Origin of the sequence: Chitinophaga sp. 22308 (assembly GCF_052045305.1) — a bacterium.
Classification (GTDB): Bacteria; Bacteroidota; Bacteroidia; order Chitinophagales; family Chitinophagaceae; genus Chitinophaga; species Chitinophaga varians_A.
This window is the reverse complement of record NZ_JBQEOP010000001.1, coordinates 1282192-1397534: the sequence shown is the minus strand read 5'-3', so window position 1 is coordinate 1397534 and position 115343 is coordinate 1282192. Positions and strand designations below refer to the sequence as shown.

The following is a 115343-nucleotide window of genomic DNA, read 5'->3' as shown; positions in this document are numbered from 1 at the left end:
GGTTTCAGCCAGCCTTTATCGATCGCTTTTAATACATCATCCTGTAAAATATTTGCGCAATCCAGGTTAACGCCCGCTTTGATAGCGGCAGCAGCCACTTCCTCGCGGGTAGGAATAGCTTTATGGCGCAACCAGATATCGTCCAGCGCCCAGCAGTCGGTCACCACCTGTCCGCCGAATTTCCACTCCTTCCGCAGAATATCCTGCAGCAAGGTGTTACCGGTGCAACATGGCTGGCTGTTTACCCGGTTATAGGCGCACATGATAGATTCCACATGGCCGTCCACCATCTTTTTGAAGGCATAGAGATAAGTCTCGCGCAGGTCTTTTTCATCTACCACCGCATTGAAACTGTGGCGGTCCGCTTCCGGTCCGCTATGTACGGCAAAATGTTTAGCGCAGGCAGCTGTTTTCAGTACTCCCGGCTCATCGCCCTGCAGGCCATGTACAAACGCGCCGGCCATGGTGCCTGTCAGATAAGGGTCTTCCCCATAGGTCTCCTGTCCCCGGCCCCACCGCGGGTCGCGGAAAATATTGACATTCGGCGTCCAGAAATTAAGCCCCATATACTGCACGTGGCGACCAGCGGCAACGGCCAGGTTATACTTCGCGCGTGCTTCTGTGGAAATAGCAGCGGCCACAGACTGCGCCAGCGGCGCGTTAAAAGAAGCCGACAGGCCGATGGCCTGCGGATACACAGTGGCTTCACCGCCTCGGGCTATGCCATGCAACGCTTCGTTCCACCAGTTGTAGGCAGGAATATGCAACCGCTCAATAGCGGGACTGTTATATCCCAGCAGGGAGATTTTCTCCTGTAACGTTAATGTATGCAGCAGGTCATTGACGCGCTGATCAACCGGCGCACCCGCCTTGCGGAACAGCGGCTGCTCCTGTGCAAACAATGTTCCCACCTGTAGCAGCGCCATCGCATATGCCAGCAGTTTTCTTTTTTTCAACATGCTAAAAGCCTTAAATTGTATATGAATTAATTCCCGTCGTACATCGCAAGTTATCGTGTTTATTTTGTAATCAGAACGGGCGCCGGCGGATTGCTTATTAAGAATCAACAATTAATAAAATAGTATAAAAAGATGATCGCCAACAGCACTAAATGGGAGAAAATAAGGGCCGATTACCCGGTCTTCAATACATATACTTACCTCTTTACCAATGGCGGTGCGCCTGTCAGCAAACCGCTGGTGGACAAGGCCACCGCGCTGCTGACCGATCTGAGTGAACAGGGCCGGGGCGTAATGCCCGCCTGGAACCCCGAAGTAGAGGAAATACGGGCCACCATGGCAAGTATGATCAACGCGAACACTGCTGAAGTGGCCTTTATCACCAACACTGCACAAGCCATGGGATTGCTTGTGGGCATGTTTCCCGCGACGTTTGAAATACTTACCATGAAGGATGATTTCCCCACCAGCTTCGTTCCCTGGATACATCACGGCCATCCGGTACGCCTCGTGCAGCCGGAAGCCAACGGCGCAATACCGCTCAGTACTATCGAACAACAAATTACACCGGACACACGTATACTTATCCTCAGCCATGTGATGTTCCGCTCGGGCTACCGTCACGATCTGCAGGCTATAGGGGAGTTATGTAAAAAAAGAGGTATCATACTGATCGTGGACGCCACACAGTCTTTTGGCGTCAATGAAATAGATGTGGCAGCCTGCAACATCGACATTCTGATTTTCCATACCTACAAATGGGCGGCGGCAGGATACGGCTCCGGTGGCATGTACGTGTCCCGCCAACTACAGGAAAAATATCCGCCTAAAACCATGGGATGGTACAACGTGACCTATCCCAATCCGGATTTTGATACCACGCAGGATTATACGCAGTTTAAGCCCAAACAGGATGCCACCGTATTTGAACAGGGCACCCCTCCCTTTCTTAATATTCTGTTGCTCGGTGAAGCGCTGCGTTACATCAATGCCATCGGCATCGCAGACATTCACGCATATATCCAGGCGCTGGTCACTTACCTGCATGAAGAGGCACGGAAACATAAAGTGGAAGTCCTTTCCAACTTCGGGCCGCAGCACCTTTCGGCGATACAGCGCTTAAAAATCACGCCCGGCCAGTTCCGGCAACTCGAAGAAAACGGCATCATGGCGCGCTATAAAAATAACATGCTCACGATCGGCATTAATTTCTATAACAACAAAGCCGATATAGACACGCTTTTTGCGGCCCTGCAATAACTTATACTTTCAGGCCACCGAACATACTGAACAGGATGATGCCCAGCACCAGCAGGGTAATCACCACGTACATACGGTCTTTCTCTACGGCAAAACCGATCAGGGAAAAGAACACGCGAAGGATGGGTGTTGCCAGCAGTATCAGGGCGCCGAACTGGATAACGGCCGACGGCTTAAAAGTGGCCAGCCCACGGAAAATACCGCCGAAAGTGGTGTATTCTTTGCCTTCCCCGGTAAAAGTGCTGTAGTCGGGGAGACTGTCAGCACCGTGTTTGGCAAGGTATAATATGCCGCCCACAAAAGCGATGGCGCTGGCGGTGATCACACCAGTACGCAACACCTGTCCTACCAGTAAAGCTATGTCCCGGTCGCCTGTTAATGTTTTGATGAGTTTCATGGCTTGTGTTTAAAACTGGTGATGTAATCCGTTGTAGATCATTTCCAGTGCCACAAAAGAAATGGCCACACAGAAAATGTAACGCAACGTTTTCGGGTTCATGATCGTCAGCAAGCGTGCGCCGGTGAAGGCACCGCCCAGTACGCCCAATACTACCGGAAAGGCAATCCCCGGATCTATATAGCCACGCTGGAGATACACCACCGCACTGGCCGCGGCGGTAACGCCGATCATAAAATTGCTGGTGGTGGTGCTTACCTTAAAAGGAATTTTCATGGCGCCGTCCATGGCCAGCACTTTCAACGCACCGGAACCAATGCCCAGCAGCCCGGATAAAACGCCGGCCAGCAGCATAATAGAGAACCCGCCGCCGATGTTCTGCAACTTGTAGGGCACCTCTCCCTGTGGCGTAGGGTAACTGCCATTCAGTTTTAATACATAGGATAAACGGCTGCCTTCCTGTAAGGCATGCTCATGTTTTTTGCGAACGGTCATCAAGGCGGAAAAAATCAGCACTACGCCAAAGAGTACCGCAATAGTATTGGTCGGCGTAAAAACGGCTATCAGCGCCCCTCCTACCGCCCCCAGCGTAGTGGCGATCTCCAGGAACATGCCCAGCCGCACGTTGGTGATGCCTTCTTTGATATAAGCCGACGCCGCCCCTGATGAATTGGCGATAGACGCCAGCAAGGCCGCACCAATAGCGTAACGGATATCCACATGAAAGACCAGCGTCAGCAGCGGGATCACGACCACGCCACCGCCCAGTCCTGTCAATGAACCTAAGAGGCCCGCCACATATGCTCCGGCAAGCAGTATCAGGCTGAAAATAAGTATGTTCATCTTTCGGAAAGTTTAGTAGTTGTTGTCCAGTATATCTTCCATGGCTTGCCGCGATAACTTGACGTTACCGCTCCTGATGGCTTCATACAGCTGTTCATGCAAATGGTGGCTGATCGCAAAGTGACTGATGCTCTCCGTGTCCCGTTTGGCAAAGAAGTCCCGTATCACCGCAGTAAAACTGCGATAAAGGTCGGCCAGCACATGATTGCCGCTGGCTTTGGCAATGGCGGTGTGAAAAGCAATGTCCGCTTCCATACAGTCGTGGTACTGCTGTCCAAGGATCGCTTTTTTACGCAGGTCAAGATATTTCTTCATCTCCGTCAGCGACGCTTTGGTATGATGCTGCGCCGCCAGCTTCACTATTTCATAGTCCAGCATGCGCCGCACCTGGTTGATCTCTTCAAAGTCCGCCCGCCGCAGCCGCTGGTCCAGTGATTCTGTCTGTACCGATTCACTGACATAGGTGCCGGAGCCTTGTTGCACTCGCAATACCCCCGACATGGCCAGTGTTTTTACCGCCTCGCGGATAGTAGAGCGCCCCACCGCATATTGCACCATCAGTTCAGGTTCTGTCGGTATCTTCTGCCCCGGCTTATAAATACCCTGGGAGATGTCTTTCTGGATAGCGTTGATAACGCGGTTGGAAAGTTTCGATGTCTGGTCCATATAAAACTTATTACTCTACAAAGGTATGATGTTTATTTAAAACATCAGATGATTTAACAGAAAAAAATAAAAAGCCGCCTCTGCTGTGAAGAGACGGCCAAATAACAAGCATGATCCGAATGCTTTTATCCTAGAAATTAAAATTGTCCGGGTCAGGGCCCACTCTCTCCCCACGGTCCAGCGCATCGATGGCTGCCACATCTTCTGCGGCGATCTCAAAATTGAAGATCTCTGCATTGGAGATGATACGTTGCTGCTGTACGCTCTTGGGGATGGTCACCACGCCTTTCTGCAAATCCCAGCGTAGCACCAGTTGCGCTACAGACACGCCGTATTTCTCTGCGAGCTGCTGCAACTCAGGCACTTTAAACACTTTTCCCTGCATCAGCGGGCTCCAGGCCTGGTATTGAATATGATGCTGACGACAGAAATCGAGCAACGCGGGCTGCACCAGGAACGGGTGAAACTCCAGCTGGTCAACCATAGGCAGCACATTGGCGCCCTGGAACAGGTCTTCCAGGTGATGTTGCAGGAAATTGCTGACACCAATGGCTTTCACGCGGCCGTCCGCATACAGCTTTTCCAGTGCCCGCCATGTTTCTTTGTACTGTCCTTTGACCGGCCAGTGTATCAGGTAGAGGTCAAGGTAATCGGTTTTCAGTTTCTCCAGTGATTCATCAAAAGCTCTCAGGGTTTTATCATATCCCTGGTCGGCATTCCATACTTTACTGGTAATAAAAATATCTTTTCTGTCTGCTTTATTGTTGGCCACCGCAGTGCCTACACCCTCTTCGTTCTCGTAAATCGCTGCGGTGTCAATATGCCGGTAACCTGCATCCAGTGCATACGTTACGGCGTCTATCACTTCCTGTCCGTCATTGGTCTGCCACACGCCCAATCCAAAATAAGGCATCTTTACGCCATTGGCCAGCTGCACAGTGCCTGTAAGATCTGTAATGTTCATCGTTTATATTTTATCTTGAAATGATTACGCAAAAGTACATCCTCTCTGTCAGATGCTATCGGTATAATCCTGTGAATTTTCTGTAAAAATAGAAGACAACTGAAAGGGCTTTTTTGTTGGCATAAATAAAATCACTATATTTGCATCGCAAAAATTTACTTGCGTAACAAAGATGAAACACACCTTCACATATCAGACAAACAGGAAAAACGATTCCGTTATCAGAGCGGTAATTGCAAGTACCCGTATTGTCTTTATTCAAGACGGGGAGGCAGATCCAACCCGGATATAAGAGGTATCATCAAATGAAATAACTCCCATTATCATACTGGAGGCCTCTTCATCCGAAGAGGCCTTTTTATTTTGTCTCCCCCACTTTTCCAATTACGGTTTTACATGCTGTAAATGATCATTGCCTTATGAAAGTATTGATCACAACAATGACGGTATACATCCGGCCACGCCGGTAATGTCTGGCTTGCTGTTGCCTGAACGCAATGCCTCTCATTACCGCATGAGAGGCTTTTTTTATTCCATTTTTAAAGAAGATGATTTTATGAGACAACAATTGTCCCGATTCAGAAATATAGGTATCATGGCGCATATCGACGCCGGCAAAACAACACTCACGGAAAGAATGCTGTATTACACCGGCATCACACACAGAATGGGCAACGTAGATGACGGTAATACCATGATGGACACCGATCCGCAGGAAGAAAAACGCGGCATCACCATCTCCTCTGCTGCTATCACCACCTATTGGAATTATGCAGACGATAAATACCAGATCAATATTATTGACACGCCCGGCCACGTGGACTTTACAGCCGAAGTGGAACGTTCCCTGCGCGTGCTCGACGGCGCGGTGGCAGTCTTCTGTGCCCGCTCCGGCGTACAGCCGCAATCGGAAACAGTATGGCGACAGGCCGATCACTACGGCGTGCCACGCATTGTGATGATCAATAAAATGGACCGTCAGGGCGCGGACTTCCAACGGGTAGTCAATGAAATACGGGAACGCCTGCACGCAAATGTAATCCCGTTGCAACTGCCAATCGGCCAGGAAGACAGCTTCACCGGCGTGATAGACCTCGTCCGCATGAAAGCATTGCTCTGGCACGATGACGACGGTAAACTGTTTGAAGAAAAAGACATACCGGAACAACTGCTGGCATCTGCCATGCAGGCCCGTCGCAGCATGATAGAAGAACTGTCGCTCCTGTATGAACCTTTACTGGAACAATACACCAGTTCGCCAGACAACATCAGCGAAAACCTGATCGTGGAAGCCATGCGGTACGCTACGCTCCACATGCTGGCCGTGCCGGCCTTCGCGGGCGCCGCCTATAAAAACAAAGGCATACAGCCCTTGCTGAACGCCGTAGCTGCCTACCTGCCTTCCCCGGAAGATATTCCCGTGGTACATGCCGCCGATCCGGATTCCGGAGAAGCCATCGCCATACCGGCCAATACCGAAGCCCACGTGGCAGCGCTGGCCTTTAAGATCATGGTGGACGACTACGTAGGCAGGTTGACGTTAGTGCGCGTGTACGCCGGCGTATTACGCACCGGCGACATGCTCTGGAACAGCCGCACCGGTCGCACGGTACGCATCAGCCGACTGCTGCGCATCATGTCCGACAAGTTCGAGCCCGTCACAGAAATAGGCGCCGGCGACATCGGCGCGGTAGTAGGCATGAAAGACGTTAAAACCGGCGATACCCTCGCGCATCCCGACCATGCCGTATTGCTGGAACGCATCAGTTTCCCCGAACCGATGATCGGCTACGCCGTGGAAGCGAAAGCCTCCAAAGACGCTGACCGCCTCGGCGAAGCGCTGGCAGGACTGATGGACGAAGACCCCACCCTGTCTGTTGAAGTGGATAAAGCCTCCGGCCAAACCATCCTCAAAGGCATGGGCGAACTGCACCTGGAAGTGGTGCTGGAGAAACTGGCAACGGAATACCAGCTCCAGGTCAACAAAGGCGCGCCGCAAATTGCGTATAAGGAAATATTCACGCAACCGGTCACCCATCATGAAGTGTTAAAAAAACAAACCGGCGGCTCCGGCAACTTTGCAGACATCACGTTTGAACTGTCGCCGCGGGAAGACGATAAGCCGGGACTGGAATTCATCAACGATATCAAAGGCGGCGCCATACCGAAGGAATTCATTCCTTCCATCAGCAAAGGCTTCGAAGCAGCGATGAGGACCGGCCCGCTTAAAGGATACCCCGTTCACGCCATGCGCGTCCGGCTGCTCGATGGTAAAATCCACTCCAACGACTCCCATGCACAGGACTTTGAACAGGTAGCGATGATCGCTTTCCGCAATATCGCGGCACAAGCCGGTCCGCTGATGCTGGAACCGGTGATGTCGGTGGAAGTAACTACGCCAGAAGAATATACCGGCGCGCTCACCGGCGATCTCAACAGACGCCGTGGCGTGATCAGGCACATGGAAGTCAAAAACAACGTGCAGGACATCACCGCCAGTGTGCCGCTGGCCGACCTCTTCGGGTACGTGACCACGTTACGTACGCTTTCTTCAGGAAGGGCCAACGCCTCGGTTACTTTTGAAGCATATCAGCCGGTCAGCCGCTGATCCCCTAAAAACGAAAGCCCCGACGGACATTACTGTCGCCGGGGCTTTCTGTATTTAGTTTCATGCCTACAGCGGGCACTTCTGATGATAATCGATCATTTCAATAGGCGCCTTCTCAATCTCGATGCCTTTGTAGTAGGCTTCTATTTCATCCAGCACCGCTTCCACCTCTTCCACTGTCTTAAGCGTTACCAAACGGCTGCGGAATTCCTTGATATTAGGCAGTCCCTTGAGATAGTTGGCATAACAGCCGCGCATTTCATTAATGCCTACGACCGGGCCTTTCCACTCCACAGACAGGCGCAAATGTTTTTTACTCACCGCAATACGTTCTTCCAGTGTAGGGCCGGGAAGTAACGCTCCGGTCTTCACATAATGCTTGATTTCGCGGAACAGCCACGGGTAGCCGATAACGGCCCTTCCGATCATGATGCCGTCCACCCCGTAGCGGTTTTTATATTCAACTGCTTTCTGGGGTGAATTGATATCTCCATTACCGAAAATGGGAATATGGATGCGGGGATTGTTCTTCACTTTTCCAATAAGGGTCCAGTCGGCTTCTCCCTTGTACATCTGACAGCGGGTGCGGCCATGAATGGCCAATGCCTTGATGCCTACGTCCTGCAGCCTTTCCGCCACCTCTTCGATATTTTTGGTATCATCGTCCCAGCCCAGGCGTGTTTTGACCGTTACAGGCAGCTTAGTGGCCTTTACGACTGCGTCAGTGAGACGCACCATCAGGTCCAGGTCTTTTAACACCCCTGCTCCGGCGCCACGGCCAGCCACCTTTTTCACCGGGCAGCCAAAATTAATGTCCAACAGGTCAGGATTGGTGACATCCACGATTTTAGCGGCCAAAGCCAGACTGTCCTCGTCACCCCCGAAAATCTGAATGCCCACCGGCCTTTCGTATTCAAAAATATCCAGCTTACGACGGCACTGGATCGCATCACGGATCAGGCCCTCACTTGATATAAATTCAGTATACATCAGATCAGCCCCGGCATCTTTACAGACAGCACGGAAAGGTGGGTCGCTTACATCCTCCATGGGAGCGAGCAACAAGGGAAAATCGGGCAGTGTTATGTTGTCAATCTTAACCAAAATCTGTATTTTCAGGAGCGCAAAGATACAGCATTTGCACCGGGCACAGTATGCAGCGGATTCAAATGTTTGTCAAAAAACACGCCTTATCACCCCATTTGGGAACGAATATTGATCCGGTTCCCAGGGCTGAAGCCCTGGGCTACGATTTGTTATTCAGGTCCTGTAAATGAAAATAGTTTATCAGACCTCAGTACAACCAGTAGGTAGATACAGCCCTATTAAAAAGAATTAACAATTAAGAATCAGCAATCAAATTAGCATTGGTATCTAATTAGTATTGGTATCTAAATCATCTTCAAATATTATTATCCATGAAAACAGGTAAACCACACATATCACACCTTTCCACTAAATAGCCTGAAAAACAAATCGTAGCCCAGGGCTTCAGCCCTGGGACGTGAATGAAAAAATATATGTCATGCAGAAATTCGACGCAATCGTAATCGGTTCAGGACAGGGGGGCAATCCCCTGGCGAAGAAAATGGCGGAGAAAGGCTGGAAAACAGCCCTGATAGAACAACGGCAGCTCGGCGGCACCTGTATCAACGACGGCTGCACGCCCACCAAAACCATGATTGCCAGCGCACGGGTGGCCCATCTGTTGTCCCGCAGCGAGACCTGGGGGGTCAATAATATGGGCTACACAATTGACCTGCCGGCCATTGTGGCCAGGAAAAACAAAGTCGTGGAGCAGTTTCGGAATGGCACCGCCCAAAGCCTCGAAAAAGCGGGTGTTACTGTCTTTTACGGCACCGCGTCATTCACGGGAGTGAAAACCATCTCTGTGGCCATCAATGATGGCGGCAACCAGGAACTTGCAGCAGAACATATTTTCCTCAACACCGGGGCAGCGCCTCATATCCCGGAGGTCCCCGGCCTTCGCGATGTGCCTTATTTCACCTCCACTACCTTACAGGATGAGGTAGTAGTGCCACCTGAACTGATCATTCTCGGAGGCAGCTACATTGCGCTGGAAATGGGACAGTTGTACCGGCGTTTGGGCAGTGCCGTTACTATCGTGGAGAAAAGCCCGCAACTGATGTCCAAAGAAGATCCTGATGTGGCGACGGTGATGAAAAAAATCCTCGAAGCGGAAGACATACAGGTATTCACTTCCACTACTACGGAAAAAATCAGTGGCAGCCAGGGTAATATCCAGGTGGAGCTGCAGACGGGCGGTAAATCCCAAAACATCACCGGCACACACCTGCTGGTGGCCACAGGGCGCCAGCCACAAACGGCTTCATTACAGCTGAGCAAGACCAACGTCACCCTCGATGAAAAAGGGTACGTTCAGGTCAACGACCAGCTGGAAACCAGCTGCCCCGGCATCTACGCATTAGGGGACGTGAAACCCGGCCCGGCCTTTACGCATATCTCCTATAACGACCACCTCCTGCTCTATAAAAACCTGTTTGAAGAAGCAGAACTCAGCACCAAAACAAGGCAGCTGCCCTACTGTATGTTCACCGATCCGCAACTCGGACGTATCGGCCTCTCTGAAACACGCGCCCGACAGGAAGGCTATCCGATAAAAGTGGCGCACCTCAGTATGGACAAGGTGGCCAGAGCTATCGAAACCGGCGAAACAGCCGGCTTTATGAAAGCCATTGTACACGAGCATACCGGGCAACTGCTGGGCGCGGCCGTCATCGGTACGGAAGGCGGCGAAATCATGTCAGTCCTGCAAATGGCCATACTTGGCGGTATAACGGCAACGCAGCTACGGGAAATGATCTTCGCCCATCCCCTCTACGCGGAATCACTTAATAACCTGTTTATGACACTGGAAAAATAAAGGTCAATCTGAGTATTATTTTCCCCAACACCGTCTATTTATTATGATCAAAGTATCACATGTTTCAAAAAGTTTCAGTCACGGTAAAAATGCAGTGAACGATCTGTCTTTTGAAGTACAACCCGGTGAAACGCTGGTGCTGCTGGGCACCAGCGGCTGCGGCAAAACCACCACGCTTCGCATGATCAACCGGTTGCTGGTACCAGATCAGGGAGAAATTTTTATCCAGGGCAAATCTGTCAATAACGAAACACCGGAAACACTGCGCCGCAATATCGGCTATGTATTACAGAACACCGGCCTGTTTCCGCATTATACCGTTCTTGAAAATATCAGCGTGGTGCCACAGCTGCTGCAATGGGACAAAACACGTATCCGTTCGCGGGCGCTGTCGCTGATGGAAAAGCTGCGCCTGTCGCCCGTCTCCTACGCCCACGTATATCCGCAGCAACTCAGTGGCGGCCAGCAGCAACGGGTAGGACTGGCACGTGCCCTGGCCGCCGATCCGCCCATTCTGCTGATGGACGAACCATTCGGCGCACTCGATCCGCTTACCCGCATCAGCGTACGAAAAGAATTTAAACTGCTCGATGAACTGAACAGCAAGACCATTATTCTTGTTACGCATGATGTGGAAGAAGCATTTGAACTGGGCAGCCGTATCTGCATCATGAATGAAGGACGTATTCAGCAAATGGGCACCGCTGCCGAACTGCTGTTTAAACCCGCCAATGATTTCGTGCGGCATTTCCTGGACAAACAACGGCTGGAGCTGGAATTAAAATCCCTCCGGCTCCGTGACATATGGCCCTACCTCGATGGCGCCGGCAGCATGAACGGTATCCTGTTGTCTGCCGACACCAACTGCTGGGACACCCTCGAAAGCCTTACGCAGGACAAAGCCAGCAGTACTTTCAGAGGTGAAGAGAAACACCTCGACGGGAACACGCTGATGAACGCTATCACCGCTTATAAAAAAACTGTCAGTCAGCATGGACACGCCTGAAACGTTTTTTGATTTTGTCCGGCAGCAGTCCGGTAAGCTGCTGGAGCAAACACTCACCCATACCGGCCTTACGTTTATCTCTGTACTGATAGCCGTCTGCATTGGCGTGCCCACCGGCATCCTGATCTCCCGCCGTAAGAAACTGGCCGGCCCGGTGCTGGGCGTTACCGGCGTGCTGCAAACCATTCCCAGCATCGCTTTGCTGGGATTTATGATACCATTGCTGGGCATCGGTCCCAAACCAGCGATAGTAGCGCTGTTTCTGTATGCCTTGTTACCGGTGGTACGCAATACCTATACTGGCATCCTGGGCGTAGACCCCAACATTACCGAAGCAGCCACCGGCATGGGTATGAGCCCCCGGCAGCTGTTGCTCAAAGTACAACTGCCACTGGCGATGCCCGTTATCCTGGCCGGCATCCGTACCGCTACGGTCATCAATGTGGGCGTGGCCACGCTGGCGGCATATATCGCCGCGGGCGGCCTGGGTGAATTTATTTTCGGCGGTATCGCACTCAACAATACGCATATGATGCTTGCCGGCGCTATTCCCGCGGCGTTGCTGGCCATTCTGTTTGACTGGGGACTGTCACGCCTGCAGCGCCTCAATATGCGTAAGGCTCGGAAAACAGTGCTGGTACTGCCCGCGGTACTGCTCCTGCTGTCATCCTTTTACCTGTTGCCCGAAACCTACAGCACCCGCATCAAAGCAGGCTTCACGCCAGAGTTCATGGGCCGCAAAGACGGCGCCATAGGATTGGGCAACGTCTACGGCCTTCATCTGCGCACCCTGGTGATCAGTGACATGATCATGTATAAAGCAGCCTACGAGAAAAAGCTGGACGTCATCAGTGGCAGCAGTACCGATGGTCGCGTAAAAGCATTTGACCTGGTGGTTTTGAAAGATGATAAACATATTTTTCCGCCTTATTATGCCGCCCCCGTTGTTCGTCAGGCAGTGCTGGAAAAATATCCCGAACTGGTCCCGGCACTTGACCAGCTCTCTGGTACAATTAATGATAGCATCATGACGGAGCTTAACTACCGGGTGGACTATCTCAAACAGAATCCACAACAGGTGGCCAAAGATTTCCTCGTGTCGGCCCGGCTCTGGAAACCAGCCAGGAACGGCACCAAAGGCACCATCCGCATTGGCGCCAAAATTTTCGGCGACGGTTACATTCTGGCCAATATGTACAAAATGCTGATCGAAGGCTATACCGATCTGAACGCCACTACCAAAACAGGGCTCGGCGGCACAAAAATCGTCTTCGATGCATTGGTCAATGACCAGATAGACATGTACCCGGAATATACCGGCACCGGCCTGCTGGTCATCCTCCAGGCGCCGCAGCAAACAGTAGACAGTATTATCGCAGACAGCAAAAAAGTATACGACTATGTAAAGAAAGGATTTGCCGAACAATATCACGTCAGATGGCTGCAACCCATCGGCTTTAACAATACCTACGCGCTGATGATGCGCCGGGAACAGGCTTCCAGGCTGCATATCAGCAGTATATCCGACTTAGCGACATACGTGCATCATCACTAACCACCAGTAGTCATGCAATTGAAAAAAGATTATTTCACCGTACGTAACCGGACAGAAGATATTTGCGCACCGCTCAAAACAGAAGACTATGTAGTGCAACCGGTGGTGGATGTCAGTCCACCCAAATGGCACCTCGGACACACCACCTGGTTTTTTGAAACTTTTATTTTGATACCTAACGCTAAAGACTATACGGAGTTTGACCCGCAATATAACTTTGTCTTTAACAGTTATTACGAATCGGTAGGGGCCCGAGTGATCCGTACGGACCGCGGCAATCTGAGCCGGCCTGCGGTAGAGGACATCATGCGGTACCGCCGCCATGTGGACGAGGCCATGGAAGCCTTCCTGGACAAGGAACACACACCGGAGCTACAGGCACTCATTACGCTGGGGCTTAACCATGAAGAACAACATCAGGAACTGCTGTACACCGATATCAAATACATCCTTGGTCACAATCCGCTTTTCCCCGCCTATAACCCGGCTAAAACGTCTCCTGTCGCAACAAAAACAGCCGGTTCCTGGTTAGAGATGAAGGCAGGCATATATGAGATCGGATTTTCCGGTGGCGGGTTCTGCTTTGATAATGAACTGGGCCGTCATAAGGTATACCTGGGCGACTATAGCCTCAGTGAGGCGCTGGTCACCAATGCAGAGTACCTCGATTTTATACAGGCCGGCGGCTATCATGATTTCCGCTACTGGCACGCGGAAGGATGGGACTGGGTAAAGAAAAACCAGGTGGAAATGCCGATGTACTGGTACAATATCAACGGGCAATGGATGCATTACAACTGGCAGGGACTGCACCCCCTGCTGCCGGATGCTCCGCTCTGCCATATCAGCTACTACGAGGCCGCCGCCTTTGCAGCCTGGAAAGGCATGCGCCTGCCCACGGAATTTGAATGGGAAGCTGCTGCCCCCCAACTGGCGTGGGGCACGCGCTGGGAATGGACGGAAAGCGCCTATCTCCCCTATCCGGGCTTCACCAAAGCACCCGGCGCCATCGGCGAATACAACGGTAAATTCATGATAAACCAAATGGTACTCAGGGGCGCCTCAGAAGTCACGCCCCCACATCATAGCCGCATCACTTACCGCAACTTCTTCCATCCCTCGCTGCGATGGCAGTTTACCGGTATCAGGCTGGCAAAATAGGCTTTCATCTAAAAAGACTGCGTATGCAAACCACTGTAATTCCAGGCCGTACGGTCCTTTGTAAAAGAAAACCGGTGACAGGCACTTTTTATCAGGAAGTAGTTAAAGGACTCAGCGCACCGCAGAAATATCTGGACTCCAAATATTTTTATGATGCAGAAGGTGACCGGCTGTTTCAAGAAATCATGCAATGCGAAGAGTATTACCTGACCGGCTGCGAAATGGAAATCCTGGCCTCCCGCTCAGCTGAAATAGCGAGTGCCCTGGCACAACATGCCAGCACTTTCGATGTGGTGGAACTGGGCGCCGGCGACGCCACCAAGTCTATTCATCTGCTGCGGCAGCTGCTCTCCAACGGAACTGATTTCACCTATTTCCCCATCGACATTTCGACGAACGTGATCGGCCAGCTGGAACAACAGCTGCCTACCATGCTCCCCAACCTGCGGATGAAAGGACTGAACGGTGAATATTTCGATATGCTGCAACAGGCAAACACCTACAGCCATAAAAAGAAAGTAGTCCTGTTTATGGGCGGCAACATCGGTAATTTCAACAGCACTGCGGCACATGATTTCTGCATGGAGCTCAGCGATTATCTGTTGCCCGGTGACCTGTTGCTGACAGGCTTCGATCTCAAAAAAAATCCACACGTGATACTACAGGCGTACAATGATAAAGCCGGTATCACCCGGGCGTTCAACTTCAACCTGCTCACCCGTATCAATCGTGAACTGGGGGCTAATTTTGACATTACGAAGTTTGAGCACTATCCCACTTACGATCCGGGCACCGGCGCCTGCAAAAGTTATCTGATCAGCCTGGAAAAACAACAGGTACAAATAGGCCATGACGTCCGCATCGATTTTGAAGCCAACGAGCCGTTGTACATGGAGATATCACAGAAATACACGCCCGAGGAAACAGAACAGCTGGCGCTGGAAACAGGGTTCCAGCCGGTTGCCCGTTTCTTCGACAATAAAAAGTGGTTTGTGGACACTCTCTGGAAAAGAGTGTAGATAAGTTTATTTCCAGGCATTCAATAACCGGCGTATGGCTATAATTTCCCCGGTATGATAACTGGTGTGATCTGCTATCAGCACCGCTTCCCGGAACAGGTGCTGCCCGTCGCCATAAGGAAAGGGCTGGAAGAGGTCTGCCTCAGGCGCCTCCAGCAGTTCTATAAAAGCATGCGTGTCGGCCTTGATCTGGTCAAGGCTCTTCTGCCATACATGATCATTGGCCGGCACCGCCGTTTTAGGCCAGTAGCCTTCCGGCCAGCGGGGTGACTTGTAATCGGCATCGCGGCTGAATTCGAGAATATCTGCCTGTGTTATCCTGATGTGTTCCACCAGCTGCCAGATACTGTAAGGCAGCCCGTTGGGCACCACGCCCCGCAGTTCGGCCGGCAGACCTTTGACAGCTTCTGCAAAACTTACATGCGCGTGGGCTTTCAACAACAAGTCTTTCAGTGTCTTAATGATCTCCTTTTTGATGTTCATAGCAACACAGTTTAAATTAGTTTACGGATCATTCCCGGAAATATAAACCCGTGAAAGGGCAACATAGTATACCAATACAATTTTCCTGCTAAACCTTTCGCCCTGAAAGAGGCTGTCTGCACCAGATGGCCATCCGCAATCCTAAACTCCAGCCAGGCTTCACCCGGCAATTTCATTTCTGCGTATAACAACAGCCTGCCCGCTTCGCGGTCTGCTACCTGCACCCGCCACACGTCCAGGTAATCCCCCGCCTGTAAATCTGACGGATGCCTGCGGCCCCGCCTTAACCCCGGCCCTCCCGCTATCTCGTCCATATAACCGCGCAACTTCCACATCCAGTTGCCGTAATACCACCCACGTTGCCCGCCTATGGCCCATATCCGCTCCAACGTAGTCTTCCTGTCTGTTATTTTTCCAGTTCTTCTATCAAAATACTCTATCATTTTATAAAATATTTTATCACCTTTGCCAGACTTCGGCCACGCGAATGTACAGCACCAAACGACTTGTAAAACCCAAATTCCGCTTTGTTAACCGATGCTCGATAACAATCGCTTAACAATTGTTTACGAAATTGAATTTCTGCAATCCCCCCTGCAAATACGAACTTAGCCACATTGACCATTATGGAACCGCCGTCTGATGCGGTAAATAACCGAAAAAACAATTACAACCCATTAATCTATTCACCTACTCATGCACTGGAAAAACTAATGCAGGCCACTACAACCGGATTCAACCAAATTAAACGGCAACTGATGCTCCTTTTGCTGGGTTGTTGTGCGCTGTCAAAGATATATGCACAACATACCATTAAAGGGACCGTCTATCAGAAAGACACCAGAAAAACGCTTCCCGGCGCAGCAGTATTGCTCTACGATGAAAAAGCACGCATAAAAGCCCAGACACAGTCAGATGAACATGGCAACTTTACCATCGGAAACGTACAGGTAGGCTTCTACCGGCTACTGGTCAGCTTTATGGGCAACCGCACCGAAATGATCCCCGTGGAAGTCAACCCCAGGCTAAAGACCGTTACATTCAACTATATCCAGCTATCACCCTCCATCAGCCTTAGCAGAGTGGAAGTAAAAGCAGACAGGCCACTGATGTCTATCCGGAAGGACACCATCGAGTTCAACGCCGGCGAACTGCCCACCCTGCCCAATGCCAATATGCATGAACTCATTGAAAAAATACCGGGGCTCACAATGGACGATAACGGTAACCTTTATTACCTGGGCGCCCCCATCAAAGAACTGTTCATTGACGGTCGCTCGCTGTTGCAGAACATGAGCAACGTTAAAAGGGTCATGGAAATACTGAAAGCCGATCTTGCTGACAAAATTCAGATATCAGACAAAAAAAATATCTCCGGTATCACCGAGCCTGGTAAAAATGAAAAAGTACTTAACATCATCGTAAAAGATGAAATGAAAAAAGGCGTCCGTGGCACCGTCACCGGCGGATACGGCACGCATGACCGCTATAACGCCGGCACCACGCTCAATATATTCCGCAAAAAACTGACAGCGCTGGGCGATATACTCGCCAACAATAACAATACGCAAAGCGATGCCAGCACCAACTATCAGGGCAGCTTCATGGGCAACAATCCACAGGGGACCAATAAGCTATTCAATATTGGCACCTACTACACCATGGAAATCAACAAAAAGATCAAACTCAATGTAAACCTGAGGCACCAGGAGCAGGACATGACCAGCAGCGAGGCACAGGAGCGGGAAAACATCTTCGCAGACAGCAGCACCTTCTATCACAGCAATAACCAAAAACACCTGATCAGCAAAAAAAACGGGGGCATCCTCTTTATGGACATACAACCCGATATCAACAACAAAATTATTGTGGCGGCGATGATGGAAAGAGAACATAAAGAAGTACACAACAACCGCCTGTACAACACCACTGACAGCCGCATGGACACGCTCAACAACGGTATGCTCAACAACAATGACAGCGCGGTCAATAAAACACTGGACGCCACGGTCAGTTACTCCCATAAATTCGGCAAAACAGGAAGAATACTATCATTGCAAACATCCCTGAGAAAATCCTGGCAATACAGCTATCAGTTCAACATCAGCCAGAACGATGTTTTCCTCCCGTTTTACAGTGCTGATACCATCAATCAGTTCGTATCACCGAAAAATGAAGTATCCAGTACCTCCACCTCTGCAACCTATAATGAACCAATCGGAAAATACTGGTCAGTAGCGCTTTACTACTCGTTTCAGAACGCCCTCACCAAAAACCGGCAGAACACCGCCGATTTTAATATTTTCAAACACGATTATATACCGAACGACTCGCTGACATACCGGTTCGACAGTAGGATCATCAATCATACGGTGAAACCATCGCTTACCTATAACCGGGGGAAACTCATGCTCATCGGCGCTGCCGGGCTTTCACTCAGTACGCTGACCAGCAACAATTATACTACACACAATAAAGACGTGCGGCACACCACCTATGTGGACCGCGCACTCAGTGCCATCATCAAACTGGACCCGTTTAAAACCATTAATATCACGCTCAATGGCATTACCCTTCCATTAGACGCGCAGCTGTTATGGCCCGTTAACAACAACAGCAATCCGCTGTATATACAACTGGGTAACCCAGGCCTGATCAATGCCTTTGCCAATAGCCTGGCATTCAGTTATTTTTCCAACAGTATTAAAGGAGTGGCGTTTGCACATACGATGGAAGGAAGATATACGCAACACGCGTTTTCCACGGCTGTATTCACCGATACGCTTGGCAGGCAGGTGAGCATGCCGATCAACGTGTCCGGCAACTGGGGCATTACCGACAACACCATGCTGGGCTTCCGGATCAAACATCCCGGCATTACTGTCAATTACAGCAATGCATTTGAATTCAACAGGACTATTTCACAAATCAATCATCTTGACAACATTGTAAAAAGATACTCGTTTCTTCAGCTGCTGGCGGCGTCCATCAACTGGAAAAAAAGAATGGAGTTCACGGCCAAAGTGGGCGTAGATTACAGGGGCAATATGCTATCGCTGCAAGACGACCATTACACCGACTTTATCCAGTATACGCTTGCCTTCACGGCCAATGCCTGGCTACCGCTGGATTTCAATGCAGGCTCCAATGTGCAGTACACCAATAACACCGATGCCGCCACGCACTTTACACTGCTCAACGGGTGGATCGGTAAAACGTTCCTGCACAACAAATCACTGTCTGCCAAATTCTACGCTTTCGACCTGCTGCGGCAAAACAAAACTGTAGTGGCCTATTATGGCTCTACTTACCGGGAAAGGCTGGAAACCACCAACCTCTCCCAGTATTTTATGTTCAGCCTTACATATGCCTATGGCCGCAAAGGGGCAAAAGCACCGGCGTCCAAAGTACCCTGACATATCAATGCTCCCATAACGCTCCACCTCCGGCGATGGTCACCCGTAAGTGGCCTTCCCGGTGAAAAGCGTCCAGCTGGGCATAGGCTGCTTCTATCGCGAGGTCGTTCAGCACTGCATATTCTTTGGTCGTCAGCGTCGGGAAGTAGGAAAAAGTATCCAGTCCGCGGAGATAAGTACGGGCCTGTGCCTCGGGGAAAAGTTTATGCAGCGTAGTAGTAAACACTGAATAGGGTTTGGCTCCGTACACCAGCTCTTTATTTCCTGCCGCATTGATCATAAATACCGAAGGAAACCCTCGTACGCCCATTTGTGCGCGCAGTTGCAGGTCCTGCTCAAAAAGCGTCGGAGCGGTAGTGTCAAAATCACGTTGCAGCTGTGTAATGTCAAGCTGTGCGTAGGTAGCGGCAGCCAACACAGGCTCAGGGCGGCAGATATTCTTTTTTTGCAGGAAAAGCATTTCACGCAGGCGGCGCAGGAAAATCACGCTTTTATGTTCATCCTGCAGTTGCGCCGCCTTAAACCAGATGGAAGGCGGATAAGAGGATGGCAAAGGATCTTCCAGCCACACGTTGCCGTCTATCGGCATCTGGTAATGGCCGCTTACTTCTTCCCAGTGATGGGCCACGTCGGAAGGGCCGCTGATACCGCCGGAATTGTACACGTCCCAGGAAGGCAGCAGCCCTCCCATATGATAACGGATATCCAGTACATGGCCGTATTCCAGCTTTAAGCGGCGCCATTGTGGTTCAATGCCCCAACAGGTAGAGCAGATCGGATCGGTAAAATAAATGAGCTGCAGCGGCTTGTCTGTTGGCAAAGTAGTATGCGCTCCGCCGGCTGCTGCCGTGGCGCCGGGAATCTCACAAACGCCGGTCGCCGGATCACAGAATAAAGGTTCTCGCATGATATAAAACGTAAAAAGCGGAAGGTACAATAAAAAAAGAAGGCCTGCATTCGTTATATGCAGACCTTCCGGTTTTATTGTAAACGGGAAATGATTAGTTGCCAGCCGGTTTTTCCAGTAATTTGAAGAACTGGTCCAGTTGGGGCAGGATAACGATCCTTGTTCTGCGGTTAGCGCCGCGTCCTTCCGGTGTATCGTTGGAAGCTACCGGTTGGTATTCGCTGCGGCCGGCTGCTGTCATACGGGCTGCCGGTATCTGGTACTGGTTCTGCAGAATACGTACCACAGAAGTAGCTCTCTTCACGCTCAGGTCCCAGTTGTCAAGCAGTACGTTCGGACGGTAAGGCACGTTGTCAGTATGACCTTCTACCATGAACTCGATATCAGGCTGATTGATGAGCACTTTGGCCACTTTGCCCAGTACTTCCTTCGCGCGTTCAGTCACATCATAGCTACCGCTCTTAAACAGCAGTTTATCGGAAATATCGATATACACTACTCCTTTTTCTACCTTGATGTTGATGTCTTTGTCATCCATATTGCCGATCGCTCCTTTCAGGTTCATCACGAGCTGCATGTTCAGAGAGTCTTTACGCGCAATGGCAGATTGCAGGTCTTTGATGTAGGCGTCTTTCGCACCGATGTTGTCAAGTGACTTCTTAATGCTTTCCGCCTGGGAATTGGATATGACAGACAGCTCTTTCAGGTGTTCCAGCATCTGGGAGTTGTTGCTTTTCAACTGGGTCTGTTGTTCCTGCAGGTTGTCCATCTTGTCTTTGTAGGCAGCTGCTGCCCTTGCGGCGTCTTCTTCACATTTTTTCCGCTGGTTCTCGGTAGCCCTGTAGAGACTGTCCAGTCGTGCATACCTTGCTTCAGATTCTCTCAGTTTCCTGGGTGCAGAGCAGGAGGCCATAATGGTAACAAGTGCCACAGGTAAGGCTAAGTATCCTATCCTCATAAAATAGATTTTAAATAAAACTAATCTAACAAATAAAATATATAAAAAATGGCAGAGGTACAATGGAGGATGCACGAAAGTAACAAATAACAAGCCGAAGAGTAAAAACATGAAGGAATTCTAATCCATTTACATTAAACTAGTTTTTTATATCTTCAGTTAATCCCTCTAAATTCAATTCGTTAAACGAACCCATAAAAAAAAGTTAATATTATTCAATAACTAAGTAACTTGGCAACCTGGGCATATTGCTGAATCTATTTTCCATTAATTGCTGTAAAATGTATGAGAAAGGTGGTTTCTTCGGGTCAACCAACAATAAAGGAAATTGCAAAAAGGCTGAATATCTCTGTATCTACTGTATCAAGGGCATTACATGACCATCACAGTATAGGACTGAGGACCAAAGCCCGGGTAAAAGCACTGGCGGAAGAGCTCAATTACGAGCGTAACCAAACGGCAGTTTATTTTCAACAGGGTAAAACCTTTACCATCGGTATCCTGTTGCCCGAACTCTCTGAAGCTTTTTTTTCCAGTGCCATCAGCGGCATAGAAGATACCGCCTATAGTAACAATTACACCGTACTGCTGGGGCAATCACACGATGATGAGGCCCGGGAAAAACAGATCATCCAAAGCATGAAACAACACCGGGTAGATGGCTGTATTGTATCTATCGGTAAAAACACCCGTAACTACGATCACTTTGAAATGCTGCGCCAGGCACGTATTCCGGTAGTATTCTTCGACCGTGTGCCTGACCTCCATGATATACACGCCGTTTCCTGTAACCTCGAATCCGGCACCATTCAGGCGGTAGATTTCCTGCTGAAAAAAGGGCACCGCGTAATTGGCATGATCAACGGCCCGGAACAACTGGTGGCCAGCAAGGAAAGGGCCACCGGCTACATCAAGGCGCTGCGCAAACACCGTCTCAAATACGACCCGGAACTGATCGTTAACGCAGACCTTACCGCCGCCGGCACTGACGCCGCCATGGAATACCTGCTGGCACTGAAAAGAAAAGTGACCGCTGTGGTCACCTTCAACGACTATGTGGCCATGGACGCCGTGCAATATGCGCTCAAAAGAAAACTGGAAATAAACAAAGACATTACTTTTGTATCTTACGCCAACACGCCGGTCAGCGGATATACGGCCTTTCCGCCGGCTGCCTCGGTAGAACAGTTCCCCTACGAACAGGGACAGGCGGCCACCAATATGTTACTATCGCTGCTAAATGGAGAACATCCGCTCAACGACTATACCAACACCATTATGGAGTCGCGGCTGGTGATACATGACCGGTAAAATTCAGGGGGGCTGGCGATAACCTTGCCACAGTAAAATACCGTGGCACAGGCATCGACCTCATTGTTCGCTGTTCTGTAATTGCTGCTTAGAGCTGAAATCTATTTTCTGTAATTGCTCCACTATTTTAGAGAATTCTTTCGACATTCCGTGTACGCAAACGCTTGCGTTATCCGCGCAAGCGTTTGCGTAAAGCCCCTGAAACGTGCTTTTCTCTCTCTTTTCCTGTATCTTGTCCGGTGCTAACCAATAATCACGTATGGAGAACAAAACAATGCTATCCCTGATGCTACTGCTTGTCTGCTGCAGCAGCCTCTTTGCACAATCACCCGCCCTTGTTTATCAGGACGCAATGGACTTTCCCGTCATCGGTAAATACCACCAGGAACACAACTACAACCGGCTGCCGGCCAAATATGAGAAAACGGTCAGACCGGCCGTATGGTCGCTGAGCCGCAATTCCGCTGGCATCGCTGTCCGCTTCCGCACCAATGCCACTACCATCGGCGCCCGCTGGAAAGTGCTCAACAATAATTCCATGAACCATATGACCGCTACCGGTGTCAGAGGGCTCGACCTCTACGCGATGGTGAACAATAAATGGCAGTTCGTTAACAGCGCCATCCCGGAAAACGGCTTTAATTCTGAACGTACGATACTCAAAAAAGGCGACAGCACCTGGCGGGAATATGTGCTCTTCCTCCCGCTGTACGACGGCATAGATTCCCTCTCCATCGGCGTCAACGCAGGCGCGGTGCTTGAAAAACCACAGCAGTCCCTGCTGCCGGACAAAAAGCCCATCGTATACTATGGCAGCAGTATCGCACAGGGCGGATGCGCTACCAGGCCAGGCATGGCTTATACCAACATACTCGTCCGCCAGCTGCAACGCCCCATCGTCAACTTCGGCTTCAGCGGCAACGGCATGTTTGAAACAGCTGTAGGCGAAGCCATCTGTGAAACAGATCCTTCGCTTATTGTCATCGATTGTAATCCGAACACTTCCCCGGAGCTGATACATGAGCGCGCGGTGAAACTGGTACAGCAAATACGCGCCTGTAAACCGCAAACAAAGATATTGCTGGTGGAGAACTACATGTATGAACATGGTTATTTCGAAAAAGACGTGCATGACATCGTATTCCGCAAAAGAGCGGAACTGAAAAAGGCCTGTAACGACCTGCTGAAAGCCGGCGTTAAAAACCTTTATTACCTGCCCGGTGACGGCTTCCTCGGAGATGACCACGAAGGCACAGTAGATGGCGTACACCCCACCGATGTTGGCATGGAACGCTTCGCCGCACACATTCTTCCCACCCTGCGCAAACTCACGAAAGACCAATAAATACAGCCTGTGCCGGATGATAAGCCTTACATATGTTAATTTCCCTATTTAATGAATGTTAAAATTATCATCCGGCATTAGCTCTCTCTTCCTTGGTAACGCCCTCCGCCCGCCCTCCTCCACTATCAGCACCCTTTTCCGCTTCATCCCCCAACTCCCCGCCCTGAGCTGTTTTCCGGCCAAATGGCCGAACTTTGTACCGCAAAAAATCTATTCATCTGTAAATCTTAAGATTATGAAAAAGATGATGATTTATCTGTTAGCCACAGGAGTCAGCGTGTTTGCAGCGATTCCTACTCATGCCAATGAGGCAAGCCGTCACCGGCACAGGACCAAAGAAGAAAAACGGGAAGCCAGGGCCGAAAGGAAAGAAGCCAGAGCTGAAAAAAGAGAAGAAAGAAGAACAGGTATGACCATGTCTAACATGAATACCACCAGCCCCATGCCTGTCAATAGTTACAACACCATGTGGTACCCGCAGGCAGCATTGCCGGTAATGGAAGACTATATTCCTTCCGATATCCTGTCTAATCTGAAAACAACCTACGGCTCCGACCTGTATGATGTGACTTCCATGAAATGCAACAATGGTGGTGACTGTTATACTGTACGCGTGATTAAAAATGGCGCTGTACAAACGTTTGTAGTCAATTCCGATGGTAATACTGTTGTGCAATAACAGTTTGTCATCTCCTGCTTAAACGACCCGGCCATCACCGGCCAGGTCGTTGTTTTTTAACATCATGCCCCGGGGCTTTAGCTCCGGGAATTTTTTTTATATATTGGGTGCCAGTATTTATTTAAAACCACGATAGTGAAAAAGAAACTTTTTGTACTCGGTAGCCTGGTCCTGGCATTTTTCAGCGCTGTAGCCAACCCGGCAGACAGCGTCCGGATCAAAGGCATCCCCTATCCCTGTAGCTGGATCAACACACCGCAAAGCTTTAACGTGGCTGCTGACAGCCTCTCTATCACTGCCGCGCAAGGCTCTGATTTTTACAATTATCCCGGTGGCAACTACAACATCGCTACTGCCCCCATCCTGGCCTTTAAACCGGATGAAAATTTCGTGCTCACCGCTAAAATCAAAGTGGATTTCAAAAAAACGTACGACGGTGGCGCCATCTATGTAATGGTGGATTCTACCCAATACATCAAATTCCTCTTTGAAAACAGTCATTACGGTAAACTCGCAGTCTGCTCCGGCGTTACCAACACCTATACCGACGACAGCAACAACGCCGTTACCGGCAAAAACGAAGTGTATTTCCGGCTGGCCAAATCAGGTAACATGTTCGGACTCTTCTATTCTCTTGAAGGAAAAAACTGGGAAGCGGTACGACTCGTAAATTTTGTGGCCAAAGCACCGATTAAAATTGGGTTTTCGTCCCAGTCGCCTTTGGGAGACAACTGCACCAGCACGTTCTCTGAGATTGTTTATACACCGGGCGTATTTAAAGACGCCAAAACAGGAGGCATGTAAAATCAGTCATTTATCTTTATAAAAAAACAGCGAAGGAGATCTCCTTCGCTGTTTTTTTATAAAGACTGATATTGTTTTATTTCAGCTGTGCGTCGAAATAATCAGTGATTTTCTGCATTAGGTGTACTCTGTCTTTGCCCAGTACGTTATGCAGGTGACCGGGATACACAAAGTAATCTACCTGCACGCCGTTATCCACGCAGGCTCTCAGGAAATTGACGGAATGCTGCCATACCACTACGTCATCGTTGGTGCCGTGTATCAGCATCAGATGGCCTTTCAGGTTTTTGGTTTTGGTAAGCAGGTTGGAGTCGGCATAACCTTCGGGATTCTGCTGTGGCGTGTCCATATAACGTTCGGTGTACATCACTTCATACATGCTCCAGTCGATCACCGGGCCGCCGGCCACTGCAGCCTGGAACACGTCCGGATGACGCAACATCAGCGAGGTGGTCATAAAACCACCGAAGCTCCAGCCATGTACGCCCATTTTCTGCTGATTCACATAAGGCAGTGATTTCAGATAGGCTACACCCTGCAGCTGATCATTCATTTCCACAGTGCCCAGCCTGCGGAACGTGGCCTGTTCGAAAGCCATGCCCCTGTTGGCGCTGCCACGGCCATCCATCGTAAATACAATATATCCACGTTGTGCCATGTACTCGTACCAGAGGTTTCCGCTATAGGGGAAAGTATTTTTGATCAGTTGCACGTTAGGTCCGTTGTACAGGTATACGATCACCGGATATTGACGGGTACTATCGAAGTCCGCCGGCAATATGAGCTTCCCATACAGCGGGGTGCCATCGTCCGCTTTCAGCGTTACCTGCCTGATTTCCGGCCGTTTGAAATTTTTCAGGGGATCTGCGGCTTGCAGAATAGTTTCGGTGTATTTACCGTTCAGGCCCGTGATAACGGCGGAAGAAGGCACGTCTTTGGAACTGTAACTGTCCAATACATACTCGCCATTGTTGCTCACCTGGATATCATGCCAGCCGGCCGCCTGGTCAAGGCGGCGCAGGGCAGCGCTCTTCAGGTTTACGGCATAGGCATGTTTTTCCATCGGGCTTTCTTTGGCGGCTGTAATGATCACTTCATTGCCGGCGGCATGAAAACCCTGTAATTCATTTACGACCCAGTTCCCTTTGGTGAGTTGTTTTAGCAACTGCCCGTTGGTATTGTACAGGTACAAGTGCGTATAGCCGTCACGGTCACTCCACCAGATAAACTGGTCAGGTTTGCCGGGCACAAAAGTGAGCGGATGCGACGGATGCACGTATTTGGGATCTGTTTCTTCAAAAAGTGTTTTGATGAGTTCTCCGGTAGTGGCGCTGTACTGGTTGAGCCACAGGTGGTTCTGGTCCCTGTTGAGCAACGCCACGTAAACAGACTGCTGATCAGGCGCCCAGGTAACGCAGGTCAGGTAATGATCTGCTTCTCCGGTTGTTTTCAGGAAGATGGTTTTGCGGGTAGATGGCTGATAAATGCCCAGTGTTACCTCGTGTGATTTGCCACCGGCCATGGGATATTTGATGATATTGGCACGGGCAGGCACTACAGACCAGTCTACGACCGGGTAGTCGTTCACCATGCGCTGGTCCATCCGGTAGAAGGCCACCTGGTCGCCATTGGGAGAAAAGAAAATACCTCTGTCGATGCCGAACTCCTCTCTGTGAACGCTTTTGCCATTCACGATATTAATGTCAGCATCCTGTGTGATGGATTGTTCCTGGCCATCGACGGCACGCAGGAAGAGATTATTTTTCACTGTATAGGCTATGGAACGGCTTTTAGGGTTGACCGTTACATTCTCTGCGTCTGAAGGCAGGGAACACCACTTGCTGAACTGAATGGCACCGTTTTGAACAGCACCGTTATACAGGTCATTGCCGATGCTGAACCAGGCGTGGGCATTGTCTGTCCAGTGCAACGCGGGCAAACCACGTAAAGGGCTTTTGGAAGAAAGCTGCTGGCTGAGGGTGTTCAGGGTCAGCAGGGTATCTGTTTTAGGAAGGGCTTTGCCGCCCAACACGGTATATTTCACCCAAACCTGCTGTCCTCCGGCTATTACTGCTCTGGTGTAGGCGTTTTCGCCAGGTATCCATTCAAATTGTTTCAGTCTTTCAGGCGCCAGGTCCGCACGAAGTCCATTGGTGGCCTGTGCCATGGTGTACAGCTGCTGCTGGGCACGGGCGTCTTGTGCCCCGGCGGCCATGCAACCAGTCAAAAGCAATATCAGTCCTCTTTTCATCCTTACATTTTAAGGTTCCAAATGTAAAGAATTGCGAGGTATGCACCACCGTTAGGGGAGCTATGCGGATAAATATCAGGATAAAAGGAGGAAAGATGTGGGGTAGATGGGGGTATCAGCCTTTGTTCATGACAAGCTTGCGTTGCAGCCATTCGCGCTCTTCGGGCAACAGGTATTCCGCTCTTTTTTCGGTGATCCAGGAGAAAGTCTTTTTCACTTCACTTTTAGCGGTGCGGAAGCGGAAAAGGAACTCCATGCCCAGCATCAGGTCTGTGAAGCCGTTTTTGAACGTTTCCAGGGAAAGCCGGCCACTGTTGCGCCTTTTGGTGAGCATTTCTGTGATACGGGTAATGACTGCCTGTATGGCGCTTTCGTCCGCATATTTATAAACCGCCTCCATGGCTTCCGATTTCAGCTGGCCGCGGAGCAGACAGCGGGCGTAGAAAAGGGCTTCTTTCTCTTTTTCAATGTCCGCTATTGTAGCGAATGCCAGTCCTTTTACGTCCTGGCGCGGATGTTCCAGCAGGCGTTTGAGCGCCGGCAGGCTTTTTTTGGTGGCCACTTTGTTCAACAGCAGGGCTATATAATATATATCATATTCATTTACAGTCCGTTTAAGCAAGTTCAGCGCAAATTCTTCCACCTGCGGGTTGTTAGTGCAGCGGAGGGCAAACAGCGCGGAGCGGCGTACATTGTTATTAAGCGACTGGGCATTGTTCAGCAGCGGGTCCAGGTTCATATACCCGGGGATAGGCAGGCCGCGTTCCAGGTCCTGCTGGATAGCGGTAATGATATCTGGCTCCTGTTCTATCCGGAGGCGGTCCAGCATAAACCGGATCACTTCAGGGTCGTTGGTGTTCCTGGAGAGCTGAATAATAATAAAGCCGGCGGCGCGGCGTCTTTCCTTATCAGATTCGTTTGCAATGTACTGGTACAGAATCGGCACATACGCGTGGTTGGCCAGTTGTTCGGCCTCCCGGAGCGCCTGCCAGCTGATCGTTTGGGAGTTATTTAACTGTTCCGAGCGGTCGCATATACGTGTGACAAGGTTAATGAGATAATCATTCATCCTAGAGTTATTTTGATCTGCTACCCTCTATTTTCAATTATCATACCAACCTGAACAAAAGCTGGAAAAGGGCTACGGGAGGGCTTTATCAATTAACAGTTTTATGTTACATTTGCCCCTGTATTTTTTGGACAGGTTTTGATACTGAATAGAACGAAAAGCATGCACATACTACTCAAAAACGTAAAGGTAATAGCACCTTCCTCACCCTTTCACGGGCAGCAAAAAGACATTTCCATACAGAACGGTATCATCCAACAGGTGGGCGACCACCTGGAAGATGCACGGGCAACGGTCATCTCCGGAGAGAACCTGCACGTGTCTGCGGGCTGGATGGACATTTTCGCCCATTTCTGCGATCCCGGGCTGGAACACAAGGAAGATCTGTATACCGGCGTAAAAGCTGCGGCCACCGGCGGTTACACCACTGTCATGGTGGTACCCAACACCCAGCCGGCCCTGCATACCAAGCCGCAAATCGAGTATGTACTGAGCAAAACCCGCCATGCCGCCGCCACAGTGCTGCCCATTGGCGCCGTTACCAAAAACCTCGAAGGCTCCAGCCTCGCTGAAATGTATGAAATGCAGCAAACCGGCGCCGTGGCTTTCTCCGACGGCCTTAAACCAGTACAGTCGCCAGGCCTGCTGCTCAAAGCCTTACAATACATCAAGGCTTTCGACGGCACGCTGATACAGCTGCCGGACGATCAGAGCATCTCCGCTCACGGACTTATGCATGAAGGCATTTATTCCACCCAGCTGGGCATGCCCGGCAAACCGGCGCTGGCAGAGGAACTGATCATACAACGTGACCTGGAACTGGCCAAATACACGGACTCCCGCATTCATATCACGGGCGTAAGCACCCGCAAATCCATAGAACTGATAGCCGCCGCCAAAGCAGACGGCATCAAGGTGACCTGCTCGGTTACCCCTTACCACCTGTCGCTCACCGATGCGCAACTGGTCAACTATGACTCTAACCTGAAGGTAAATCCGCCGCTGCGCACCGCAGATGATGTGAAAGCTATACAGGAAGCCATTGTGCATGGCACCGTAGATTGTTTTGCCACCCACCACGTGCCACACGAGTGGGACGCCAAAACTGTCGAGTTTGAATATGCGAAAAACGGCATGATAGGCCTGGAGAGCAGCTTCGGCGTCATTCGTCAGTACCTGCCGCTACTCCCGCTGGAACAACATATTGCTATGCTGACAGAAAAACCGCGCGCCATCTTCAAACAGCCGCAACCCGTGGTACAGGAAGGCGCCGCCGCCAACCTCACCATCTTTGACCCGGCAGCTGATTGGGAATTCACCACCGCCCACATCGCCTCCAGATCAAAAAATTCGGCTTATATTGGCAGCTCACTGAAAGGCAGGGTTATTGCGACAGTGAATGGTCCTGTTTTTCACATCAACAAATAAACCTGTATGCAAGAATCTCCTAATCCCGGCGTGAAATGGGGTTTCATCGCCGGAGTTGTTCTTATTTTGTTGAATGTGGCGACCTGGAAGGCAGGTCCTCAGGTGCTGTTTTCCTTCTGGAACAGCATCAGCCAGCTGGTATTGCTCATCATTTTCGCCGTACTGGCCGGAAGAGAACGCAAAAAACAGGTGGGAAAATACATTGGATTTAAAACCGTTATCAGACCTGTATACACAACTTTTGTCCTCAGCATGTTAATGGTAACAGTGTACCAGTTTGTATTATATAAGTACATTGATCCGTCATTGTCCGCCGCACTGAAGGCCGATACGCTTGTTTCTACAGAACGTACCATGCGGTATTTAAAGGCGCCTCAGGATATCATCGACCAGCAGCTGGAAGGTATTAAAGCGGCTGATTTTTCTGTAAGCATCGCCAAATCATTTCTTGATTATTTGAAAGTGCTTATTTTCTATTTCGGCATCGCTGCCATCGTATCGCTTTTCCTGCGCAAAAAAGCGCCGGAGCAACAACACTCATAATACTATTCTATTAAGATGAACATATCCGTAATCGTTCCTTTAAAAAACGAAGAAGAATCACTTCCTGAACTGGCCGCCTGGATCGACCGGGTAATGCAGGAGCACCGTTTCACCTACGAAGTATGGATGGTGGACGATGGCAGTACTGATGGCTCCTGGGAAGTGATCCAGCAACTGGCCATGGCCAACCCCTGCATCAAAGGCATCAAGTTCCAGCGCAACTATGGTAAATCCGCCGCTCTCAACGAAGGCTTTAACGCCGCCCAGGGCGACGTGGTGATCACCATGGACGCCGATCTGCAGGACAGCCCGGATGAAATTCCGGAACTGTACCGCATGATCGTGGAAGATGGATATGATCTGGTCAGCGGCTGGAAAAAGAAACGTTACGATAATGCTTTCACGAAAAACCTGCCGTCCAAATTATACAACTACACCACTACCCGCATGAGCGGCGTCAGGTTGCATGATATGAACTGCGGGCTCAAATCCTACCGCAAAAAAGTGGTGAAATCCATCGAAGTATATGGCGAAATGCACCGGTACATCCCCGTCATAGCCAAATGGAACGGCTTCCGCAACATCGGTGAAAAAGTGGTGGAACACCGCGCCCGTAAATACGGCGTCAGCAAATTCGGACTGGAACGTTTTATCAACGGTTTCCTTGACCTGGCATCCATCATGTTCATCGGTAAGTTCGGCAAACGCCCCATGCACCTCTTCGGCGCATTGGGCACCCTGTTCTTTTTCTTCGGTTTCGTGATCGCCTTCTACCTTGCCTTCGCAAAAATTTTCTACGACCAGTATAACATGACGGACAGACCGATCTTCTTTCTGGCACTGCTCTTTATGATCATCGGTTCCCAACTGTTCCTGACCGGGTTTATCGGTGAACTGGTTACCCGTAACGCTCCCGAAAGGAATAGCTACCTCGTGGAGGCAAGAATGGACAAATCAATTAACTAATGGCCAACACCAAAAAGAAAATACTCATACTCGGTACAGCCTATCCCTTCCGGGGTGGGCTGGCTGCTTATAATGAAAGACTGGCGGAAGAGCTGCAGCTGACAGACGACGTGGAGATATTCACGTTCACCGTGCAATACCCCGGCTTTCTCTTTCCCGGTAAAAGCCAGTACTCTACCGACCCGCCGCCGCAACACCTGCGGATAAAACGGCTGATCAATTCCGTGAACCCGCTCAACTGGCTGATCGTTGGGCGCAAGATCCGGAAAATGAAACCCGATATCATCATCACCAAATACTGGTTGCCCGTGATGGGCCCGGCGCTGGGCACACTGCTCCGCCTGGGAAAACGCCGCAATACCAAAGTAATCGCGGTACTGGACAATGTGGTGCCACATGAAAAACGCCCCGGCGATGTGGCGTTCACCAAATATTTCCTGAAACCGGTAGATGCTTTTATCGCCATGAGCCAGTCGGTGCTCGATGATCTGAGAGTGTTTGAGCCCACCAAAAAGGCGTCGCTCATCCCCCACCCGATCTACGACAACTATGGCACACCCATTTCCAAAGCAGCAGCACGCCAACGGTTGCAACTGCAACCAGGCAAACGGTATATCCTGTTCTTCGGCTTTATCCGTCAGTACAAAGGCCTCGACCTGCTGCTGAAAGCGATGGCCGACGAGCGCATGAAAAAATTGGACGTTCATGCTATCGTGGCCGGCGAGTATTATGAAGATGCAGCACCCTACCTGCAACTGCTGGAGGAATTGCAACTGGGCGACCGGGTGCTTATGCACACCGATTTTATTCCCACAGAAGCCGTAAAAAACTATTTCTGTGCAGCCGACCTGGTCGTACAACCCTATAAAAGCGCCACCCAGAGCGGCATCTCCCAGATCGCCTACCATTTCGAAAAACCGATGGTGGTCACCCGCGTGGGCGGCCTCGTGGAAATGGTGCCTGACGGCGTAGTAGGCTTCCAGTGCGATCCTGAACCAGCGTCCATCGCCGCAGCCATCGAAAAATATTTCATCGACAACCGGGAAGCGGATATGACCGCTGCCCTGCAACTGGAAAAACAACAATACTCCTGGTCGCGCCTCGCCCGGGAAATTCATACATTAGCAGCATCCTGATCATCCGCTTAAAAAGTAAAAAAATTGATCTACAGAAGTAAAGCACCATTACGTATAGGCCTGGCCGGTGGAGGCACCGATGTAAGCCCGTATTCCGACCTGTATGGCGGCGCCATTCTCAACGTTACTATCTCGTTGTATGCCCGCGCTTCCATAGAACCATTGTCTGATGGAAAAATCATTTTTGAATCCGCCGACAGAAAAGAACAACTGAGTTACGACGCCGTATACCCGCTGCCGTTAGACGGCAAACTGGACATCCTCAAGGGCGTTATCAACAGAGTACAAAAAGACTATGGTGGCCTGCCCTCTTCCGGTTTCAGGCTCACTACCTACGTAGACGCTCCTCCCGGCTCCGGACTGGGCACCTCCTCCACCCTGGTAGTAGCCGTGCTCGGCGCCTTCGCCGAATGGCTCAAACTGCCATTGGGAGAATACGATATGGCACACCTCGCCTATTCCATTGAGCGGGAAGACCTGCAACAGGCCGGTGGCAAACAGGACCAATATGCGGCCACTTTCGGCGGCGTGAACTTCATGGAGTTCTATGGTGGCGATAAAGTGATCGTGAACCCGCTGCGTATCAAAGAAGTACATCTGCATGAGCTGGAAAACAATCTCGTGTTGTTTTACACCTCCACCAGCAGGTTGTCTTCCACGATCATCTCCGAACAACAGAAAAACGTGAACGACAAAAAGGACGACTCCATTGCGGCCATGCACCACCTGAAGGAACAGGCCGTGATGATGAAAGAGGCCCTTTTGCGCGGCTCCATCGATAAAATAGGAGAAATCCTCAACTACGGTTTTGAATATAAAAAACAGATGGCCAAAGGTATCACCAACCCCCAGCTCGATGAGATCTACGAAGCGGCCCGCAAGGCAGGCGCCAGCGGCGGCAAGATCTCCGGTGCCGGAGGCGGCGGTTTTATGATCTTCTACTGCCCGAAAAACACCCGTTTTAAAGTAGTAGACGCCCTCAGCAGCTTTGGCGGCGATGTAAAACGTTATACCTTCACCCATCATGGTATTCAAACCTGGAGTATCTAATTTTAAAACAATCCGACATGAAAACAAAAATCGCCCAGACCATCCGTGAGAGCATTGCCGTGAAAGAAGCTATTTGTCAGGATGAAAGGCTGTTACATACTATACAGCAGGTAGCCGAAGTGATCGGCCTCAGCCTGAAACAGGGCCACAAAGTGCTGTTCTGCGGCAACGGTGGCAGCGCTGCCGATGCACAGCACCTGGCCGCAGAATTCTCCGGCCGTTTTTATAAAGACCGTGAACCGCTTTATGCAGAAGCCCTGCATTGCAATACCTCTTATATGACCGCCGTAGGCAACGACTATGGCTATGAACATGTATATGCCCGCATGCTGCGTGGTATGGGCCAGCCCGGCGATGTGCTGGTAGGACTTTCCACCTCCGGCAACTCCGCCAATATCCTCGAAGCCATGAAAGTGGCACGGGAAAAAGGCATGACAATAGTAAGCTTCACCGGCGCCACCGGCGGCAAAATGAAAGATGGCAGCGACTACCTGATCAATATCCCTTCCACTGATACGCCCCGTATCCAGGAAGCCCACATCACGGTAGGCCACATCATCTGCGAAATAGTGGAAAATAACCTCTTTGGCGAATGAGTATGGAATGTATCGTACTGGCCGGAGGCCTGGGCACACGCCTGCGTAGCGCCGTAGCCGACAAGCCCAAATGCATGGCGCCCATCGGTGATAAACCTTTTCTGTACTTCCTGCTACAATACCTGCACCAGCAAGGCATCCGCCATGTGGTGCTGTCACTCGGCTACCTGTCTGAACAAGTGATCGCCTGGTGCCGGCAAACACCACTGCCGCTACGTGTATCCTTCAGCGTGGAACAGGAACCACTCGGCACCGGCGGCGGCATCCTGCATGCCCTGCCGCTGCTGGAAGGCGATCAGCTGTTCATCGTCAACGGTGATACCTTCTTCGACGTGGACCTGCTGGCAATGGTCCGGTTCAACCGCAACAACCCAAGCCCGCTCACGCTGGCGCTAAAGCCCATGCAGCAGTTTGACCGCTACGGCAGCATTGTGCTCAGCGCCGGCAATAAAATAGAGGCGTTCCGGGAAAAACGATACTGCGACCAGGGCCTGATCAACGGCGGCATCTACCTGACCAGCGCCGCTTTCCTTCAAAGCCTGTCCCTGCCGGTGAAATTCTCTTTCGAACAAACAGTGCTCGAACCACAGGCCGCCCAGGGTAACCTCAACGGCTATATCAGCGATACCTATTTTATCGACATCGGTATACCGGAAGACTATAACAAGGCGATCGATCATTTTTCCAAAATATAGATATGTACCTTTTTCTTGACCGGGACGGTGTTATCAATGATGAAATAAAAGACGGGTACGTGCTCAATCCCGGCATGTTCCGCTTCAGCGAAGGCGTGCTGGAAGCCATGCCCCTGCTGTCCCAACGCTTTGAACGGATTTTTGTGGTGACCAACCAGCGTTGTATCGGACGGGGACTGCTCACCATTGACGGCCTGCAGGAAATCCATGCGCAAATGCTGGCCGCCATCCAACAGGCAGGTGGCCGGATAGACCACATCTATTTCTGCCCCGACGTGGAGAGCAACAGCCCATGCCGCAAACCCAACGCCGGCATGGCCACGCAGGCGAAAAACGATTTCCCGGAAATTGATTTCACCAAAGCCGTCATGGCAGGCAATACCCTCAGCGATATGCAGTTTGGCCGTAACGCCGGTATGCAGACCGTGTTTATCGCCTCTACCCTGCCGGATACGCCTTTTCCCCATCCGCTGATCGATAAAAAATATCCCGACCTGCTGCGGTTTGCACAAGACATACAATAATTTAAAGCCAGAACCGTATTATAGATATGATAAAAAAAATAATACTGTCACTGCTATTCCTTGTACCAACCGCCGGTATATGGGCGCAAAGGCCTGATGCTGCCGGCTATGCACGCCTGCGGAAAGATCAGGACACGTTGCAGCAGCTCAGCCGGGAAATATTCGCCGGGAAAGGCGACGCCGGCAGGGAAGCCGCGACTGAACAGTTTATCCCGGCACTGGTACGTGCCCTTAAAACACCTTACTCGTTCCGGTTTCCGTTCGACTCCCTGCGTACCGTGTCTATACAATATCCGCAAGACAGCAGCTTCCGTATTTTCACCTGGGCCCTGGAAAGGGAAACAGGCTTCTACCGCCACTATGGCGCCATTCAGATGAATACGCCGGATGGCCAACTGAAGCTGTTCCCGCTGTTTGACATATCCGATTATATCACGAATACGGACACTATCGCCGGCAACAAAGCCTGGTACGGCTGCCTGTATTATAACATCGCACAACGGCACTATTTTAACCAGGAGTATTACACGCTCTTCGGCTGGGACGCCAATAATCCCCGCAGCCAGAAAAAACTGGTGGAAATGCTCACCTTTAAAAATGGCACGCCGGTTTTCGGCGGCCCCTTCTTCAGCTATGCGGAAGACTCCGTGCCCAAACCGACCCGGAACCGCTTTATCCTTGAATATAAAAAGGAAAGCACCGCCACGCTCAACTACAACAAGGAACTGGACATGATCGTATTTGATCACCTGATATCCGAAACCAATGAGCCGGCAAAAAAATACACCTACGTATCAGATATGGATTACGAAGGCTTTAAATGGAAAGGCGGGAAATGGACGCACGTCAACAAAATATTCCATGACGCTATTCCATTAGGTAAAGGTGCGCCGGTGCCACAACCGCTGGACCAGAAAAAGAAAAGCATGACCAACCCGCGTTCCGCAGAGGATTATCAAACGGAGCAAAACAACAAACAACCCGCGAAAAAGAAACAATAGCTATTTAGGGATTCTTTGATTTGCGATTTTTTGATTTCGTGGATGATAATAAAAAAGAAGACCAAAGCGATTCACTCGCTTTGGTCTTCTTTTTTTATTCGCTCTGATGATTTTCGAAATCAAAAAATCGCAAAATTTAGAACAGCTCACCTTGCACCTGTGAGTCATCATTCGGGTCGGGGTCTTCATCCTCAGACAACAACTCGGCGCTGATGAGGTCTTCTCCTGCAATACGCGTACCTACTGTTCTCCAGCCGGTCACTTCCACAAATTCGGAAAGATCGATCTCCTCTTCTTCTGGGCTGCGTTTCTTGCCGGTTTTCAGCAACACCACCGGTTGTGTGTGGGTGGTCACCATTTCCAGGTAGTTGCCGTTACCCTCCTTAATGAACAGGAATTTATTGTTTAAGGTCTGTGTTTCAATACGGAAACGTTTTACGTTGAACTGCTTTTTATCGGCGTCAAAGTAAATAGCCGTTACGATTTTTTCCGGGTTGAATTTCTCGATATACACCACATCGTTGGATTCATAACGGTTGGTGAGCTCAAAGTTTGTCAGCTCGTAAGTGCCATTTTTGAAAGCCACGAATATTTTATCGTCTCCTTCAAAGCTGCCGATGTACACGCCTCTCTCTTCTGTATTCAGGCGGCCTGTTTCTGAATCGTACCAGATTTTCTGGCCGGCCAGGGTGGACACGCCTTTCTCTTTAAATTTCACGCCACGGATCGGGTATTTGGTCACCTGGTTGCCCATAGAGCTACGGCCTTTGATAGCAATGGTTTCAAAGAACAGGTCAAATTCCTTGTTACGGGCGGAGCAATTGGGGCTCAGTTTGATAGTGACCACTTCCGCTTCCCCGTTCGGATTGGCTGAGAAATAGTGGACCTTGGAATTTTTCTCTCCTTTATGTGCCAGGTCATATTCTTTGTCACGGGTAACACCGGTAACGTTGAAGCGTTTGGCGTAGCTTACGCCTGTTTTACCTTCCACATAAATCATGTTGTAGGTCGTGCGTTCATCGTTCTTGCGGAACACGTCCACATGAATGATATCCTTGCCCACAAAGGTTTTGTCGGCCACTTTGGTGACCATCATCTTACCATCGCGGCGGAATACGATGATATTGTCGAGATCGGAGCAGTCAGCCACAAACTCGTCTTTCTTGAGGGACGTGCCGATGAAGCCGTCTGCACGGTTTACGTATATCTTGGTATTGGCGATGGCCACCTGTTGTACCTGGATGGTATCAAAGGTTTTAATTTCCGTTTTACGTTCGCGGCCTTTGCCATATTTCTTCTGCAGTCCTTCATAGTAGGACACAGCGTAGTCCACCAGGTTTTGCAGGTCGTTTTTCACCTGTTTGATGTCGGCTTCGAGGCCTTTGATCTGTTCGTTCAGTTCATTGATATCGAGGCGGTAAATACGGCGTACAGGCTTCTCCGTGAGTTTCACAATATCTTCACGGGTGATGTCGCGTTTCAGTTGTTTTTTATACGGAGCGAAACCTTTATCAATCGCATTCAGCACTGTTTCCCAGTCTTTATGCTTTTGTTCCAGTTCCTTGTAAATCCCTTTTTCAAAGAAGATTTTTTCAAGGGAGGTGTAATGCCATTTGTCCTGGAGTTCTGCCAGCCTGATTTCCAGTTCCTGTCTCAGCAGTTCTTTGGTGAAGTCGGCAGATGCTTTCAACAGTTCGGAAGCGGTCAGGAAGTGTGGTTTATCATCAACGATCACGCAGGCGTTGGGTGAAATGGATATTTCACAGTCCGTAAATGCGTAGAGCGCGTCGATGGTGATGTCCGGAGAGATGCCGGGCGCCAGCTGCACTTCAATTTCCACTTCAGCGGCGGTATTGTCCACCACTTTACGGATTTTGATTTTGCCGCTGTCGTTTGCCTTTACAATAGACTCCATCAGCTGAGTGGTAGTGATGCCATAAGGCACGTCTTTGACCAGCAGCGTCTTTTTATCTTTCTCCTCGATGTGCGCGCGCACCCTTACCTTGCCACCGCGTTTACCGTCGTTATAGGCGGCCACGTCGATCATACCGCCGGTAGCGAAGTCGGGGAACAGTTCAAATTTCTTTCCTTTAAGATATTTGATGGAAGCGTCTATCAGCTCGTTGAAGTTGTGCGGCAATATTTTGGTGGACAATCCCACCGCGATACCTTCAGCACCCTGTGCCAGCAGCAGCGGGAACTTCATCGGCAGGGCCAGCGGTTCGTTTTTACGGCCGTCATAGCTCAGCTGCCAGGTAGTCGTTTTGGGATTAAAAGCCACGTCCAGTGCGAACTTGGAGAGGCGTGCCTCGATGTATCTTGCCGCCGCCGCATCGTCGCCTGTGCGCACATCGCCCCAGTTACCCTGCGTGTCTATCATCAGGTCTTTCTGGCCGAGGTTTACGATGGCATCGCTGATGGAGGCGTCGCCATGCGGATGGTACTGCATGGTTTGCCCGATCACGTTGGCCACTTTATTAAAACGGCCATCGTCCATTTCTTTCATGGCATGGAGGATACGGCGCTGTACGGGTTTCAGTCCGTCTTCCACGCTGGGTACGGCGCGCTCCAGGATTACATAGGATGCATAGTCCAGAAACCAGCTTTCATACATGCCACCCACGTGGGTGATATTATGCAGCGATTCGTCTGATGTTGTATTTTCAATATCCATGTATAATACGCTTACTATTTTTCGATAAACATTTTTTCAAGATCTGTTCTCCAGACACGTACGCTGTCTTTCTGTACATCGGCCATGGAGTTCAGTTCTATAAAGCAGCAGTCCGTTTCGGCGATCAGCTGGTGCCATATGTTGACAGGCACTTCCACGCGGGCCGGCGCCACTACTTCGATGGTACGGATTTCATCTCCTCCTACCGGGCACCAGTGGATCAGCGCTTTACCGGTGAGCAGGAACATGATCTCCGGATTTTTGTTGTCGCTGATGCCGGTATGGTAATGCTGGCCGCTGCTACTGCCGGCATGCCGGTAACAGAGCATAAATTCCCCGGTGCGGGTACAGTCCCAGAGATAGTTGCTTCCCCGGTCGTCTTCCCCGGCGAGAGACAGGGTTGTTACTTTTATCATTCCGTTACAGGATTTGCAGTGTTATTGTCTTCTCCCGGCAGCTTCACTTCAAAGTCACGAATTGTTTTCAGGTCTCCTTTGCTTTCCACTTTACCCTCTTTCACCAGTTCTTTCAGGCGCCATCCCAGGAATTGGTCCATCACCGGATATTTCAGTTTACCGGTAACCTGTTGTACCACACGCCACGCTTTGACAAACTCTTTACCGGTTTGTGCCAGCAGCTCCTTGTCATAAAACAGCGTAGGTTCTCCCTTGATTTTTTTTCCGCCTTCCAGCATCCGGATACCGGCGTTTTCATTCATAAGGCGGTGCCACTCTTCCCCGTCCAGTTCAAACTCCGCGAGGGAGATAGCCCTGGCGAGTTTTTTTGCTTTAAGATATTCTTTAGGCAATATCTGGTGCAGATGGGTAGGATAAAAAACAGCGCCTTTTTCATTGAGGAAAGGCAGGTTGTTCAGGTAGATGATATAGATGCGGCCTGCGAAATCATACAGCTGGCTTACCAGCCAGTAATAACCGCATACATCGCGGGCATTCTGACCTGCCCATATCCATACTTCGAGGTCTTGTTCTTCTTTCAGTTGTGTTTTCAGGGCTTTCAGCCTGTCTGCGTCGCCGGGCGCTTCTTCCACGGCCGGCGCTACAGGAGCTTCCTGCCCGGTTGTTTCCGGTGTTAACTCCGGTTGCTGCACCGGCGCCTGCGGAACAGCCGCCAGCTGTTGCCACCACTGGCGACGGTTGGCTTGTCCTTCTTTGGTGTCCAGTATAAACAACGGGCCAACAGACAGGTCGTCTTCAAAGCAAAGCAGTTCGCCCTGCATTTTTTCGTCCATGTTGACGGCTTCTGTCAAAACCGGTACAGATGCCTCGCCAAACACAATGTGTAAAAGCCCCATCTTCGTTTATTTAAATTTCTTCTTCAATCAGGTCCTTTTCGTACCGCAGGTTGTTGATGATGAATTCCTGTCTGGCCTGGGTGTTTTTGCCCATGTAGTATTCCAGTAACTTCTGGATGTGAATGTCTTTAGACAGGATGATCGGCTCTATGCGGATATCGTCACCAATGAAGCGGCCAAATTCGTCCGGGGAAATTTCACCCAATCCTTTAAACCGGGTGATCTCTGGTTTGTTCCCCAGCTTTTTCACCGCTTTCTGTTTCTCCTCTTCGGAATAACAGTAAATGGTTTGCTGTTTGTTGCGTACGCGGAACAGCGGCGTTTCCAGGATATATACGTGCCCGTTTTTCACCAGGTCAGGGAAAAACTGCAGGAAGAAAGTCAGTATCAGCAGGCGGATGTGCATACCGTCCACGTCGGCATCGGTAGCTACCACGATGTTGTTGTAGCGCAGCCCTTCCAGCCCTTCTTCAATATTGAGGGCGTGCTGCAGCAGGTTAAACTCCTCGTTTTCGTATACGATCTTCTTGGTGAGGCCGAAACTGTTCAGCGGTTTACCCCGTAAGCTGAACACCGCCTGTGTTTCCACGTTGCGGGATTTGGTGATGGAACCGCTGGCGGAATCACCTTCCGTAATGAAGATGGTAGTTTCCAGTCGTTTTGTTTCCAGTTCAGCTTTCTCTTTGCCGGTGAATTCATCGTTGAGGTGAAAACGGCAGTCACGCAGTTTGCGGTTATGCAGGTTGGCTTTTTTCGCTCTTTCGTTGGCCAGTTTTTTAATGCCGGCCAGTTCTTTCCTTTCGCGTTCGCTCTGCTCGATGCGTTTCTTCATGGCATCGGCCACAGCAGGATTGCGATGCAGGAAGTCGTCCAGGTGTTTGGACAGGAAGTCCAGTATAAACGCCTTGACAGAAGGACCGCCTTCAAATACCACCTGGGAGCCCAATTTGGTTTTGGTCTGGGATTCGAACACCGGTTCCTGTACCCGAACGGAAACAGCCGCACAGATGGATGACCGGATATCGGTGGCTTCGTAATCTTTTTTGTAGAAGTCACGCACCGTTTTCACGAAAGCCTCACGGAAAGCCGCCAGGTGCGTACCGCCCTGGGTAGTATGCTGACCGTTGACGAAGGAATAGTATTCCTCACCGTATTGGTTTTCGTGGGTGATGGCCACTTCAATGTCTTCTCCTTTCAGGTGGATGATGGGATAGCGCAGGTCTTCCTCGTTGGTTTTACGCTGCAGCAGGTCCAGCAGGCCATTTTTGGAGAGGTATTTTTTCCCGTTGAAATTCACTGTCAGGCCGGCATTCAGGAAGCAGTAGTTCCAGATCTGGTTTTCCAGGAATTCGGGGATGAAACGATAGTTTTTGAAAACGGTATCGTCCGGTGTAAAGGTCACCAGTGTCCCATTAGGTTCGGAAGTGGCGGTTTCCTTGTGTTCCTTGATCAGTACGCCACGTTCAAACTCTGCCACTTTCATGCGGCCATCACGCACTGACTGCACGCGGAAATAGCTGGAGAGGGCGTTCACCGCTTTGGTACCCACCCCGTTAAGGCCTACAGATTTCTGAAAGGCTTTGCTATCGTATTTGGCGCCGGTATTAATCTTACTCACCACGTCTACCACCTTGCCCAGTGGAATGCCACGACCAAAGTCGCGCACAGTCACATTGTGCTCGGTCACTTTCAGGTCTATCTGCTTGCCAAAGCCCATGGTATGCTCATCGATACAGTTGTCGGCCACCTCCTTCAGCAGGATGTAAATACCGTCGTCCATGCTGGAACCGTCGCCCAGCTTACCGATGTACATACCTGGACGGAGCCGGATATGCTCCCGCCAGTCCAGTGACCGTATGGAGTCTTCCGTATAGGAAGCAAATAGATCTTTGTTATCCGTCTTATCCGTGTTTGCCATATTATATTAAAGTTTCCTAAATATTTATTTTCCTAGGGTTTAAAAAGCTGCTGCAAGGATACTAAATCTTTTAGCAAAATCCGATTGCTGGCAAAAATAAAGGATTCAGTGAATCATCCCAAGTATTAGTTATACAATATGTCTAGATTATTAATTATCAATGTATTGATCATGTTAAATTTTGGGGTAAGAAGGAGGACATCTATATATTATCATATTTTTCCATTGGGTTATTCAATAATTTCTATAAAAAATATTTTTTATTTAAATAATTCATTATATTTACTCAAGACACACACTTATTGAAAACATCCTAACCTATGTCCTTATGAAAACACTTTTTATCATTCTCGTTTTAATCGCCCTGGTCGCGGCAGTTATCGCAACTTACATGATTCGCCGGGAACAGGAAAACAATATCGGTAATAAATTCCTCCGCCTCATCCGGAAATTTGATTCCTGGCAAATGATGCGGTAATCTGTCACACACAGCAAGGTCTTCCTACATTACTATCAGCAAAAGAGCATCAGTCTGGCTATCGCCTTCAGAGGAGTGTCATGTTTTTGTACACAGGGAAAAATTATTTAACCATACAATCCCATCCTATGAAAACTGGTCTGTTATTCAAAACGGCATGTCTTATCATTGCCGCAGTGGTACTCTGTGCTCACTTGTTGCGCAAACACGCAACGAAGTAAAGAACTATAAAGGGCGTACGGGAAAGTCTTAAAGGGGTCTTCCCATACGCCCAATTTTATTTGACCGGTAAATCACCTTTACCTGTAACTTCTGCACCCCGTCTTCGTTTTAATATACTCACCCGATCATTGTCAAGATCGTTCCCTCACTTCTGGTATTCCACTGGAAAAGTATATTATTAAATCAATACACATATCTAACAAATTATAAAACAAACATTTAGAATATTTAACTTATTTTCTCTAGCTTTGCCGCGAATTTATCGCAAGCCTGACATGAGTAAAGTCCTTTTCACTTTTCCTTTAAATCCGATAGAAAAAACCAGCGGCGCACAAACCCGTGTAATTACGTTGCTACAGTATTTTAAGGAACGGGGCATGGAGGTTGATTTTTTTTCGCTGACCGACTATTGGGGCGTGACCTCAGCGGAAAATATCAAAGCATTCAAAGAAAGCGGACAAGTCAGGAACGCATGGTTTTATCCAAGAAAACCGGCCAAGAAAAATTTCCTTCAATACTTTTTCTCGTATAAAATACCCAAACTGCTGCACCGTGTAAAAGGCGCAATCCCTAACCACGTAAGCCCTTATCTACAGGAGAAATTCAACAACATACTGGAACAATACCAGTACGATTATATCATTGTCAGTTATGCTTACTGGGCTGACCTTATAAAAGACAACCCACGCATAGGAAATGCCGTTACCATCGCCGACACGCACGATCTGCTGGCCGCGCAACACCAACACGACAAAGGCGTGGAACGTGGCATAGCGTTGGGTGACGAATTAAAAAGATTATCGCGGTTCGACCAGGTTTGGCTATGCTCTCCGGAAGAAAACTATTTCTTCAGCCAGTTCCTGAAAAACCAGGTGAAATATATTCCGACCATGGTGGAAGAACCGGCGAATATAAAAAAGGATGTTCCCGTGAAATACGACCTGATCTATGTAGCCTCGCATAACCCGCACAATCTTGCGGCGGCTGACTGGTTCTTCAAACAGGTATTTCCCTTGATTCCTGACCACGTCACGCTTTGTGTGGTTGGATCAATCTGCCGTTTTATTCCTGGCGGCCATAAAAATATTACGCTGGTACCATTTGCAGAAGACCTCAGCGAATATTACCTGGCGTCGAAAGTAGTGATATGTCCTATGCTTTCCGGAACCGGCGTGAAAATAAAAGTGGTGGAAGCCATGTTATTCGGACTGCCTGTTGTATGTAACGAAAGAGGCATGGACGGACTGCCGGACAAAAATAATTGCGGCTGCCTCGTAACACAGGACCCGCGCGAGTTTGCCGGTTATATACTGAAATTGCTGGAAGACAAGGCCTTTCATGCAACACAAAGCGAACTGAGTGCCGCTTCCTTCAGGAATAATTTCGCAGCAGCCAACGTATACAAAAAACTGGACAAAGCACTCAACTACACCAGCGCCAACTAACACTCATCTTGTAAAATCACCATCAGCATGGCTAAACAGCAACGCGTTTTATACTTCTTCCCTTATAATCCTATCGGCAGGCAAAGTGGCGCCCAAACCCGGGCCATCACCCTTCTCCGGTATTTTAAGAGCAGGGGCATGAAAGTAGACCTGGTGTCCCGCCAGGGCGACTGGGAGAAAATTACACCTGAAGAAATGGACATGGTGAGAAACAGCGGGTTTGTAGAAAATGCCTGGTTCTGGTCCCGTAAGCCACCCAAAAAAAATCCGCTTGTTTACTTTTTCCAGTACAAGTTGCCGCACATGCTGTTCAACCGCAAGCTCAATCCCATAAAAGGTGGCCTGCCCAACCTGGTGAATCTGCACCTGCGCAGGGAATTCGACAAACTGCTTCAGCAAAATAAATATGACTATATCATTATCTCCTATGCCTATTATGCAGATCTGATCAAAGACAACCCATTTATCAACGGTGCCTGCACCATCATGGACACGCATGACCTGATGGCCTCACAACACCAGCTGGATAAAAACGTGAACGTAGGCGCCGCCCTCGGAGACGAGATCAGAAGACTTTCCCTGTACGACCAGATATGGGCCTGTTCGGGCGAGGAGAATTATTTTTTCAGCCAGTTCATTCGGAAAGAAACGCTCTACATCCCTACCATGGTAGAAGAGCCAAGGCAAGACGATGGCCGGACAGAAAAGAAATACGATATTATCTATGTGGCATCAGATAATGAAAACAATAAAAAATCAGCCGCCTGGTTTTTTGATAAGGTATACCCCTTATTGCCACAGTCGTACCGCCTCTGCATCATAGGCAAGATCAATGCACATATTCCTCAAGGCCTCAGTAATGTCACTTACCTTCCATTCGTGGAAGACCTGAGCGATTATTACCTGGCTTCGAAAGTAGTGATATGTCCTATGTTGGCCGGCACGGGCGTCAAAATAAAAGTACTGGAAGCCTTCTCTTACGGAAAGCCCGTTGTTTGCAACGAACGGGGACTGGACGGGCTGCCGGAAAAAACCGACAATGGCTGCCTCGTATCGGAAAGCCCTGCCGGGTTTGCAGATCACATCACCCGCCTGCTGACCGATCCCGCACTGTTTGCAGAACAAAGTGCATGGAGCGCCGCCTCTTTCAGGAAAACATTTGCAGCAGAAAAAGTGTACCAACGAATTGATGCCGCATTAAAGGTTAACCAGCCATAAAATATTTCAGCATGCCATCTCCGCCAGTAACAGTCATCATACCGGTCTATAACCTCGCTCCATATCTGGAAACCACCATCCAGTCGCTGGTGGGGCAAACCTATCCCAATACGGAGCTGCTCTTTGTGAATGATGGTTCAACGGACAACTCAGCGGAGATACTCAAGGCCGCAGCGGAGAAATACCCGAATATCAGGTCCCTGCACCAGGAAAACGCAGGACAGGGTGCCGCCCGGAACAACGGGCTGGATAACGCAACCGGCGAATTCGTCCTCTTCCTGGATGGCGACGACTGGCTGGACCCCGTCACCCTGGAACGGGCAGTGGAAGCGGCGTTGAAGGAAAACGCAGATATAGTTTGTTTTGGCTACAAAAGCGTAAAAAAGCAAGCCGATGGCAAGCTGGAAGAACTGTATAAATTTGAATACGACCCGGCTGTCTTCCATGAAGACCTCGTTTCCTGTTTCCTTGCGGAAAACACCGTGAGGAAAGATGCAGTGAACACCGCCACACTGGGCAAGCTGTACAAACGCTCACTGATTGAAACACATCATATCCGGTTCCGTCAACGTATTTTCGAAGACTCCCCTTTTATGCTGGAAGCGGTTTATCACGCTACCAGGCTGACCTGTATCAGCGGTTATTTCTACTACTATCTTCAAAGGGGAACAGAAGGAGAAGCGTCTACCATGAACAGCGGTTTCAGGGCAGATAAAGTTGCGCTCTTTTATCAGGCAGACCAGCAAATGAAATCATTTCTTCTTTCCAAAGGGGTATGGTCCAGGTACCGCAATGATTTCAGCCGTTACCATAATGCCCGTGTGATTATTTACGGTGGTTATTTCGAATTGTACCGGTACAGCCATGTTGCTACAAAAGAAGCATACCGCGCCTTTATAAAATTGCTGCAAAAACACAGTGCCGACCTGGGATGGGAAAGAGCCTCCCTCTTCAAGACCTACAGAAAAAGAGTCCCTGTTCTTCATATCGGCTTATTCCTGAGCAGGATCAGTCCGCGGCTGGCTGACCGCTACTTCAGGACTTACGAAAAAAAATACGCGTTCGACCGGCCCTCATCCGGTAATTGACAAGGCTGCGTCCAGGCGTTTGGAAACTTCTTCAGCGGAGAAACATTGCAGGAAAGTATTCTTCGCCATCTCACACTGTTTTTTATAGAAATCATGGTCCTGCAAAAGCTGCTCTACGAACTGTGCAAACTGGCCGGGCGTTTCAGCCACCAGGCAGCCGTTATTGCTTTTAAACGGTAAGCCGTCCGTTCCTCTTTCCGTACATACTACCGGCAGGCCGTGCGACAGCGCTTCCACCACTTTTACCTTCACGCCTGTTCCCTCCAGCATGGGTGACAAAGCCACACGGGCATTGACATACATCGTTTCCAGGTGCTGAACGTAAGGAACGAGCGTTACATTTGGCAGGTCTTTGGGCACATGGGCGGTAATGGTGCCTACCACTGCCAGCCTGATATCAGGAGACAGCAATGGATACACTTCACTGAAGAACCAGGCGGCCGACATAATATTTTTAGCGTTGTCACTGGCTACATACACAAGATCATATTCCGGCGTCGCCTTGCTGCTGACGGGTATGGGATCAGGCAGCATCATGGGAATGTATTTTACGCGGTCGCCAAGAAACTGGGAGAAGAAATAACTCTCTTCCGGCGAAATGGCCCATACCTGGTCATAAAGCTCCAGGCGCCTTAACTCATCGCCCAGCGCCACACTTACGTCAAACCCCGGCTCATGCTGGAGCAGCGAGGACTCCAGGTCATGTGTATCTATGATGGTCAGCGATTTGGCAGCAAGGGGATTTTTATAGATCAGGTCGGCCCAGAAAGCGTAGCTGATGATAATATAATCGTAATGCTTCCGGGAAAGCACTTCATTGAACTGCTGCTGCAGATGTAAAGTTACACGGTTAAGAATCCCCCCTTTCGGACTGGTCTTCCTGATTAATGATTTGTTCGGGAGTTTATATCCAAAAAAATAAGAAACGGGATTTCCTTTCTTCGGTTTTCTTTCCAACAGGTATACTTCATTTACCAGGCCTGTTGCTTTCAACCCGGCGGTCCCTTCATCAGTAAACGTACCCCAGTGTTTTTCAGATACAAAATCGACTTCCAGGTTTCTTTTTTTGAAATATTCCAGGAAACCTAAAGCCCTGGTCACATTGCCTGCATTTTTCGCCAGTGGGTTGACCGGAAAGTAGAACAATAATCGCTTCACTTATAAAAAATTAAAACGTATGGTCTTTATAACATAATGACAGAGTCGATCTTCGACACTTCCTTGTAATAGCTGATCACTTCTTCTTCGTTCTGCACCAGCAGCTTTATGGTAAATGACCTGTATTTCCCGTTAGATGAATTGATGGCAGTGATCTCCGCCGGAGTACCGGCAAATACCGATTTCAACGCAGCGATCTTTTCTTCCTCTGCCTTCACGATGAACTTAAAGGTATAGATTGTAGGAGAGACGATAGACTGTTGCAATAACGCCCGAAAATTCTCATATGGATCTCCGCTCAAGTTGGCATCCCTGTTCTCTTCAATTGCCATTTTCTGTGTTTATTAATTACCAAACCTGCAAATTAACCAATTTTAGGCGCTTACAGCCAACACATTAATAATAAAATGATATTATCATGTAAAAGTTATTTCATGAATAGTTTTCTGCAGGACAGTATATAAGAAATACGGGAGGCAGATGAAGACTGGGGCGTAATATCGTTTAAATAAAATTGGGCGGGCCTGAAAGCCTTAGTGGCTTCAGGCCCGCCCATGATATGTTTAGCGGTTGTAGTATTTATTTACCGCATCAGTCCTGCTACGGACGTGCAGTTTCTCATAAATATTATGAACGTGCCTTCTTACTGTTTCTATACTGATAAACAGATTGCTGGCAATTTCCTTATACAGGAAACCTTTGGACAACTGGTCCAGAATTTCTTTTTCACGCGTGGTCAGTGCTTCCAGAGCCGGATTAGGTTTGGCTTGTTTCTGAAAAAAGGCCACTACCCTTCTGGCAATCTGCGAGCTCATAGGCGAACCGCCTTCATGCAGGTCCCTGATGGCTTCCAAAAGCTCACCGGGAGAGGTTTTTTTGAGGATGTACCCACTTGCACCGGCTTCCAGTGCCATGAAAATTTTGTCGTCATCTTCATATACAGTGAGCATCATAAACTGCATATCCTGGTACTCTGCTTTCAACCGGGCAATACATTCAATACCATTCATCCCACCGGGAAGATTAAAATCCATCAGTACTACGTTGGGCAGCAGTTGAGGGATTTGCTCCAGTGCGGTTTCTGCATTATTGAAGGTGCCAACACAGGCATAACCGTCAGAACCATTAATCAGCAATTCCATAGCCGTGCGGATATCATGGTTATCTTCTACTATCGCAATAGAAATGATGTCCATGTTATCCTGGGACTTCTTCTTTGAGTATACCGTCATGTTTATAGGAATTATAACACTTAAATGTTACTTAAAACAAATGTATGTTAATTTAGTGGGATATCGAGAAAAACTATTGTCCCATTGTTGGAAGTGATATCTGCATTACCGCCCACTGCCATCATCCGTTTCTGAATATTTTTCAAGCCATTGCCAAACAAACGGACTTTCTCCTGGTCAAACCCTTTGCCATTGTCTTTGATCATGATCGTCATGTTTTTATGCATTTTCACTTCTATGATTACCTCACTGGCCTTCGCATGTTTCATCACATTATGCAATGATTCCTTCACGGCCAGATAAATGTTCCGCCGCGTACCGCCGCTAAGTTTGATGTCCGGGATAACTTCAGGGAAGAAAAACTGATGCGAGATGTGCGCATGCTCCAGGAAATCGGCAGCAAAACTGCGCATATACGCGATCAGATTGGCCAGGGAATCATTGGAGGAATTCATCGCCCAGATGATTTCACTCATCTTGTCGATCATCTCCCCGGCGGTTTCACTGATTCGCTCAATCTCTTTCGTTTGTGATGTATCCGGTATCTTTCTTTTGGCTATTTCGCTCAGCAGCCTGATCGTGGACAAACCAGACCCCAAATCATCGTGCATGTCACTGGAAATGCGCGCCCGCTCCTGATCTACTGCCTGCTCCTTTTCCAGTTTCAGCTTCTCATGCCTTATTTTATAATCAAGATACAACGTAGAAAAATAATATGCAATGCCTAACAGCAACAACAACAATAAAAATCTAAACCACAACGATTGCCAGAACGGTATCCTGATCTGTATCTCCAGCATAGTAGGCGTAGTATTCCAGCTGTCATCATTGTTAGAGGCCTTTACTTTAAATACATAACTGCCCGGATGAAGATTCGTATAACGCGCCATCCGGAACGCGCCGGCCTCCACCCAGTCTTCATCAGCACCCTCCAGCTTATACTGCACCTTGTTTTTCAACGGATTGGTATATTCCAGCGGCACAAACTCTATGGCGATGGTATTCTGATTGTATGGCAGCTCTACCCGCTTCAACAGTGATATCGCCGTATCTGACTCATAGGGCTTGTCCAGCACTTCCATCCTGCGGATGATCACCTTGGAATTGAACGGGTTTTTCCGGAAATCTTTCGGATAAAAACCATTCACGCCACGGGTACCGCCAAAAAACAACTCGCCGTCAATAGACTTATAGAAGGCGCCGGTATTGAACTCGTTGGACTGCAGCCCGTCTTCATGGTTAAACGTGGTGATCTCCCGGGTTACCGGATTGATCTGTGTAACACCTTTGTTGTGGCTCACCCAGATACGGTCTTTATCATCCAGTAACACGCCGTACATGTAATCATTGATCAGTTTCGGATAGTCGTAACTGTTATAATGCGTTTTTAACCGCTCTGAAGCATCGTATACAAACAGCCCCTTACTGGTGGCTATCAGCAGCTCTTTATGCGGGGTTTTGTTGATACCCTTTACCGTAGTGCCTTCCGGCAGTCTCACATACCGCCAGTGCGAATCAGCCAAATGTTTGATATACAACGCAGACTTGGTCCCCACATACTGATTGCCCATATGGTCTTCAAAGTAAGTGGTCAGCAATTCGTCCTGGAAGTCATGCACCACAGACACGGTATAATCAAACCCGCCATGTTCTTCAAAACGCAACAGGTAACGGCCATAATTAAAATACAACTCCCCGTTGGCGCGCTTGAACAGGAAGGGGAACGGATCTTTCTGCGGCGGCAGTTTTAACGCCTCCACTTTGGCGGTAAGGTCCCGGAAGCCTTTGGTCTGTACATTGAACAATCCAATATGCATCCCGGCAAAATGCAGCCACAGGTGTTCAAAATTTTCACGGCAGATAGCGCCCAGATCGTTGCCCGGGAACTTATGCGGGTACAACTCGTTGCTGATACGCTCAAGGAACTTGCCCTGGTCCCCGTAGATGTTCAGTCCGTCACGCATCAGGCCTACATACAGTTTTCCATCATCGTGCTTATATACCGCCTGCACCATGTTGTGAGAAATATAAGGAGAACGGTACAGGTTGAACACCTTTTTATGCGGGGAATATTTCTTCAGTCCGTCTCCGTCTGTACCCACCCACATATTATCAGAACCATCGCGGTAGAGATAGCTGACGAGGTTAAAGGAGCGTGTTTCAAATGTATTGAAGCTGACGATATGCCGGATAATTTCATTGCGGGCGATGCTATAGATAAGAATACCGTCCGTTCCGCCGATCCAGGCGTTACCTTCATGATCGATCTCCATCACATTGGGCGTAAATGCATCGCCCCATTCATTGCGGTAATCATAGCTGAGGTCGCTGAATTTGTTCCGGCGCTTATTAAATACGATAATGTGGCCTTCACTGACAATCAACAGGGAATCCGCGTTCAGGTTACGCATAATGGGGCTTTTGCCCACACCCGGCAGACAGTAGGTTTGCAGCCGCAATGTTTTAATGTCCAGTGCCAACAGCTCGCCTTCGTCGCCGCTCATCCAGATGGTATTACCGTCTTTCAGCAGCGCGGAGGGAATGATGCCCATACGCTGAAACTGGGACGGGTACAGAATAATACGGCGGGTCGCGTAGGTACTGTCATCCAGTACGTACAGCCCTTTCATCGGACGCCATACCCAGAGGCTCCGGGTGGCGGTGTCTTCCCCCAGTATCCTGAATTTGACATTGGCATCCCGTTCCTGTGCATTCACATTGGAGGTGTCTACCAATACGGTGCGGAAATTATTGCGGTATTTATCGTAGAGGCTGATACCATTATTATGGGCCAGCAACAGCTGATGGCGGCTGTCACGATAGAATGAGTATCCTTTGTATCCTTTCAGGTCAAACCGGTTGATCACTGCCCGGTTACCATTGCTGCCGCGTGGTACCAGTTCTCCTTTCCCCTCTCCTGCCCTTAGCTGGGAGCTGGGCTTGTAACGGTATTCGTTGAAAGTGTACCCGTCGAAACGGTTGATGCCATCGCGGGTGGCAATCCAGAGAAACCCCTGGTCATCTTGCGTGATATCAAAAACAGTGCTTTGGGAAAGCCCGTCATTTACGCTGTAGCTGTCAAAAATATACGGCTTCTCCTGCGCATATAGCATGCTGGTACCCAACAGAAGGGCGCATAGGCTCAGGTGAAAAAGTTTTTTCAAGTGGCGGGAATGAAGCACGCTGATTTAGTTATTGACAGTAAGCTGGTTTAGGCTGTTTTTGCAAATATATAATTCTGCGCCACACTTTCTAGCTATTTTGTATTTTTCTTGCGGTTTAACAGATTGGAAATAAATATTATAATTAATGCCCATACTTTCTCATTACAGGCAACTTCCGTTTTCCATTGCCTTCCGGTTGATGATTTTCGCGAAGCGAATCCTGCCCTCCAGCCTCCTATTATTGATGCTGACAATCCTATGCCTCATGGCATCGGCACAAAACGACCGGCCTTATTCAATACATGTACTGGAGGCACATCCGCCCCTGAAAAGCATACGCGGCCTTAGCGCCGTTACAGATGATGTTGTATGGGCCTCCGGCACGGGCGGCATGGTAGGACGCAGCATCAATGGAGGCGGCACCTGGGAATGGCATCAGGTAAAAGCCTGCGACAGCTGCGACTGGCGCTCCCTTTATGCCTTCAATGACCAAAAAGCGGTGGTGATCAATGCCGGAGAACCGGCGCATGTATTCCTTACCGAAGACGGCGGCCAGTCCTGGCAACAGGTGTACTTCGACGCCACGCCTGGTATCTTCTTTGATGCTGTGGCATTTTATAATGATCAGGAAGGCATCGCTATTGGCGACCCGCTGCAACAACATTTTGCCGTGCTCCGCACACACGATGGTGGCCACACCTGGCAACAGGATACACCGGCGCAATCTCCCGAAGCCGCTTCCGGCGAATCTATTTTCGCTGCCAGCGGCACCAGCCTCATTGCCCGCAATGGGCTGACCGTCTTTGTTACCGGCGGCACGGTCTCGCGCTTCCATCAGCTGTCTGGTACCCGCTGGAACAGCAGGCCGCTGCCGTTGTTGCAGGGACAAGCCAGCACGGGGGCCTTTTCTGTGGCATTCCTGAACAACTGCACCGGCATCGTGGTGGGCGGTGATTACAGGCAAGACACTATTCGTCAACAAAACTGTCTGCTTACCGGCGATGGCGGCCGTACCTGGTCCGCCCCCGTAACGGCGCCCGGCGGTTTCAAGTCCGCTGTTGCCTGGCTCACGCCGCAAATACTGGTGGCCACTGGCACCTCCGGCACGGATATTTCTACGGACGGTGGTAAAAACTGGCAGAAGATTGGAGAAGGATTTCACTGCGCCGCAAAATCGGGAAATGGAAAACGCCTATTTTTGGCGGGCAAATCCATCGCGCGTTTGGAAAGGTAGAATAAGAAACGGGGAATCCAAAACACTAAATAAAAAGGTGCTCCTGGAAAGGCGCACCGGAAAAATAGGTTAAAGCAAAAAGTACATTTACCATATGAAGTTACTAACTAATCAAGTCAATTTTCACTCTTTTTTGTCAAACGAGTGATTTAAATCGTAAACGCAGGAATTATCGCATCTAACGCGAATGTCTGTACTACTCTGATTTTTTTATGTAATTTAAGACCATGCAACAGCCGGGAAAATTAATCCGGTAATAACACAGGCTGTTGCCCGTGATTCACAAAAAGAGACTATGCAAGTTGAAACCTCGTCCAGTAAATACGGTATTAAACATTACCCTGATGCTATCCGTGAATGGAAGAAAGAAGGAAACTATTTTTGTTTTTATACCAGCGAAACCATTTTGGAAGTAAGGGTGATCGCAGACAAGATCATCCGTTTCCGTTACGCTGCTGACGGCACTTTCCAGCGTGATTTCTCCTACGCTACCAGCGATACCCTCGAAGAATCCCCCATCTCCTTTGGCATTAAAGAATGGGAAGAAACTTTTGAAATATATACCGACGTCCTGAAAGTATTCATTGCCAGGGACAATCTGCGTATCACCATCACCGATAAAGACGGGAAGGTGATCAATCAGGATGAAATGGGCTTTCACTGGCAGCACTATCTGCAAAAAGGCGGTAAAATCGTTTATTGTAGCAAGCTCGTCCAGGAAGATGAATGTTTTTACGGTCTCGGTGACAAGCCCACAGACCTGAACCTTCGCGGCAAGCGCCTCGAAAACTACGGCACCGACGCCTACGGTTACCAAAAAGACACCGACCCGCTGTACCGTAACATCCCCTTCTATTACGGGCTGCACAACGGTATCGGGTATGGTATTTTCTTCGACAATACTTTCCGCACCATCTTCGACTTCGGGAAGGAACGGGAAGACGCCTGCAGCTTCTGGGCCCGCGGCGGCGAAATGAACTACTATTTCATCTACGGTCCCGAACTGCTGGATGTTGCCGCCACTTACACCCGCATCACCGGTACGCCTGAACTGCCGCCCCTGTGGACGCTCGGCTACCACCAGTGCCGGTGGAGCTATTACCCGGATAAACGGGTGCGGGAAATTGCCGCAGAATTCAGAAACCGCCGCATTCCCTGCGATGTCATCTACCTCGACATCGATTATATGGACGGCTTCCGCTGCTTTACCTGGAACAAAGAATATTTCCCTGATCCTGCAGGACTTATCAGAGACCTGGCAGCACAAGGCTTTAAAGTAGTGGTGATCATCGATCCCGGCATCAAGGTAGACCCGGACTACAGCATCTACCAGGAAGGCGTGAAAAACAACTACTTCTGCAAGCGGGCCGATGGCGCCCTCATGGAAGGCGATGTATGGCCGGGTAAATGTGTATTCCCCGACTTTACCAATCCGGAAGTCAGGGAATGGTGGAGCAGTCTTTTTAAAGGCCTCGCCGAAACCGGCGTCCGTGGCGTCTGGAACGATATGAACGAACCCGCTGTCTTTGAAATGGGCACTTTCCCGGAAGACGTACGGCATGACTATGACGGCGAAGAAGTGAGCCACCGTAAAGCCCACAACGTGTACGGCCATCTGATGAGCAAGGCCACAGCTGCCGGCATGAAAAAATACCTGCTGCCCAACCGGCCTTTCCTGATCACCCGCTCCTGCTATGCCGGCGCACAACGCTGGTCTTCTGTGTGGACCGGCGACAATGTTTCCAGCTGGGAACATCTGTGGCTGGCCAGCATACAATGCCAACGCCTCGCCGTCTCCGGTCTCTCTTTCGCAGGCAGTGATATCGGCGGCTTTATTGGTGAACCCGACGGAGAGCTTTATACCCGCTGGATACAGCTGGGCACTTTTCATCCGCTGATGCGTACCCACTCCGCCAGCAACGAAACCGGTTTCAATCAGGAACCCTGGAGCTTTGGCCCTGACTATGAAAAAATAGTCGCCAAATTCATTTCCCTGCGTTATGAACTGCTGCCGTATCTGTACACCACTTTCTGGCAGTACGCCACATATGGCACTCCCATGCTGCGTCCGCTCGCTTTCGTGGCCCAGCATGACCCGGCCACCCACAACTGCACGCATGAATTCATGATGGGCGACGCACTGCTGATCAGCCATGTCAGTGAAGAAGGCATGAAGGAAAAAGCAGTGTACCTGCCTCAGGGAAAATGGTACTACTTCTGGAATGATACCGTATATAACGGCGGCCAACAGACCACCGTACCTACCCCCCTGGAGGAAATGCCGCTGTTTGTCAAAGCCGGCACGGTTGTTCCCCGCTACCCTGTTATGCAGCATACCTATGAATCTCCTGTGACTGAGATGCTGCTGCATGTGTATTACGGCGAAGAAATCACAAAGAGCACGCTCTATGAAGACGCCGGCGATCACTACGGCTACAAAAACGGCCAGTACAATGTGATCAACTTCAAACAGGCTTCTTCTGCGGAACAATTTACGCTGAAGAAAAAATACTATGTCAACTATGAAGTAGCGTATACCCATCACCGTATCATTCTGCACGGACTGCCTTTCAAAGCAGCCACCGTACTGATAGACGGTACAGCGCTGACACTGACGAACGATCATTATTTACCTGACGGCACTATTTCGTTTATAGTTGACCGTGGGTTTGAAAATATTACGATCCACAAAGCATAGTGCTTTTTTGTTGCAAGACCGGTCATGTGAATCCTGATGGATGCCCATGGCCGGTTTGTCTTTTTTTGGAAGATCAATATTTACCTTTATGAGAGTTGCCATTATTGGAGATTACAACCCACAGGCGGCCACCCATATCGCCACCGGCGATGCGTTACTGCATGCTGCCGGTCAACTGGGCATGTCCGTCACCTTTGATTGGGTTCCCACAGAAAACATCTTACCGCAGTTTGAAACTATTTGTAATGGTTATGACGCCTACTGGATTGCCCCGGGGAGCCCGTACAAAGATTTTGCCGGTGTGTTACAGATCATCCGGTACGCCAGAGAGCACCGTGTGCCTGCTATTGGTACCTGTGGCGGATTTCAGCATATGGTGATCGAATTTGCGCGGCATGTGCTGCAGCTGGAAGATGCGGCGCACGCAGAGTATGATCCCTATGCTTCCAGATTGGTAGTGACGCCGTTGAGCTGCTCACTGGTAGGGCAAACACTGCAAATCCACATCAGGGACCAGCATTCAAAGGCAGGCCGGTCTTTACAAACAGACCAGATAACAGAACGGTATTATTGCAACTTCGGATTAAATCCGGATTACCAAACGTTGCTGCATGAGCATGGTTTTCAGGTGGTTGGTATTGACGCTGCCGGAGAAGCCAGGATACTGGAACTCGAAGGGCATCCTTTTTATGTCGCTACGCTTTTTGTGCCGCAAACCAGTTCCACTGCTGCGCATCCGCACCCGCTCATCAGCGGCTTCCTGCAAAGTATTAAGTCACAGGCAGAATCGTAAAGGTGCGGCAGGGTCGCGCGTATGACATACAGGACATCAACAATCTCAGGGCACACATGCATCACCCTGATCTACATGGTAAAGGATGGCGTTTTGCCTGGGCTACCTAATCGGCAAACACACGGACAGCACATCGTCTGCCATGTCTACGCTGATAGCCGCAACAGCTTAACTGTCAATGATGAATGATCAAATAAAAGAAGGAAAATTATTACAACTGGCGAAAGAAGGTTTTAAAAGAAAAAGGCTCTCAGATAGAGATCTGCCGCCGGGTTCCTAACCTATGCCAACTTTAGAGACCATAAAATTAATGGCTTAAATGCTATGCACAAAATCCCGGCAGCCACGGAAGGCAGAATGAACAAAATGAACGAATCCGTTAACATTGAATTAAGAAATCGGCACTATAAGACGGTCAGGCTTCCGGCAATTTAAAATTTAAGTCTCCCAAAACGTAGGCCAACAAAGCATTTCAGCAACAAAATCCATTTAGCAACCAACACAAAAAAATCCGGATATCCTGCTATGCAAAATTTGTCGGGATAGTGACGGAACGTTACCGATCATATCTGCATATCAAAATATCCGGTATATGCTGCTCAATAAAAAATCGACAAAAAGAAAATGGAAATCAGCGCGCAAAAAACCAGCAACACAAAAATGGCGCGGAATAAAATTTCAGTTCTGTCAGGAGTGGATTCCAGGCCATTCAATTCATGAGGTCCATCTCCGTGGTTGATTATCAGGTTTTTCATACAAACAAATTAAAGGATTCACAATAAAATAGCGTAAACATTGCCACCAGAGCCTTATTCATCATTTACTCCTTGCTGAAAGTACAAAATAAAAAGCTAAAATGGACAACTTTTATCCTTCATTTTGACGCAAAAACCCGTTCATTTTGTTCAACCCTTTTAATTCCGCTTTTTCCGCTTCTCCGCTGCCTGGTGGGGCAAAGTCGCAGGAGCAGGTGCCGTAGGGGGCGTTGCGACAGTAGTGCTGTCTTCCCCCATATCCTCCGGCGTTACGAGCTCTCCCCTTTTGTAATAAGCCTTCGCCATTTTACCGGTATCTTCATCATACAGCTTCCATACGCCGTTACGCACGGAATTGCCCTGTCGTACAATCACCACCGGCGTTTCCTGCTGACTTACAGGGTCTACCACCATCACGGTGTCTTTTTGCCCCTCTATTTCTGTGGCCATATAAACACCTTCTTCGGCCCGCTTGCCGTTAGGATAAAAGTATTTGCAATAACCGTCCAGCACATTGTTCTTATAGGTTTCTTCGGCAATGATATTCCCGCCAAGGGACGTTTTCTTCCAGACGCCTTCTTTCCGGCCATTTTTATAGTTCCCCTCCCAGATATACCCCGGTTCGCCACGCAGCTCCTCCACTTGTTCTATCCAATAGCCCTGCTTGCGCTGCTGGGCATCTTTCTGGTTCCTCGCCTGCTTAGGCGGCTGTCCGGCCTGCCCCTGGGCGTACCCTGCGGCTGCCACCATTAGCCCGATGAATGTCCCCACTATTATTTTTCGCATATACTGTTATTTTATCACAAGTTAAATAATTCTGACATGCATTTCTCCGGGCAATAAAAAAGCCGGCGCACCATGAGATGTGCACCGGCTTTGCTGTTTTTTAGTTGCGTTACTATTTATGTAATGTAATATCTCCCAGCTTGGTATCCTTACCCCGCTCAATGGTCACATTGTTAATGGTAGTGTCTTTATACCCGTTGGACGTGTTCACATACACGTTCCAGGTACCGGTTTTCAAACCGCGCACTTTGAATTCACCACTTCTCCAGGGCAAAGCATACAATGTGTCTTTGTTGCTGTTGTAAACGGAGATCACAGGGTAGGCATCCCAGGGCGTAACGCGGCCGGAGAGGCTGCCCATTTTCAGGATAGTGAATACGTTGATGTACGGACGCAGGATGAATTTACCGTTCCAGGTACGGATAATGGAACGCTGTATATCGAAATCCAGCCACAGCTGCAGATTGTCGGTAGACACTTCATCCCATTCGTTATGCCTGATCCTTACAATAATTTTTGACTGGCCGGACACGGAAGTAACCGGGTAAGTCACACTGTTCTTCACAAGGGAATTGTTAGATCCAATTGTAATACGGATCTGCTTCATCACGCCTTTCTTTATCAGGCCGCCCGCCAGCAAAGTATCAGCGCCATTACGGAGCGTCAGCAGGTCATACACGCCCGGATGAATGTTCAGGGAATCCCATACCTGACAGGAATCGCGGCCCTGACGGTCGTGGTCATGGTCTTCGTCCCACCAGCAACGGTCGCTATCGTTCCAGCTATCGTCATCGGCCTTGCCGCAGGTATCTACCAATACCTCTACCTTACGGATGTCCAGCATTACTTTGTCGAACAAGCCCGGATCATCTGAAAGAAACAAACTAACCTTCTGCTGATTTTGGGGAATCGGCTCCGTGGATGAAGACTGGTCTTTTTTACAGGAGTACAACAGGATGGCGGCCAGCACTGGAATCGACAATACCAGCAAGCCCCGTTTAAGGAGAGTACTTTTCATACTTTGTAGGTTTTTATACAATAAAAAAATTATGGCTGATGCATGATAGCTATTAGCAGATAGGAGCCGGCTGTTAATACCACCGGATCGTTGGTCTTCTTGGTGTCTTCGGATTCGTTTACCAGGCGATGACTAGTTGCTATATGCTATACAAAAACGCTTGTATCTCTCCTCTTATTGCAGTCTCTCAAACGTCAAGATTATAGATAGAATAAAAAGGAAAAGGTTTAAAGACATGAAAAGAAAAATCCGGTACACGGACAGTGCCGGATACCGGATTCAAATAACATGTATGTCAAACAATTATGCAGTAACGGGTTTCAATATGGTTACGCCCAATGGCGGAACACGCAGGGACAGGGTATATTCACGGCCATTATAAAATTGTTTCGCGGCATGCAACTGACCGGTATTTATCACCCCGCTTCCATAATACCGGGGATGATCACTGTTTAATACCTCTTCCCACAAGCCTCCCAGCGGAATACCCACCGGATACTGTTCGCGGGGCACCGGCGTCATATTCAGCACGACCAGCATCACATCGCCGGCCGCTTTCCCTTTGCGCATATAAGCCAGCACACAATTGTCATAGTCGTTGACGATCATCCATTCAAAACCATCGCCTTCAAACTGCAGTTCATACAAAGCGGTGGATTCCCGGTACAACCGGTTGATGTCTTTTACAAAGTCCTGTATCCCCTTATGGGTGGCGTGTTTCAACAGGTGCCAGTCCAGTTCACGTTTGTAGTTCCACTCGGAAGTTTGTCCGAACTCCCCGCCCATAAACAATAACTTGGTGCCGGGATGCGTATACATATAACCATACAGTAAACGCAGGTTGGCGCATTTCTGCCAGTCGTCGCCCGGCATTTTATACAGCAACGGCGATTTGCCATGCACCACTTCATCATGGCTCAGCGGCAGCATATAGTTCTCGCTAAAGGCATACACCAGGCTAAATGTCAGATCGTTCTGGTACCATTTCCGGTGAATGGGGTCTTTTTTGAAATAATCCAGCGTATCATTCATCCAACCCATCATCCACTTCATGCCAAAACCCAGTCCGCCTACGAAAGTGGGCCTTGACACACCATAATGATTGGTGGAATCTTCTGCAATGGTCTGTACATCGGGAAACAGGGCATAGATGGTCTCATTCAGCTTTTTCAGAAAACTGATCGCTTCCAGGTTTTCATTGCCACCCAGTTCGTTCGGTTCCCAGCCGCCCCGTTGCCGGGAATAGTCGAGATGGATCATAGAGGCCACTGCATCTACCCGCAGGCCATCAATATGAAATTTGTCCAGCCAGTAAACAGCATTGCTGAGCAGAAATGACCGCACTTCGTTGCGGGAATAATTAAAGATATAGCTGTTCCAGTCAGGATGGTACCCTTTGCGCATATCTGCATATTCATACACATGGGAACCGTCAAACCGGTACAAACCATGCGCATCATGCGGAAAATGGGAAGGCACCCAGTCGAGGATCACCCCGATGCCTGCCTGGTGAAAAGCTTCCACCATCTCCATAAAATCCTGTGGCGTACCATAGCGGGATGTAGCGGCATAGTAACCGGTTAACTGATACCCCCATGAACCGTCAAAAGGATGTTCCATCACTGGCATCAGCTCCACATGGGTGAAGCCCATCTCCTTTACATAAGGCACCAGCATAGCGGCAATTTCGCCGTAGGAGTAAAAGCTCTCTTCGTTGTTGGGGTCGGGCTTTCGCCAGGACCCTAAATGCATTTCATATACCGCAAAAGGGCTGTTCAGATGGTTGTGTTTCTTTCTGCCCTGCATCCATTTTTTGTCATGCCAGGTATGGTCCAGCGGATGTACAACGGAAGCTGTTTTAGGCCGCACCTCCCACCGGGTGGCATAAGGATCGCCTTTAAAAAGCTCTTCACCGCTGTTGGAGCGGATAAAGTATTTGTACAGATTACCGGCTTCCACGCCGGGAATAAACCCTTCCCAGATACCGGAACTGTCCCAGCGGGGCAAAAGGGTATGACTGTAATGGTCCCAGTTGTTAAAATCACCCATGACGGCCACAAAGGCGGCGTCCGGAGCCCATACGGCAAAATAGGTGCCTGCTACGCCTTCGTACTCGAGCGTATGCGCACCGAATTTTTCGTATAGCCGGTAATGTGACCCTGCCTGAAACAGGGCAATATCTCCGGATGAAAAAAGTGAAAATGGTTCTACTGACTGCAAAGGGCGATTGATAACTCCGGTCATAGTAACGTGTAAATTGGGTGTCTGGATAAACAAGATAGTCTAAATTTGGCTATTTGTCGTTTAGATCTTTGGTTATTTGAGATGTAAGAATTTGCGAAAATAGGGTATTTGAGAGATTTTCCGGCCAGACACTGCGACACAAAAAAATTTGGGTATCTCAATATCCAGGTGCGCGAGGCAGCCTGAATATCAAAATACCCAAATATCAGAATATTAAAACGACTTAGTATTTACGTTTAAACGGAGGTTTACCGCCGCCGGAAAACTCACGTTTTTCACCGGAACGCGGACCACCGGAGGTCCATGTTTTTTTGCGCGGACCGCCTTCGCCACGGTTGTTACCGTTGAAACGGCCACCGCCGCCGCCACGTTTATCACCGTCCTGGGACATTTCAATCCGCACAGCACGACCGTTGTATTCCACTTTTTTGAAGCTCTGGGTCACTTTTTCCAGCTCATCATTTTCCACTTCAAAGAAAGAGTAAACACCTTTCAGATCAATACGGCCGATTTTGTTGCCACGAACGCCGGTGTTGTCACACAGGTAGCGGAGCATGTCGCCGCGGTTGAAATCGTCTACGGAACCGAGGTTGATGAACAAACGGGTGTATTTACCGGAACCACGGCGGTCACGGCCTTCATCACCGACGCGCCTGTCATCTTTCGTGTTCAGGTCCGGAGCATCCTGGTAGTATTCGAGGAACTGGTTGAATTCCAGGGAAGCAAAGCGTTTGATCAGCTCTTCCTTGGTCATCGCAGCAAATTCTTCGTATATACGTTCCAGGTATGGTTCGATCTGTTCTTCGTTGACAGTTACGTTGTGCACTTTATGCACAAGGCCAAACAGTTGTTTTTCGCAAACAGCAAAGCCATCGGGCACTTCAGCTTTCACAAACTTTTTGCCGATCACTCTTTCGATCTGGCGGATTTTCCCGGTATCACGGCCGCCGATAATGGCAATGGATACACCGGATTTACCGGCACGGCCGGTACGGCCGCTACGGTGCGTGTAGTTTTCCACATCATCCGGCAGATCGTAGTTGATCACGTGCGTTACGTTGTCAACGTCGATACCACGGGCAGCCACATCGGTAGCTACCAGTACCTGCAAGGCTTTTTCGCGGAAGCGTTTCATCACCTTGTCGCGCTGCTGCTGGGTCAGGTCTCCATGCAGGGCGTCGGCATTGTAACCGTCCTTGATCAGGGATTCAGCGATCTCCTGGGATTCAATTTTGGTACGGGTGAAGATGATACCGAAGATATCAGGATTATAATCCACAATACGTTTCAGGGCAGCATATTTATCACGTGGACGCACCACATAGTATTCGTGTTCGATGTTGGCGTTACCGCTGTTTTTAGTACCAACGGTCAGCTCAAACGGATCTTCCATGTACTTTTTCGCGATACGGCGCACTTCCTGTGGCATCGTAGCGGAAAACAGCCAGGTCGTTTTGGATTCCGGGGTGTTGGACAGGATGCTGTTGATGTCTTCCTGGAATCCCATGTTCAGCATTTCGTCGGCTTCGTCCAGTACGGCATAACGTACGTTGTCGAAGTTAACGGCGCCACGGTCGATGATATCGAGCAGACGGCCGGGGGTGGCTACCACAATGTGTACGCCTCTTTTCAGTTCGCGCAGCTGTTGCACGATGCTGGAACCGCCATATACCGCCACAATGTTTACTTCACCGAGATATTTGCTGAAGTTTTTGAGGTCGTTGGTGATCTGCAGGCACAGTTCGCGTGTGGGGCACAGGATCAGTCCCTGTGGTTTGTTGATTTTCAGGTCCAGTTGCTGCAACAATGGTAAGCCAAAGGCAGCGGTCTTACCGGTGCCCGTCTGGGCCAGTCCCACAAAGTCGCGGTCTCCGGTTAAAAGAACGGGAATAGCCTGTTCCTGGATCGGTGTTGGGGAAACGAAACCCAGGTCCGTAATTCCCTTCAAAATAGGCTCTTGTAAGCCCAGTGATTCAAATGTTGTCATTGATTTGCATTAATCGGGCTCCGTCGGGAGCCATGTAAGGGCCCTTCGCCTGCGGGCGGCGGGCTGTTGAAATATTTTCTATACCAGTTCACCTTCGAGGTCGTAGTCAAACGCCTTGGTGATACGTACGTTCACAAATTCGCCGTGTTTCAGGCGTTTGGTGGTACTGATGATCACCTCATTGTCTACTTCCACAGAGTCGAACTCGGTGCGGGCCAGGTATCTGCCGGCCTCTTTTTTGTCTACGATGACTTTCAGTATTTTACCTACCCTTTCCTGGTTTTTCTCCAGGGAGATTTCCTGTTGTACTTCCATGATCTCCTGCGCTCTTCTCTCTTTCTCTTCGGCCGGGATGTTGTCTTCCAGCTCATAAGCGCTGGTTCCTTCTTCATGGCTGTAGGTGAATACGCCTACTCTGTCGAAACGCATTCTTTCCAGGAAGCCTTTCAGTTCTTCCACATCGTCTTCTGTTTCACCGGGGAAACCGGCGATCAGGGTGGTACGGAGACAGATACCGGGTACTTTGGCGCGGATCTGGTGGACCAGTTCCTCGATTTCTTCGCGGGTGATCTGGCGTTTCATCGCTTTAAGCATGGCATTGGAAGCATGCTGCAGCGGCATATCGAGATAGTTGCAGATGTTAGGGAACTCGTTCATTACGTCGAGCACTTCCATCGGGAACTTTGTAGGATAAGCGTAGTGCAGGCGTATCCATTCCAGGCCTTCCACCTGCGCCAGTGCGCGCATCAGGTCGGCGAGGCGGCGCTGTTTGTACAGGTCCAGGCCATAATAGGTAAGTTCCTGCGCGATCAGCATGATTTCCTTTACACCAGAGCGGACCAGCTTTTCTGCCTCTTTCACCAGCTCCTCGATAGGGCGGGACACGTGGCCGCCGCGCATCAGGGGAATGGCGCAAAAAGAACAGGTACGGTTACAACCTTCCGCAATCTTCAGATAAGCATAGTGGGAAGGCGTACTCAGTAAACGCTCGCCGATCAGTTCGGATTTGTAGTCAGCATCAAATTTTTTCAGGAGCATGGGCAGTTCCATGGTGCCAAACCAGGCATCTACGCCGCCAATCTCTGATTCCAGGTCACCACGATAGCGCTCGCTCAGACAGCCGGTCACATATACTTTGTCCAGCTTTCCGCGTTGCTTCAGTTCTACCTGTTCCAGGATGGTATTGATGGATTCTTCTTTTGCTTTGTCGATAAACCCACAGGTGTTCACTACCACGATGTTGTGGTCCCGTTTGGTGCTTTCATGTACTACATCGATCTCATTGGCCAGCAGTTGCCCGCTCAGCACTTCTGAGTCAACCATGTTCTTCGAACAACCAAGCGTAATAATGTTAACCTTGTCTTTCTTTAAAGTTTTCGTCTTCAAGGGCGAATGTTTTAGAGCATGCGGCCGGTTTTTGCGGCCAGCTACCGCCACGAAGACACACAGACACTAATTGTATAAAACAGCAGACTTACTGTACGTGACTTTGAGCCTTAGTGGGGGTTGAGTAAGGAAGGTGCAAAGGTAGGGAAAATATTTGGTTATTTGGATATTTGGGTATCTGATTATTGGATTTGCGGATTGGGGAAGTTACGGATTTTGGAATTTAATGCCATGGCAGACCATCTTCCATTATCAATATTTAAATAGAGAAGTAGGTGTTCCTCCCCCGCCACGGCGGGATTCAGGCATCAAAAACTCCAAAATCCGTAATAAAATGGTAAAATACCTAAATATTTAAATAGCTAACTGGGCCATGGTTCTATCAGCACGCTGGCGGGCCAGTTCACGTTTCTTGTGATACCACCACTGCGGCGCCAGTTTGATCATCAGGTTATTGATGCCCCGAAGACCGACTATATGATATAGTCCGTTTAGCTTGCCGGCAAGGTCGTCCAGTGCCCGGAGGCTCATCGCAAAACCTCCATCCATGTACTCCATGTGATGCCAGTAGCCACCAGGCATAAAAAGGGTATCCCCGTGGTTAAGGATCGTTGTCAGTCCTTTGGCGTGGGCCAACGCAGGAAAATGTTCCTCGTCCAGCTTTTCGTGCCAGTTGACAAACGAAGCAGCACTTTCCACCGTAAAAGGCATGCGGTAAATGTAGGGGGACTGGTTATTTTCCAGCAGCAATACCCGCTTACGGCCAATGAACTGGGTGTGGAAGATATGCGACATATCTATATCATAGTGCATATGTGCCACTGATCCGGCACCACCGACGAACAACATCGGGTATTTTTTCAGGAAACCTTTAGCGTACTGGTCAGGCCAAACAACATCCTGTACCAGCTGAGGGGCGTGTTGGAAAATATTGAACAGGAATATCCGCAGTTGTACCGGGCCCTTTTTAACCATATCAATATATTCTCCGAAGGTAATATAGTCATCCGCTCCATTCACCAGTGTATTGGCCCCGGCACGTTCATTATTGTAAACGCCCACCTGCTTGTCCCCGACGATACTCTTAAAGTAGTCCCAGGTCCATTTGCTGTAGGCAGGCGATTGTTTACTCAGCCCTGCTGCTGAGATGACAACGGGTTTACGGGGTAAGTAATAATTTTTGCGAAACTCCTCAGGTGTAATGTCGTCAACTCGGTCTATGTTGTTTATGATCATAACTACGAATTGTTAAGTAGGATTACAAAAAAATACTATAATTCAAATGTAACAAATGCAGACTTATAAACGGACAAAATGTAAAGAGCGAAAACGTGGCCAAAAATTAAATATCCGGACTTAAATGGTAAGCCCGGATACCTTATTTACCTAAAGTAAAATCTTAAGTGGGCTTGATTCAGATTTCAAAACAGCACACACAATACTATAACAATCAATCATTTATACTAAAGAGCGTTTCTACAAACGCTTCTTTATCAAAGACTTGTAAATCTTCCATTTTTTCCCCGATACCGATATATTTTACCGGGATTTTAAACTGGTTGGCGATGGCCAGTACCACCCCGCCCTTGGCGGTGCCATCCAGTTTGGTGATTGCCAGTGCAGTCACTTCTGTAGCGGCGGTGAACTGACGGGCCTGTTCCACGGCATTTTGCCCGGTAGAACCGTCCAGCACCAGTAACACCTCATGGGGAGCGTCGGGGATGACTTTTTTCATCACCCGCTTAATCTTTCCCAGCTCTTCCATCAGGTGGGCTTTATTGTGCAAACGACCGGCGGTGTCCACGATGATCACGTCCACATCACGGGCAGCGCCGCTTTGTACCGTATCAAAAGCCACTGCTCCCGGGTCGGAGCCCATTTGTTGTTTCACGATGGGCACATCTGCGCGTTCGCTCCAGATGGTCAGCTGGTCTACCGCGGCAGCGCGGAAAGTATCGGCGGCGCCCAACAGTACAGATTTACCGGCTTTCTTGAAATTATAGGCCAGTTTACCGATGGTGGTGGTCTTCCCTACGCCGTTCACTCCTACGACCATGATGACGTAAGGCTTTTTACCGGCGGGCACATCAAACTCACGGAAGCCGCTATCGGGCGCATCCACGAGGATGGCTGCAATTTCCTCCTTCAGTAATCTGTTTAATTCACTGGTTCCCAGATATTTATCCTTAGCTACCCTTTGTTCGATCCTGTCAATGATTTTAACCGTTGTATCAACGCCCACATCGGCAGAAACCAGGGCTTCTTCCAGGTTGTCCAATACTTCGGTGTCTACGGTCGACTTACCGGCGATGGCACGTCCTATCTTACTGAGAAAGCTTTCTTTGGTTTTTTGTAACCCCTGATCAAGGCTTTCCTTCTTTTCCCTGGAAAATAGTTTGTTGAAAAAACTCATAGTTTAGTTTAATTGGGCTGGAATCTCTGATTCCTTATCTGCATTATCCGGGTGCTGGCAGGCAGCATTCGAACTGTTCCAAACAGGCTGCTAAAATACAGCTTTTGTGTTAACAATCGCACCCAAAGGGGATAAAGAGACAATCTTATGGTAAAATGAGGGATACGGCTGGTACCAACACAAAAAGCTGTCCTTTAACGGGACAGCTTTTCAGTATTATTAGTAAAGCCGAATTACTTTTGATTGATGTGCTCCTGAACTTTGTCCTTGTGCACAATTGCTTCTTTGAAAGTATATGCACCGGTTTTAGGAGAACGTACCGCTCTGATTACCTTAGTCCACACTTTAGATTCAGCTGCTGCCTTAGCATCTTTTACTTTCGAGTTCTTTGAAGCTGCTTTTGCCATTGTATTGATTGTTTTTATGGTCTAATGGCGCTATGGCTATCCAGAACAGCCATTCACCATTTAACAATTACTTATTTAATTTCTTTGTGTACAGTCACTTTCCTCAGAATAGGATTGTACTTTTTCAACTCCAGACGTTCAGGAGTGTTCTTTTTGTTCTTGTTGGAGATATAACGGGAAGTTCCGGGCTGACCAGAGTTTTTATGCTCTGTACATTCCAGAATTACCTGTACTCTGTTACCTTTTTTTGCCATTGTGTATACAAATTAAGTGAGTCCTTAGAATTAGATTTCCGTACCAGCTGCACGCAATTCTTTGACTACTGCATACAAACCTCTTTTGTTGATGGTTCTTAAACCGTCAGCAGATACCTTTAAAGATATCCATTTGTCTTCTTCCGCGAGGAAAAAGCGCTTTTTCTGCAGGTTGGGCAGAAACCTTCTCTTTGTCTTAATGTTGGAGAAGGAAACATGGTGACCTGTAATCGGCTTCTTTCCTGTCACCTGACATACTCTTGCCATGATTTAAAAAATTTAGGAATGCAAAAGTCAAACTTTTTTATCGATTTTGCAAATATTATTAGATGAATTTATTCACAACCCGTCTAAATCCGTTTAATCCCAGGTGTCCAGTTAAAAAACAAACACAGCGCAAACCATTGATAATCAATTGTTGCAGGACGAATTTACATCTGTCCGGATGAGGTCAATATTTTTTATATAAATTTTATAACAATACGACCAGACTACGCAGTACTGCGCCAAGGCGAACGGCCTCCAATACGCGGAGCTGCTCTGTACCCTGTTTCAGTACGGCTTCTTCATGCGAAGTTACACACATTTCGCATCCGTTCAAAGCAGATACCACCAAACTCAACAGTTCGAAAAATTCTTTGCCGATAACCGGGTTGGCCATAATGCTCATCCGGATACCCGCAGGCGTAGCGGTATAAAACTCTTTGTTAACGAAGTGACGGAAACGGTAAAACACGTTATTGGCGCTCATCAGGGAAGTACAGCTGATCACTTCGGCGATTTCCTTTTCGGTAGCTCCTTCAGCAGTGGCCAGTTTCTCAAAGGAAGCCTGCAACACGGGCTGTTTATCATTGACCGCCACGGCCACCCCGATCAGGTAAGCCTCTTTTTTGGTCAGTGTGCCCGCATTCAGGGCATTGGTAACGTTTATCTTTAAGTCTTTCAGGTAACGCGCATCGGCATTCACCAGCGCCTGCAGGCTTGCGGAAGGGGTTGTCCCTGCCAGGCCCACGGCCTCCAGCAGCTGTACTGCCGTATCCTGATTTGTAGTTGCAAACATAATTTGTTCTGTTTATTTAAAACAAAGCAGCAAAGGGTCCTTTGCTGCTTTGCGGATTATTATTCAGATAAAATTAAACAGCCAGGGTAGCTTCGCCTTTGTTCCAGTTGCAAGGGCACAGCTCATCTGTCTGCAATGCGTCCAGCACACGCAGTACTTCTTTTACGTTACGGCCTACAGACAGGTCGTACAGAGACACCCAACGTACAATGCCCTGAGGATCTACAATGTAAGTAGCACGGTAAGCCACTTTTTCGTTGGCTTCCAGGATGCCCAGTTCAGTAGCCAGGGATTTGGAAGTATCAGCCAGCATCGGGAATTTCAGGTCACGCAGATCTTCGTGGTCCCTTCTCCAGGCAGCGTGTACAAACTCGCTGTCGGTAGAAGCACCGATCAGTACCGCGTCACGGTCAACGAAATCCTGTGCATGTTTGTTGAATTCGGCGATTTCAGTAGGACAAACGAAAGTAAAATCCTTAGGCCACCAGAACATCACCATCCATTTACCGGAAGCTTTCAGCTCTTCGGAAGACAGATCATAAAACTCTTTACCCTTTTCGATGGAAACAACGGCCGTTTTTTTGAATTCGGGAAACTCAGACCCTACGGATAAGATAACATTTTTCATATTCTATATCGATTTTTGATTTACAAACAGGCATTTTATCAATTACCGGCGCAAAGATCACTTTACATTCATTATTAGTCAAATAGATTTTTAAAATGTGACATTGAGTTTGTCTATATATGTTCCTTTTAACAGGCACAGGAAGGATATCCGCAGCCGTTTTCCCTATAATCAAAAAAAATCTTCCTGACTTAACATTTTAATGCTATTTCTGTAACTTTTTGGCACGCTATTTAGTTATATAAGCAGAGATTTTTAAATTCAACAACAGCATGGAAATGAAAAAGAAATACGTATTACTGGTGATTATTACGATTGGACTAGCTTTGATTCCGTTTATTAAAAACAGCATCATCAAACAGGATGAATTTGACGCTACCAAAGATCTGTTCATCTAGTGTTTAGCCGGTCCCATTGTGCCGATCAAAACTGCCCCGGACCGGGGTCAGGACTCCATTTGCTGTTTGGTTCGTAATGCTGCCATATTGCACCCCCTACCTTCCTTAACAGTTCCCAGGCTTCGTTATCCCGGTCCCAACGCTGATCCGCGTTGTTTTTTGTGATGATGCAATACACATAGTCGCCGTGCGGCGCATTGACCAGGACCACCTCAGACCTGGACGCGTCTACCGCCCCGTTTTTGGAAGCGGTACGGACATTCGGCGGTACCATACGCAACCCTTCCGTATCCCAGAAATTACGGGTAAGATTACGGTACATCCGCTCACTCGCCGCATGGCTGACAACTTCCCCCTTATAGATCTGCTCCATCAGCATAGCCATCTCCCGCGGAGTGGTCTGCCCCCACCCATATATTTTCCAGTCCCCTGCCCTTCCCGGCGTCCGGGAATTGACCCGCGTATGCGCGAAACCATGGGTCTCCAACCATGCATTGATCTGCGCCCCTCCCCCGGCCAGCGCCTGCAGCCACAAACTGGCGGTATTGTCACTCATCGTCAGCATCAACATCACCACCTTGTCCAGTGTTATCTGCTGACTGTCACGGAAAGCGCCCAGGATGTCATCTCCCGGGTACAATAGTGAGTCGCGGTATGTCAGCAGCTGACGGTACTGCAACGCCCCTTCCTGCAGCTTGTTGAATATGCCCACCTGTATCGCCATCTTCACCATACTGGCCGTGGGAAATACCGTATCAGCGTTAATAGCTACCGTACTGCCGGTTTTGAGGTGATGGACGTACACACCCGCCTGGCCATGATGCGCCGCCAGCAATGGCGCCAGTTTGTCATACAGCCGCTTGTCTGTCTGCTGCGCCAGGGCAGTCTGCACTGCCACCGCGAAAAAGAGGAAAAAGAGGGTCTTTTGCATATTTTGGTTGATTTACCCCGAAGGGGATGAAACAATCAGTGTGTCCTGTCATCCAATATAATACAAAACCCCGGGCGCCACAAAGGCCCCGGGGTGATATCTTTCCGGCCTGTGCCGGTCATAATTACGTATTGGCGTGACCGTTATCAGGTCACTTCATTGATCAGGTCTGCGAAATTGCGGATGCCGATCATTTTGGCAGACGTATAGCCCTCGGCGTAGTCCACCCCCACCATTTTGCCCAGCATTTTGGCGCGGTAAACAACGCTGTCGAAGAAGCCGGAACCGGAAATGTAAGTCTGCGGTTCGTTGTCTTTCGGCGCCAGGAACTGTGAGCTGAACGCCTTGATGGCTTCCAGTTTTCTTTCCATGACCGGCGTAATATCCACCACAAAATCAGGCTCATGATAGCGGTCCTGCAGGAAATGAAACACCTGTTTAGGGCGCCATGCCTGTTGTGCCACGCCATCCACGGACGTTTCTATTTTCCGCAGGCCTGCCAGGAAGCAGCTGTCGGCAATCAGTTTGCCAGCGCGGCCGTGGTCCGGATGACGGTCATCCATCGCATTGGCCAGCACAATGTCCGGCTGGTATTTACGGATGGCGGTGATGATCGCCATTTGTTCCATGGTGTCGTTTCTGAAGAAGCCATCAGCCAGACCAAGGTTTTCCCTTACTTCCAGGCCCATGATCTTAGCAGCGTCCTGTGCTTCTTTTTCCCGTAAGGCAGGCGTGCCACGGGTACCCAGTTCTCCACGGGTAAGGTCCACAACGCCTGTTTTCATGCCTTGCTGCGCGTGTATCATCAATGTACCTGCACATCCCAGCTCCACATCGTCCGGGTGTACAGCGATTGCGAGTATATCCAGTTTCATGCTGTAAATAAATTGAGGTGCAAAGATGGGAAATAATTGCTTATGGCATCACTTTTCGGTGCTGACGATCAGTACACCGGCCTGGCGGTTTTTAAGGTGATAGCGCTCTTCCAGTACCTTTGGGGACACTATTTCCAGCGAAACAAAGGTCTTGTTGTCCACCGTCATCAGGCGGGTTTCGTCTGTGGGGGTGATGACATGGTCATTAACGATATACTGAAAGCTGCTGTCGCTGCCATAACGGCGCAACAGGCTGTCGTATGCAGGCGAAGCGGTGCTGAGCAGGCGGCGTACCCTTCTGCGTGCAAAGGGCTTGGTTTCCACATATACCACACCGTTGGCAGCCTGGCTGCCATATTTCAGAATAGCTTTTTGTCCGTGTGCAATGGTGATCAGACCAATCTGGTCAGGGGGAAGGTTTTCCATCAGGGCGGGCGTGGCCGGTACACTGTCTATTACATACACCGGCACATCATTTTCTTCATTTTGCGCCATTGCGCCGAGCGTGGTCAACAACAGGCCGCATAACAATATCCTGGCTTTCTTCATACAGCTAAGATAGCCATATTAATTATAAGCACGGTACCGCTGGTACATTTCCAGCTCCTGGACAATGACTTCAATATCCTTGTCCTCCTGCTTATCATAATCGCTTTTCAGGTTGCCGCCAAAGAAAAAAGCCACTGTTTGCCATACGCGGGCATTAAAACCGCCTTTGAGCTCTTTGATGATCTCATAGCAGTTCTGGCCGGTTTCCCGGTCAATCAGCTTCATGAGCACTTTACCCTGGTATACAGAGAGATTTTGCAGTTTGTCCCCGAACTGTTCCTTCATTTCCTTTTCCTTGGAAGCGAGGAACGCTTTTCGCTCTTTTTTGGAAGACATGGTAGCGAGGCGGCTGTTCACGTCCTTGAGAAGACGGGCGGCCGTGCGGGCATAAGGATAGGTAACATATACCGCGTTGCGCAGGCGGTTATAACGTTCCTTTTCTTTCCGCAGGGCTTTGGGCATTTTGTCCACCACATCGAAAATCGCAAGGGTGATCACCGGAATGGTGTCATGTCCTACAACGACCGCATGCAGGGCCACGGTATCCACGCCATGAGGCGCCTGCGACTGTGCGCTGGCTTCCTGGCGGCAACAAAAGCTGCCTGCGATCAGGATGGCGGAGAAAAGGATTTTACGGCGACGATGCATACTATTTTTAACGATGCTAATGGGTAAATGTTACCACAAGTTAAAAAACATTTCAGATTAAATAACAACTAAAAAGGGCTTGAAAAACCGGTCAATGCACAGGCTTCATTTTCAATACCGAATCGGCAAACTGGTTGATCGCATTGGCCACAGCAGGCAGATCATGGCCGGTCAGCCTGCTGCCCATCACATGCGCGCCTGCGCCCGGAATGGGCACTGCATCCTTCAGGCTGTCGGGCGTACCCAGCTCCTGCTCCATTTTAAGGATAGCGGATACACGAACGGTGGGGTCCTGATGCATTTCATCTTTATAATAGTACAGGTTCAATACCGGCTGATGTACCTTTTTAAAAGTAGCGGGCGTCATGGAGGTCTCCAGCAGGTTTTGCAGTTGTACCACTGCCTCCAGGCGGTATTTGTTGTTCCAGTACTGTGCCCTGAGCGCATTGGTATCGCCGGACTCCTTGTATTTGCCGCCCTTTACCAGCCGGGCCAGTTGTAACCCCCAGGGATCATTGGCCAGAAAGGCCAGGTCATCGTTGATGGCTATATTGGGTGACATATTAATAACGGCGTACACGTCCTGCGGATAGGTGGCAGCCAGTTTCAGGGCCAGGGTACCGCCGGTGGAAGTGCCCATCAGGATCACCTTACGGCCCAACGCCTTCCCTATCTGCAAGGCTTCTTTGGCATCCCGCCACAGACCGTCGGCCGTCATGGTCAGCAGCGCATCGGAGGTATCGATACCGTGGCCGTCCAGCCGGCTGAGGAACATGTTACAGCCGTAACGTCTGGCAAAATCGCGGTGGATAGGGTCCCCTTCTTCCTGACTGGCAGAAAAACCATGCAGGTACACCACCGCATAAGGCGTGGGCTGAAAAGCTGAATCTGCCCATACAATGCGGGCTTCGTTGTCCGGCTTCAGCCGGTGAGCGGCTTCCCGGTCATGGATATATTGTTCCAGCGCGTGGCCTTCCTGCGGCACCGGCGGCAGGGTGAGCGAATACACCGGAGTAGCGGGATGCGGGCCCACAAAGAACAATACGGCCAACAGGATGCCGATAAGGAGCAACGATATGCGCAGCGATCGCTTCATAGTGGGATGAATTGATTTAAATGACCAGGGGACCTGAATTACCTGAAAATCTACGTAAAATTTTCAAGCAATCCGGGCCCCCTGTATTAACTAATCAAAAAATCCTTAAATATTTACCGGTGTTTTCTTCGTTGGTGCTTTGCTGTTTCTTTCTGATTTCCTGGTACGTTGTACAATGCTCATGCCCGTACCTACGATCGTGATGATAACACCCAGCCACAACACGTTGATATAAGGGAATACCAGCGCTTTCATGACCACATAATCACTGAAACCGGCTGTCTCTTTCACTTTCAGCTCGATTTTGTTTTCAGCGGGCATGATCTTCGTAAAACGTACGCTCAGGTTCAGCGGGGCCAGTGTGTCTTCCACGCTGTACTGGTAACTGCTGTCGCGGATAAAGTAAACCGGTTGCAGGTTAAAGTGGTCATCTGTTTGTGTATGTACTTCCAGTTTAGCGCCTACTGCCAGATCATTTTTCTCGGCGACGTAGTTTTTGTTTTTAGGCGCCGGCTCCAGTGCTTTCAGCACCATGAAACCTTTAGAGAAGAAAATGGAGTCGCCTACTTTTATCTCATGTGCCACATAAGCCGTGGTGTCTGCAGCAGCAGCTTCCGCTTTGTTAGGCGCAGCTGACACATAGGTGAAGATATCCCTGGTGAGATAGTGCTTGGACGCCGGGTTGGACGACAGCGCATTTTCCTTGCGGTTGACAAATGCATCGGGATAAAGGGTAAATCTTTCCTTCACTTCGCCGGTGGTTTTGTCTTTACGCTCGTAGTGCATCACGTAGTAGGTTTTAGGATCTCCTTTTGCGATGGAGTCGCCTACATAGGTCACGTGATAATCGCCCATCTGCACCTGTACATCTTTCGGCAGCATAATATTCTCACGCGGGTTTTGCTTGCTTTCCTTACGGAAGAAGCCATCGTTGAGCATCTTCATTCTGTCGATGGAAATCACCTCCATTTTGGAAGAAGAGATCAATGCGCCCAACAGCACCATACCGAAACCGATGTGCGCTACAGAGGCGCCTGCACTTTTCAGTTTGCCTTTAAGGCCGCTGAAGATATAGGTGAAGTTAGCAGTGATGGCATAGATGCTGGCGAACAGCATGATATAAATAGCGGTGAGGAAACCTGCACCATAGTTATCGTAAGTGATGGGGCCTTTCCAGGCGATCAGGGCAGTGAACACCACCGCCAGCGCGGTAGGCACCCAGATTTTGCGGGTAAAGAACCCTTTAGGGGTGTCTTTGTATTTCAGGAACTGTACCACAGCGGTGAGCACGCCCAGTACAATGGCGATCCAGATCTGGATTTTGTTGTAGTGGAACATTACGTCTGATGGCGGCGCAATATCGTCCATTTTAAACAGTCCTTTCAGGCCGGTGAAAGACAACAGCTTGTTCCATACAGGGATAGACGTGGTGAAAGTGATCTGGATGGCCGCAATCAGCAGGATCAGGGAACCAACGAACAGCCAGAATTCACGGGAGTAGGTACTTTCCTCTTTATTGTTGCCCGGGATTTCTTTTCTGCGTGCGATCAACAGGAAGATGGAAGGTATGGTGAACACCAGCATGCTGAACAGCAGCTGTGCCGTCATGCCCATATCGGTAAAAGAGTGCACGGAAGTGTCGCCCAGTACGCCGCTCTTCGTAAGGAAAGAGGAGTACAGGATCAACACATAGGATATGAAGAAAAAGAAGACTGTCGATTTGAGCGCATGGCCGGTGTGTTTATAGGCCAGCAGCGTATGCAGACCGGCCACCATGGTCAGCCACGGAACAAGGGAAGCGTTTTCCACCGGGTCCCATGCCCAGTAGCCGCCGAAATTGAGCGACTCATACGCCCAGGCGGCGCCCATCATGATACCGGTGCCCAGCAGCGCCACAGCAAACAATGTCCATGGCAGCACCGGTTTTACCCAGCCGGTATAATCGCGGGTCCAGAGACCGGCGAAAGCGAAAGCAAACGGAATGATCATGGAAGCGAAGCCCAGGAACAGTACTGGTGGGTGGATCACCATCCAGTAATTCTGCAGGGTGACGTTAAGCCCGTTACCATCATGAATATGCTGCATGTAGTTAGCCTCCTGGAAGATAGGCGCAGCCTGGTTTTCAGGCGCCTGTCTGAGCAGCATGAACGGGTTGCTGCCCACTTTATAGCCCAGGATGAAGATACCGAGCAACATGCTCGCCATTATCAGCTGTGCGAGGGAGAAGACTGTCATCACCGGCGCTTCCAGGTTTTTGGAAGTACGGATCAGGATAATACCGAGGATGCTGTTCCAGATGCTCCAGAGCAGGAAGCTGCCTTCCTGGTCGGACCAGAGGCTGGAGAACAGGTATTGTGTCGGCAGGTCGCGGGAAGTATTGCGCCAGGCGTATTTATATTCAAAATAGTGATGGGACAGGATATAGAAAAGGCAGCTAAAGACAGCTATCACGGCGGCTGACTGTATCACAAATGCCCAGCGGGCCAGCTTTTTCCATGAATCACGTACCAGCGGCTCTTTGACTTTAACAGCGTTATAATATGAGATCGTGGCTACCAATGATGCTACAAATGCCAGAATGGCGAAGAAATGGCCCAATTGGCCCGGCAATAAGTGTTCCCCTTCAAATTTCATGAGAAATGGTATATAGATTGAAGAATTTAAATATTTTATTATTCAGCTATTTCATTATTGAAAATCAATAAATAACTAAATGACAAAATATCTAAATCCGAAATTTTTTAAAGCTGTTTGTTGCCTACGACAACCTGGTCGTCCTTATATTTAGACGGGCATTTCATGAGAATTTTACTGCAATGGAACTCATTTCCATCCATTTTTCCGGTGAGGACCACGGACTCCGCTTTTTCAAAATCGGTAGGTTTGGCGCCGTAGAAAACGACTTTGCGGGTTTCGCCTGTTTTATCGTGAACGTAGAAGCTAAACAAGTTAGCGTCCTTTATAGGATCATAATGCATCGCCTGCAGGGTGTCCAGTTTACCGATCACATGGAACTCTTTCCCCTCTTTCTCACGTGCTGTGGCAAATGTTTCATAGGTACTAAAATCGCCTACCATGGTTACAATCACACCAATTGCAACCGCAATGACCACCAGCAGAATAATATTTGTTTTTTTCATATGAAAATTATCTTCCCTATTGTTGTGACACAGGTTGTAAAATCCGCTACCAGCAACGATTCTCCAGTTATCTTACCCTACCTGCATTTATCTCTTTCCAATTCACGGGGCAAAATTAACGCAAAATGACCGTCTTCCGACAAAATTTATATAAAAGGCAATTCTTTTTATGGGAAGGAAGGCTGTAAGTAAACATAATCCTATCTTTGCGCGGAATTTTGAAAAGTAAGATTATATCATGGCTGATTTATCTCAATTTGACCCTAACTCGGTGGGGCTGTTGTCCAACAACGTTTTTGGTTTACCTTTTTCTGAAGAAGAGGCCAGGCTGGTATTGTTGCCTGTACCCTGGGAAGTGACCGTATCCTATAGTAATGGTACAGCTCGCGGCCCGGAACGTATTTTCAGGGCTTCCTTTCAGGTGGACCTGTACGATGCCGATGTAAAGGATGGCTGGAAACAGGGCTTTTTCATGCGTGAACCAGACAAACATCTGCTGCTGCGCAGCGATTACCTGCGCAAGGAAGCGGAACTGTACCTGAAATTCCTGACCGAAGGCGGAGATATCTCTGAAAATGAATTCCTGAAGAAAACGCTGGTGGACGTCAACAACGGCACCCGTGCCATGAACGAGTGGGTATACAACCAGACCAAACAGCTGCTGGGAAAAGGCAAGCTGGTAGGTTTGCTCGGCGGCGACCACAGCACCCCGCTGGGCTTCTTTAAAGCCATCGGCGAACATAAAGGCGATTTTGGCATTCTTCAGATAGATGCCCACTGCGACCTGCGTGACAGCTATGAAGGCTTCCAGTACTCCCACGCTTCCATTATGTACAACGCGCTGGCGGAAGTGCCGCAACTGACCAAACTGGTACAGGTGGGCATCCGTGACTACTGCGAAGAAGAAGTGGATTATATCAACGACAGCAACGGCCGCGTGGTGACATTCTTCGACAAACAAATCAAAGAACGCCAGTTTGAAGGTGAAACCTGGAAATCCATCTGCGACAGCATTGTGGAAACGCTGCCGCAACAGGTGTACATCAGCTTCGACATCGATGGCCTCGACCCTAAACTGTGCCCGCACACCGGTACCCCGGTAGCCGGCGGTTTTGAGGCAGAGCAGATATATTATCTTTTCAAACGCCTGCTGGCCAGCGGCCGTCAGCTGATTGGCTTTGACCTCAACGAGGTGAGTGCCTCTCATGACGACTGGGACGCCAACGTAGGTGCGCGCGTACTGTTCAAACTCTGTAACCTGCTGGTCAGCGCTAATTCATAACCATATGTATAGTTTGCGTATCATGCAGCCGGCAACAGCCAGCAGGCTCCGGCTGTTGCCGGTCATGCACGGCCTTGTAGGCATCCTGTTCCTCTTCGATGCCATAGGCAGCTACAGGGGAGCTCAGCCCAACTGGTTGCTGGTAGGCTTTTTTATGGCCGTAGGACTGCTTTCCCTCGCCTTCCCGTTTATCGTGAAGCGCACTCGGAAATTCAGTGAAACCAACAGTATCGCGAGGTTGATACAGGCATTTATCTGCGTAAGCGGCAGCCTGTATTTCCTGGGGCATCAGCAGCCCCTTACCGGCCTGCTGATGTTCGTGGTAGGCATTGGTATCGCCTACATCGGCTGGATGGAATACAAGATCTTCCAGCCGGTTTACGTGAAAATGGACAATACCGGTATTACCCTGCCCACTACGTTCTCTGAGAAACGCATTGGCTGGAACGAGCTGAATAATGTAATTTTGCGGAATGACCTGTTCACTATGGATTTCAAATCCAACAAGATCATCCAGCTGGAAATACTGGATGAGCCCGGACAGGAAGAACGTGAAAAAATGAACGGATTTTTCCGGGAAAGACTTAACTAATTTTATGCTGAAACAAACACCTTACATATTATACTCCGACGGGAAAGGAAACATCTTTGAAGACACCTCTATGGAGGTAGTGGGCCGCAGTGGCTGGGATGCTTTCCCAATTGATCCGGAAGAATGGATCGAGCTTCCTGAAGGCGGTAATCTGTATGAACTGCCCGGACGCCGTGGTATCGGAATCGACGTTGCCACCGGTGAAATGGGCCTGTGTGACAAAGGTTGGGCCGTAGCGGCGTTTATTCCGCCTGCCCATACCGGTTTTTACCTCGCAGCGTATGAAACCATGCCAGACGCTCCCACCCTGCCGCTGTTTTGTTACACCGCAGTAGGCTGGCTCGACGGCAAATTTTATGTGCCCGCTACCCGTATCGAAGCCGATATCCGCCAGGAATGTGCCGGCTTTGACGCCAAAAAAGTAAAACAAGGCGTTAACCAGCTGATAGAGGCTTACCCGCACAACAGGCTGGTAAAGCACCTGGCAGAAAACTGCGCCCTCACGTATGAATGCCCCGCCGCCCGTAACTATTTCATGGGAAGATGGGAATGCCCGATTCCTTCCTCTCCGGCCTGCAACGCCAACTGCGTAGGTTGTATCTCCTTCCAGCCGGAAGACGAGACCATCGTGTCCACGCAGGACCGCCTCCGTTTCAAGCCTACCGCGGAAGAAATCGTGGAATATACCGTACCGCACCTGGAAACAGCCCCTTTCCCGATCGTGAGCTTCGGCCAGGGTTGCGAAGGCGAACCACTGCTGATGTGGGAAACCATCCGTGAGTCTATCATTCAGATACGCAAGCATACGCCTAAAGGCAGTATCAATATCAACACCAATGGCAGCAAACCCGATGCGGTGCGCGCCCTCTGCGAAGCAGGCCTCAACAGTATCCGTGTGAGCCTTAACTCCGCCCAGGAGAAATATTACACGCCGTATTACCGTCCCAATAACTACGTGTTTGAGGATATCATCGAAAGCCTGAAAGTAGTGCGGGAATTTAACGGATGGACTTCCATCAACTATTTTGTTTTTCCGGGGATGACCGACACGGAAGACGAATATGAAGCCCTGCGTAAACTGATCCGGGAAACCGGCCTGAACATGATCCAGTGGCGCAATTTCAATATCGATCCCGACTGGTACCTGGGCAAACTGGGCATTACCGAGCCTGGCCCCTGCATGGGCATTAAGCAGTTACAGGAAATGATACATGAAGAGTTTCCGGACCTGAAGTTTGGATATTTCAACCCGCCCATGGAACGCATCAAAGGTGACTACATGGCCGATTTCGCTCACTAAAGCGCTACTTCCTCCCACTCACTGATAAAGCCGCTCCTATGCGCGTTCTCTTGCCCGAAACGGTATTGACGCGCATAGGCGGACGGTGACATGCCCGTCACTTTCCGGAATACCCGGTTGAACGTGATAGGGTTGTTATATCCCGTTGCATATGCCACAGAGGCAATACTTTCCGCATCGCCATTGATGATTTTCTTGCAGGCCGCGTTGATACGGATTTCGTTGAGGAATTCGAGGTATGTTTTACGGGTGTGCTTCTTGAAATATTTACAGAAGGCGTAAGTGGTCAGATGCGCCACCGAAGCGATTCTGGCGAGAGAAATGTTTTCCGCGTAGTGTTCCAGCGTATACTGATAAATATCGTTCATCCGCAGTCCTTCCGATTCACTGTAGGCGTGACGCAGGAAGCCGGTGGACAATGACTTCCAGTCCTTCACCTGGCGGGAGAAATAAGTCAGCAGCGACATAAAGGCAAACAGCCTTTCCGCCCCGGTGAGTTTACAGAGCCGCATAATTTCCGCCGCTGTTTTCTCCTCATATGCCGCCGGCAATTGCAGGCTGGAACGGGTCAGTTGCAGGAACTTGCGGACAGACTCCAGCTCCGGCAAAGCCAGCATGCCTTTCAGCGCATTGTCATGGTCAAAGAAAATATGGATGGCGTGGATGTTTTTCTCTTTCAGGTTTTCAAAGTAGCGGGCATCGCCCTTGAACATGTGCGGCTGGTTGGCGCCGATCACATAAATATCGCCGGCTTTGAACGGCTGGGTATAGCTGCCCGCAATCAGGGTGCCTTCCCCTTTGATAATAAGGGTCAACTGCGCCTCTTTATGACGGTGCAGGTAATTGTAGAAATAAGGAAGTATGTCCTCCTGGATGACCACAGACCCTTCCTCAGCTACCGGAACAGTAAATTGAATTACTTTCATTTACCAATTTTACTCCTTTTTAGGCAAAATTAGCTATTCCCGGACAATATTCGTTAAGTCTTGAACAATTACGCTGCTATCATTTTTTCTGCCCGCGCCCGCTTCTGTTGCAACCATCGGAAGCCTAAAGCCGACAACACACAGCCACCGGCAGTAATGGCCCACCAATAGGTAAAGCCGATATGCTCCACTACAAAAGCCCCGCTGGTAGGCGACACCACGGTTGCCAGCGAATAAGATATCGTATAGAGAGCGGCATATTGGCCACGGTTATGGTCCTGGCTACGGCTGATCCAGAAGCTGTTCATAAAAGGCAGGCAGAGCATCTCCCCAAAAGTGACCACTATCATGAACACAGCGGCGATACCCCATACCGGTGGCAATACACAGAGCAACACATACGCCAGGCACACCATCATGGCACCCCTCGAAACATATGACAGGTTAGGCAGTTTACCATCCAGGTGATGGATCATCACCATTTCCACCATCACGATCAACAGGCCGTTGATAGACATATTAAGCCCAATGGCCCATTCCTGCATATGGACCACCTCTTTGAAATACAGCGGCACCATGCTGGAAAACTGAAAGAGGCAGATAGCGTTGATCATGCCAAACAGCAGGAACCAGAGATACAGGCCGTCTCCCCATACTTTCTCCGTTTTTCCGGCAGTGGCCGCCTTTTCCGGTTTGGCAGGCGCTGGCACCGGTGGCAGGAAAATACGCATCAGCAGAGCCGCCACGATACAGGTGCCGCCATCCACCCAGAACAGCCATTGGTAGCTGATACTGGCCAATATCCCGCCCAGCGCGGGCCCTACCGACCAGCCAAGGTTGACCGCCAGGCGGTTGAGCGAATAGGAACGGGTACGGTTCTGCGGTGCGCTGTAAGCCGCAATAGCAATGCTGTTGGCCGGGCGGAAAGCATCGCCAACGGAACTCAGCACAAACACGCAACCGCATATCTGCGGAAAGGTGCGCATCTGTCCCAATAAAATGAGCAATAAACCGTTAGAGAGGAGGCTCCAGAACTGTACCTGGTAAAAGCCGATGCGATCAGACAACCAGCCGCCCAACATGGCGCCTACAATAGCGCCACTACCGAAACAGGCCATGACCAATCCGGCCTGGGCAATGGAAAAATGCAGATGAGCTGTCAGGTATACTGTCAGAAAGGGGACCACCATAGCGCCGCTGCGGTTGATCAGCAACACCAGTGACAGCCACCAGGTAGCCGGCGAAAGTCCCGTATAGGCGTTCTGGTAAAGACGGATAGTTTGTTTGAGCAAATTCATACAACGGCCGCAAAATAAAATGCAACAAATAGGATTAACAGCATAGTTTTTGCAAAGATAAAATTCAGATCGCTGTATCTATATTTTTTTTCATTCAAAAGTTTAACTTTGACGCTTACTGGCGCTTAATCAGCTATCATGGAGGAAAACAACCGTAAAAAAAATATTCAGGCATTGGGAGTAACGATCGGCGTACATGCGCTGCTGTTAGTAGCACTGGTATTTGCCGGTTTCTCGGCGCCACCGCCCCTGCCCGACCAGGACCTGGGGATGGAAGTAAACCTCGGTACCTCCGATGACGGGATGGGCGATGAACAGCCGCTCAACCCCAACCCTCCCAGCGCAGCTACCTCTACGCCTGCTCCTGCAGAAAGTGAGCAGCCCGCTGCCACGGAAAAAGATAACAGCGCCCCGCAGGAAGTGGCCACACAGGATGATGAAGAAGCCCCGGAAATAAAAAAGCCGGAGAAGCCGGTGGAAAAGCCAAAGGAGCTGCCTAAAAAGCTGGAACCCAAACCAGTGACAAAACCGGTAAAGAAACCGGCAGCAGAGCCCAAACCAACACCTCCTGCACCCAAACCGCAGCCTAAAGCGGTTTATTCCGGCGGCACCAGCACCAGTGCCAACAGCGGCAACGGCGCACAAGGCTCCAACAATTCCACAGGCGAAGGCAATACTGGTAAGCCCGGCGACAGGGGCCAGCTCAATGGCGACCCTAACGCCAAAGGCTATACGGGCGGCGGCCTCGGTGGCGGACGCTCCGATTTCCGCCTCAACGGACGTAATCTTATCAGCCGGCCAAGCGTTACCTACGACGGCACTGAGTCCGGCTATATCGCTGTCAATATCAAAGTAGACCAGCACGGAAATGTGATCGCTGCCACGTTCAGCATGAAAGGGTCTACCCTCAGCAATCCACAACTGATAGACATTGCGCGCAAAGCAGCGCTCAACGGTCAGTTAAAATACAATGCAAATCCGGACGCGCCTGAAGTGCAGTTCGGTACCATCCGCTTTTATTTTAAAGCAGAATAGCCAACATTTACGATTTTTTTGATTGATGGATTTTTTGATTTGAGCGGTAAGGAAATCAAAAAATGTCCTTTTTAATCCTATGCTATCCAAAGTGGACCATAATCTTTTTGAGAAACTGTATTTATACGCCAACGATGAGAATGCACCGAATCCTGTTCAGCACTATGCTATTTTTATGGCCGGCCTGTGCGGCCATGGCCCAATCATTTCCCGGTTACAATACCAGCAATTATGCGGGTATTTACGGTGTACTCTCCAATCCGGCCAGCGCGGCAGGGTATCGTTACAAGTGGGACGTCAATATCATCGGCGCTGACGTGAAAGGCGGCAACACTTATGTGAGAGTGCCCAAATCCGTCCTGTTAAATCCTCCTCCGAGCAACAAATGGGTGCGTAACCAGGATTATTTCCTGGACACTACCGCTAACCGCAAACAGAACGGATGGGGAATGGCCGAAATAGTAATGCCTTCTGTGTTATACGCCATCGATGAAAAACAATCCGTTTCCTTTGTGTGGCGGGTGCGTGCCAGCGCCAGCGGAGGCAACCTCCCCACGCCGCTCGCCAATTTCTTTGGCAACGACTTTCCCAACATGCAATACCGCGGCAAAAACCTGAATATTGAAAAAGTGGGCGTAGGCACACATATCTGGAATGAACTGGGCTTTAGCTACGCCCGTACCATCCATGAAGGATATACCAGCCGCTGGAAAGCCGGCGTTACAGTGAAGCTGCTGAGCGGCATCGCCGCCGGCTATGCACAGGTGGCCAACGCCAGTTTCGTGCTCAATAACAGGCGCAATGCCGACATCACCAGCGGCACTCTCCGTTATGCCTACAATGAAGAGCTGGACCACTGGCAAAAGCCCGATACCCGCAACCTGCAACTCTTTCATAACAACGGCTTGGGCTTTGACCTCGGCGTTATTTACGAATACCGCCCGGACAACGGCGGCTTCGGCAAGTTCGAAAGCTCTGATGCAGATGAATATAAACTGCGCCTTGGCCTTTCCATCAACGATATCGGCCGCATCAAATATCAAAAAGGCGCCTACAATACCGATCTCGATCTCCGGAAACAAAATATCAATCCAAACGATATTACCTACAAAGACAAAGAAAGCCTGAAACAATACTCCCGCCGGTTGAACCGCTACTTCACACCTATTCCAGGTGATGACAGCAGCTTTGTGATGGTGTTGCCAGCCTCGCTCAACCTGATGGCCGACTACAATATCGACAGCCGTTTCTTTGTCAGCGCTAATGCCGTCATTGCCCTGAACGCAGGAAAAAACGGACTGGCCAGAACATATGCCATGACCCAGTTGTTAATTACACCACGCTATGAAACAGAACTGTTTGGCGCCTATATGCCATTTGTTATTAACCACAACGGGCAGGCGGATGTAGGGGCCGGCTTCCGTATAGGGCCGTTGGTAGTGGGTTCTTACAGTCTTTTTACCACGCTTTTCCAACACCGCATCAACCATTCGGATGCTTTCGTAGCTTTGCGGCTCAATCCGGGCATGCTGGGCAAGCGCAATAAAAGCAAAGGCCAGCTGGGATGCCCGGTAAATTATTAATTTACCTTTATGAACGCATATCAGGAAGCACTGGACTATCTCTACGCACAACTGCCCATGTTTACCAAAGTAGGGGCCAGTGCTTATAAAACAGACCTGCATAATACGGTCGCTCTGTTGCAACAGCTCAACAATCCGCAGCATACCTTCAAAACCATACACGTCGCCGGCACTAACGGGAAAGGCTCTACCAGCCATATGCTGGCGGCCATCCTGCAACAGGCGGGCTACAAGACCGGCCTGTACACCTCCCCGCACCTGCTGGATTTCCGGGAGCGTATCCGTATTAACGGACAGGTAGCGCCGGAAGACTTTGTAGTGGATTTCACCAATAACATGCGGCCGTTCATTGAAACCATTGAGCCCTCCTTTTTTGAGTTGACCGTAGCGATGGCCTTTCAATATTTTTCGCAGGAAAAAGTGGACATCGCTATTATAGAAGTGGGACTGGGCGGACGGCTGGACAGCACGAACGTGATCACCCCGGAACTGTCTGTCATCACTAATATCAGCTTTGACCATAAAAATATCCTGGGAGACACGCTCCCTCTGATAGCCTCCGAAAAAGCCGGTATCATCAAGACCGGTGTGCCCGTGGTGGTCAGCGAAACGCAGGCGGAAATACAATGGGTATTCCGCGACAAAGCCGCCGAAACCGGTTCCCCTGTTCATTTTGCAGACCAGGAATGGATGGTGGACGGCAGCGATATAAAGGACAACCATCTGCACCTAACGCTACTGGATACACGACAAAACAAAATGTACCATCTCAACCTGGACCTTAGCGGTCAATACCAGGAAAAAAATGTGATGGGCGTTTTATCTGCCGTCAAAGTATTGCAGCAACAGGGCTGGCATATTACCTGGGAGCATGTATCAACAGCTTTATCGCATGTACGCAAGCTGACAGGGCTGCGGGGACGTTGGGAAGTAGTGAGCGAACATCCGCTCACGGTGATGGACGTAGGCCATAATGAAGCCGGTATCAAAGAGGTGGTGCAGCAACTGGAGCATGTCAACTACCAGCAGCTGCATATTGTGACGGGTTTTGTCAAAGACAAGGAGGTAGACAATGTGCTGCCGCTTTTCCCGTCCACGGCCACGTATTATTTCTGCAGGGCACAGATACCCCGGGCCATGGACGAAGTAGCGCTGGCGGAAATGGGCGCCCGGCACGGGTTGCAAGGCAAGGCCTACGAGTCGGTACAAGCCGCGTTGCAGGCAGCCCGCCAGCATGCCAAACCAGAAGATATGATCCTGGTATGCGGCAGCTTCTTTATTGTGGCAGAAGCGATGTAATTATTTCATTTCCATACGTCCCATGTGCATCAGTGCGTACATCAGGCCGGTCACATGCAGGCTGTGAACAATTTTATTGTCCAGTATCAGCTGTTGCACATCGGGAACAGACATCAGCACCACTTCGATTTCCTCGTTGTGGTCCAGCTGTTGTTCTTTCACTTTACGGCCGCCGGTAGCGAGGAACATATGGGTGTAGTTGTTACTGGAGGCCGTATTGGCAGCCACTTTTCCCAATAATATCAATTCCTTGAATTCATAGCCTGTTTCTTCAAGCAGTTCACGTCCCATCGCAAATTCAGGAGAAGGGTCTGTCTTGTCCATGGTGCCGCCGGGAATTTCCAGCAGTGTCTGACCGATGCCCTGACGGTATTGGCGGATCATGATCACCTGGCCGTCTTCTGTGATGGCCACGGCATTTACCCAATCGTTATATTCCAGTACATAGTAAGGTTCAACAATTGTTCCTTGCGGTGTAATGCATTTGTCTTTGCGTGCGGTTAACCAGTCGTCTTTGAAGAGATATTCAGACGACAGCAGTTTCCAATCCATATTCATAATAATACTTTACCAGTTCATGCGCTCCTTCAGTCCCTGTATATGGCCGAGGTGGTGCTTTCCGTGCCAGGCATAGTTGGCTGCCATGGTTTTCAGGTTAAAGCGCCGGCCATGTTCCGGGTGAATGAAAGAACGTTCCCATTGTTCGGGTGTCAGGCGGTCCATCAGGTTGGCCCAACGGGTGTGCAGGGCGTGCAGCAGGGTGATCGACACGTTGATGGGCGTATTTTTCACATCTTCCAGTTCAGCCCAGGCAGCTTCATCGTATGGTTTAATAATAGGTTTTTCTTCCGTCAGCGCCATTTTCATGCGGGAAATAGCGTTGATATGGCTGTCTGCCAGATGGTGCACCACCTGCTGAATGTTCCAACCGCCGGGCCGGTAGGGCTTCTGCAGCTGGAAAGCGTCCAGGTTTTGCACGGCCATTTCCACCAGGGTGGGAAGGTCACGAATGTCATTGACAGACTCCCGCAACATGGCGGGGCTATAATCCGGCAGCGGTTCAAAACGACCGATAGGATATTGTAATGCTTCCATAAGCGGGTTTATTAAGACTCGCGAAGGTCTTTTCCGGTAAGATGGATAAATACATCTTCCAGATTAGCTTTCTTCACTTCTTTACTACGCTCGAACCCTTTGGACACGAGGTTATCGATAAGGGCATCGGGCGAGTCAATAGCGATCACCTGGCCGCTGTCCACGATAGCGCAGCGGTCGCACAGGAATTCAGCTTCATCCATGTAGTGCGTGGTGATCACAACAGTTGTTCCCTGTGACCGTACCTGCAGGATGAGGTCCCACAGATTGCGTCTTGCCTGCGGATCGAGGCCGGTAGTGGGCTCGTCGAGGAAGATGATACGGGGCTTGTTGATCAGGGTGGTGGCGATAGAGAAACGTTGTTTCTGGCCACCGGAAAGTTCTTTGTATTTGGACTTAGCCTTGTCTTCCAGGTTGAAGAGGCGCAGCAGTTCCATGGGTTCCACCGGCTGGTTGTACAATCCGCCGAACATCTCGATCAGTTCCACCAGATTGAGCCCGGGGTAATAACCGGAGCTTTGCAGCTGTACACCAATGATTTTTTTAATATCGTTAGGCGCGGCGTCCAGGTCGAATCCGCCGACGGTCACCTTGCCTTCTGTTTTGTCGCGTAATGTTTCAATGATCTCCAGGGTAGTAGACTTACCAGCGCCGTTAGGGCCCAGGAGGCCAAATATCTCATGTTCGTACACGTCAAAGCTGATCCCCTTTACTGCGGTGAATTCCCCGTATTTTTTCACCAGGTTTTTCACCTCAATGATCTTGTTCTTTTCCATGCCACCAAATTATAAAAGAATTACGAATTACGGATTACGAATTACGAATGAAGGGTTGCGCAGTCGTTGCTTCTCTTAAGTATGGGCAATATTAGGATTATATATTATCTTATCAATCAATATAAAACCCTAAAATTAACGGACTCCCCATTCGTAATTCGTCATTCGTAATTCGTAATTGATTTAGTGTTTGATGAACACCTGCGTAAAGAAAGTGATCCTTCCTTTACCGGCGGTGCCTATCCCGATCAGGTTATAGTCACCCAGCATGTTACGCCGGTGGCCGGGGCTTTTGATCCAGCCATCCACTACGGCTTCGGCGTCGAGGGTGCCATAAGCCACGTTTTCGGCGGCGGCCCCTACCCTGCCCATCTTTTTGGAGACGATAGCCACGCGGTCCTCAAAACCTTCGTGCCCGAAGCCGGTGCTGCCATTAGCCATGTCGCGGCTATGGCGGCGCGCCTGCTGGCTGATGGTCTCATCCAGTTGCAGCGGTTTCAGTCCTTTGGATTGACGGAATTTGTTGGTGTAATAGAGGATCTGCTCTTCAAGGCTTCCTCCTGTTGTGGTGCTGTCTGCACGGCTGGCGGCACGTGAACACGCGCTTACCTGAAATGCGGCAAACAGTGCAAGCAGTAATACAAGGATACTGCGGCTTTTCAAAATGGACATAAAACTGATGGTTAATAATGATAATTTCCAGCATGCAAGCAAGCGCTGTACCAAATTATCCAGCGTGGATAACTTTATCGGCGCCTGTTTAAAAAACGAAGGCCCGGACGTTGCTATTGTACGCCCGGGCTTCTTTTGATATGCAATTAACAAAGCGTGTTCCGCTATTTGTTCATAATGTCTTTCCAGGTTTCCATCATATTTTTGGAACCGATGAAAATAGGCACCCGCTGATGCAGCTGTACCGGTTTCAGTTCCAGCAGGCGCTGACGGCTGTTGGCCATCGACATGCCACCCGCTTTTTCCATGATGAAAGACATGGGGTTACACTCATAACAGAGCCGCAGACGGCCTGACTTGTACTTGCCGAAAGCCGGGTACATAAAGATACCGCCCTGTATCAGCGTACGGTGTATTTCCGCTACCATACAACCCACGAAACGGTGCCGGTAGATACGGTCGTTTTCATCCCGGGCCATAAAATGGTCGATAGACTGGCGTACCTTATCGTCATACAGGTAGTAGTAACCTACGTTGACGGAGAAGATATCGCTTTCCGCGGGGCATTTCAGGTTGGGGTGCGACAGGCAGAACTCTCCTATGGAAGGATCGAGGGTAAAGCCCTGTACACTGCGGCGGGTGGCGTACACCATCATGGTGGAAGAGCCATAGATGATATAGCCGGCCGCAATCTGCTGCGTGCCCGGTTGCAGGAAGTCTTCCAGGTTACATTCCTCTCCTTCCGGCGACAGGCGGCGGTAAACGGAGAAAATAGTCCCGATGGAAACATTCACGTCGATATTGCTGGAGCCGTCCAACGGATCGAGCAATACCACATATTTGGATTTTTTTGAGTGTTCGTCGGTGAAGGCGATAAAGTGTTCTTCCTCTTCAGAGGCTACGCCGCAGCAGTAAATGCTGGTACGCAGTGAATTGATAAACTGTGCATTGGCAAATTCGTCGAGCTTCTTTACGGATTCGCCCTGGACATTGGTTTTCCCGGCTTCACCCAGTATATCGGCGATGCCCGCCTTATTTACCTCCACATTCACCCTTTTTGCCGCCAGACCAATATCACGCAGCAAACCTGACAACTGGCCGGTAGCACCGGGATAGTTCCGTAACTCCTGGATAGTGAATTCATCCAGGGTCATTACCTTTTCCTTGTGATTCATAACGTTTTTCAGTTTTCCGGAACGAAATTAACGGAATACGCGCTTATTTTAAGGGAAATGTCATTTCTCTGTAAACAGATTTTAAAACAATTCTAAACTTGCCTTACTTTGCCAAATAATTTTTCAAAAGGACAAACTATCATATGAAGGTTTTCAAGTTTGGCGGCGCAAGTTTAGAAAGTGTTGAACGCATTAAGCAAGTAGCACAGATCGTCCAGTCATTTCCGGACGATAAACTCCTGATCGTTATCTCAGCCATGGGGAAAACGACCAATGAACTGGAAAAGGTAGCGCAGAACTTTTACATGCGTAAAAGGGAGATCGCTGCGCAGTTGCTGTACAATGTGGAGCAACACCATATCCAGGTGGCCGAGTCCCTGCTGGGTACCCGTCAGCATCCGCTTTTTCAGCAGCTGCAGCAATTCTTTACCGAAGCGGAATGGACGCTCGGCGAGAAACCACTGCGGACGTATGACTACTACTACGATCAGCTGGTGGGCATGGGCGAACTGCTCAGCACCGCCATCGTCAGCGCCTTCTTTAACACCATAGGTTTATCCAATACCTGGGTAGACGTCCGGGACGTGTTCCGTACCGACGACAACTTCCGGGATGCCAATATCGACTGGGCCTTTACCCAGAAACAGGTGACCGACAAAGTGGTGCCGCTGTTCAATCAGACCAACATCGTGATTGCACAGGGCTTCATTGGCAGCACCGACCAGAACGAGAGCGTGACCCTGGGCAGGGAAGGCTCCGACTACTCCGCGGCCGTATTCGCCAACATGCTCGACGCTGAAAGCCAGACCATCTGGAAAGACGTGGAAGGCCTCAAAAATGCCGATCCCAAACTGTTCCCCAATACCGTCAATATTCCGGAGATCAGCTATGGGGAAGTGATTGAAATGGCCTATTATGGCGCCCAGGTAATCCACCCGAAAACCATTAAGCCTTTACAGAACAAACAAATACCGCTGCTGGTGAAATGTTTCCTTGACAAGAACCTGCCCGGCACGGTCATCAAGGAACAGGCAGACACCAAACAGCTGCCTCCCATTATTGTACTGAAAAGGAACCAGGTATTGCTGACCCTTACCTCCAAAGACTACGCTTTTATCACGGAAGATAAAATCAGCGATATCTACGAAACTTTCCACCGGCTGAAAGTGAAGATCAACCTGATGCAGAATGGCGCCATCACCTTCTCCTGCTGTATTGACCACAACCCGGAAAAGATCGAGCTGTTGATCAAAGCACTGCACAATGACTTTAAAATCTCATATAACGAAGCCCTCGAACTGCTGACGGTACGCTACTACCAGGACGGCCTCCTGGAAGAGCTCAGTAACCATCACACGGTACTGCTGGAACAGCGTTCCAACATCACTGTACAACGGCTCTTAAAGAAATAAAACAGACCATCGGCCATCACCCGGGAAGGGATGGTGGCCGATTTCCCCATCCCTTCCCGGCTCGATAACACCTCGCATAAATTAACCGCTTATCCCCGTATTTTAACAGCCATACCATTCCCCGTTTTAGAACAAACTCCCTGCTTAATTTTATATTGGTTTCCACTGCTTTGAGATTGGACATGTGCCCCTGCACCCCCTGGAAAAATTTTTTTTCGCCGGATGTGCAACCTTTTTTCAGACAGGTCGTCTTTAAGATGTTAAATGTGCTATGATATGAAAAAAGCCGCCCTGTTGCTGATAGTTACCTGCTGTATTGCACTGGTTGTCGCCTGCAAAGGCCTCCTGAAAGATATGGCACCGTTACAGAGCAGTCCACCAGACATACTGCCTTTATTTGTGATAACACATGCCAATTGCCCTGGTATTCCACCCGCTGCCCAGGCCAATGCCTCCGTTACCCCTGATAATGCGCAGCTGAAAACCGAACCCATTCAAGATGCTGTAAAAACTATATTCGATATATACCGTTCACAAAACCAGATCCGGCAGTAACCGACAGACTGTCTTCCTAATCACTTATTGGATCGCTTCTGAGAAAATCTAAACGATAGTATGAAAAAATTCATCGTCGTGCTGGGGATGCTTATGTCCGTTATCATGAGTTCTTTCGCACAAAAAAATACCACCGGCACCATTTCCTTTAAAATAACAGACGCCTCCGGCAAGGCACTTCCCTTTGCCAGCGTGCTTTTACGCAAAACAAAAGACTCCACGCAGGTAAAAGGGGAAATGAGCTCCGAATCCGGCGAAGGCCGTTTTGAAAAAATACCCTTTGGCCAGTATTTCCTGCAGGTATCACAGATGGGTTTTACCACCCACTATGCCGATAATTTTACGATAGACGCCTCCCATGCCACTGTCAGCCTACCGGCCATTGCCCTGCAGCCGCTCTCCAAAAGCCTGCAAACGGTGAATGTGACCGCTACCAAACCCTTCATCGAAAAAAGCGCCGGTAAGACCGTGCTCAATGTGGAAAACAGTGTTACCGCTGTAGGCAATACCGCGCTCGACATCCTTAAAAGAGCCCCCGGCGTACAGATCGACAACAATGAAAACGTGAAAATGAAAGGGCAGACAGTGACGGTGATGATTGATGGCAAACTCACCTACCTCAGCGGCGAAGACCTGACCAACCTGCTGAAAAACACGCCCGGCGAGTCTATCGCACAAATAGAAATCCTGACCAGCCCGTCTGCCAAATACGACGCTTCCGGCAATGGCGGGATCATCAACATAAAAACAAAGAAAGGCAAGCTCACTGGTATCAATGGTACCATCAATGCCACCCTGTCACAGTCCCGCTACGGCACTTACAGCGCCAATGGCACTTTCAACTGGCGCACCACCAAATTCAACCTGTTCGGAGATCTCGGCAGGACCGACCGTAATTTCCAGATCACCCGTAAATACAGCAGGGCATTCAACGACAAAGGCGTTACCACCGAACAGACGCAGGACATCTTCCAGCGGAACCGGTTCCAGCGCAATGCCGCCAAAATAGGGCTCGATTATTTCCTGAATGACAAACACACGATAGGTGTATTGGTTAACGGATTCAAGAACCGTTTCAATAACCAGATTTACAGCAATACCAATTTCATGAACACCCCGGGCGCCCCGGCCGATTCCATCGTAAACTCCTACACGACCAACAACAACCATTTCAATAATATCGCCATCAACCTGAATTACAAGGCAGTATTGGATACCGCCGGGCGCGAATACAGTGTGGACGCGGATTATGCGCGCTTCAACGCCGACCGGTCCCTCGTACTGAATGACAGTATGCTGGACGTAAAAAGCCAGCGCGTACGCAACCCGAACGGCATTCGCAACCAGGGCGGCACACAAATCACCATCAAAAGCCTGAAAGGCGATTTTGCCTGGCCGCTGGGCAAAAACGGAAAAGTGGAAGCCGGTTTAAAAGCCAGCCTGGTGACCACAACCAACAGACTGGCTTATGATTCCCTCAAAAACGGCGAATATATTTTTGCGCCCAGCCAAAGCAATGAGTTTAAATATCAGGAAGATGTATATGCTGCCTATGCCAGCTACAAAAAACAACTGACGCCTAAAACCGGTATCCAGGCCGGGTTAAGGGTGGAGAACACCAAATCCGACGGATATTCCGTTACGCTCAAAAGCCAGGTGGTGCGTAACTACACCGACTTCTTCCCCAACCTCACCATCGATCAGAAACTGAACGACAACAACAAAATCAGTCTCGCTTACTCCCGTCGCATTGAACGCCCGGAATACAGCCAGTTGAACCCGTTCATGTTCTACCTCGACAGGTATACTTTCTTCCGCGGCAACCCATACCTGCAGCCGCAATATACCAACAATGTGGAGCTGGCGTATACTTTCAAAGACAAATACATCGCCACGCTGGGATATAACCGTACCACCGATGTGATCAACGAGTTCCTGTACCAGGACGACAGCGCCAAAACATCTACCAGCACACTGATGAACTATAAGAAAAGCCATGTGTACAGCCTCGCGGTGACATTGCCTTTCCAGGTCACCAAATGGTGGATGAGCGACAACAACCTGAATGCTGCTTACAACGACTATTACTTCAACAACAACAAGAACCAGGCGGAGATGACCAGCAGCTTTACCTATAGCTTCAACAGCACCAATACCATTACGCTGCCGAAGGACTTTAAGCTGGAAGTAGCCGGTTACTATAACTCCCCTTTCGTGTATGCGATCTTCAAGGGTTATGCGGAGTACAACCTGAACCTGGGCATCCAGAAAACTTTCTGGGATAAAAAAGCTACCATCAAATTCAATTATAACAATATCCTGCGGAATGAATCCTACAGAGGTATTGCGCAATACAGTAACCTGGCGCTGCACATCTTCAACACATGGCAGTTCAGGACAGCCAGCATTTATTTCAGCTATCGCTTTGGCAACAGCAGTATCAAAGCTGCCCGCGACAGAAAAACAGGTACCAGTGATGAACAGAAAAGGGCAGGTTAAACAATCATTTTCATCATCTGCTGGATCAGTTGCATCATCGCGGTGGGATATATCCCCAGTCCTATCAATACCAGCGTCAGCAACATCAGTGTGATATTACCGGCTACAGGCAGCGAGGGCTTGATATAGGTCACCTCTTCTGTAGCCGGTGCTTTAAACATCATGGCGATAATGCGGATATAATAATACAGACCTATCACACTGTTGATGACCAGCATAAACAACAGGAACCACATGTGCCCGTTCACCCCTGCCATCACGATATAAAATTTCCCGATAAAGCCGGCCGTCAGCGGGATGCCCGCCAGCGACAGCAACATGGCGGTGAATACCGTGGCCACCCAGGGATAACGCCAGAACATACCGCGGTAATCGTCCAGTGTCTCTGCATCCTGTACACTACTGCTCATAACGATCAATACGCCGAAAGCCCCGATGCTGGTAATGAAATAAGCTACCAGGTAAAAAGAAATCGCCTCCAGCCCTGTCTGCACACCAGAAAGAAAAGCAACCAGAATGTAGCCCATATGGGCGATAGAAGAATAAGCGAGTATACGTTTGATGTTTTGTTGTGTCAACGCCAGCCAGTTGCCTACAAACATGGAAGCCACCGCCACAATGGCCAGCATCCACCATATCATCGAGTAGTCGTTGCCGTGAATGTCCACATAAAAACGGATCAGCACCACCAGCATCCCTCCTTTGGAAATAGTCGCGATAAACGCCGATACCGGCAACGGAGCGCCTTCGTAGATATCGGGCGCCCACATGTGGAATGGCACCACGCCCAGTTTGAAGCCGATGCCGATCAGCATCATACCAAAGCCGGCCAGCACGGTAACGGGTATATATCCGGCCTGCCGCAGCGCCGCGCCGATACCCGGAAAATCCATATGCCCCGTAAACGCATATACGAGCGCCATGCCAAACAGCAAAAACGCGGAAGACAAAGCCGCGAGGATAAGGTATTTGATGCCAGCCTCGTCTGAACGTTCACGCGCCCGGAGATAGGCGATCAGCCCATACAGGCTGATACTGAGTATTTCCAGGCCAAGGAACAAAGACATAAAGTGACGGCTCACCACCAGCACCAAAGCCCCGGTGGTGGCCAGCGGCAGCAACAGGTAATATTCCTCCTTCCGTTCTTCCCGCTCTTCAAAATAGTTGTAGGACAACAGTAAGATGATAAAACCCGACGTCAGTACCAGTCCGGTATTAAAGAGAGAAAACTCATCTACCACCAATAGTGGCGGCACCGTATGCGGGATATACAACATAGCCGGTATGATAGCCGTCAGCGCCATCAGGTAGGCCAATAGGGAAAAGGCGTACGTAATGCGGTGATTGCGCCGGATAGCAATCAGCAGCATGGAAATCACCACCGCGGTGAACAGGGTGATCAATGGTCCGAGGCTTATGAAATCAGCGAACGACATAATCATTTTTTTGAGAAGTATTCAAAACCGGTTGCGGATGTAACCCCAATAAAAGAATGGCCATCACCAGTGCTACAATGATCACCAGCTCCCGTTTGTTAAGGTCCGGCAAAACATATTGCCGGTTAGCCGGCCCGAAGAACACTTTTTGCATGATACGCAGTGAATAGGCCGTGGCCACCACCAGACCAATGGCCGCAAAAACAGTGATCCAGCGGTTGGCCTGCCAGCTGCCCAGCAGAATGAGGAATTCTGCTACAAAATTGCCCAGTCCAGGCAAGCCCAGCGACGCCATTACAAATATCATGGCCGCGCTGCCCATCACCGGCATCCTGGACCACAGTCCGCCCATCTCCTGTATATTACGGGTATGGATACGTTCGTACAATGCACCTGCAATGATAAACAAGGCACCGGTGCTGATACCATGCGCGATCATCTGCATCACCACCCCCTCATAAGCCAGTGCGTTGAAAGAAAAAGCACCGACCAGCACAAAACCCATGTGGCTCACGCTGGTATATGCTATCAGCCGCTTCAGGTCTGTTTGCGCATAGGCCAGCATACCGCCATAGATTATTCCCAATACCCCCAGGAACATGATCCACGGCGCAAAGTACACGGACGCTTCCGGGAACAACGGCAGCACCAGCCGCAGGATGCCATAGGCACCTGTTTTCAGCAGCAGCCCCGCCAGCACCACACTGCCGGCCGTAGGCGCTTCGGTGTGCGCATCAGGCAACCAGGTATGAAAAGGAACAGCCGGCAACTTCACCAGGAAAGCGATCAGGAAGCCCAACATCAGCCATCTGGCGGTTTCCTGCTGCATAGGGGTATGCAGCAGCGAAAAATAATCGTACGTATATACACCAGTGTTAGCGCCATGTATAAAGTACAACGCCAGAATAGCCAGTAACATCAACAGGCCGCCGGCCTGCGTGAAAAGGAAAAATTTGTTGGCCGCATATTCCCGGTTTTCATGTCCCCAGATACCAATCAGGAAATACATGGGTATCAACATCATCTCCCAGAAAAAATAAAAGAGAAAAAGGTCCATGGTCAGGAACACGCCAGTAATACCGGCCAGCACGAACAGGAGATTAAAATGAAAAAAACCTACCCGCTGATTAATTTCCTTCCATGATATCAACACCGCCAATGCTCCCAGGAAAAACGTAAGTACCAGCATCAGCAGTGACAAACCATCCATTGCGAGGTTTAGGCTGATACCAAAATGTGGCACCCAGTCCACCTTGTACCGGTATAACCACCGGCCGCCGGAAGCCTCCTGCGTAGCCCATATCTGACCAGTGACGGCCAGATCGACCAGCAGGCATGCCAGCGCTATACATCTCGACCACAGCGGATTCCGCGCGGCCGCTATCCAGGACAGCAACGCACCCGCCAGCGGAATGATGATCAGTAACAGGAGAATCATTGTTTGTTCATTTTAGCCGTTAACGTTAGGAAACCTCATGCAACCGCCATATCAATACCGACAAGATGGCCACCGCACCTAATACCACCCCCATGATGTACCATCGGAGTATGCCACTCTGCGTACGTGCCATAACGTTATGGCAGGCTTCCGTCAGCTGTGCCGCTCCGGTATATATTTTATCGATGAGATCTTTCCGGTTGATGTTGGACAGGTACACGAACGGCCTTACGATCAGCGCGTCATAGAGCGCATCGATGTCCCATCCACGCCGCCAGAAGCCCTGTAGCCATACCTGGCCGGGCATACTGAGGAAATCCACCATGCCCTGCGGCCTTTTCAAAACCCATACATAGGCGAGCCATATGCCCCCCAGCGCCAATACCGCCGATATCAGCTGGGAAGCCCATTCCAGGGCCACGCTTTCCTGTGCCATCTGCACTGCGGGCAATACCGGCGCCAGCCAGTTGCTGAACAACGTTACATGTCCCAGCGTATGGGGCAGTTCGATAAATCCGGCGATGGTAGAAAGCACCGCGAGTATGTACAACGGCACCATCATCACAGCACCGGGTATATGATGTACTTTCGTTTTGGCTTCACCGTAAAACACGAGAAAAAACATGCGGAAAGTATACATGCCTGTCAACAGCGCGCCCAGCACGCCGGCCAGCCAGTAGGCTTTATGCCCGCCAACGGCGGCCCATGAAAGCCAGATGATCTGGTCTTTGCTATAGAAACCCGCCGTTACAAATGGAATGGCGGTCAGCGAGGCGCAACCGATCAGAAATATCCAGAACACACCTGGCAGCATTTTTTTCAGTCCCCCCATTTTAAACATGTCCTGTTCGTGATGCAGTGCTACGATCACTGCACCTGCGCCCATGAACAACAATGCTTTAAAAAACGCATGTGTCACAAAGTGGAAAATGGCCGCCGACCAGGCGCCACAGCCCAGGGCGAGGAACATATACCCGATCTGGCTGATGGTAGAATACGCCAGCACCCGTTTGATGTCTGTCTGCACCAGCGCGCTGACGCCGGCCATGAGCAGCGTAACAGCACCTATAATGGCAGTAGCGGTTTGCGCGGCTGGTGATAGCCCAAATACCACATGCGTTCTCGCTATCAGGTACACACCGGCTGTCACCATCGTGGCAGCGTGGATCAATGCACTCACCGGCGTAGGGCCGGCCATGGCATCCGGCAACCATGTTTGCAGCGGCAGTTGTGCGGACTTGCCCACTGCGCCGCCCAACAACAACAGGGCTATAAGCGTCACCATCGGGTCTCCTTTATCCCACAGCAGCGGCGCCTCCCGTAACAGTTGCTGTATGTTAAGCGTGCCCATATATTCAAACAACAGAAATAAAGCGATAGCCATGGCGGTATCGCCTACCCTTGTCACCAGGAATGCCTTGCGGGCCGCGTAGTTATTGGCCGGATCTTTATACCAAAAACCGATCAGCAGATAACTGCAAAGCCCCACTCCTTCCCAGCCCAGATACAACAGCAACAGGTTATCTGCCATGACCAACACCAACATAGCCCCCACAAACAGGTTCATGCAGGCGAAAAACCGGCCATAATCTTCATCATCGTGCATATAACCGGTGGCGTATACGTGTATTAAAAATCCAACGATGGTGATCACCAGTGTAAATACCACCGACAGGGTGTCTATCCGGAAATCAATACCGGCAGCGAAGCCAGGCACCTGTATCCATTGCCATACATGCTGTACCAACGGCTCCTTCCCGGCGCCAGCCACCGTTGCAGCCGCCACCAGCGCCACTATGGCCGACAAGCCCACGCTGCCGCAACCGATAACGGTAACGGCACTACGGCTTATACGCTTCCAGCAAAGCATGAGCAGGCATGCGCCGAGAAAAGGAAAAGCAGGTATGAGTGCAGGCAACATCTGATAAAATTTTAATGGTGATAAGGATTCATTAACCATTCATCCTGCTGGCTTCATCACTGTCCAGCGTACGGAGCTGATGGTACAGCTGCAGAATCAACGCCAGCCCTACTGACACCTCCGCAGCAGCCATTGCCAGGATGAACATAAACATCACCTGCCCGTCGGCCTGTCCCCAGTGCGAGGCGGCCACCACAAAAGCAAGTCCCGCGGCATTGAGCATAATCTCTACCGACAGCAGCATAAAGATGATATTGCGCCGGATCAATACGCTGATCAGTCCGAGCACAAACAAGATACCGGCCAGTAGCAGGCCCGCCGTTGTTGGATGCAGGTTCATGTGTTCAGGTTATTTTCAAGAAATCGATGTAGTGTTTTCTTATGTTGCCGTCCCAGGTGATAAGCCCCTACAATGCCTGCCATCAGCAGGATACCGGTCAGCTCCACCGCTATCAGATAGGGACCGAACAAAGCCATGCCAACTTGTTTGGGCTGCACCACCTGAATACCGGCTGAAGGCTGCCTGTTTTGCAGGATCAGGTATAACAGTTCACCTAACAGCACTACACAAAATATCCCCGGCACTATCCATATCCGGGGCCGCAGCCAGGCCTTCTCATGCTCTGCAGTCTCCAGTCCCAGGTTGAGCATCATCACAAAAAATATAATAAGCACCATGATCGCCCCGGCATAAATGATGATCTCGAGCACCGCCATAAACGGCGCGCCATAGGTATACAATACAACTGCTACCGCCAGCAGCGATACCACGAGGTATAACAAGGCATGCATGATATTGTAACAGGTGATGACCCTTACGGTGGCCGCCACGGCTATCAGCGCAGCAACGATAAATGCGATGTCCATAACACTTCAGATTTATGGTAACAGGCTTTTGATATCTACCGGTGGTTCTTCATGCTCTGCGTCTCCTTTGTCTTTATCTTTAATAGCAAGGCCCGCCACTTTGTAATAGTTGTATCCCGGATACTTACCCTGACTGGGGATCAGCAGATCGTGCTTTTCATATACCAGGTTCTGACGGTTGTATTCAGCCATTTCAAAATCAGGCAACAGCTGGATAGCATAGGTAGGACAAGCTTCTTCACAGAATCCGCAGAAGATGCAACGGGAGAAATTAATCCGGAAAAATTCCGGGTACCGCCGTCCGTGTTCATCTTCTGTCGCCTGTAAAGAGATACAGTCTACCGGACAAGCCGCCGCACAAAGGTAACAGCCCACGCAACGTTCTTCTCCGTCAGGGTCTCGTGTAAGCGCGATACGCCCTCTCCACCGTGCCGGCAGCGGCGCCTTCTGTTCCGGATATTGATAGGTGTCCCGTTTGTGGAACATATGCAGAAACACCAGCCACATACTACGCAATAGACTAAACATACATTTGGGTATTTTGATATTCAGTTATTTGGATACTAACCAGAGCTTGATTGCCGCTGTCACCAGCAAATTCAGTAATGATAAGGGAAACAGCACTTTCCAGCCGTATTCCATCAGCTGGTCGTACCGCGGCCGTGGCATAGATGCCCGCAGCAGTATGAACAACGAAATGAAAGCAAACGTTTTAATGGCGAACCAGACGACAGGTGGCAGAAAGGATGGTCCCAGCCAGCCTCCGAAATACAGCGTCACCACCATGGCAGAGATAAGCGTTACGCCCAGGTACTCACCGATGAAAAACATACCGAACTTCATCCCGGAATACTCCGAGTGAAAACCAGCCACCAGCTCACTTTCAGCTTCAGGTATATCAAAAGGCAGCCGGTGGGTTTCCGCGATGCCCGCCACCATGAAGATGAGGAAGCCCAGCAACTGTGGGATGACAAACCACACGGTACGTTGCGATTCCACTATCTGTTGCAGGTTAAAACTGCCGCTGAGCACTACCACGCCCATGAGTGCCAGTCCCATGAACACTTCGTAGCTGATCATCTGTGAGGCGCCTCTCATGGCGCCCAGCAGGGCGTACTTGTTGTTGGAGGCCCAGCCGCCCAGCACGATGCTGTACACGCCCAACGATGACATGGCGAGAAAAAAGAGAATGCCGATATTCAGATCGGCCACCACGATGCCCGGCGCAAAAGGCACGATCACAAAGCTCATCAACACACTGGCCACTACCACAGCTGGGGCGAATACAAACACCACCTTGTCCGCAAACGGCGGAATCCAGTCTTCCTTAAAAAAGAGTTTCAGGGTATCAGCCAGCACAATGAACAGCCCGAACGGGCCTGCCCTGTTGGGACCGTAACGGTCTTGCCAGAGGGCCAGCATCCTGCGTTCCAGCCATATCAGTCCTGCGGCTGTGTTCAACAGTACAAAAAGTACTCCTCCTATAATCCACCAGGCGTTTATCATAGCTTTAAATTTTAACCAGTTGCGGCGCTTCCGCCACCTGCATATGCGGCAACCCTACCGGGATACCGGCGGCGCCTTTTTGCAGGGTGTCGTTGATGACGACCGGCAGCGCATACTGGTGCCCTTTGTCCATGAAATAAAGCAGATGTCCGGCAGCCACCTGAAAACGGCGTGCGTCTTCACTGTGCAGCATGATATATGGAGCAGGCATCCGTTGGGCAATGCCCGGCGTATGCACGCTCAGTTCTTCCGATCCGAAAATATGGTAGAGCGGCACCAGTAGCAGGTGGCCCCCCACCGGTATGAACGGGTCGGGTATATTGGTATAAAATTTCGTTTGACCGTTTACGTTAGGCTCCAGCAGGCGCTTGCCGGGGTTGCCACCGTGCAGGGGGCCGCCGGTTTCCACCTGGTATTTGTTGACCGATTGTACCGAGTTCCACCCTGGCGCCCAGAAGAAGGGAATAACGGAAGAAGGTGGTTCGCCGCGGTATCCTTCCATGGTGAAAGACAGCGCCGTGTCTGTATCTTCCGCCGGTTTGGGTTCGCTGACGTTTATATTGGCCTGCATAGCGGTACGGCCGCTGTAACGGTGTGGTTCGCGTGGTATCTTCTGCCCCGCGATCCTGAAATCAGCCGGAGGCGTGATCGTTTCAATGCCCGCAAATACCGGATAACGGGCCGCGATGGCTTTTAGCAGATCGTCGTAATGTAATATCGAGCGGAGGTGGGTATGGCCGCAGATATCGCCCAGCTGCAACAGCCAGCGCCAGCTTTCCTGTACGGCGCCCTGAGGATTCAGCACTTGCAGGAAACGTTGGGCACGGCCTTCATTATTGACCAGCGTGCCGTCTGCTTCCGCAAAAGTGCCGGCAGGCAACACGATGTTTGCCTTTTCTGTAGTGGGATTGTGCAGGTGGTCCAGTACAATTACTTCCTTACAATGTTCGAAGAACTGAATGGCCGTATGCTGGTCCAGCCGGCGGTACAAATCATTTTCCAGGACCAGCACTGTCTCCGCGCTGCCGTTTAATACGGCGTCCACAGCTGATTCCAGGCGGAGGCCTCCAAGCATTTCCAGGCCCATGCTGTTACATTCGGGCACGGTGAAAGAGAGCATCGCGTCGGCGCCTTGCTGTTTCAGGGCCCAGGCCAGGTTGGCCGCAGCCCTGATCACCTGTTCACTACCGCCTCCGTAGCCGGCTATTACCAGCGGTCTCTTCGCCCCCCTGAGCGCAGCAGCGATGGTAGCAGCGGCCTGTTTCCCTTCATCAGACATACCCGTCACTTCCGGTAGGGTACCGTCCAACAGATGACTAACAGCAAAGGCTATACGCGCAATATTGTCCGGCGCGGTATGATAGGCGCCGGTAGCCACTTCGTCAAGTTTAGTTTCCACCACGTTGAGGATAAAAAGCGGTCCTTTGTCTTCCTGTACGGCTTCCCGCACTGCTGCATCCTGCCACGCCGGTATGTGGATATTGCTGATCACATTTTCCACCGGCATACGGCGTACCGCCTGCCGTACAGACAGCGCCATCATAGGAGCGGTATTGGTCAGGTCTTCTCCCAATATCACCACCGCATCGGCGGCAGCAGCTTCCTGCATGGAAGCGGAACGCACAGGACCTTCTTTCAATAACTTCAGCATCAGCTGCACCAGCTCATGTTCTATCTCACCAATGCCCAGGTAAAAGTTATTTTCTCCCACCAGTTCTTTCAACACGTAGTTCGATTCCACAGAAGCCCGCGGAGATCCGATACCAATCGTTTTTCCCGGTTTCATGCGGTTCCGTACGTGTTGCAGCACGGGAAGGCCGTTGGCTTTATCATTCGGACCATGTACCACCAGCGGCTCGCGGATACGGTCTTTGCTGTTGACAAACTCATATCCGTAGCGGCCCCTGTCGCACAGGAAATAACCATTTACCGCGCCGTTGTACCGGTTGGTGATCTGCCGCAGGGAACCGTAACGTTCGCCGGCAATGATGTTACAGCCCAGCCCACAGCCCTGGCAGACAGACGGCGCTGTGGTCAGGTCCCATTTACGCGTATAATGCTGTTTGAGCGTTTTATCGGTGAATACGCCTGTAGGACAAACTTCCACCAGGTTGCCGCTGAATTCATTTTCGAGCGTACCGTCCTGCTGACGGCCAAAATAGACATGGTTATGCGCTGCAAAAACATCGAGGTCTTTGCCACCGGCAAAATCCTTATAGAAACGCACGCAGCGGTAACACTGGATGCAACGGTTCATTTCGTGGTTGATAAAAGGGCCGAGATGCTGATTGCGGTAGGTCCTTTTAGAGAAATGATAATCGCGGTAGGCATGGCCGGTCATAACGGTCATGTCCTGCAGATGGCAGGAACCGCCTTCATCGCATACGGCGCAATCATGCGGGTGGTTGGTCATCAGCCAGCCGATGACATGGCTGCGGAAAGCTACTGCCTCACTATCGTTAACGGATAAACGCATACCGTCTCTCACCGGCTCCATACAGGCCATCATCAGTTTGCCGCGGGTATCCTGTTCATCTTTAAAAATTTTAACAGCACACTGGCGGCAGGCACCTACCGAACCGAGGGCCGGGTGCCAGCAGAAGTAAGGCAGGTTGAGGCCGAGCGACAAACATGCTTCCAGCAGGTTTTTGCCTTCCTTCACCTCATATGGAATATTATCAATGTTGATGATGGGCATACGGACATTTTTTTTCTTTGATATGTTGTTCAAAATCTTCCCTGAAATATTTCAGGGCACTCTGCAGGGGCTCCATGGCCCCGGGCGCCAGGGCACAGAAGGTGTTGCCGGGTCCCAGCAGTTTGGTATGTCTTTCCAGCAATTCCAGGTCGGCCTGCTCACCGGTGCCATTTTCCAGCGACCATAATATCTTCTCTGTCCAGGGCAGTCCTTCCCGGCAAGGGGTGCAGAAGCCGCAGGACTCCTGTGCGAAAAAGTGTTCGAGGTTATGTACAAAACCGACGGGACACGTGTGGTCGTCGAGTACCACCATCGTGCCGGTGCCCAGCCTGCTGCCTGCGGCAGCCACGCCTGCAAAATCCATTTTCACGTCCAGGTGGGCATCAGTCAGAAAATCGGTGGACGCGCCACCTGGCAAGGCCCCGCGGAAGCGATAGCCGTTCCGCATACCGCCTGCATGTTCTTCCAATAGTTCGCGCATAGTAATACCCATTGGGAGCTCCCATGCACCGGGTTTATTGACCCTGCCACTGACGCCATAAATTTTCGTACCTCCGTCGGCTGTGTAACTCAGTGATTTAAACCATGCTTCGCCGTTATTGACGATATGCGAAATCCAGCTGAGGGTTTCTACGTTATTGACGATGGTCGGTTTTCCGAATAGTCCGCTTACCTGCGGAAATGGCGGCTTAGCGCGAGGGGTGGCGCGTTTGCCTTCGAGGGAGTTGAGCAGCGCGGTTTCCTCTCCGCACATATACCTGCCCACTCCGGTGTGCAGCTGCATTTCCAGGCTGAAAGCGCTGCCCAGGATGTTTTTCCCGAGATACCCGGCCGTATAGGCGTCGGCGATAGCACGGCGCATTTCACGGGCTGCGTCCTTGTAAGCCCAGCGCAGAAACACAAACGCATCCGTAGCCTGGATGGCATAAGCCGCGATGATCATGCCTTCCAGCAGCTGATGAGGATTACCTTCCAGCAGCCAGCGGTCTTTAAAGGTGCCCGGCTCCATTTCGTCTGCATTAGCGATCAGGTATTTGGGACCGGACACGTTCATGGGCACAAAACTCCATTTCACACCGGTAGCGAAACCAGCGCCACCACGGCCTTTCAGGTTAGCGTCCTTGACCAGGGCGCCGACCTGCGCCGGCTCCATGTCACGCAACGCTTTACGCAGGGCGGTATAACCACCCACGGCCTCGTACTCCCGGAGATGCAGGGCAGCGCCGTTTTCAGGAATATGTTGTGTGAGTGGTCTTTCCATTGTATATAAAATTGGGTTAGTGATATTTTTCCAGTATTTGTTCCAGGTCTGCCGGCTGGATATCCCGGTACAGATCGTCGTCTATCATCAGCGCCGGCGCATGATCGCAGGTACCGAGGCAGGCATTGGGCAGCAGTGTAAACCGTTCATCGGCTGTTGTCTGCCCATAACCGATCAGCAGTATTTCGTGTAACCGCTGCCGTAATACCGTATATCCCATCACGTAACAGCTGATGCTGTCACACAGCAATATCACATGGCGGCCTACCGGCTGGCGGAAAATGAGGTTATAGAACGTTGCCACGCTATCTACTTCAGCGGTGCTCATCTCCAGCATCGCAGCGATATCGGCCACACTTTCGTCAGATACCCAGCGGCGTTCCTGCTGTACAATCTTGAGCGCTTCAATACAGGCCGCCTTTTTAACAGGCACCTGTTGGAGCTCGTGTGTGATCTTTTCTATTTCGATAGCAGACAACATATCATTTTCGGGTTTTGATATTTTGTTATTTTGATATTTTGTTGCGTGGCCATGGTGCCGTTCATTACTGAAATAATTAAATAATCAAATAGTCCGATGGTAAAATTTCATCGGTCTATATCCGCCAGCACATAATCCATTCCTCCCAGTATTGACAACAGATCGGCCACAGTGTACCCTTTGCTGATGAGCGGTATCATCTGCATGTGGGGGAATGACGGCGTCCGGATACGGGTACGGTAGGAAGCGGTATTACCATCGCTGATAAGGTAATAGCTGTTCCATCCTTTAGTCGCTTCGGTACATACCATGGCTTCTCCCGGCGGGATGACGGGTCCCCAGCTGACATTCAGAAAATGGTGTATGAGCGTTTCGATGTCATGCATGGTGTGTTGTTTCACTGGCGGGGTAGCCAGCGGGTGGTGCGATTTAAAATCGCCGGCAGGCATGTATTCCAGGCATTGTTGCACAATGCGGAGGCTCTGCCGCATTTCTTCCACCCGTACTACCGCGCGGTCGTAACAATCACCATTATGGGCGACCGGGATCTCGAAAGCAAAGTTTTCGTAGCCGCCATAGGGCCTTTTCTTGCGCATGTCCCATTCCAGGCCGCAGGCGCGCAGGCCGGGACCTGTAACTCCCCATTCTATGGCTTCTTCCAGTGTATAAATACCAATACCTTTGGTGCGTACTTTAAACAGGTAATTTTTCATGACCATTTTATCATACTCCCGTAGTTTGCGCGGGAAGTATTCCACAAAATTCTTAACCAGCGTGTCCCATCCTTTGGGCAGGTCCTGTGCCACGCCGCCGATGCGGAACCAATTGGGGTGCATGCGGCCGCCACAGATGGCCTCAATGATTTCAAATACACGTTCCCTGTCGGTGAACATATAGAAGACGGGCGACAACTGGCCCAGGTCCTGCGCAAACGTGCCATACCATACCAGGTGGCTGGCAATGCGGAACAGTTCACAGAGCATTATGCGGATGACTTGTGCGCGCAGCGGCACTTCAATACCGGCCAGTTTTTCCACCGCCAGCAGATAAGCCAGGTTGTTATTGACGCCGCCGAGGTAATCGACGCGGTCGGTGTAAGGGATATAGGTATGCCATGATTGCCGTTCACCCATTTTTTCTGCACCGCGGTGGTGGAAGCCGATATCCGGCACCGCATCGACGATGTTTTCCCCGTCCAGTTGCAGGATGATGCGTAACACACCGTGTGTGCCCGGGTGCTGGGGCCCGATGTTCAGGAACATAAAATCGGCATCGTCGCTATGGCGCTTCAGTCCCCATTCTTCGGGGCTGAATTGCAATGCGTGCTGTTCACGGTCAACTTTTTCATCGAAGAGTTTAAATGGCCCCATTTCAGTGGCGCGGGCGGGGTGCTCCTTTCGGAGCGGGTGCCCCTGCCAGGTGCGGGGCATGAGAATACGTTGCAGGTGTGGGTGGCCGTTGAACCGGATACCGAACATATCGAACACTTCCCGTTCATACCAGTTGGCAGCAGGCCATAGGTGGGTGATGGTGTCCTGGGAAGGGAATTCGCCGTGGAGGCCGACTTTCAGGCGTAAGAACTGATTTCTGTCAAAGGAGAAGAGTGTATATACCAGCGTGAAATCATATGGCTTGTGGCCGTTTTGCTCTTTTTTGTACGCACGCTCATCGATGGCCGTAAGGTCATAGAGCATACGAAAGGGCATTTTGATATCGTGTTTGAGGTATTGCAGTATGGCCACAATCTTCTCCTGTGGCGTCCTGAGGGTGGGCGTCTCATCCCGTGTAGTGAGCGGCGTGATGATATCTTCGCCGAAACGGGAGCTTAATTCCGCTACAATGCTCTCTGGCATGGCGTATTAAGTTTGACTGTGAGGGACAGGATTGTTGTTGATTCGTTCTTGCTTAGGTATTATTCATATAACCGTTACTGTTAGTAAACAATTTTATATTTCGTCAGGTGTTTTAAACTGTGTCATTTGTTGCCTGTGATCGTGTAGCCGTTCCCGCTGAGATGTTTTTTCGGGGCGTATCACGCCCTGGTCGCCGATTACCCAGCTGAGCGGCCGTTGTTCCTTGCCCACGCTGTCGCGCAGCAGGAGCAGTCCCTGCATAAAAGCGTCGGGGCGTGGCGGGCAGCCGGGCACGTACACATCTACCGGGAGGAACTTGTCCACCCCCTGCACTACGCTGTAGATATCGTACATACCGCCGGAGTTGGCGCAGGAGCCCATAGATATGACCCATCGGGGCTCCATCATCTGTTCATAGAGGCGTTTGATGACAGGCGCCATTTTGATGAATACGGTACCTGCTATGATCATCACGTCTGCTTCACGGGGAGTGCCACGGATCACCTCAGCACCGAAACGGGCGAGGTCGTATTTGGGGGTCATGGCAGTGGCCATTTCCACAAAACAACAGGACAGACCGAAGTGAAAGGGCCACATGGAATTCTGCCGTCCCCAGCCGAGGAGGCGTTCTACGCTGGAGAACAACACGCTTTGTTGCACCACGTCTTCCATGGAGGTGTTGCCAGCTATTTTACCAGCGGGGTCCCCGGCTTTTGTTAACCACCATTTCATATTATGCAGGTGTTATTGTTGAACAATGAGCACGGAGCATACGGTGTTACATCATGGCCTGTTGCTGTTGAAGCGGCGTAAAAGAATCGTTGTGTGCCTGGCTTTCTTTTTTGCGTTTCTTGTATGCGCGTAAAATTTTCCGGCCATCCGGACCGAAGTCCAGCGCACCATTCCGCCACTCATATATCAACACGGCCAGTAGGATGAGAATAAATACAGATACGCCTGCGAAGCCTACCCATCCCACTTCCTGGTAGGCGATGGCCCAGGAAATGATCATTACTGTTTCAATGTCAAAAATGACAAACAGCATGGCTATCAGGTAGAATTGAGAAGGGAAGCGAAGTCGTGCAGAGCCCGTGGACACTATACCGGATTCATATGCTTCACCGGTAGCACGGTCTTTATGCCGTTGCCCAAGTACATAAGACAGCCCCAGTATGAGACTAACCAGTATCAATACTATGCCGCCATATGCTACAAATGGCCAAACAGGGATGGTATCATTAACAGCGCTTTGCAAGGTGTTCGCCCTCCCGAGCGATTGACTTTAAAGTTCCGTTTATTACCAATCTTTTGAGTCTGCTTTTGAAGAATTGTGTCTTTAATCAAAACCGTTTTGGGGCAGGAAGAAAATATTGTTTCGGTAGTTAGTTATCATAACGTCAGAAACCTCATAACGGTATAGGCTATATGCTAATTTGAAATTACAATTAATCCGTCAATAAAACAAAAATGTTTTCACTGCGTCATGTATGCGTACCGGTTATATAACACTCCAGACTGGTGATGATATGGCGCTGATCGTCTATAATAAATTTCACTACGTCACCGATAGAAATAAGGCCTATCAGTCTTCCCTGCTCATCAGTAACAGGCAGGTGACGAATACGTTTGTCTGTCATCTTCACCATACAGTCTTCAATAGAGTCCTCTTCTGTAACAGTAATAGGACGCTCTGTCATAATTTCACGGATCAGTGTTTCCTTGGAAGCACGACCTTTTAAAATAACTCTGCGGGCATAATCCCGTTCAGAAAAAATCCCGAGGAATCTGTCATTTTCGTCTACTACAGTGAGCGCGCCCACATTACGGTCTACCAGCATTTGCAGGGCTTCAAAAACGGTGTTGTCCGGGCGGATAGAGTAAACCGCGTGACCCTTGCCCTGCAGGATATTACGTACTTTTCCCATGGCAAGCCTGTTTTAGAGAGTTAAGAAATATGAAAAAACCTTGTTTACCTAAGTTAAGCAATTTAACCGGGAATATCAAGGGAGAATTCAAACAGCCCTATAGGCGCCGGCTCCGGCGGGAAGGATGAAATATGCCCGCGCTCCCGGGGCTGAAGCCCCCGGAGCGATGATGTTATTCAGACTGTTTTAATGAAAAAACCCCGGATGATAGTCCGGGGTCCTATATAAATAAACAAGATGGCATATTGTTAATACAGCGTCTCTACACCTTTGACTACTGCGGGCTTGTCCTGGTGCAAGTCCAGCACCACGATCTCATTATTGCCTTTTTTCAGCCAGGAAGCGGGGCAATACAAACGATGCTGCGGCCCTATTTCCCAGTAGCGGCCCAGATTATGCCCGTTTACCCATACCAGGCCTTTTTTCCACGCGGACACGTCGATATAGGTATCGCCTGTTTGCGTCAGGGCGAACGTGCCTTTGAAGAACTGCCCGGGCCTGCTGGTATTTCCGGAGGAAGCTGTCAGGCCTGCCACCTCTTTTTCTGTCAGCGGCAATCCATATACGTCCCAGTTCATCAGGGTCATGCCATTGAGTGTCACACGTTCGGTGATGCCTTTACGGTCAATGATCGCGTCAGCGAAGTTGATACGTCCCATTCCTTCTACCAGCACTTCCAGTACAGGATTGGCCACATCTGTTTTAGGCAGCTCTATTGACTTTTCTCCCAGTCTGCGGTCTATTTTACCAACATATTGTCCGTTGAGGAACACTGTCGCGTAATCATGCAGGTCCCTGATCACCAGTTTCCCGCTTTTATGGCCGATGAGCGTTGTTTTATACAGCATAAAGCCATAATCCTGGCCATAGGCCTCAAATGGGCGTGGCTGAACGTCGTGTACCGCCTTCGGCAGATGGTCCCACAGGCTGGTGAAGGGTGTCAGGGTCACCTCCGGAAAACTGATCACGGGAACAGGCGCCGGCACAGGAGGTAATTTTTTGCCTTTAGGGAGATAGGACGCCAGTAATTGGCGTAAGGCTTCGTACTTGGGCGTAACCCTTCCCTGCTCGTTAATCGGCGCATCATAATCGTAACTGGTGACGTCCGGCTCATAACCTTTGCCACCGGAGTTGGCGCCGGCGGTATAACCGAAGTTGGTGCCGCCATGGACCACATACAGGTTGAATGAACGTTTGGTGTCCATCAGGAATTTCACTTCTTTCACGATACCTTCGGTACCCGGCCGTTGCCAGGCTTCGCCCCAATGTGTCAGCCAGCCGGGATACGACTCACTACTGAAAGCCGGTACGTCAGGGTTTTGTTTTTTAGCTGCTGCAAAGTCAGCTTCCGACCCGCCAGAATCCAGGCCGATAGCGGCGCCATCAACGGTGCCGGCTTCCAGCATAAAGGCGGTAGGGCCGTCAGCGGTATAAAAAGGTATGTCAATGCCGTTTTTCACCCACAGGTCTTTGAGCGCATGCAGGTAATTTTTGTCATTGCCATAACTGCCATATTCGTTTTCTATCTGCATCATCACTACCGGGCCACCGTTGGTCACCAGCATGGGTTTCACTTCGGCAGCCAGGTTCGTTACATAACGTGTGACGGCTTCCATATAACGCGGGTCCATACACCGTACCTTGATATCGGGCGTCTGTAGCAGATAAGGCGGTAATCCGCCAAACTCCCATTCGGCGCATACGTACGGACCGGGGCGCAGTATCACCCACATGCCTTCTTCCTGGGCAATGCGGATAAATTCCGCAATATTGTGATTGCCGGTACTGAAATCGAACTGCCCTTTTGTCTGCTCGTGATAGTTCCAGAACACATAAGCGGCAATGGTGTTGCAGCCCATGGCTTTGGTCATTTTAATGCGGTGACGCCAGTATTCATGCGGGATACGCGCCGGGTGCATTTCTCCGCTGATCATCTGAAAGGGTTTGCCATCCAGCAGGAACTCCGATTGGCTGAGGGCAAAAGTGTGTTTTTGCTGTGCAAAGGCGGCCTGTCCCAGGGTGCAGGACAAAGCCAGTGCGAGTATTGTCTTTTTCATTGGTTCACTTTGATATGAATTACAAATTACGAATTACGAATTACGAATTGAGGGCTGTCTCATAGGGCGATTACTTATTAACCGCTTTATAAGACAGCCCTCAATTCGTAATTCGTAATTTGTAATTCGTAATTGTATTAGATATTTCCTTTCTTCAGCTCATTTACGGCATGGTCACAGGCTCTTGCTGTGAGCGCCATGTAGGTGATTGACGGGTTTACACAGGAAGAAGAGGTCATACATGCACCATCAGTGACGAACACGTTTTGGGCTTCATGTACCTGGTTGAAACCGTTAAGCACCGAAGTTTTCGGGTCTCTGCCCATTCTGGCGGTGCCCATTTCATGAATACAGTGGCCGGGAGGTGGCGCACCGTCGTAACCATGTACGTTTTTCAGTCCTGCTGCTTCCAGCATTTCGATGGCGCTTTGCTGCATGTCTTTGCGCATAGCTTTTTCGTTCTCCTTGAATTCACAGTCGATATCAAGGGTAGCGAGGCCGTATTTATCTTTTTTGTCTTTGTTGAGCGATACTTTATTCTCAAAGTATGGCAGGTGCTCACCCCAGGAACCGATGCCCATGCTCCATTTGCCAAGGCCTGTCTGTGCTTCTTTTAATGCTACGCCGATGCCTTCGAAGGTCTCGCCTCTTCCTCTGCCGGCGCCTCCCTGGTAACCGAACCCACGCACATAATCTTTCTGTTTCGTTTGATCGTTGACGTTACGGAAGCGGGGAATGTAGATGCCATTGGGCCTGCGGCCTGCGCCATGATACTGGTCTTCAAAACCGTCAAATTCACCGCCGGCCCCTACGCCGTAGTGGTGGTCCATCAGGTTATGGCCCAGTTGTCCGCTGGCATTGCCGAAGCCGTTAGGGAAACGGTCAGATACGGAATTGAGCATGATCCAGGCAGTGCCCAGCGTAGAAGCGTTGAGGAAGATGATATTCGCGTAGTATTCTACTGTTTGCAGGGTATGCGCGTCCATTACACGAACGCCGGTCGCTTTGCCTTTGTCCTTATCGTACAGTACCTCCAGCACGATGGAATCTGGGCGCAGGGTGAGATTGCCTGTAGCGGCGGCAGCCGGCAGAGTAACGCCGTTGCTGCTGAAATAGCCGGTGAACGGACATCCGCGGGCGCACATGCTGCGGTACTGACAAGGGCCGCGGTTATTGAGGCCTTTGGTCAGGTGTGCAGCACGACCGATGGTCATGATACGATCATTATATTTCTCTTTGATACGGGCAGCCACGTGCTTTTCCAGGCAGTTCATTTCCATGGGAGGCAGGAAAACGCCGTCAGGCAATTGCGGCAGTCCTTCCGCCTGGCCGCTTACACCGATATACTTCTCTACATAAGCATACCAGGGCGCAATGTCTTTGTAACGGATAGGCCAGTCTACACCGTGACCGTCCTTCGCGTTGGCCTCGAAGTCCAGGTCGCTCCAGCGGTACACCTGACGGCCCCACATGATGGAGCGGCCGCCTACATGGTATCCGCGCAGCCAGTTGAACGGTTTTACTTCGTTGTACGGATTTTCTTTATCATTCACCCAGAACTGCTGGGTAGCTTCGTCAAAGGCATAACAACGGCTCTGGATGGGATGGTTTTCCCGCATCTCGTTGCTGGTCTGCAGGTGGTGTTTAAACTCCCAGGGGTCCATGGTAGCGGTAGTATAGTCCTTGATATGCTCCACGTTGCGTCCCCTTTCCAGCACCAGTGTCTTAAGTCCTTTCTCTGTGAGCTCTTTGGCAGCCCAGCCGCCGCTGATACCGGAGCCAACCACGATGGCATCGTAGGTATTTTCCTTTGTCGCTTTTATATTGAGGTTCATGATATGTTGATGTGTGGTCCAGATTCAAAAATTGAAATGCAGCGAGTGACACCGCTGCATTTCAGTTTCCCTAAATTTTACTAAATCAAAAATTAAATGATCAATATGTCGATAATCAAATAATTAGATGTTGCCTTTTTTCAGTTCTTTCACGGCATAATCGGCAGCGCGTGCGGTGAGGGCCATGTACGTGAGCGACGGGTTTACGCAGGCCGCGGAGGTCATGCAGGCGCCGTCTGTTACGAACACGTTTTTCACTGCGTGCATCTGGTTGAAGCCGTTGAGCACGGAAGTTTTCGGATCGCGACCCATGCGGGCGGTACCCATTTCATGGATGGCCATGCCCGGATAAGAGCCGTTATCGTATGTTTTCACGTTTTTGAGACCGGCCGCTTCCAACATTTCGGCGGCATCGTTCATCATATCCACGCGCATTTTCTTTTCGTTCTCTTTGAATTCGGCGTCGAATTTCAACACTGGCTGGCCCCATGCGTCTTTTACGGAAGTATCGAGGGTCACCACGTTGTCTTCGTACGGAAGGCATTCGCCGAAGCCCCCGAGGCCCATGCTCCATTGACCTGGTTCGGTGAGCATTTCCTTGAAGTCTTTGCCCACGCCCATTTCAGCGATGCCACGGCTCCATCCGCCACGGCCGGCGCCGCCCTGGTAACCGAAACCGCGGAGATAATCGCGTTTGTCGTTACCGATATTGCGGTAGCGAGGCACATAGATACCGTTGGCACGGCGACCGAAGAAGTATTTATCGTCATAGCCTTCAGCGGTACCGGAAGCGCCTGTACGGAAATGATGGTCCATCAGGTATTTGCCCAGTACGCCACTGTCGTTGCCCAG

At 49.9% G+C, this 115343-nt stretch carries 101 protein-coding genes (2 of these 101 only partly in view); 37 read left to right on the top strand and 64 right to left on the bottom strand.

Annotated features, from left to right (window positions below; all coding sequences use genetic code 11):
- Window positions 1-959: the beginning of a glycoside hydrolase family 3 N-terminal domain-containing protein gene (locus ACTJJS_RS05955; protein ID WP_440662842.1), read on the bottom strand. 1198 nt of this gene lie to the left of the window's left edge; only the first 959 of its 2157 coding nucleotides appear in the window; it begins with the start codon at window positions 957-959; the stop codon falls past the left edge of the window.
- Between the two features lie 132 nt (window positions 960-1091).
- On the opposite strand from ACTJJS_RS05955, the gene ACTJJS_RS05950 reads away from it, so the two are divergent.
- Window positions 1092-2219, top strand: coding sequence for an aminotransferase class V-fold PLP-dependent enzyme (locus tag ACTJJS_RS05950; protein ID WP_440662841.1), 1128 nt, complete (start codon window positions 1092-1094; stop codon window positions 2217-2219).
- 1 nt (window position 2220) lies between these two features.
- Here ACTJJS_RS05950 and ACTJJS_RS05945 read toward each other — a convergent pair whose 3' ends face one another.
- The 4 genes from ACTJJS_RS05945 to ACTJJS_RS05930 form a co-directional block, all read right to left on the bottom strand.
- The gene (locus ACTJJS_RS05945; protein WP_440662840.1) at window positions 2221-2616 is read right to left on the bottom strand and encodes a DUF1634 domain-containing protein; all 396 of its coding nucleotides are present in this window, start codon (window positions 2614-2616) and stop codon (window positions 2221-2223) included.
- A gap of 9 nt (window positions 2617-2625) precedes the next feature.
- Window positions 2626-3459 carry a sulfite exporter TauE/SafE family protein gene (locus ACTJJS_RS05940; RefSeq protein ID WP_440662839.1) on the bottom strand — a complete coding sequence of 278 codons (834 nt, stop codon included), beginning with the start codon at window positions 3457-3459 and terminating at the stop codon, window positions 2626-2628.
- A gap of 12 nt (window positions 3460-3471) precedes the next feature.
- Entirely contained in the window at window positions 3472-4125 is a 654-nt protein-coding gene (locus ACTJJS_RS05935) for a FadR/GntR family transcriptional regulator (RefSeq protein ID WP_440662838.1), read from the bottom strand.
- A gap of 130 nt (window positions 4126-4255) precedes the next feature.
- Window positions 4256-5089, bottom strand: coding sequence for an aldo/keto reductase (locus ACTJJS_RS05930; protein ID WP_440662837.1), 834 nt, complete (start codon window positions 5087-5089; stop codon window positions 4256-4258).
- 556 nt (window positions 5090-5645) lie between these two features.
- On the opposite strand from ACTJJS_RS05930, the gene fusA reads away from it, so the two are divergent.
- On the top strand, window positions 5646-7697 hold the full coding sequence (gene fusA, locus ACTJJS_RS05925; protein ID WP_440662836.1) for an elongation factor G: 2052 nt from the start codon (window positions 5646-5648) through the stop codon (window positions 7695-7697).
- Between the two features lie 66 nt (window positions 7698-7763).
- Here the strand turns inward: fusA and dusB are convergent, their stop codons facing one another.
- Window positions 7764-8801, bottom strand: coding sequence for a tRNA dihydrouridine synthase DusB (gene dusB, locus ACTJJS_RS05920; RefSeq protein WP_440662835.1), 1038 nt, complete (start codon window positions 8799-8801; stop codon window positions 7764-7766).
- A 421-nt stretch (window positions 8802-9222) separates the two neighbouring features.
- On the opposite strand from dusB, the gene ACTJJS_RS05915 reads away from it, so the two are divergent.
- The 5 genes from ACTJJS_RS05915 to ACTJJS_RS05895 are packed head-to-tail and all read left to right on the top strand — an operon-like array spanning window position 9223 to window position 15343.
- Window positions 9223-10602, top strand: a complete 1380-nt coding sequence (locus ACTJJS_RS05915) for a mercuric reductase (protein ID WP_440662834.1) — start codon at window positions 9223-9225, stop codon at window positions 10600-10602.
- A gap of 43 nt (window positions 10603-10645) precedes the next feature.
- A complete protein-coding gene (locus ACTJJS_RS05910; protein ID WP_440662833.1) occupies window positions 10646-11608 on the top strand; it encodes an ABC transporter ATP-binding protein in 963 nt (320 codons plus the stop codon).
- Complete coding sequence (locus ACTJJS_RS05905) at window positions 11595-13163, top strand: ABC transporter permease/substrate-binding protein (RefSeq protein WP_440662832.1); 1569 nt, start codon at window positions 11595-11597, stop codon at window positions 13161-13163. The genes ACTJJS_RS05910 and ACTJJS_RS05905 overlap by 14 nt, the downstream gene beginning before the upstream one ends.
- 12 nt (window positions 13164-13175) lie before the next feature.
- The gene (gene egtB / locus ACTJJS_RS05900; protein WP_440662831.1) at window positions 13176-14324 is read left to right on the top strand and encodes an ergothioneine biosynthesis protein EgtB; all 1149 of its coding nucleotides are present in this window, start codon (window positions 13176-13178) and stop codon (window positions 14322-14324) included.
- A gap of 23 nt (window positions 14325-14347) precedes the next feature.
- On the top strand, window positions 14348-15343 hold the full coding sequence (locus ACTJJS_RS05895) for an L-histidine N(alpha)-methyltransferase (RefSeq protein WP_440662830.1): 996 nt from the start codon (window positions 14348-14350) through the stop codon (window positions 15341-15343).
- 6 nt (window positions 15344-15349) lie between these two features.
- Here the strand turns inward: ACTJJS_RS05895 and ACTJJS_RS05890 are convergent, their stop codons facing one another.
- A complete protein-coding gene (locus ACTJJS_RS05890; protein ID WP_440662829.1) occupies window positions 15350-15826 on the bottom strand; it encodes a DinB family protein in 477 nt (158 codons plus the stop codon).
- An 11-nt stretch (window positions 15827-15837) separates the two neighbouring features.
- Window positions 15838-16269, bottom strand: a complete 432-nt coding sequence (locus ACTJJS_RS05885) for a DUF2867 domain-containing protein (RefSeq protein WP_440662828.1) — start codon at window positions 16267-16269, stop codon at window positions 15838-15840.
- A 315-nt stretch (window positions 16270-16584) separates the two neighbouring features.
- Between ACTJJS_RS05885 and ACTJJS_RS05880 the strand changes: the two genes are divergently transcribed.
- Window positions 16585-19242 carry a carboxypeptidase-like regulatory domain-containing protein gene (locus tag ACTJJS_RS05880; protein WP_440662827.1) on the top strand — a complete coding sequence of 886 codons (2658 nt, stop codon included), beginning with the start codon at window positions 16585-16587 and terminating at the stop codon, window positions 19240-19242.
- Window positions 19243-19246: 4 nt separating this feature from the next.
- On the opposite strand, the gene ACTJJS_RS05875 is transcribed toward ACTJJS_RS05880, so the two are convergent.
- Window positions 19247-20149 (bottom strand): DsbA family protein, encoded by a 903-nt coding sequence (locus ACTJJS_RS05875; protein WP_440662826.1) that lies wholly within the window; start codon window positions 20147-20149, stop codon window positions 19247-19249.
- Window positions 20150-20243: 94 nt separating this feature from the next.
- The gene (locus ACTJJS_RS05870) at window positions 20244-21107 is read right to left on the bottom strand and encodes an OmpA/MotB family protein (protein WP_168868884.1); all 864 of its coding nucleotides are present in this window, start codon (window positions 21105-21107) and stop codon (window positions 20244-20246) included.
- A 285-nt stretch (window positions 21108-21392) separates the two neighbouring features.
- On the opposite strand from ACTJJS_RS05870, the gene ACTJJS_RS05865 reads away from it, so the two are divergent.
- The 4 genes from ACTJJS_RS05865 to ACTJJS_RS05850 all read left to right on the top strand — a co-directional run bounded on the left by ACTJJS_RS05865 (window position 21393) and on the right by ACTJJS_RS05850 (window position 25246).
- Window positions 21393-22418 (top strand): LacI family DNA-binding transcriptional regulator, encoded by a 1026-nt coding sequence (locus ACTJJS_RS05865; protein ID WP_168868885.1) that lies wholly within the window; start codon window positions 21393-21395, stop codon window positions 22416-22418.
- 259 nt (window positions 22419-22677) lie between these two features.
- Window positions 22678-23763 (top strand): SGNH/GDSL hydrolase family protein, encoded by a 1086-nt coding sequence (locus ACTJJS_RS05860; protein WP_440662825.1) that lies wholly within the window; start codon window positions 22678-22680, stop codon window positions 23761-23763.
- 235 nt (window positions 23764-23998) lie between these two features.
- A complete protein-coding gene (locus ACTJJS_RS05855) occupies window positions 23999-24442 on the top strand; it encodes a DUF1682 domain-containing protein (RefSeq protein ID WP_168868887.1) in 444 nt (147 codons plus the stop codon).
- Between the two features lie 135 nt (window positions 24443-24577).
- Window positions 24578-25246 (top strand): DUF1349 domain-containing protein, encoded by a 669-nt coding sequence (locus tag ACTJJS_RS05850; RefSeq protein WP_440662824.1) that lies wholly within the window; start codon window positions 24578-24580, stop codon window positions 25244-25246.
- Window positions 25247-25322: 76 nt separating this feature from the next.
- Here the strand turns inward: ACTJJS_RS05850 and ACTJJS_RS05845 are convergent, their stop codons facing one another.
- Together ACTJJS_RS05845 and ACTJJS_RS05840 are read right to left on the bottom strand one after the other, a co-directional pair.
- A complete protein-coding gene (locus tag ACTJJS_RS05845) occupies window positions 25323-27497 on the bottom strand; it encodes a DPP IV N-terminal domain-containing protein (protein ID WP_440662823.1) in 2175 nt (724 codons plus the stop codon).
- Between the two features lie 115 nt (window positions 27498-27612).
- The gene (locus ACTJJS_RS05840; RefSeq protein ID WP_168868890.1) at window positions 27613-28566 is read right to left on the bottom strand and encodes a hypothetical protein; all 954 of its coding nucleotides are present in this window, start codon (window positions 28564-28566) and stop codon (window positions 27613-27615) included.
- 162 nt (window positions 28567-28728) lie between these two features.
- Here ACTJJS_RS05840 and ACTJJS_RS05835 point away from each other — a divergent pair, with 162 nt between their 5' ends.
- Genes ACTJJS_RS05835 through ACTJJS_RS05795 form a run of 9 tightly spaced genes read left to right on the top strand, consistent with a single transcriptional unit; the run spans window position 28729 to window position 36505 of the window.
- Window positions 28729-29994 carry a dihydroorotase gene (locus ACTJJS_RS05835; RefSeq protein WP_440662822.1) on the top strand — a complete coding sequence of 422 codons (1266 nt, stop codon included), beginning with the start codon at window positions 28729-28731 and terminating at the stop codon, window positions 29992-29994.
- Between the two features lie 6 nt (window positions 29995-30000).
- Window positions 30001-30537, top strand: coding sequence for a DUF4199 domain-containing protein (locus ACTJJS_RS05830; RefSeq protein WP_343746881.1), 537 nt, complete (start codon window positions 30001-30003; stop codon window positions 30535-30537).
- 15 nt (window positions 30538-30552) lie between these two features.
- Window positions 30553-31503, top strand: coding sequence for a glycosyltransferase family 2 protein (locus ACTJJS_RS05825; RefSeq protein WP_168868893.1), 951 nt, complete (start codon window positions 30553-30555; stop codon window positions 31501-31503).
- Window positions 31503-32639, top strand: coding sequence for a glycosyltransferase (locus tag ACTJJS_RS05820; protein ID WP_440662821.1), 1137 nt, complete (start codon window positions 31503-31505; stop codon window positions 32637-32639). Before ACTJJS_RS05825 ends, ACTJJS_RS05820 begins: the two co-directional genes overlap by 1 nt.
- Window positions 32640-32663: 24 nt before the next feature.
- Window positions 32664-33689, top strand: coding sequence for a GHMP family kinase ATP-binding protein (locus tag ACTJJS_RS05815; RefSeq protein WP_440662820.1), 1026 nt, complete (start codon window positions 32664-32666; stop codon window positions 33687-33689).
- Window positions 33690-33706: 17 nt separating this feature from the next.
- Entirely contained in the window at window positions 33707-34285 is a 579-nt protein-coding gene (locus ACTJJS_RS05810; RefSeq protein WP_168868896.1) for a D-sedoheptulose-7-phosphate isomerase, read from the top strand.
- Window positions 34282-34980 carry a nucleotidyltransferase family protein gene (locus tag ACTJJS_RS05805; RefSeq protein WP_440662819.1) on the top strand — a complete coding sequence of 233 codons (699 nt, stop codon included), beginning with the start codon at window positions 34282-34284 and terminating at the stop codon, window positions 34978-34980. Before ACTJJS_RS05810 ends, ACTJJS_RS05805 begins: the two co-directional genes overlap by 4 nt.
- 2 nt (window positions 34981-34982) lie before the next feature.
- Window positions 34983-35504 carry a D-glycero-alpha-D-manno-heptose-1,7-bisphosphate 7-phosphatase gene (locus tag ACTJJS_RS05800; RefSeq protein ID WP_168868897.1) on the top strand — a complete coding sequence of 174 codons (522 nt, stop codon included), beginning with the start codon at window positions 34983-34985 and terminating at the stop codon, window positions 35502-35504.
- A gap of 26 nt (window positions 35505-35530) precedes the next feature.
- Window positions 35531-36505, top strand: coding sequence for a hypothetical protein (locus tag ACTJJS_RS05795; RefSeq protein ID WP_440662818.1), 975 nt, complete (start codon window positions 35531-35533; stop codon window positions 36503-36505).
- A gap of 136 nt (window positions 36506-36641) precedes the next feature.
- Here the strand turns inward: ACTJJS_RS05795 and ACTJJS_RS05790 are convergent, their stop codons facing one another.
- The 4 genes from ACTJJS_RS05790 to ACTJJS_RS05775 are packed head-to-tail and all read right to left on the bottom strand — an operon-like array spanning window position 36642 to window position 42409.
- Entirely contained in the window at window positions 36642-39179 is a 2538-nt protein-coding gene (locus tag ACTJJS_RS05790) for a DNA gyrase/topoisomerase IV subunit A (RefSeq protein WP_168868899.1), read from the bottom strand.
- 14 nt (window positions 39180-39193) lie between these two features.
- Complete coding sequence (locus ACTJJS_RS05785) at window positions 39194-39595, bottom strand: hypothetical protein (RefSeq protein WP_440662817.1); 402 nt, start codon at window positions 39593-39595, stop codon at window positions 39194-39196.
- The gene (locus tag ACTJJS_RS05780) at window positions 39592-40491 is read right to left on the bottom strand and encodes a DUF1835 domain-containing protein (protein WP_440662816.1); all 900 of its coding nucleotides are present in this window, start codon (window positions 40489-40491) and stop codon (window positions 39592-39594) included. Before ACTJJS_RS05780 ends, ACTJJS_RS05785 begins: the two co-directional genes overlap by 4 nt.
- 10 nt (window positions 40492-40501) lie before the next feature.
- The gene (locus tag ACTJJS_RS05775) at window positions 40502-42409 is read right to left on the bottom strand and encodes a DNA topoisomerase IV subunit B (protein WP_168868902.1); all 1908 of its coding nucleotides are present in this window, start codon (window positions 42407-42409) and stop codon (window positions 40502-40504) included.
- A 328-nt stretch (window positions 42410-42737) separates the two neighbouring features.
- Between ACTJJS_RS05775 and ACTJJS_RS05770 the strand changes: the two genes are divergently transcribed.
- From ACTJJS_RS05770 to ACTJJS_RS05755, 4 genes are all read left to right on the top strand, one after another.
- Complete coding sequence (locus tag ACTJJS_RS05770; protein ID WP_168868903.1) at window positions 42738-42887, top strand: hypothetical protein; 150 nt, start codon at window positions 42738-42740, stop codon at window positions 42885-42887.
- Window positions 42888-43384: 497 nt separating this feature from the next.
- Window positions 43385-44554, top strand: a complete 1170-nt coding sequence (locus ACTJJS_RS05765; RefSeq protein ID WP_440662815.1) for a glycosyltransferase — start codon at window positions 43385-43387, stop codon at window positions 44552-44554.
- A gap of 27 nt (window positions 44555-44581) precedes the next feature.
- Window positions 44582-45772: a glycosyltransferase gene (locus tag ACTJJS_RS05760; protein WP_343746875.1), complete on the top strand. Its 1191-nt coding sequence runs from the start codon at window positions 44582-44584 to the stop codon at window positions 45770-45772.
- A gap of 11 nt (window positions 45773-45783) precedes the next feature.
- The gene (locus ACTJJS_RS05755; protein WP_440662814.1) at window positions 45784-46860 is read left to right on the top strand and encodes a glycosyltransferase family 2 protein; all 1077 of its coding nucleotides are present in this window, start codon (window positions 45784-45786) and stop codon (window positions 46858-46860) included.
- Here ACTJJS_RS05755 and ACTJJS_RS05750 read toward each other — a convergent pair.
- The 4 genes from ACTJJS_RS05750 to ACTJJS_RS05735 all read right to left on the bottom strand — a co-directional run bounded on the left by ACTJJS_RS05750 (window position 46846) and on the right by ACTJJS_RS05735 (window position 52414).
- Window positions 46846-48018: a glycosyltransferase gene (locus tag ACTJJS_RS05750; RefSeq protein WP_440662813.1), complete on the bottom strand. Its 1173-nt coding sequence runs from the start codon at window positions 48016-48018 to the stop codon at window positions 46846-46848. The genes ACTJJS_RS05755 and ACTJJS_RS05750 overlap by 15 nt on opposite strands.
- A 26-nt stretch (window positions 48019-48044) precedes the next feature.
- On the bottom strand, window positions 48045-48350 hold the full coding sequence (locus ACTJJS_RS05745) for an HP0495 family protein (protein ID WP_440662812.1): 306 nt from the start codon (window positions 48348-48350) through the stop codon (window positions 48045-48047).
- Window positions 48351-48581: 231 nt separating this feature from the next.
- Complete coding sequence (locus ACTJJS_RS05740; RefSeq protein ID WP_113614132.1) at window positions 48582-49250, bottom strand: response regulator transcription factor; 669 nt, start codon at window positions 49248-49250, stop codon at window positions 48582-48584.
- Between the two features lie 47 nt (window positions 49251-49297).
- Window positions 49298-52414: a ligand-binding sensor domain-containing protein gene (locus ACTJJS_RS05735; RefSeq protein ID WP_440662811.1), complete on the bottom strand. Its 3117-nt coding sequence runs from the start codon at window positions 52412-52414 to the stop codon at window positions 49298-49300.
- A 265-nt stretch (window positions 52415-52679) separates the two neighbouring features.
- Between ACTJJS_RS05735 and ACTJJS_RS05730 the strand changes: the two genes are divergently transcribed.
- The 3 genes from ACTJJS_RS05730 (at window position 52680) to ACTJJS_RS05720 (ending at window position 57139) form a co-directional block, all read left to right on the top strand.
- Window positions 52680-53648, top strand: a complete 969-nt coding sequence (locus tag ACTJJS_RS05730) for a WD40/YVTN/BNR-like repeat-containing protein (RefSeq protein WP_440662810.1) — start codon at window positions 52680-52682, stop codon at window positions 53646-53648.
- A gap of 295 nt (window positions 53649-53943) precedes the next feature.
- Complete coding sequence (locus tag ACTJJS_RS05725; RefSeq protein WP_440662809.1) at window positions 53944-56346, top strand: glycoside hydrolase family 31 protein; 2403 nt, start codon at window positions 53944-53946, stop codon at window positions 56344-56346.
- An 88-nt stretch (window positions 56347-56434) separates the two neighbouring features.
- The gene (locus tag ACTJJS_RS05720; RefSeq protein ID WP_440662808.1) at window positions 56435-57139 is read left to right on the top strand and encodes a CTP synthase C-terminal region-related (seleno)protein; all 705 of its coding nucleotides are present in this window, start codon (window positions 56435-56437) and stop codon (window positions 57137-57139) included.
- Between the two features lie 599 nt (window positions 57140-57738).
- Here the strand turns inward: ACTJJS_RS05720 and ACTJJS_RS05715 are convergent.
- The 20 genes from ACTJJS_RS05715 to ACTJJS_RS05620 all read right to left on the bottom strand — a co-directional run bounded on the left by ACTJJS_RS05715 (window position 57739) and on the right by ACTJJS_RS05620 (window position 77714).
- Window positions 57739-57894 carry a hypothetical protein gene (locus ACTJJS_RS05715; RefSeq protein ID WP_168868913.1) on the bottom strand — a complete coding sequence of 52 codons (156 nt, stop codon included), beginning with the start codon at window positions 57892-57894 and terminating at the stop codon, window positions 57739-57741.
- A gap of 159 nt (window positions 57895-58053) precedes the next feature.
- Window positions 58054-58680, bottom strand: a complete 627-nt coding sequence (locus tag ACTJJS_RS05710) for a toxin-antitoxin system YwqK family antitoxin (RefSeq protein WP_440662807.1) — start codon at window positions 58678-58680, stop codon at window positions 58054-58056.
- A 112-nt stretch (window positions 58681-58792) separates the two neighbouring features.
- Window positions 58793-59698, bottom strand: coding sequence for a DUF4382 domain-containing protein (locus tag ACTJJS_RS05705; RefSeq protein WP_168868915.1), 906 nt, complete (start codon window positions 59696-59698; stop codon window positions 58793-58795).
- Between the two features lie 303 nt (window positions 59699-60001).
- Window positions 60002-61942 (bottom strand): 1,4-alpha-glucan branching protein GlgB, encoded by a 1941-nt coding sequence (glgB, locus tag ACTJJS_RS05700; RefSeq protein WP_440662806.1) that lies wholly within the window; start codon window positions 61940-61942, stop codon window positions 60002-60004.
- A gap of 223 nt (window positions 61943-62165) precedes the next feature.
- Window positions 62166-63929 (bottom strand): DEAD/DEAH box helicase, encoded by a 1764-nt coding sequence (locus ACTJJS_RS05695; protein ID WP_440662805.1) that lies wholly within the window; start codon window positions 63927-63929, stop codon window positions 62166-62168.
- Between the two features lie 78 nt (window positions 63930-64007).
- The gene (gene rimO / locus ACTJJS_RS05690) at window positions 64008-65315 is read right to left on the bottom strand and encodes a 30S ribosomal protein S12 methylthiotransferase RimO (protein ID WP_440662804.1); all 1308 of its coding nucleotides are present in this window, start codon (window positions 65313-65315) and stop codon (window positions 64008-64010) included.
- 354 nt (window positions 65316-65669) lie between these two features.
- The gene (locus tag ACTJJS_RS05685; protein WP_168868919.1) at window positions 65670-66551 is read right to left on the bottom strand and encodes a cupin-like domain-containing protein; all 882 of its coding nucleotides are present in this window, start codon (window positions 66549-66551) and stop codon (window positions 65670-65672) included.
- Between the two features lie 214 nt (window positions 66552-66765).
- Window positions 66766-67728 carry a signal recognition particle-docking protein FtsY gene (ftsY, locus tag ACTJJS_RS05680; protein ID WP_168868920.1) on the bottom strand — a complete coding sequence of 321 codons (963 nt, stop codon included), beginning with the start codon at window positions 67726-67728 and terminating at the stop codon, window positions 66766-66768.
- 233 nt (window positions 67729-67961) lie between these two features.
- On the bottom strand, window positions 67962-68135 hold the full coding sequence (locus ACTJJS_RS05675; protein ID WP_078670879.1) for a DUF4295 family protein: 174 nt from the start codon (window positions 68133-68135) through the stop codon (window positions 67962-67964).
- 71 nt (window positions 68136-68206) lie between these two features.
- Window positions 68207-68389, bottom strand: coding sequence for a 50S ribosomal protein L33 (gene rpmG, locus ACTJJS_RS05670; RefSeq protein WP_074238941.1), 183 nt, complete (start codon window positions 68387-68389; stop codon window positions 68207-68209).
- Between the two features lie 30 nt (window positions 68390-68419).
- Window positions 68420-68656 (bottom strand): 50S ribosomal protein L28, encoded by a 237-nt coding sequence (rpmB, locus tag ACTJJS_RS05665; protein WP_078670880.1) that lies wholly within the window; start codon window positions 68654-68656, stop codon window positions 68420-68422.
- Between the two features lie 205 nt (window positions 68657-68861).
- Window positions 68862-69449: a carboxymuconolactone decarboxylase family protein gene (locus ACTJJS_RS05660; RefSeq protein WP_440662803.1), complete on the bottom strand. Its 588-nt coding sequence runs from the start codon at window positions 69447-69449 to the stop codon at window positions 68862-68864.
- Window positions 69450-69522: 73 nt separating this feature from the next.
- Window positions 69523-70077, bottom strand: a complete 555-nt coding sequence (locus ACTJJS_RS05655) for a peroxiredoxin (RefSeq protein WP_168868922.1) — start codon at window positions 70075-70077, stop codon at window positions 69523-69525.
- A 423-nt stretch (window positions 70078-70500) separates the two neighbouring features.
- Window positions 70501-71406, bottom strand: coding sequence for a serine hydrolase (locus ACTJJS_RS05650; protein WP_440662802.1), 906 nt, complete (start codon window positions 71404-71406; stop codon window positions 70501-70503).
- A gap of 146 nt (window positions 71407-71552) precedes the next feature.
- A complete protein-coding gene (gene bshB1 / locus ACTJJS_RS05645; protein WP_168868924.1) occupies window positions 71553-72281 on the bottom strand; it encodes a bacillithiol biosynthesis deacetylase BshB1 in 729 nt (242 codons plus the stop codon).
- 48 nt (window positions 72282-72329) lie between these two features.
- A complete protein-coding gene (locus ACTJJS_RS05640; RefSeq protein ID WP_440662801.1) occupies window positions 72330-72830 on the bottom strand; it encodes a hypothetical protein in 501 nt (166 codons plus the stop codon).
- Between the two features lie 18 nt (window positions 72831-72848).
- Entirely contained in the window at window positions 72849-73478 is a 630-nt protein-coding gene (locus ACTJJS_RS05635) for a DUF4294 domain-containing protein (RefSeq protein WP_168868926.1), read from the bottom strand.
- 91 nt (window positions 73479-73569) lie between these two features.
- Window positions 73570-74574, bottom strand: coding sequence for an alpha/beta hydrolase (locus tag ACTJJS_RS05630; RefSeq protein ID WP_440662800.1), 1005 nt, complete (start codon window positions 74572-74574; stop codon window positions 73570-73572).
- Between the two features lie 105 nt (window positions 74575-74679).
- Window positions 74680-77208: a cytochrome c biogenesis protein CcsA gene (ccsA, locus tag ACTJJS_RS05625; protein ID WP_440662799.1), complete on the bottom strand. Its 2529-nt coding sequence runs from the start codon at window positions 77206-77208 to the stop codon at window positions 74680-74682.
- 107 nt (window positions 77209-77315) lie between these two features.
- The gene (locus ACTJJS_RS05620) at window positions 77316-77714 is read right to left on the bottom strand and encodes a cytochrome c maturation protein CcmE domain-containing protein (protein WP_168868929.1); all 399 of its coding nucleotides are present in this window, start codon (window positions 77712-77714) and stop codon (window positions 77316-77318) included.
- Between the two features lie 238 nt (window positions 77715-77952).
- Here ACTJJS_RS05620 and ACTJJS_RS05615 point away from each other — a divergent pair, with 238 nt between their 5' ends.
- Genes ACTJJS_RS05615 through ACTJJS_RS05605 form a run of 3 tightly spaced genes read left to right on the top strand, consistent with a single transcriptional unit; the run spans window position 77953 to window position 80888 of the window.
- Window positions 77953-78996: an agmatinase family protein gene (locus tag ACTJJS_RS05615; protein ID WP_168868930.1), complete on the top strand. Its 1044-nt coding sequence runs from the start codon at window positions 77953-77955 to the stop codon at window positions 78994-78996.
- Window positions 78997-79000: 4 nt separating this feature from the next.
- Entirely contained in the window at window positions 79001-79588 is a 588-nt protein-coding gene (locus tag ACTJJS_RS05610) for a hypothetical protein (protein ID WP_440662798.1), read from the top strand.
- A gap of 4 nt (window positions 79589-79592) precedes the next feature.
- Window positions 79593-80888 carry a radical SAM protein gene (locus tag ACTJJS_RS05605; RefSeq protein WP_440662797.1) on the top strand — a complete coding sequence of 432 codons (1296 nt, stop codon included), beginning with the start codon at window positions 79593-79595 and terminating at the stop codon, window positions 80886-80888.
- Here ACTJJS_RS05605 and ACTJJS_RS05600 read toward each other — a convergent pair.
- Window positions 80885-81814 carry an AraC family transcriptional regulator gene (locus tag ACTJJS_RS05600; protein WP_168868933.1) on the bottom strand — a complete coding sequence of 310 codons (930 nt, stop codon included), beginning with the start codon at window positions 81812-81814 and terminating at the stop codon, window positions 80885-80887. The genes ACTJJS_RS05605 and ACTJJS_RS05600 overlap by 4 nt on opposite strands.
- 68 nt (window positions 81815-81882) lie before the next feature.
- The gene (locus ACTJJS_RS05595; RefSeq protein WP_440662796.1) at window positions 81883-83112 is read right to left on the bottom strand and encodes an MFS transporter; all 1230 of its coding nucleotides are present in this window, start codon (window positions 83110-83112) and stop codon (window positions 81883-81885) included.
- Between the two features lie 138 nt (window positions 83113-83250).
- On the opposite strand from ACTJJS_RS05595, the gene ACTJJS_RS05590 reads away from it, so the two are divergent.
- The 3 genes from ACTJJS_RS05590 (at window position 83251) to ACTJJS_RS05580 (ending at window position 87029) form a co-directional block, all read left to right on the top strand.
- On the top strand, window positions 83251-84147 hold the full coding sequence (locus ACTJJS_RS05590; RefSeq protein WP_168868935.1) for an energy transducer TonB: 897 nt from the start codon (window positions 83251-83253) through the stop codon (window positions 84145-84147).
- 134 nt (window positions 84148-84281) lie between these two features.
- Window positions 84282-85730 (top strand): DUF5723 family protein, encoded by a 1449-nt coding sequence (locus ACTJJS_RS05585; protein WP_440662795.1) that lies wholly within the window; start codon window positions 84282-84284, stop codon window positions 85728-85730.
- A 9-nt stretch (window positions 85731-85739) separates the two neighbouring features.
- Window positions 85740-87029, top strand: coding sequence for a bifunctional folylpolyglutamate synthase/dihydrofolate synthase (locus ACTJJS_RS05580; RefSeq protein WP_440662794.1), 1290 nt, complete (start codon window positions 85740-85742; stop codon window positions 87027-87029).
- On the opposite strand, the gene ACTJJS_RS05575 is transcribed toward ACTJJS_RS05580, so the two are convergent.
- The 5 genes from ACTJJS_RS05575 to fbp form a co-directional block, all read right to left on the bottom strand.
- Window positions 87030-87581 carry an NUDIX hydrolase gene (locus ACTJJS_RS05575; protein WP_211092505.1) on the bottom strand — a complete coding sequence of 184 codons (552 nt, stop codon included), beginning with the start codon at window positions 87579-87581 and terminating at the stop codon, window positions 87030-87032.
- Window positions 87582-87596: 15 nt separating this feature from the next.
- Window positions 87597-88124 carry a YfiT family bacillithiol transferase gene (locus ACTJJS_RS05570; RefSeq protein ID WP_440662793.1) on the bottom strand — a complete coding sequence of 176 codons (528 nt, stop codon included), beginning with the start codon at window positions 88122-88124 and terminating at the stop codon, window positions 87597-87599.
- Window positions 88125-88135: 11 nt separating this feature from the next.
- Window positions 88136-88900: an ABC transporter ATP-binding protein gene (locus tag ACTJJS_RS05565; protein ID WP_343746860.1), complete on the bottom strand. Its 765-nt coding sequence runs from the start codon at window positions 88898-88900 to the stop codon at window positions 88136-88138.
- A 183-nt stretch (window positions 88901-89083) separates the two neighbouring features.
- Window positions 89084-89572 (bottom strand): CAP domain-containing protein, encoded by a 489-nt coding sequence (locus tag ACTJJS_RS05560; protein ID WP_168868940.1) that lies wholly within the window; start codon window positions 89570-89572, stop codon window positions 89084-89086.
- 164 nt (window positions 89573-89736) lie between these two features.
- The gene (fbp, locus tag ACTJJS_RS05555; protein ID WP_168868941.1) at window positions 89737-90747 is read right to left on the bottom strand and encodes a class 1 fructose-bisphosphatase; all 1011 of its coding nucleotides are present in this window, start codon (window positions 90745-90747) and stop codon (window positions 89737-89739) included.
- A gap of 143 nt (window positions 90748-90890) precedes the next feature.
- Here fbp and ACTJJS_RS05550 point away from each other — a divergent pair, with 143 nt between their 5' ends.
- The 3 genes from ACTJJS_RS05550 (at window position 90891) to ACTJJS_RS05540 (ending at window position 95213) form a co-directional block, all read left to right on the top strand.
- Entirely contained in the window at window positions 90891-92159 is a 1269-nt protein-coding gene (locus ACTJJS_RS05550) for an aspartate kinase (protein ID WP_440662792.1), read from the top strand.
- A 276-nt stretch (window positions 92160-92435) separates the two neighbouring features.
- Window positions 92436-92714: a hypothetical protein gene (locus ACTJJS_RS05545; RefSeq protein ID WP_440662791.1), complete on the top strand. Its 279-nt coding sequence runs from the start codon at window positions 92436-92438 to the stop codon at window positions 92712-92714.
- A 60-nt stretch (window positions 92715-92774) separates the two neighbouring features.
- The gene (locus ACTJJS_RS05540; protein WP_440662790.1) at window positions 92775-95213 is read left to right on the top strand and encodes a TonB-dependent receptor domain-containing protein; all 2439 of its coding nucleotides are present in this window, start codon (window positions 92775-92777) and stop codon (window positions 95211-95213) included.
- Here the strand turns inward: ACTJJS_RS05540 and ACTJJS_RS05535 are convergent.
- The 17 genes from ACTJJS_RS05535 to ACTJJS_RS05455 all read right to left on the bottom strand — a co-directional run.
- Window positions 95210-96649, bottom strand: a complete 1440-nt coding sequence (locus ACTJJS_RS05535; RefSeq protein WP_440662789.1) for an NADH-quinone oxidoreductase subunit N — start codon at window positions 96647-96649, stop codon at window positions 95210-95212. The two genes, ACTJJS_RS05540 and ACTJJS_RS05535, sit on opposite strands and share 4 nt — an antisense overlap.
- Window positions 96636-98087: an NADH-quinone oxidoreductase subunit M gene (gene nuoM, locus ACTJJS_RS05530; RefSeq protein ID WP_440662788.1), complete on the bottom strand. Its 1452-nt coding sequence runs from the start codon at window positions 98085-98087 to the stop codon at window positions 96636-96638. Before nuoM ends, ACTJJS_RS05535 begins: the two co-directional genes overlap by 14 nt.
- Window positions 98088-98112: 25 nt before the next feature.
- On the bottom strand, window positions 98113-100008 hold the full coding sequence (gene nuoL / locus ACTJJS_RS05525) for an NADH-quinone oxidoreductase subunit L (protein ID WP_440662787.1): 1896 nt from the start codon (window positions 100006-100008) through the stop codon (window positions 98113-98115).
- A 31-nt stretch (window positions 100009-100039) separates the two neighbouring features.
- Window positions 100040-100348, bottom strand: a complete 309-nt coding sequence (nuoK, locus tag ACTJJS_RS05520; RefSeq protein WP_078670908.1) for an NADH-quinone oxidoreductase subunit NuoK — start codon at window positions 100346-100348, stop codon at window positions 100040-100042.
- Window positions 100345-100875 carry an NADH-quinone oxidoreductase subunit J gene (gene nuoJ / locus ACTJJS_RS05515; protein WP_440662786.1) on the bottom strand — a complete coding sequence of 177 codons (531 nt, stop codon included), beginning with the start codon at window positions 100873-100875 and terminating at the stop codon, window positions 100345-100347. The genes nuoK and nuoJ overlap by 4 nt, the downstream gene beginning before the upstream one ends.
- Before the next feature lie 12 nt (window positions 100876-100887).
- Window positions 100888-101403: an NADH-quinone oxidoreductase subunit NuoI gene (gene nuoI, locus ACTJJS_RS05510; RefSeq protein WP_168868949.1), complete on the bottom strand. Its 516-nt coding sequence runs from the start codon at window positions 101401-101403 to the stop codon at window positions 100888-100890.
- A 24-nt stretch (window positions 101404-101427) separates the two neighbouring features.
- On the bottom strand, window positions 101428-102381 hold the full coding sequence (nuoH, locus tag ACTJJS_RS05505; protein ID WP_168868950.1) for an NADH-quinone oxidoreductase subunit NuoH: 954 nt from the start codon (window positions 102379-102381) through the stop codon (window positions 101428-101430).
- A gap of 4 nt (window positions 102382-102385) precedes the next feature.
- Window positions 102386-105079, bottom strand: a complete 2694-nt coding sequence (gene nuoG / locus ACTJJS_RS05500; RefSeq protein ID WP_440662785.1) for an NADH-quinone oxidoreductase subunit NuoG — start codon at window positions 105077-105079, stop codon at window positions 102386-102388.
- The gene (nuoF, locus tag ACTJJS_RS05495) at window positions 105060-106340 is read right to left on the bottom strand and encodes an NADH-quinone oxidoreductase subunit NuoF (RefSeq protein WP_440662784.1); all 1281 of its coding nucleotides are present in this window, start codon (window positions 106338-106340) and stop codon (window positions 105060-105062) included. Before nuoF ends, nuoG begins: the two co-directional genes overlap by 20 nt.
- Before the next feature lie 16 nt (window positions 106341-106356).
- Window positions 106357-106821: an NADH-quinone oxidoreductase subunit NuoE gene (nuoE, locus tag ACTJJS_RS05490; protein WP_168868953.1), complete on the bottom strand. Its 465-nt coding sequence runs from the start codon at window positions 106819-106821 to the stop codon at window positions 106357-106359.
- Between the two features lie 107 nt (window positions 106822-106928).
- The gene (gene nuoC, locus ACTJJS_RS05485) at window positions 106929-108674 is read right to left on the bottom strand and encodes an NADH-quinone oxidoreductase subunit C/D (protein ID WP_440662783.1); all 1746 of its coding nucleotides are present in this window, start codon (window positions 108672-108674) and stop codon (window positions 106929-106931) included.
- A gap of 93 nt (window positions 108675-108767) precedes the next feature.
- The gene (locus tag ACTJJS_RS05480; protein ID WP_168868955.1) at window positions 108768-109406 is read right to left on the bottom strand and encodes an NADH-quinone oxidoreductase subunit B; all 639 of its coding nucleotides are present in this window, start codon (window positions 109404-109406) and stop codon (window positions 108768-108770) included.
- A 46-nt stretch (window positions 109407-109452) separates the two neighbouring features.
- Window positions 109453-109929, bottom strand: a complete 477-nt coding sequence (locus ACTJJS_RS05475; RefSeq protein ID WP_211092506.1) for an NADH-quinone oxidoreductase subunit A — start codon at window positions 109927-109929, stop codon at window positions 109453-109455.
- A gap of 226 nt (window positions 109930-110155) precedes the next feature.
- Window positions 110156-110599, bottom strand: coding sequence for a CBS domain-containing protein (locus ACTJJS_RS05470; protein ID WP_168868956.1), 444 nt, complete (start codon window positions 110597-110599; stop codon window positions 110156-110158).
- 248 nt (window positions 110600-110847) lie between these two features.
- Window positions 110848-112656 (bottom strand): glycoside hydrolase family 35 protein, encoded by a 1809-nt coding sequence (locus ACTJJS_RS05465; protein ID WP_440662782.1) that lies wholly within the window; start codon window positions 112654-112656, stop codon window positions 110848-110850.
- A gap of 137 nt (window positions 112657-112793) precedes the next feature.
- The gene (locus tag ACTJJS_RS05460; RefSeq protein WP_440662781.1) at window positions 112794-114491 is read right to left on the bottom strand and encodes a GMC oxidoreductase; all 1698 of its coding nucleotides are present in this window, start codon (window positions 114489-114491) and stop codon (window positions 112794-112796) included.
- 123 nt (window positions 114492-114614) lie between these two features.
- On the bottom strand, window positions 114615-115343 hold the final stretch of the coding sequence (locus tag ACTJJS_RS05455; protein WP_168868958.1) for a GMC oxidoreductase. The gene runs 969 nt beyond the window's last position; 729 of the gene's 1698 nt are visible here — the last part of the coding sequence; the start codon falls outside the window, past its right edge; it ends in the stop codon at window positions 114615-114617.

Coding starts and splice junctions, on each gene's coding strand:
- ACTJJS_RS05605 (WP_440662797.1), top strand. CDS start 79,593: ATGCTGAAACAAACACCTTACATATTATACTCCGACGGGAAAGGAAAC.
- ACTJJS_RS05660 (WP_440662803.1), bottom strand. CDS start 69,449: ATGTTTGCAACTACAAATCAGGATACGGCAGTACAGCTGCTGGAGGCC.
- ACTJJS_RS05870 (WP_168868884.1), bottom strand. CDS start 21,107: ATGAGGATAGGATACTTAGCCTTACCTGTGGCACTTGTTACCATTATG.
- ACTJJS_RS05825 (WP_168868893.1), top strand. CDS start 30,553: ATGAACATATCCGTAATCGTTCCTTTAAAAAACGAAGAAGAATCACTT.
- nuoK (WP_078670908.1), bottom strand. CDS start 100,348: ATGAACCTGCATCCAACAACGGCGGGCCTGCTACTGGCCGGTATCTTG.
- ACTJJS_RS05785 (WP_440662817.1), bottom strand. CDS start 39,595: ATGATAAAAGTAACAACCCTGTCTCTCGCCGGGGAAGACGACCGGGGA.
- ACTJJS_RS05800 (WP_168868897.1), top strand. CDS start 34,983: ATGTACCTTTTTCTTGACCGGGACGGTGTTATCAATGATGAAATAAAA.
- ACTJJS_RS05860 (WP_440662825.1), top strand. CDS start 22,678: ATGGAGAACAAAACAATGCTATCCCTGATGCTACTGCTTGTCTGCTGC.
- egtB (WP_440662831.1), top strand. CDS start 13,176: ATGCAATTGAAAAAAGATTATTTCACCGTACGTAACCGGACAGAAGAT.
- ACTJJS_RS05610 (WP_440662798.1), top strand. CDS start 79,001: ATGTATAGTTTGCGTATCATGCAGCCGGCAACAGCCAGCAGGCTCCGG.
- ACTJJS_RS05600 (WP_168868933.1), bottom strand. CDS start 81,814: ATGAAAGTAATTCAATTTACTGTTCCGGTAGCTGAGGAAGGGTCTGTG.
- ACTJJS_RS05935 (WP_440662838.1), bottom strand. CDS start 4,125: ATGGACCAGACATCGAAACTTTCCAACCGCGTTATCAACGCTATCCAG.
- ACTJJS_RS05765 (WP_440662815.1), top strand. CDS start 43,385: ATGAGTAAAGTCCTTTTCACTTTTCCTTTAAATCCGATAGAAAAAACC.
- nuoF (WP_440662784.1), bottom strand. CDS start 106,340: ATGGAAAGACCACTCACACAACATATTCCTGAAAACGGCGCTGCCCTG.
- ACTJJS_RS05550 (WP_440662792.1), top strand. CDS start 90,891: ATGAAGGTTTTCAAGTTTGGCGGCGCAAGTTTAGAAAGTGTTGAACGC.
- ACTJJS_RS05835 (WP_440662822.1), top strand. CDS start 28,729: ATGCACATACTACTCAAAAACGTAAAGGTAATAGCACCTTCCTCACCC.
- ACTJJS_RS05930 (WP_440662837.1), bottom strand. CDS start 5,089: ATGAACATTACAGATCTTACAGGCACTGTGCAGCTGGCCAATGGCGTA.
- ACTJJS_RS05905 (WP_440662832.1), top strand. CDS start 11,595: ATGGACACGCCTGAAACGTTTTTTGATTTTGTCCGGCAGCAGTCCGGT.
- ACTJJS_RS05560 (WP_168868940.1), bottom strand. CDS start 89,572: ATGTCCATTTTGAAAAGCCGCAGTATCCTTGTATTACTGCTTGCACTG.
- rpmG (WP_074238941.1), bottom strand. CDS start 68,389: ATGGCAAAAAAAGGTAACAGAGTACAGGTAATTCTGGAATGTACAGAG.
- ACTJJS_RS05685 (WP_168868919.1), bottom strand. CDS start 66,551: ATGATCATAAACAACATAGACCGAGTTGACGACATTACACCTGAGGAG.
- ACTJJS_RS05650 (WP_440662802.1), bottom strand. CDS start 71,406: ATGCAAAAGACCCTCTTTTTCCTCTTTTTCGCGGTGGCAGTGCAGACT.
- nuoI (WP_168868949.1), bottom strand. CDS start 101,403: ATGTTTAGTCTATTGCGTAGTATGTGGCTGGTGTTTCTGCATATGTTC.
- ACTJJS_RS05945 (WP_440662840.1), bottom strand. CDS start 2,616: ATGAAACTCATCAAAACATTAACAGGCGACCGGGACATAGCTTTACTG.
- ACTJJS_RS05805 (WP_440662819.1), top strand. CDS start 34,282: ATGAGTATGGAATGTATCGTACTGGCCGGAGGCCTGGGCACACGCCTG.
- ACTJJS_RS05910 (WP_440662833.1), top strand. CDS start 10,646: ATGATCAAAGTATCACATGTTTCAAAAAGTTTCAGTCACGGTAAAAAT.
- ACTJJS_RS05820 (WP_440662821.1), top strand. CDS start 31,503: ATGGCCAACACCAAAAAGAAAATACTCATACTCGGTACAGCCTATCCC.
- ACTJJS_RS05675 (WP_078670879.1), bottom strand. CDS start 68,135: ATGGCAAAAGCAGCTTCAAAGAACTCGAAAGTAAAAGATGCTAAGGCA.
- ACTJJS_RS05915 (WP_440662834.1), top strand. CDS start 9,223: ATGCAGAAATTCGACGCAATCGTAATCGGTTCAGGACAGGGGGGCAAT.
- ACTJJS_RS05880 (WP_440662827.1), top strand. CDS start 16,585: ATGCTCCTTTTGCTGGGTTGTTGTGCGCTGTCAAAGATATATGCACAA.
- nuoG (WP_440662785.1), bottom strand. CDS start 105,079: ATGCCCATCATCAACATTGATAATATTCCATATGAGGTGAAGGAAGGC.
- ACTJJS_RS05770 (WP_168868903.1), top strand. CDS start 42,738: ATGAAAACACTTTTTATCATTCTCGTTTTAATCGCCCTGGTCGCGGCA.
- ACTJJS_RS05790 (WP_168868899.1), bottom strand. CDS start 39,179: ATGGATATTGAAAATACAACATCAGACGAATCGCTGCATAATATCACC.
- ACTJJS_RS05895 (WP_440662830.1), top strand. CDS start 14,348: ATGCAAACCACTGTAATTCCAGGCCGTACGGTCCTTTGTAAAAGAAAA.
- ACTJJS_RS05890 (WP_440662829.1), bottom strand. CDS start 15,826: ATGAACATCAAAAAGGAGATCATTAAGACACTGAAAGACTTGTTGTTG.
- ACTJJS_RS05545 (WP_440662791.1), top strand. CDS start 92,436: ATGAAAAAAGCCGCCCTGTTGCTGATAGTTACCTGCTGTATTGCACTG.
- ACTJJS_RS05595 (WP_440662796.1), bottom strand. CDS start 83,112: ATGAATTTGCTCAAACAAACTATCCGTCTTTACCAGAACGCCTATACG.
- ACTJJS_RS05460 (WP_440662781.1), bottom strand. CDS start 114,491: ATGAACCTCAATATAAAAGCGACAAAGGAAAATACCTACGATGCCATC.
- ACTJJS_RS05590 (WP_168868935.1), top strand. CDS start 83,251: ATGGAGGAAAACAACCGTAAAAAAAATATTCAGGCATTGGGAGTAACG.
- ACTJJS_RS05575 (WP_211092505.1), bottom strand. CDS start 87,581: ATGGATTGGAAACTGCTGTCGTCTGAATATCTCTTCAAAGACGACTGG.
- ccsA (WP_440662799.1), bottom strand. CDS start 77,208: ATGAAATTTGAAGGGGAACACTTATTGCCGGGCCAATTGGGCCATTTC.
- ACTJJS_RS05640 (WP_440662801.1), bottom strand. CDS start 72,830: ATGAAGAAAGCCAGGATATTGTTATGCGGCCTGTTGTTGACCACGCTC.
- ACTJJS_RS05840 (WP_168868890.1), bottom strand. CDS start 28,566: ATGAATGATTATCTCATTAACCTTGTCACACGTATATGCGACCGCTCG.
- ACTJJS_RS05720 (WP_440662808.1), top strand. CDS start 56,435: ATGAGAGTTGCCATTATTGGAGATTACAACCCACAGGCGGCCACCCAT.
- nuoL (WP_440662787.1), bottom strand. CDS start 100,008: ATGTTGCCTGCACTCATACCTGCTTTTCCTTTTCTCGGCGCATGCCTG.
- ACTJJS_RS05950 (WP_440662841.1), top strand. CDS start 1,092: ATGATCGCCAACAGCACTAAATGGGAGAAAATAAGGGCCGATTACCCG.
- ACTJJS_RS05845 (WP_440662823.1), bottom strand. CDS start 27,497: ATGAAAAGAGGACTGATATTGCTTTTGACTGGTTGCATGGCCGCCGGG.
- glgB (WP_440662806.1), bottom strand. CDS start 61,942: ATGACCGGAGTTATCAATCGCCCTTTGCAGTCAGTAGAACCATTTTCA.
- ACTJJS_RS05540 (WP_440662790.1), top strand. CDS start 92,775: ATGAAAAAATTCATCGTCGTGCTGGGGATGCTTATGTCCGTTATCATG.
- ACTJJS_RS05885 (WP_440662828.1), bottom strand. CDS start 16,269: ATGATAGAGTATTTTGATAGAAGAACTGGAAAAATAACAGACAGGAAG.
- ACTJJS_RS05755 (WP_440662814.1), top strand. CDS start 45,784: ATGCCATCTCCGCCAGTAACAGTCATCATACCGGTCTATAACCTCGCT.
- nuoH (WP_168868950.1), bottom strand. CDS start 102,381: ATGATAAACGCCTGGTGGATTATAGGAGGAGTACTTTTTGTACTGTTG.
- ACTJJS_RS05780 (WP_440662816.1), bottom strand. CDS start 40,491: ATGGGGCTTTTACACATTGTGTTTGGCGAGGCATCTGTACCGGTTTTG.
- ACTJJS_RS05730 (WP_440662810.1), top strand. CDS start 52,680: ATGGCATCGGCACAAAACGACCGGCCTTATTCAATACATGTACTGGAG.
- fusA (WP_440662836.1), top strand. CDS start 5,646: ATGAGACAACAATTGTCCCGATTCAGAAATATAGGTATCATGGCGCAT.
- ACTJJS_RS05580 (WP_440662794.1), top strand. CDS start 85,740: ATGAACGCATATCAGGAAGCACTGGACTATCTCTACGCACAACTGCCC.
- ACTJJS_RS05465 (WP_440662782.1), bottom strand. CDS start 112,656: ATGAAAAAGACAATACTCGCACTGGCTTTGTCCTGCACCCTGGGACAG.
- ACTJJS_RS05795 (WP_440662818.1), top strand. CDS start 35,531: ATGATAAAAAAAATAATACTGTCACTGCTATTCCTTGTACCAACCGCC.
- ACTJJS_RS05470 (WP_168868956.1), bottom strand. CDS start 110,599: ATGGGAAAAGTACGTAATATCCTGCAGGGCAAGGGTCACGCGGTTTAC.
- ACTJJS_RS05620 (WP_168868929.1), bottom strand. CDS start 77,714: ATGAAAAAAACAAATATTATTCTGCTGGTGGTCATTGCGGTTGCAATT.
- nuoE (WP_168868953.1), bottom strand. CDS start 106,821: ATGTTGTCTGCTATCGAAATAGAAAAGATCACACACGAGCTCCAACAG.
- ACTJJS_RS05565 (WP_343746860.1), bottom strand. CDS start 88,900: ATGGAAAAGAACAAGATCATTGAGGTGAAAAACCTGGTGAAAAAATAC.
- ACTJJS_RS05715 (WP_168868913.1), bottom strand. CDS start 57,894: ATGAAAAACCTGATAATCAACCACGGAGATGGACCTCATGAATTGAAT.
- ACTJJS_RS05535 (WP_440662789.1), bottom strand. CDS start 96,649: ATGTCGTTCGCTGATTTCATAAGCCTCGGACCATTGATCACCCTGTTC.
- nuoM (WP_440662788.1), bottom strand. CDS start 98,087: ATGATTCTCCTGTTACTGATCATCATTCCGCTGGCGGGTGCGTTGCTG.
- ACTJJS_RS05830 (WP_343746881.1), top strand. CDS start 30,001: ATGCAAGAATCTCCTAATCCCGGCGTGAAATGGGGTTTCATCGCCGGA.
- ACTJJS_RS05710 (WP_440662807.1), bottom strand. CDS start 58,680: ATGCGAAAAATAATAGTGGGGACATTCATCGGGCTAATGGTGGCAGCC.
- ACTJJS_RS05480 (WP_168868955.1), bottom strand. CDS start 109,406: ATGAAATGGTGGTTAACAAAAGCCGGGGACCCCGCTGGTAAAATAGCT.
- ACTJJS_RS05865 (WP_168868885.1), top strand. CDS start 21,393: ATGAGAAAGGTGGTTTCTTCGGGTCAACCAACAATAAAGGAAATTGCA.
- ACTJJS_RS05655 (WP_168868922.1), bottom strand. CDS start 70,077: ATGAAAAATGTTATCTTATCCGTAGGGTCTGAGTTTCCCGAATTCAAA.
- ACTJJS_RS05570 (WP_440662793.1), bottom strand. CDS start 88,124: ATGGAAGCATTACAATATCCTATCGGTCGTTTTGAACCGCTGCCGGAT.
- nuoC (WP_440662783.1), bottom strand. CDS start 108,674: ATGCCAGAGAGCATTGTAGCGGAATTAAGCTCCCGTTTCGGCGAAGAT.
- ACTJJS_RS05705 (WP_168868915.1), bottom strand. CDS start 59,698: ATGAAAAGTACTCTCCTTAAACGGGGCTTGCTGGTATTGTCGATTCCA.
- ftsY (WP_168868920.1), bottom strand. CDS start 67,728: ATGAGTTTTTTCAACAAACTATTTTCCAGGGAAAAGAAGGAAAGCCTT.
- ACTJJS_RS05695 (WP_440662805.1), bottom strand. CDS start 63,929: ATGACAACATTTGAATCACTGGGCTTACAAGAGCCTATTTTGAAGGGA.
- ACTJJS_RS05760 (WP_343746875.1), top strand. CDS start 44,582: ATGGCTAAACAGCAACGCGTTTTATACTTCTTCCCTTATAATCCTATC.
- ACTJJS_RS05745 (WP_440662812.1), bottom strand. CDS start 48,350: ATGGCAATTGAAGAGAACAGGGATGCCAACTTGAGCGGAGATCCATAT.
- ACTJJS_RS05810 (WP_168868896.1), top strand. CDS start 33,707: ATGAAAACAAAAATCGCCCAGACCATCCGTGAGAGCATTGCCGTGAAA.
- ACTJJS_RS05615 (WP_168868930.1), top strand. CDS start 77,953: ATGGCTGATTTATCTCAATTTGACCCTAACTCGGTGGGGCTGTTGTCC.
- ACTJJS_RS05630 (WP_440662800.1), bottom strand. CDS start 74,574: ATGAAGCGATCGCTGCGCATATCGTTGCTCCTTATCGGCATCCTGTTG.
- nuoJ (WP_440662786.1), bottom strand. CDS start 100,875: ATGGACATCGCATTTATCGTTGCTGCGCTGATAGCCGTGGCGGCCACC.
- rpmB (WP_078670880.1), bottom strand. CDS start 68,656: ATGGCAAGAGTATGTCAGGTGACAGGAAAGAAGCCGATTACAGGTCAC.
- ACTJJS_RS05855 (WP_168868887.1), top strand. CDS start 23,999: ATGAAAAAGATGATGATTTATCTGTTAGCCACAGGAGTCAGCGTGTTT.
- ACTJJS_RS05585 (WP_440662795.1), top strand. CDS start 84,282: ATGAGAATGCACCGAATCCTGTTCAGCACTATGCTATTTTTATGGCCG.
- ACTJJS_RS05725 (WP_440662809.1), top strand. CDS start 53,944: ATGCAAGTTGAAACCTCGTCCAGTAAATACGGTATTAAACATTACCCT.
- fbp (WP_168868941.1), bottom strand. CDS start 90,747: ATGAATCACAAGGAAAAGGTAATGACCCTGGATGAATTCACTATCCAG.
- ACTJJS_RS05875 (WP_440662826.1), bottom strand. CDS start 20,149: ATGCGAGAACCTTTATTCTGTGATCCGGCGACCGGCGTTTGTGAGATT.
- ACTJJS_RS05775 (WP_168868902.1), bottom strand. CDS start 42,409: ATGGCAAACACGGATAAGACGGATAACAAAGATCTATTTGCTTCCTAT.
- bshB1 (WP_168868924.1), bottom strand. CDS start 72,281: ATGAAACTGGATATACTCGCAATCGCTGTACACCCGGACGATGTGGAG.
- ACTJJS_RS05940 (WP_440662839.1), bottom strand. CDS start 3,459: ATGAACATACTTATTTTCAGCCTGATACTGCTTGCCGGAGCATATGTG.
- ACTJJS_RS05635 (WP_168868926.1), bottom strand. CDS start 73,478: ATGCATCGTCGCCGTAAAATCCTTTTCTCCGCCATCCTGATCGCAGGC.
- ACTJJS_RS05740 (WP_113614132.1), bottom strand. CDS start 49,250: ATGACGGTATACTCAAAGAAGAAGTCCCAGGATAACATGGACATCATT.